Here is a 115,343-nt window from a genome sequence, read left to right on the forward strand (position 1 = left end):
ATATGAGGGCGGCATGTCGCTTGGGCTGTCCTTTTGGCAGCAAATGCGGCTGATCATTATGCCTCAGGCTCTGACCACGGTCATTCCGGGCATTGTGAACACCTTCATTGGCCTGTTCAAAGACACCACGCTGGTTTTGATCATCTCGATCTTTGACCTTCTGGGCATGATGAACGCCACCCTGACCGACCCAACTTGGGCAACCCCAACCACGGCCTATACCGGCTATCTCGTGATCGCGTTTATCTACTTCGTGTTCTGTTTCGGGATGTCGCGTTATTCGGTCTATATGGAAAACAAACTCAACCGCGGACACCGGTAGGGGAGGAAAGATACATGTCTGAACTACTAACTGAAACAGCACCGCGCGGTGGGATGACCGTTTCCGACCAAGTGGCGATTGAAATCAACGATATGAACAAGTGGTACGGGTCTTTTCACGTGCTGCGCGACATCGATCTAACCGTCTATGAAGGCGAGCGGATCGTGATCTGTGGCCCGTCGGGCTCGGGAAAGTCGACGCTCATTCGTTGCATCAACGCGCTTGAAGAACATCAAGCCGGCTCAATCACGGTGGATGGTACCAAGCTGACATCAGACCTCAAGAACATCGACAAGATCCGCTCAGAGGTTGGCATGTGCTTTCAGCACTTCAATCTTTTCCCGCATCTGACGATCCTTGAGAACTGTACCTTGGCTCCGATCTGGGTGCGCAAAACACCCAAGAAAGAAGCCATCGAAACCGCGATGCATTACCTCGAAAAGGTCAAGATCCCCGATCAGGCCAACAAGTATCCCGGTCAGCTGTCCGGTGGTCAGCAGCAGCGTGTGGCGATTGCCCGTTCGCTCTGCATGAAGCCACGGATCATGTTGTTTGACGAACCGACGTCGGCGCTTGACCCGGAGATGATCAAAGAGGTGCTCGACACCATGATCGAGCTGGCCGAAGAGGGAATGACTATGCTTTGTGTGACCCACGAGATGGGCTTTGCCCGTCAGGTGGCGAACCGGGTGATCTTTATGGCGGATGGCCAGATTGTTGAACAAAACGAACCAGAAGAGTTCTTTAACAATCCGCAGTCCGAACGCACCCAGCAGTTCCTGAGCCAAATCTTGGGCCACTAAACCCGGTGCACATTTAAAACCAAACGGGCAGGGGGAAACCCTTGCCCGTTTTCTTTTGCGCCATTGCGTCAACAGAGCCTAACAAAAGTAACAGTCAAAAGGGTTTGGGCAAAAGCGCGCGCAACCGCTAGGGTCGGGTCAAAGATTTTGACCATTTGATTAAGGACCATGCGATGTGTTGGAGCGGAGAGGCCTCGATCGGGTTGGCTGCGGTGGGGATGGCTGCGACCAGCTATGCGATCTACAAAAAGGAAAGCCCGCTTTTATGGTCGCCACTTTTGTATTTTTCGCTGATGGAGCTTTTGCAGGGTTACACCTATTCGGTGATTGACCAATGCGGTTTGCCGGAAAACCAGATCGCGACGTTTCTTGGCTATCTCCACATCTGTTTCCAACCGTTCTTTGGCCTACTCATGGCCCTCTATTTCATCCCCGAGACGGTGCGGCGGGCGGTGTTGCCCTATGGGCTGGCCCTCTGTTCCTTTTCCGCGATTGTTATGTTGATCCAAGTCTACCCGTTCGAATGGGCCGGGAGCTGTACACCCGGTAGTATTCTTTGTGGCCCACAAATGTGTTCGGTCTCGGGGAGCTGGCATATCGCTTGGGAGGTGCCGATCAATGGCATTGGGGATCGCATTTTGGCCTTCACCGGCGGCCCCGAAGTCTTGGGCGGGCTGTTCCGGATTGATTTTCCAACCTATCCGCTTGCCATGTTCATCTTTCCAATATTGTTCGGCTCGTGGCGTTTGGTGCTTTATCACGTGTTGCTGGGGCCGTTTCTGGCGCGGCTGACCACCTCGGACCTCAATGAAATGCCTGCGGTCTGGTGTTTGCTGTCGATTGGCTTCTTGCTTTTGATCGTCAAAACCCCACTGCGAAAGGTCCTGCACGTGCGCTATTGGCCGCTTTGGGCGCTGATCCCCGGTCTGGATAGCCGGGGGCAACGGGTGGCGTCATCTGCTCAAGGAGAGGGCGCCAATTAGGGGCTAGTTTTTGTCCCAGACCGGGGCCTTGCCTATGCGGGTGATGAGGAAATCCATAAACGCGCGCACCTTGGCGGAAAGCACATTGGCCTTAGGGTAGACCAGCCACAACACCGATTGGTCCGCCACCGTATATTCAGGAAGCACCTGCGTCAGCGTGCCTTTGGACAACTCTTGATGAACGCTCCAACGCGAATTGATCGAAATCCCGGCCCCAGACAGGGTGGCAAGCTTCTGGCTTAACCCGTCATCGACAATCAGATGGCAATCGGATTTGGCCGGATTGAACTCCCCCGTCGTGCCGTCTGGCCCGGCGAGCATGCGGGTATGCATGTCTTGAAAGGCAACGAGCGTATGTTCGAGCAGGTCTGCCGGTGTCTTGGGCAGCCCGTGTTTGTTTAAGTAATCTGGCGAAGCGCACAGAATGCGCGTGTCATCCGCCAATTTGCGGCCTTTCAGGCTGGTGTCGCTAAGGGCGGCATTGCGAAGGGCGAGGTCAAAGCTCCCCTCGATGAGGTCAAATTGACTATCGGACAGGCGCAGGTCGAGGGTCATGCCGGGGTGTTCAGCCAAAAAATCCGGTAGGATCGGCGCGATATATAGCTGGGCAAAGGTGCTTGGCGCGGTAAAGCGCAGTGTTCCGGTGACCTTGAGTTGTCCACGCCCCAATACCGCCAGTGCCGCGTCCTCTTGCGCCAAAATTTCACGCGCATAGGGGAGAAACTCCGCCCCCTCGAGCGATAAGGACACCTTGCGAGTTGAGCGATGCAGAAGATCAGCCCCGACAAGATGTTCGAGCTTGGCCAAGCGGGCGCTTGCCACTGCTGGGGCCATGCCCAATGCGCGCCCGGCTCCGCTAATGTTGAGCCGTTCCGCCGCTAGAACAAACAGACGAAGGCTTTGCGTATCCATATCATTATATCCCAAACGCGAATTATGCATATAGAAATCGACCATTTATACATGTTCTGCAATGTCTATTTTCGGATGGTGAGGCGGTCCGCGGTTTTGGCGGCAAATGAGACATGAAAGAGAGAGACATGTTGGATCAGCAAGACAACCAGAGCTTTCCGGTTCTGAACCGGGCCTATAACACGGTGTTTCAACCGGGCCGCTTGACGGTTGGGTTGGTGGTGCCGATTGAAAACAACGCCCATCAGGCCGTTCCCAAAATGCACGATCATATCGAACGTGTCCAACTTGCGGAGCGGCTTGGCTTTACATCGGTTTGGTTGCGCGACGTGCCGTTTAAAGTGCCGTCCTTTGGCGATGCCGGACAGCTTTTTGACCCGTTTGTCTATCTCGGGGCTTTGGCCATGTCGACACAGGACATCGCCCTTGGCGTTGCCAGTATTGTCCTGCCGCTGCGCCACCCGGCCCATGTGGCCAAGGCGGCGGCTTCGGTCGATGTCTTGTCTGACGGACGGTTGTTGCTTGGTGTCGCCTCTGGCGATCGGCCCGAAGAATTTCCGGCGATGGGGCAAGGGTTCGACGATCGAGGCGCGCGCTTTCGCGAGGCCATGGCCTATATCGGCGCAATGGCCGAGGACAATTCAGTATTTGAAAACACGCTGGGGCGGTTGCCCGGACATTTGGACATGCTTCCCAAACCGAGCGGGCCGCGCCTGCCGATGCTGATCACGGGAGGGAGCCAACAATCGCCCGATTGGGTGGCGCAACACGGCGATGGTTGGATGACCTATCCACGTGACCCGGTGACCCAAGGCCGTGTCATATCCGACTATCGCGACCGCGTTGCGCGGGCTGGTGCGGGGCAAAAACCTGTGATGCAATCGCTCTATGTGGATGTGTTGGCGGACCCAAATGCGCCGCCGCGCCCCATTCATATGGGGTTTCAATCCGGCACTACCTATTTGCTCCGTTACCTGCGTGACATCCAAGCACTTGGCGTTAACCATGTTGCGCTGAACCTGCGCTTCAATCAGTCAAATGTCGAAACGGCGCTAGACCAGATTTCCCAAGAAATTCTACCTGACTTTGCCCAATAAGGACGACCGACAATGAAAACCATTCTTATCACAGGGGCCACCGATGGGATCGGCCTGTTGACGGCACAAAAACTGGCCGCGGCGGGGCATCATATTCTGTTGCATGGGCGCAGTCAGGCCAAGTTGGAAGCCGCCGTTCAATCGGTCGGTGGCACAACCGAAAGCTACATAGCTGACCTGTCGGTTCTAAGTGAAGTTGACGCCATGGCCGACGCAATCATCGCCAAACATAAGCGTTTGGATGTGGTGATTAACAATGCCGGTGTTTACAAGATTGCGCATCCTATCACCGCCGAAGGGCACGATAGCCGGTTTGTTGTCAACACCTTGGCACCGTATCACTTGACCCGTCGATTGTTGCCTTTGCTCGGATCAGAAGGGCGCGTTGTCAATTTGTCCTCGGCAGCGCAGGCACGGGTGGATGTCGACGCCATGGCGGGGAAGATCCGGCTGGATGATTTTGCCGCCTATGCGCAAAGCAAACTGGCGATCACCATTTGGACCCAAGAGATAGCGCGCCAACATCCCGGTGGCCCGGTGTTTGTTGCAGTCAACCCCGGATCGCTTTTGGCGTCAAAAATGGTAAAAGAAGGGTTTGGTGTTGCCGGCAATGATTTGAACATCGGAGCGGATATTTTGATCAAGGCGGCCTTGTCTGCGGATTTCGCCAATGCTTCGGGGGCTTATTTTGACAATGATGGGGCTGGGTTTAGTGCGCCGAATGCGGCGGCAGCGGATGCCACCCACGTTAAGGCCGTCATGGAAGAGATTGAAAAGCAGATAGAACTTCTCCTTTAGGGGAGAGTTTTTCCTACGCCGCTTTGATGTGCTCTACAAAAGACCCAACCGACATTCGGTTGGGTCTTTTGCTTTGGGCATGGTGGTGTGAAGGATTGTTATTATTTAGAAAACCGGAATACTGAACTTCGATTACACTTGTTTATTCGTGAATGCAGGGGGTGTAGGTCAATGCCAACACTAAGGTTTAGGAGACCAAAAATGAGAGCGATGACCCTCGGCCAATATGGCAGCGATGCAAAATTTGAGCTGGCAAACCTGCCCAAACCGTCGGCTAAGGCGGGGCATGTTGTTGTCCGTATCGCTGCCAGCAGCGTAAACACCGTTGACACTATGATCCGCGCCATGGGCAAAGACTTGCCACTGTCACCCGATCTACCGGCGGTGTTGGGGATGGACTTTGCCGGGACGATTGAAGCGGTGGGCGAGGGGGTGACCACCTTTGCGGTTGGCGATGAAGTCTACGGTTGCGCAGGCGGCTTGGCCGATTTGCAAGGGGCCTTGGCCGAGTTCATGCAGGCCGATGCCCGCCTGATTGCCATTAAGCCCAAAACCCTGACCATGCGTGAAGCGGCAGCACTGCCTTTGGTCGGTATCACCGCCTATGAAGGGTTACTGCGCGCCGGTATCGCGGCCGGGCAAAAGGTGTTGGTACATGGGGGCGCTGGTGGTGTTGGTCACTTGGCGGTGCAGTTGGCCAAACATTTTGGCGCGGATGTTTATGCCACCGGCTCCGGGGAAGCGCAAATGGCGGTGATCGAAAGCTATGGCGCAAAACCCATTGATTTTAAGTTAGAAACCGTTGCCGACTACGTGGCGAAATACACTGCTGGCGCGGGTTTTGACGTGGTTTTTGACTCCGTGGGGGGGGCAAATATGACCAACTCATTTGAAGCCGCAGCATTGAATGGCCATGTGGCCTCGACGGTAGCTTTGGTCGATCTTGACCTGTCTGGGGCTCATTTTAAGGGGCTGTCTTTGCACGTGATCTTTATGCTGATCCCAATGCTGTACGATCACAACCGGGCCGTGCACGGTGAGATTTTGAGCAAACTGGCCGAAATTGTCGATGCCGGAGCAATGACACCCCTGTTAGATCAGCAGGAATTTGGGCTGGAACAAGTCGAACAAGCCTATAACCGCCTCAGCAGCGGGCAGGCCGTCGGAAAGGTTGTTGTGTCGGTTTGAAAACAAACAGTGCCCGTGGTCGCCCATGGGCGCTGTTACTTTGGGGGCGGCGTCTTTGTTTGCCGTAAGTCCATCAATTTGATCAAGGTTTTTTGACCTTGATCATACCGGTACCTAGCGTGATAAGGTTTTGTAGCTTCAGGCTGCCTAGAAGTTACAAAACAAGGATTGCAAAAAGGTGTCGACCAACGCGCAAGCCGTGACTTGTCATATCAAGGAAGGGCGAAAGCCGGTGGTCCGCAGTGCCCTCATTCGCGCGCCCATTGAATTGTTTCTGTTGGAAAATTCCCGCAACCGCAGCCGATTGAAACGCGAAGTTTCTGGTCTCAAACTGCCAAAATTCGCTGAGACACAAATACCAGTCGAAACCTATTATGATGTTTTCGAGCGGGTGGGATTTTTAGGGCAGGGGGACGAGCTTTTTTTGCGGGCTGGGCTAAACCCTGATCTGTCGTCCATCGGGCTGTTTGGAAAGGCCGTCGCCCTTGCCCCAACGGTTTGGGACGCGGTTGCTACTGCAAAAGATGGGTTTCAGTTCTGCCTGTCCTCTGCCCAGCAAACCGTTCACTTGCGACGCGGGCGATGCAAAATTGTCGTTGATCCCGGCAAAGGGAGCGGTAGGGGCCATAGTGCCAATGTTCAGTACATGATTGCGTTGTACACCTACCTGTTGCGGCAAGCCTCCAAATCAGCCGATCTCGATTTACGGCTCACCTATCCGGGGGCAAAAAGCGCCCATTTCACCCTCTTTCCTGAGGCAGTTAGCCTCAGGAGTGGGCCAGTCGGTATTATCGAATTCAATGAGGCTGTGCTTCGCAGTTCCATGGACTCTGGCGATACCAAACGATGGCTTGTGTCCAAATACTTGGTGCGCGTTTTCAAGGAGAAGAACCTTGAGGTAAGCGAATTGTCTGAATTGGTGAAAGAGATGCAAATTGCGTCGCTGAAGTCCAGTAATTGCCCCTTCAGTTTGCAGGATGCGGCGGCTCTATTGGACCTTCCGGTTCGCACCGTTCAAGCACACTTAAAAAAGTCAAAATCATCATTTGCGGATGTCCGAAACGGCGTTTTACATGACAGGGCGCGTACAGCCTTGCGAAATGGCTTGTCGATTTCGGAAACCAGCGCGCTTTTGGGGTTCGCTCAACGGCAGAATTTTTCCGAGGCGTTTTCCAAATGGGAGGGGCAGTCTCCTTCGGAGTTTGCCTCGCGCGAACGGACGTCTTTTGCGAACTAGAGCGATCACACGCTTTTGGGCTAATCTATAATTTCAACGCTTTGTGCGACCGATCCTATCGGGGCGGAATCCGTTAAAATTCCCAGAAAACTCTGCGCCTTTGAGCCGCGCAGAACCGCTCCGTCTATCTTGGCCAAGGTTTGCGTTGGGCTTTGTTCGGGGTGTTCAAACAACAGACATGATACGAGAGTTTGGGAGGGTGGCCCCATCGCTGGCCAAAACATCCGCGTCCCGTCGGGCAACGGTGGCAAGCTGTCGGGCAAGATCAACGATTGGCCTACAGAAACCCACGGAGAAGCGGCATAGGCATTGGGCAAGATCAACGAAAAAACACCAGAGTCGTCCAGTGAAAAACACATAAGCGCACCGGGCGTGTCCGATGTGATGACCAGTTGGATCAGACTGTTTGGGCAAGAATTGTGCAGGTCGCTGAAATTGGGGGTTTTACAGGAGATGAAACCACTTGGCGTTCCGCCCAAAACTTGCATGTCCATACCGGCGGGTCCGGCACCATTTGACCAGCTCTGTAGCTGTTCAAGAAGGGTCTGATCGGTTGCGAAGTTGGGGTCCAAAGACGCACGCAACGCCGGTGGCAGATGTAGCGCTGACAGAGCAAGCGTGCGGGTTGCCCATAGGTTTTGACCATTCGACAGCCGAAGGATCAATTGAAACTGATCTCGATTGACTAATCGAACCGTACCGGCAAGGAAAAAGCCGGATTGAGGGGGCGCGCCACGTGTCACAACGGGGGGCGAGGCGTCACGCAACATTGCAGTGACGGACTGCGCCGTGGTTAGCCAAGCCTCAACGGCCATGTCTGCTAGGCCGCGGCCAAGCGGGGTTTCAATGCCTGACCGTTCATTGACAAAGGGGCCGATGGTTATTTGTGCCCGCGCCGCTGGCACGGTTTGTTGGAACTCGTTGATCGCTGCGGTAATGGCTTGACGTGGGCTGGCAACCGGCGAACTGGCCGGCGCGTCGATCGCAACATCGCGGGTTTTGGCCAGTACGCGGCCGTCTTCCAAGGCAACAAGGGTCAAACGCAAGGTGACGTGACCCTCTCCGATGCCGGTCTCTGCCACAAGAACAAATTCCGCCTCTTGGCGAAGCGTTGCATCAACGGTTTGACGCCAAGCTTCCTGACCCTGACGCCCTTGAACAAGCGCGAGTGTGCTGCGCAAATCGGCGCTTCCGGCAAGGATACGGGGTTTTACGGGCCAATCGGCCACCATGTTTTGCACCACCCGCGCCATGACGGCTTCGATCTGTGCCATGGGAAGGGCGCTTTGCAAGGGGGGCGGTGGCGCTAAGGCGATGCGGCTTTGAGGGGGCATGTCCTGGGGGCCAACCATATTCGCCAATTGATCGCCAAGACGGGTTTCCGCCGGGATATCAGCCTGAGAAAAGGCCGCGTCAGGTCGGATAAGCCCAGCACACAGAACAATAATGCAAAGGAGACGGAGGCCGGTTTGTGCAAACCTATGGGGCATGTGTTGTCACTCCGCCTTGGGAATTTCTGCGAGAACCGCGTCCTGACTTCCGGGCATCAGGCTGGGCGATTGACGAAGATCAGCAAGCGCAAGGCCTTTGTCGATATAGTTGCGCAATTCGCTCAGCAACACGCGACCATCGGCATCTTTGTCCGCTTTGCCGCGCAACCCTTCGAGGGCAAACCAAGAGAAGGCTCCGTGCTGTTTTTCCGGTAACCAATGGGCAAATTGCGGGCTTTGAAAATCGGTGGCGGTGAGCACCGACACCTTGGCCTTTTCCACCGGGGCGGCAATCGCGACCCCAAAAGCACCCGAGACACCGGGAACCAAGCTGCCTTGATTGGACAGACCAGAAAAACAGGCATCAAGCAGCACCGTAACACGCTCTACCGGCAGGTCTTCTAGCCGCCGGATCAACATATCCAGCGGGTATGCCCCAAAGCCGGGTTCAGCGGCGGGCACATCCACGGGGAGAAGATAGCCAATCGGCAGGCCTTCGTTGCGAAACATCGGAACGCCATGGCCGGAGTAGAAGACAATGATTTCATCGACAAAGCGGGCGCGGCGATAAAGCTTGCCTTCGGGAAGGTCATCGGTGCCGAAATAACGGGCCATGCCGATCGACGTAAGATCGGTCTCGACCAATACGTTTTCAGGCACAACACCAAGCATGTCCTGAAACAACGCGGCAAAGGCGTTGGCGTCGTTATGGGCGTATTCGACTGGTGGGGCTTCGGCATAGGTGCGGTTACCAATTACCAAGACCAGAATATCATCACGCAGCGGCCGTGCGGCGGGCGTTGGCGGGACGGGTGTAGCAGAAGGGGCAAGGGACGTCGCCGGGGATGCGCGAGGTGTCGGAGCGGCCGCAGCCAAAGAAGTTTCTTTCGGCCAAAGCGAAGAGGGTAAGGACCAAAGCCGCGCCGAGCTGTCCCAGCTGCCGGTCAAAACATGACGTCCATCGGGGCTATAGGCCACGGCGTCCACCGCCCCCTCATGACCAGCGAAAGATTGCAACGCTTCGCCGCTTTCAGTGTCGCAAATCCAAGCGGTGCTGTTCCAATCTCCTGTTAGGATGGTCTTGCCGTCATGCGAAAAGGCCACCGAGCGCACCGAGGTGCCATGACCGGGAAAAAGGCGTTTTTCGACCCCGGTGGAGGTCGACCATAGCCGGGTGGTGCCGTCCCAACTTCCGGTGAGGGCTTGGGTGTTATCGGGTCCAAAGGCGACCGCCAACACCGACGCGTCATGACCAGAGAGAACATGCATTTCTTGTCCGGTGGCCGCATCCCATATCCGGGCGGTGGTGTCAGCGCTGCCGGTTAGGATTTTACTGCCATCGGGACTAAATGCTATGGCGGTCAAGGCGTCTGAATGGCCGCGGAATTCGCGCAAGACACGACGCGATGCCACATCCCAAAGATGCGCAACCCCTTGGTTCGTCGCCGCAAGAACATGGCGACCGCTGGGGCTAAAGGCGACGGCGGTGATCCGTTCGTCGGGGCGCGTAAACTGGTGCAATTCGGCCCCGGTTTGGCTGTCCCAAAGCCGCATGGTGCCGTCAATACTTCCCGTTAGAATATGCTGCCCATCGGGGCCAAAAGCGACCGAGGTCACGCGTTCATCATGACCTTCAAAGTTGCGGATCACCTGACCGCTGGCCACATCCCAGAGCTGGGCGCTCCAATCCCAACTGCCGGTCAAAATTTGGGTTCCATCCGGTGAAAAGGCTACGGATTTCACTGCTCCGGCATGGCCCTGCAATATCCGGGCGTTTGTCTGAACGTCTTGCGCGGACAGCGTGACTGCCGACATTATAAAGACGAGGGCCAACAGGCTGGACCCCAAAAAGTTGCTCAAGACGGATCGATTGGTCATTGCAGGCACTTTCGAGAAGGGGGCGCGGCCCGGGTTGGGCCGCACCGTGTGAAGGATCACCAAGTGATGGTGATATTGCCGTCTTTGTCGGTGTTCATACTGCCGGGTAATTCCGGTGTAGGGGCCACCGCAGGTGGTGCGGCGGGTGCGGATTGAACGGCCTCTGGCGGTTGCTCAGGGGGGGCTTCTGGTGCGGCTTCGGCATTGGCCTCGGGATCATAGGCGGGCGCATAGCCGCCAACGGGCACAACCAAGGTTACCTCGACACGACGATTGATCGCCGCGGTTGGATCGGCCGGGGATTTCAACCGGCTTTCCCCCCAACCCACCGAAATCAGGCGCGCCGGATCAATCGGAAAGTTGTCGATCAGATAACGTCGCACCATATCCGCCCGTCGTTCCGACAGGTTCTGATTGTAACGGGCGTCGCCTCGTGAATCCGTATGACCAGCAATCAGATAGGTATAGGGGCGCAACTGTTGCGACGCTAAGGCATGGCCTAATGCGGCCAAATCACTGCGGGCGCGTTGGCTGAGATCGGCGCTGTTGAGCGCAAAGAACACCTCGAGATCGATGCTAACGCTGCGCAACAGATACACGGTTGTGCCGCGAATTTCGGCTGCTTCGGGAACGGCCGAAGATTCCTGTTGCCCGGCAATGGGGGCCAGTTGTGTTATTAGGTTTTGAACCTCGTCCGACTGCTGGGTCCAGGCCGGAAACCCGGCGGTGCCGAGGCACAGCGCGAGGGCAACAGCCTTTTTGAAAGTGCGTTTCGCTAGGGTCATTTGCCTCTCTCCTTATAAAATGTGTCTACGGATCAATTGCTGCGCAAAAGATCGTTTATGCCGCCCGCCGACAGGCCGGGGGACGGAGGGGATGCTTCAACTTGTGGGGGTGGTGCGACTTGGGGTGCTTTTGTTGGACGATGTTCAACAGCGTCTGTCGAGATATCGCGTAGCAAGCCAGATTGGGCCAATATGGCCGAGATCCGGGTGCTTTTGTTGAAACTCGTATCATCATCAGCGGTCATGCCGCCGCTGTGATGCAGGGCCACAGGGCGCATTTCTCGATCAAAAAGGATCGAGCCAGAGCTCCCCGGTTGCGTGTCACAGCGATGCCGTAGGATTGGGCCGTCGTCCTGAGACCGTGCAGCAAAACAGCGAAACCGCGTCATCACCTGAGGGCGGCCCAAGGGGTGATGGATCACCATCAAACTGTCGCCGGGATCGACAAGGGTTTCTTCAAAAACCAAAGGCGTTACGTTTGGTGGAATATCCTGCAGTCGCACCAGACTGAAGTCCAGAAGTTCATGGGTATCAGACGGATCAACCGACAGGCGGTAGTGGTTGCTGTCTTCTTTACCCTGTTCGAGGTAGCCAATGAGAATTGAGGCGGCCAGAAGTTCATGACCATCACGACCGGGAATGCAGTGGTGATTGGTGATGACCCAACCACCCGGCAAAACCGACCCGGTACAGGTGCCAAGACCACGTGTGCCGTCGGGTCCAACACTGAGTAGATCGACCCGGCCAACCGCCAAGGCCAATTGACGAATAGGGTCATCTTCGGGCAGTTCGCGGATCGGCTCAAACGCGCCTTTGTTGCTGGCGATATAGGTGCTGGCGTTGCCGGTGCTTTCGCGCACCAGCAAATCAGTTTGCCCATAATCATCAGCGTCAAAATAGGCCATTTGTGCAGTGGCACCGCCGGATAGCGCCGCCAGAGTGGCCGCCAAAATTGTCGTTTTCCAATGGGTTGTCATGTTCGTTGCTCCCCTCAGTTGAACATGCCGGGCACTAGGGTAAAGTCGCGAAACTCCACCTCGACCGGGTCATTGCCCCAACTTGTTGCCGTTAGGCCAATGCGGTTGAAATTATCTTTGACACTGCTTTTTAAGGTGCCCAGTTCAGACCAGGTGTTGGTTGCAGGATCGAAAAAGCGGAACTTGAAGAACGCGCCGAATTTGACGATTTGCAAAATCCCTTCGTCGCCGCCCTCGGGGGCCATAAACGTTCCGGAATTCCCGGCATGTTTGGCCAGATCACCGGGGTAGGCCGTACAGTCATCCGAGTAGGCCCCGCCGATATTCAGGCCCTTTTGATTGATTGGGCCAAAGGTGATTTGTTTGGTGTCACCATGTTCCGCACCGTTCCAAAGCGTAATTCCGGCGGTCGTGCTAGATTTGCGCGGGCCCATCCGATAGCGCACTTGCGCCACCCAAGCGTCGCGCGGTGGGACAGCCACAGACAGGATCGGTGATTTGTTGCGATCACAGTTCCAGACGCCATTGTGCCCACCGCTGGTTTGCAGGCGCACTGCTGAGCCGCGTATTTCGTGGACGGAGTTGCCGTCGGGATCGCTCCATTCGAAATCGGCAAAATCTTCTCCGGCAAATGTGACGGGCTCACCAAGGCGCAACTTGGCATAATAAGATGGGAACCAGCGATCTGGCTCGGTTTCACCAGCAATGATGCGAAAATTGGAGAAGGTGACATTGACCGGTTCCGAGCCCCAGGTTTTGGCAACCAAACCGATCTTGTCAAAAGCGTCTCGCACCGAGGCAAGGGTTGTGCCGACATGTTCCCAATTGCGCTGTTCCGGTGATTTCACAAAGAAGGAAATCTTGTCGCCATCCCGCGCGATCCGAAGGCGACCGCTGCTGCGATTGTAGTTGATGTTGAACAAACCTGAGCTGCCAAGCTGAGAGCGCAAGTCACTGGCATGGCTTGTACAATCGATGGCGTTTGAACCGGCGACACCAAGATCCCCAGTGCCGGACGGCCCAAAATATAGGTTGTGGACGGGCGCATCTTCAAATTCGCCGTTCCAAGCCACCAGACCTATGTGGGATTGTCCGATACGGGCCGGAAGGTCGAAATCAACCTCTGCGCTCCAGCGATCTAGTGGCGGCACATCAACCGACAGGATTGGGGCGGAACTGCGGTCACAGTTCCACATGTCGCGCCCGCCACTGGCTTTGATGGTCACTTGGCTGTCTGTGATCTCGTGGATGGAATCCCCAGCCGGGTCATTCCATTCAAAATCGGCGAAATCTTCGCCGCGAAAGGTTATCTCGCCGTCGCTGGCAAGTTTGCCAAAATACTGTGGTGTCCAGTGTTCTACATCCGCATGACCGGGGATCAGTCGGAAATCGGCAAAAGACGCGACCACGGGTTCCGATCCCCATGTTTTGGTAATCAAGCCGACTTGCGTCAGGTTGTCTTTGCCTTCGACCTGCATTGTGCCGACGTGGTGCCAATTGTGCATATGGGGCGATTTAAAATAGAAACTAAGCGTGTCGCCATTGCGCGCCATGCGCAGCCATCCGCGCCCGCCCGAGTATTCGAGATTAAAGCGACCAGACGTGTCGTCGCGGTTGCGCAGATCGGTGCTGCCGCCTGAGCAATCAGAGCGATAAGAGCCTGAAACTGGGAGGTTCTTGGTATCTGAGGGCCCAAAGTAAACCGTATGAACAGGAGAGTCTTCGCGCCCATTCCAGAGTGCTAAGCCAACATGGCTTCTACCTATGCGCGCCGGGAGTTGAAACCAAACCTGAGCTGACCACGTATCAGAGGCCGGGGCAGGGACCGACAAGATCGGGGCAAGACCCCGGTTGCAGTTCCAGATGTCGTGGCTACCGGGCGCGCGCATGTGAATCCAGTCTTGGTCGATCTTGTATTGGCTGTCGCCTTGCGGGTCGGACAGGGTCCATGCGCTACCGGCGACACGATAGCCTTGCGGGCCAACGTCACGGGTCGCTGTTTTGTCGGGGCTGTCCAATTCTTCGACAGCTCCTCCGCTACCAAAAAATCCCGCTGGCAGATCACGCCGAGCCGTGAGTTGAAAGAAATCACTGCTGCCTTCCGAAACGCTGGGGAGCCAATCGCTGTCCTCTTGACCATCTTCGGATTTAGACAGGTTTACACCGCCTTTAAGGGTAAGAGGCGCGGCATCGGTATCGGCGATGTCGGGCATAAAGGCCGTTTCCTCCGCGTCCGGTGCCACCGGATCTTGCGCGGGCGTTTCGGGGAGTGCCGGTTGTGCAGCGTCATCAGTTTCCGCGGCGGCGCGTTTGGCGGCCTCTTCGGCTTCGCGTTTGGCCATAATCGTCTCTAGTTCTTCGATCCGCGCGATGGCGGCCTTGGCAAAACGACCGGTGGGATAGGCATCCAAATAGGTCTGAACCACGGCCGGGTCTTGGCTAACCACCAGAGTTGTCCAAAGGGTTATTTCCGCCATGGCTTCGGTGATGTCATCGGGGTTTGTTGCCGGGGAGGTGGCGGCGAAATCATCCAAAGGCACTGTTTGGCGGCCCGGTAAGGCAAAGACAAAATCGCCGCGATCATAGTCAGGATCGCGTAGTTTTCCATAGCGCGGGGTTTGTGAATCTTCGGTGTAATTCACCATTGTATCAGAGAGGTACAAGCCCAGTTCCGTGCCGGTCAGATATCCGTCACCATTGGAATCCGCCTCACTTTCTCCGGCTAGTGCGCGCAAAAACAGGCGGCGAAAAGTCCCGTCATCGCTGACCTGCTGTTCGGCGTCACCGGACGTCATGAATTGTCGGGTTGGTTGGGTGGTGATGCGGGTGATGGCGGCGGGCACGGCACCGGCGCGGGTGGTGAAAATCGTGCCGCTAAAGCAGCTATCAAAAATTGCCAAAACATGTTTGGAATCCGCCAGCCGCATCAATCCGCCAAAGTCGCGCATATGGAGCGAACGGACCTTGAATTCCGGCACTGTCGGGGCCGGTGCATCGATGGGAACAAGAAAGCCTTCGCCCTTGATGGAATGGCCATGCCCGGCATACCAGAGCAGCAAGCGCGCCTCGGGATCGGCCCCTTTGATGGCGAAAAACTCACGTAAGGTATCGCGCAATTGCACGCTGTCGAGGTCTTCGACAAGGGTGACTTCGAAGCCTTGGTCGCTAAGCCCGGCGGCGATTTCGCGGGCGTCGGCAATGGCATTGGACAGGCTTGGCCAACCATCGGAATAGGCGTCATTGCCGATCACCAAAGCGTAGCTGTTGGTGTATAGCTCGACATGTCCTGCGACGGGGGCTGTCGCCTCAGGGGCGGCGCGCAACTCAACCGTGAGGCCGCGCGATTCAGCGTGAACCGTGGTGCCAAGGGTGAGGGGCAGAAGAAAGGCGGTGCCAAGGGCAAAGGTGCGGAACATGGGGCCATCCTGTCTAGAATTTCGGGGAATTGGACGGAGCCGGGGGGCCGGCACCGTCCCTCGGAATTGGGGGAGCTTAACGCTTGGCCCCAAGGCCGATTTTCTGGACATCAAAGCGGTTGCCCACCATGGATATCCGGGCTTGGACGCCCAACTGTTCCGCCATCAAGCGTAGGTTGCGGTTGAGGCGCGCGGTGTCCGAACATGTCTCGTACCAGTATTCCGCCGAGGTCATGGTCACACGCACGGGGCGGTGATGATCATAGCCTTTGAACACAACCAGATACTCTTCGATGCGGGTCATTTCGGAGGTGTCAAACCCGCTAAAGGACAGGGTGTAGGCGGTGGTTAGACCCACGCAACCGGCGGCCTGTGGAGCCAATGGCGCAGTTGCAACCGGGGCCATACCTGTTTGCGGAGCCGGAGCGGGTACAACAGCCTGTGGACGGGCAGGGGACAGCGCATCAAGTTTGATGGCCAAGACACCGCCAACATCCGCGGCAATACGGCGGGCTTCTGCGCCAACCTGTTCAAGCACGCAATCACGGTTACAACCCGGTGGCAGCGGTGGCAGTTCACCGGGGCCATAGGCGACCTCGAAGTTCCCAAGGGCGCGGCCGGTTTGGACATGGATCATGCGACCAGTGACACGGATGCGCAGATCAATCACACCGGGGGCGTAAACGTTTTGTTCCGCCGAGGCATAGATTTGAAACACAACCACCGCGTCAATGGGCACATTGGGCACGCGTTTCGCAACCGTTAGCAATTCAGCATCTGTGCGACGAACGCGGGCCGGGTTGGTCACCGCCATCGTAACGGCGGTTTCGTCATAGACCGCAAAGCCCATTTGCTGCATCTCGTTGGACAGGGCCAATAAGACGCGGTTAAAGACCCGCGAATTGCGCGGCACCGTGTCTTGATCGGCGTCTTCGCCCATGATCAACAGGTTGGGTTGCTCGCCCGCGTGAACCGGGGCGGCGGCGACAGACAGAGCCAACATGACCACAAGCGTCATGGAGGATGTCATCAAGGCCTTGATGAATAGTTTCATTGAAAAGTCTCCTTGTAGGCCAGATCTGTCTCCGGGCCAAAAGCAGCCCGGAAAGGCGCGGCGGGGCCAAGGCGGCCACGCGGCGTGTCTATCGGGGCCCGAATGCGTGGGCCCGGATGCGATGATGTGCGTCCTGTCGGGCGCTTATGGCTGGACAATCATGCGGCCATCAGGCCGAACGATGACGGAACCAGAGCGTTCCAACCTTGGGTCACAATCCACACCGGGTTCCGGAGTGAAATCATCAAGGTCCAGGGCGCTGTTGGTTGTGCCGGTCACACCAACAGGGCAGGGCGGCAAAGCCGGAACATAGAGCCCGCTGACTTGTGGCGGTGTCATCGGCTTGGGTGGTGTTGGCGGTTGTTCGGGAGGCTCGATGATGCGTTCTGCGACATCGATCAGCGTGAATTCCACCCGCCGATTACTGGCGTCATAGGGATCTGATGGATCACGTGGATACATCTCCCCCCAGCCGGCAACCTCAAGTCGCCAAGATGCGATTGCATAGTGTCGCATCAAGAAACGTTTCACCGCCCACGCCCGCCGATAAGACAGGTCCATGTTGTAGTCATGGGGCCCGCGGGCATCGGTGTGTCCGGCGATCAAATACCGATGGCCAGCCATTTCCGGGGCTTGCAAGGCTTCTCCCAAAAGGGCCAAGTATTGCCTTGCGGGCGGTGTAAGAAACGCGCTGTCATAGGCGAAATACACCGTCATATCTAAGCTATACCGGTAATCCAATAGGATTGGACGGCGATCAATGATGATCTGGACCGGGCGTTCAATCACCACCGGAGGCAAGAATACATCCGGAAGGGGCTGGATCACCGGGCCAGTGCTTTGCCCGGCTATCGGGGCCAATGATTTGATGATGGCGGTGACGTTGTCGGCATGCGATCGCTCAACAGATGGTCCGCTGATGATCGCGCTATTCTCCGCTGCCGTATCGGCTTGTGCCGGTGGCAGCCCGGCAAACGCCAAGGCCAGCACCATGGGTAGTATGGTTTTTGTTGTGCGCATAGCGGCTCCTCCTGCTGTTATGCATTCGGCAACCGTTTCTCTTAACTCATCACCAGCAACACTCTCCTAACGGTGCCGATGTATTCATTTTACAATATATTTTGTTTTTGCGATTTGAGGTGAATCAAGCCGGATCTCGGGGCGGAATTTTGCGGCGGAACTTGGCCTGTTAGTCGGCTTCAGGGCCTTTGGGCGCGATAGAGATGGTTAGGCTTGTTGACGCCAGCTGCGTGTTGGGCAGCTGTTGAAAGATCGTATCGATATTGGCCGCGGTGCTTTGCGGGATGGGATCAAAGCTTGTGCCCCGCAATACCTCGGGCAGATCGTCGCTGACATTGCGAGTGGTGGCGAGACATTTGAGCCGTTCCTCACCCAAGGTATCGGCATTGATGCGAAACCGAAACGGATCTTTGCGCGGGTCGGGCAAGGCGTGCAAAACAAACGGGGTGAGCATGTGACCCTGGGCAAAATCCTTGCGAAACATATTGGGAAGGACCTGTGTCACGTCGCCCAACGCATCAATATAAAAACAATAAAGCCAAACGCGACGGTCAGAACGAACATAGGCGACAAGCTCCTCACCCGGATGAAAAACAGGGTCCGAGCCCTTGGGAGAGGTCATCAAGACAGCAAAGTTTTCGGTCGTTTCCGATCTGTCCCCAAGGTCGGGATTGGCGGGCATTACCGAAAGCGGGCCCAAGTCCGCGCGTTTCAGACGGCTTTGCCAGCTGGCGGAGCGCCCGGTTGTATCTTTAAGCGTCATTGTAATGTCGATCACGTCGTCAAACACCCAATAGGTGCCGCGCATCTGGTAAAGCCCGTCTGCGCCATCGCGATCCGAAATGCGCGCCAATGGGTCGAGATCACGGGCTCGCAGCGACTCTCCAAGGGTTTGGCTAAGATCAAATTCAGGCGCGACAACCTGCAACGCCTTGCCCGTTAAAAGGTTTGCAGCTTTGTCGACGAGTTCAGACACAAGCCGATCTTGAAAATACCGTCCAAATTCGGGCTGCACCCCCGACCCTTGGTAAAACACCCCTGCGGGAACAATTCGGCTAAGGTCGGGGGCCTGTGCAGCAAGCTGTTTGGCGGCATCAGATAGAGCAACGTCGAGATCGCGGGCCGTGTCGATCATCGCCGATGTTGTCATGTTATCGGAAAGTGAAACAGCCGGCGTTTGGACAAGAGTTTCGCCGGTTTCTCGACGCACCGCCTTGATCGCCAAAGTCACCCGCCCGCTTCGAACGGTCAGCTGTGGCAGGGCAACGATATCGACATCTTGGTTCGCGGCCTCAAGCGCGGCGACAGGATTGCCACCGGCATCTCGCAACGCGCCGGTTTGGTGCAAATAGGATAGAACAACGCCAATTCCAGCGCCGTCCATAACGTCAATACAATCACCAGCTCCGGCAATCAGATGCGCCATGAGCGTATCATAAAGCGTTTGTGCAGCAGCGGGGCTTATCGGCTGCGTCTTGTAATCTATCGGCCAAATGCCAAGTTTGGCCGGCGCTGTACAAGGTGCAATGTGCGGGGCCAAGTCATGGGTAAAACCATCGGCGACGTCTTGGACCGGATCGGCCTGCGCGATGTTTCCCAGCCCCAAAAGGCCCACAAACGTGCCAACAAACCACGCGGTTTTGTTCTTTGTTTTCGAGGAAGGCTTTGAAATGGGCATTGTCATCGACTCTCCTGTCGTTGATATATTGATTTTAGCATGTGTTTGCCAAAAACGGAACCGTTTCGTGACCTTGTCGGACCTCGTTCGCATTGGAGGTTTCCGTGCAAGTGCTGGACAGTCCGTGCGCTGCTCCCTAACTTGCCAGCGGTGCGATCACGCGGTTTGATCGCGGGGATGCAGCAAAGTTGGTCGACATCGTGAACAAAGACGGGCGTCTTAGACTGGCGAGCTACAATATCCAAAAATCGGTCGGCTTGGACTTTCGCCGCGATCCGGGGCGTATAATTGATGTCATCAACGCGTTGGATGCCGATGTTATCGCCCTTCAAGAGGTTGATAAGCGGTTGGGTGACCGGCCATCGTCCATCGCACGGGACATGATTGAACACGCAACAGATTTTCAAATCGCCGAGCTTGCCAAAAATGATGTCAGTTTGGGGTGGCATGGCAACGCGGTTCTTGTGCGCAAAGGTTTGACCATTCACGGGGTTGACCATCTGGAACTGCCCGGTTTGGAACCGCGTGGAGCGGTTCAGGTTGATGTGGGCGACGAAGGTAATCGATTGTCCGTTGTGGGTGTGCATCTTGGGTTGTTGCGCCCGTATCGGCGGGCGCAATTGGCCAAAATCAGGGAACATCTGAAAATCAAAGACGTCCCGGATGCGGTGGTGATGGGGGACTTCAATGAATGGTCATCCGATCTTGGCCTCGAGCCATTGACCGATCATTTTGACGTTATCAGCCCGGGGAAATCCTTCCATAGCGCGCGCCCATTGGCCGGGCTTGACCGCTTTGCTCTTAGCACACGGTTGGAAATGTTGGATGCTGGTGTTGATCAAAGCAAACGCGCCAAAATCGCCTCCGACCACTTGCCAATTTGGACCGATGTTCGTCTACCAAAGCGGCGGCGCTTGGATGGAACCGACACTGGCTAGTCTGACCTGCGTTGTTTTCAGGACCCAAGTGCGGGATTCTCTGGCAGCTATTGTCGAAATCGATATCAACGTTGGTTCTTCTTCTGATGCGCCTTCTCAACACCCAAGGGAACCTCGGATTTAGCCACGCGTGAGCGCGTTTTGAAGTCGGTGCATGCTGAATTTGCGCCGTTTCAATGCAAATACCGCCATAGCCGTGACCATGGCAGTATATATATTTTCCTACGTGGCGTGTCTTAAAACGTGACGATGACATATCCGTTGCCGGAGCTTTGATAGTAGCGCCCGCCGCAATCCCAGACGGCGTATCCATAAACGGTTGCTCGTACGCATTTTGCGCTTGGCAATGAGTTGTAATATGCGCCGCGGCGCATCGCCCTGCGGTTTGTGCGTCTTGCCACGCCTGCAATGCTTCCGGGCGTCAGAGGACGGCCGATCTCAGCCGAAACAGGCTTTGGCCCTGCTTGCCCCGAGGCTAGGGAAATGGGGTCAAACTCAAATGTGAACGCCGTTACCAGGGCCGCAACCAATGCTGTTTTCTTTGCTATCTTCATGGCTACTACTCCGACGTGTCGCTGATATTGCCCGCCGCATCAATTGCGACCGTGGTCAGTTTTGTCGCCCCATCTGGCGGTGAAAACGCAAAAGTTGCCGCATCAAACATCGGTTCGGTGTTCCAATTCGACAGCAGGATGGAATACTCCGGGGCCCCGGCCAACAGTTTGCTGGTGATGACATAATGGACGGGCAGGGGAGCATCGCCATCCTTGACCCAAAGTTGCCAATCGACGTCTAAGCCACGAAACGCGAGATGATGCACAGGGTCGCCGCCAAGTGTGGTCATTCCGACATGGACACCTGACAAGACGTCACTGTCTTTGGCATCCATCGGCGTATTTGTGAGAAGATCCGCGCCTGGAACATCAAACCCGATCGTGTCCCTCACAACGGCCACGCCATCATCAGTGGTTGTGGCGGGCAATTGCACATATCCATTCACCCGCGTTCCAAACAACGTGAGCTGCCCATTGTCCAAGAAAAACTCCAGATCGGCCAACGCCCCGTGATTAGAGACGCGAAATTGTCCGGGGCGATTGACAGCAATGCTCCCTGATTTGGCAAGTTTCAGTTTCTGGCCGTTTTGGGTGATGACGTCGGTGCTGGCATCAAAATCGACTGAAAAACCAGAGAGTTCAGTCAGATAAGCAGACATATCGGACAGAACCTTGCTGGCGTCCTTGTCGATCATTGGTTCGTGCCCGTCGGCAGATGCCGTGACCACGGAACAGCTCAAAATTGTAGCGGTAGCCAGTCCTCGCGGTGTCCATTGAGAAATGTTGAAATTGTTATTTCGCATTGATATCGCTCCGGCTTGTTTAAACGCAGGGTAGTGGTTCTTGGGGGATAAAACAGGTTTATTATCTTCCCTGGCTAAGGTGGGCGGGACGATGCCAACGAAACCGGAGCCTTTGGTTTGACGGATTTCGTAAAGGGAGTCGGCCGGGTGTCATTCTGGGATCAGTATTGATGACAAATTGCCCAAAGGAAATTGTTCGCTTTTGTACACGGGCTTAGCCAACGCGCTCTGTGATCGGCATGCCAAGTGCCGCATAGCGAGTGTAAATGGCGGTGAGGGTTTGGATTTAGCAGTGCTATTACAGGCTGCTCTCCGTCGGCGCGTCGGTGGCGTTGGTACTGCGAAATGATCCGTCAAACGCGTTGGTTGGAAACCGTTTGGTCAGGGAATATCCGCTCCACACGCATTGCTATCTTGACGCCAGAGCGGAGGACAAGGTGATTGCCAACCGGTTGCGCACAACAAAGGGTTTTAGTCTGCTTGATTGGCTGGGGGCTAGGTTCTGGCAAACTAAAAAAGGCGTGCCCCGGATGGATAGGAGCACGCCTTTTTTTGTGCAGCTTCAAGAGCGCTTCATTTTACGTATCGTCGTCAATGGACAGGATCAGATCGAACTTAACGTATAGAAATGGCTCAATCACGCTCCCGGATAGGGCCAAGCCATCGGGGAATTCGGTGGCAGGGCGGGTGTGGTAGGTCATCACCAAATCTTTGCGCACTCCGAAAACCGTGTCTTCGTCGAGATAGGGATCATCATCGGGGAACACCTCTGTCACCAGCGACCGGAACCCCGGTGCTGTGGCAATGTAGTGAAGGTGAGACGGGCGCCATGGGTGGCGACCGGCGGCCTCCAAAAGCTCACCAACCGGACCATCGGAGGGAACCGTGTAGCTTACCGGGCGCACCGTGGTGAAACAGAACTCACCATTGTCATCGGCGGTCATCAAACCGTGGAAGGAATGGATATCCTGATCCGGGTCTTGGCTGGAATACATGCCATTTGGCGCGGTTTGCCAGATGTCGATTTGCGCTCCGGGGATGGCATTGCCATCGGTGTCGCGCACTTGTCCTTCGACCAACAACACCGGGCCTTCGAAGTCACGTTTCATATCGCCGCCAATCGCCAGAGGCGGCGGGTTAGACACATGGAATGGCCCAAGCACTGAAGAGCTTGTCGCGTCAGGTTTGCTATGCATCATGTCAACCAAAGACGACAGGCCAAGCACATCTGAGAAAAGCACAAATTCGTTGCGCTCTGGCGTGGTGATCCGCCCGGCATGTTCCAGCATCGACAGCCCCTTGCGCCATTCATCATGGGTTAGGTTCACCTCGCGGGTGAAATCATGCAGGTGTTGAGCCAATGAGATCATAATTTCACGGGTGCGGGGGTCAGTGTCTTTGCCAAAGTAGCCGGTGAACACGTCGGTTATATTGTCAACTGTAACATCGCGCATGGCAACGTCTCCTAGTTCAGAATTGCAAGGCTTAGAGCGGGAAAGCGGATCAAGATGATCAGGATGATCAACATGACAAAGGCAAAAGGCAGGGCACCCATAAACACGTCTTTGAGCGAGATCCGATCATCGTTCAGTGTGGATTTGATAACAAAGCAGGAAATGCCAAGCGGTGGGGTCAAAAGACCAATTTCAGCACCGACAACGGTGATGATGCCAAACCAGATCAGCGACAGGTCCATGGCCTCGACCAACGGCAGGAACAGCGGCACAACAATCAGAATGATCGAGGCCGTATCGAGTAACGTGCCGAGGAAGAGCATCATGACGACATAGATGATCATGATCATGACGAAAGATGATTGGTTTCCGGCCAACATGTCCTGAAGCTGATTTGGGAGACCGGCAAGGCCGAGCATCCGGCTATAGATCGAGGCGGCCGTAATCAGGAACAGGATCGCCGCCGTGATGTGACCGGTTTCTAGCAATGCCTCCCAAAACCCTTTGAGCGACATGGACCGGCGGATAAGGGCGATCAATAGAGCAACCAGCGCGCCCGTGGCCCCGGCTTCGACGGCGGTTAGCCAACCGGTATAGATACCGCCCAAAACCACGGTGATTAGTCCAAGGGTTGGCAGTGTCTTGGAGGCGATTTCACGGCCAGACATCAGTTCGTAATCTTCGGCGGGGCGGCCACCCACAAACCCGGGGGTAAAGCGCCCCATGAACCAGATTGCGGCGACATAGGCGATAGCCAGCATTATGCCGGGTACGACACCGGCCAGGAACATGTCACCAACCGATTGTTCGGCCACAAACGAGTAGATGATCAACATCGCCGAGGGTGGAATGATCATACCAAGGACCGAGCTTCCTGCCACAACACCTACTGCAAAGCGTGGGTTGTAGTCTTGGGCGATCATCTGCGGGACAGAAACCTTGGTGAAAACCGAGGCGGAGGCAATCGACGATCCGGTCACCGCAGCGAACACAGCGTTGGCCCCAACCGTGGCCATGCCGATCCCGCCTTTGACCTTGCGAAAGCGCATGGTCATGACTTCGTAGATGTCGCGTCCTAACCCCGCCTTTGAGACTATGAGCCCCATAAAGGTAAACAACGGGATGGTGGCGAAACTGTATTCCATCGCGCTGTCGCCAACGGCGATTTTGAGCAGGTTAAGGGCCAAAGTGAAGTTGTCGCGCATCAACCAGATGGAGACAAAGGACACCGTACCCAGAGCAATGGGGATGTAGACACCCGCATAGATCAAAAAGACGATGGCGATGACCGAAATCAGGCCTATTTCAATGGGAGTCATGTAGTGGGCTCGTCATGTTCTGGAGCTCGGATGAGCTGAGGGCGATCCTGGGCGGTGATGACTTTGATAACGAACATCAGACAGCACAACGCCGCGCTTGCTGTGATGACCAATTTGATCGGCCACCAAGGGGCGGTGAAGATACCTGGGACGCCAAAGTAATCTTTGGTGTGATACATCTCGATGAAATCCGGATAGACCGCATAGGCGATTAAACCCATAAAGATCGCCGAGATGGCATTGATGATCCGACGCAAGGTTGCGGTCAGGCCGGGTTTGCGGTGATGCAAGACATTGAGAAACCCATCCGAGCGCGTCAATCGATCAACGCGCACCACGTCGGGTAGTTGCAGGAAAACGATCAACACGACCGAAAACTGCACAACTTCGTAGGCTCCGCGAAACGGGGCGCTAAACACGCCCCGCGCGATAACATCGTAATTCACGATCAAAACCAACCCCAGCACAACCAGAGTTCCGGCGGCATTGGCAATGATTGCAGTGGCATTCGCGACCTTGGACAGGCCAGCAACAGCGGTCTTTAACATGATACTGACCTCCCTTTGGCTTTGATTACTCTTGGGTCCAGTCGCGCACGCCGGTGTGGCCTGCTGCTTCTAGTTTGCTCAAATAGGCCGCCAGCATATCGGAACCGGGTTCGCCCGCGTCATTGAGAGTTTTGGCCCATTCTTGCGCAATGTTAGGCATCGCATTTGCCCAAGTGGCGCGATCTTCGTCTGAGACCTCAACAATTGTGCCACCCGCTGCAACATAGGCATCCGCCGCCGCCGCTGCGCGATCCATTGCCAAGCCTGACAGGTGATCACGGTAGTCTACAGCAACAGCTTGCAGAACCTCTTGGACCTCAGCAGGAAGCTTCTTCCAATAGTCGGCATTCACGGTGATGGTTTTGGAGTTCACCGCGCCCAAATCTGCGCGCAACATATAAGGGGCGACTTCGGAAATTTTGAAGGTCGCCGCCGCCTCTGGCCAAAGCTGGGCCGCGTCGACGAGACCGGTCTGAAGCATATTGTAGAAGTCGGTCAGCCCGCCACGGACTCCTGCCGCGCCGTTAATCCCTTCGAGATAGCGCAGGTTCATACCCGCCCCGGCGATTTTGAAGCCTTCGAGATCAGAGACCGATGCGACTTCTTTTGTCGAAAACACTTGGTAGGTGTCCAAAACAACGCCGGTGGCCAGATAGACTTGATTTTGCTTGGCAAATTCGTTTTGCATGGCCGGGAATTCACGGGCGATTTCGTCAACCGCTTTGGCGACGGCACGGGCATCGGTGGACACAAACGGAGTCACCGCGGCGATGCCTTGGCTCGGCAGTTTTGATGAATGGAAAATTGTTGTGACGATGCCAATGTCACCCAGTCCAAGCTGAACGCCTTCGAGAACGCCCTTGGGCTTCACAATTGAGCCGCCATAGCTTTCTTGCCAATCCATCACATAGTTGCCGGTTTCAGCAAGGCGTTTGTCGACTTCGGGAATGAAGAAATTCGTAAACTCTTTTACCCAAAGCGCCCGTGCCGGGTAGCCGTCGATCACCACGGCTGAGATTTTTTCCTGTGCAATCGCTGGGATCGCTGTACATGCCAGCATTGCCCCGAGGGCAAGCCCTTTTGTCCAAATTGTCATCTTTTTCCTCCCTTAGATGTTCGTTTATCAGTGTGTTATGTCGCGGCCTTTACCCAGTTGACGGTCAAATCTGTTCCCGCTGCCGAAAACAGTTTGGCAATAGCACAGTATTTGGCGGTCTCCTCACCGACCAAAGCGATGTCGGCTTCTGATGCCGGGCCGTCCGATGTGACCGTCAAGGTGATGCCGGGGAAGGGGATGTCGATCTCTTCCTCCATGAGAACACCACGCCGATCGAATTTGGCGCGTGCGTCGATGGTCAGAACCCCAACATCAATGCCCAACCGTTTGGCGCATTTGTGGCCAATCACGTTGGTACAGGCGATCAATGAGGCCACCGCCGTTTCGGTCGGCGACGCCCCTAGGTTTGTGCCACCGCGTTCCAGAGGCTCGTCAACGATACAGGTCAAATCGCGAATGCCGATTTCCGTGCGCGCATGTGTGGGGCACTCGGCCTTGGCGCGATAGGTTACGACAGTTTTCATTTTCACAGCCATTTTGGCCCCCTCAGGCAAAGCTACACACTTGGTCAAATGCAAAACGCGGCAGTTTTTGGAACAAAGCTGTCTCGTCTGCATAGCCAATGTTGCATAGAAAGTTGGAGCGCAGGCTGGTGCCGGCAAAGAACTCTTCGTCGACAATCGCGTTAGAAAACCCAGATATCGGCCCGACATCCAAGCCAAGCGCCCGCGCGGCGATCATAAAGTATCCGCCTTGCAAGGTGCCATTGCGAAAGGCCGTTGTTTCCGCGTGCTCGGCTTTGCCTTCGAAATGCGGGCGGCGATCTTCGTGTGGGAACAAAAATGGCAGCTCGGTCCAAAAGTCGAGGTCATGGGCGATAATGGTACAGACCGGTGCCCCCATAACCTTGGGAACGTTGGCTGGCTTGAGGGCCTTGGCCAACCGTTCCTTGCCCTCTTGAGAGCGGACAAAGACAAAACGGGCCGGGCAGGTGTTCATGCTTGTTGGGCCGCCGGCGGTGATTTCATAAAGCTGCTGGATCACCTCATCTTCGACGGGCTTGTCAGTCCATGCGTAATGAGACCGGGCTTGGCGCAAAATAAGATCAATGGCGTCTTTACCCAAGTGGTCGACCCGATCTCGAAGCGCACGCACATCCGATTGTGCCTTTGCGCGTAGCTCGGCCAACTCTTGTCCTGTTGGCGCGCTCATCCTGCGGCCACCGATGCGTTGAAATCATCTTCGTCGACAATTGGGCTCTTGCAAATGCCAATGCCTTCGACTTCGGCTTCGACGGTTTCACCGGGGCGCAACCACCGTGGCGGGGTTTTGGCATGCCCAACACCCGGAGGTGTGCCCATGGCAATATAGTCACCGGGTTCCAACGTGGTGTAGACCGAAATCAGCGCGATGGTTTTGGCAACCGACCACATCATGTCATCGGTATTGGCGCTTTGCAGAATTTCATCCCCAACACGCGACTCGATTTTAAGCCCAACTGCGCCTACGGGCAATTCATCGGGTGTGACGGCAAACGGGCCAATGGCACCGGTGTTGTCGAAATTCTTGCCCGGCGTCCATTGATGCGTTTTGCGCTGATAGTCACGCACTGAGCCGTCGTTCAAAACGGTGTAGGCAAAGACATGGTCAAGCGCGTCTTCTTCTTTGATATGGCGGCCGCCTTTACCGACAATCACCATCAGTTCGACTTCATAATCAAGCTTTTCCGACACGGTCGGACGGACCATCGGGGCCCCCGCGGGCATGATCGAATTCTTGCCGCGCATGAACAAGGCTGGATATTCTGGTATCTCGTAACCACCTTCCTTGATGTGGTCGACATAGTTTAGACCAAGGCAGATGATCGTTCCCGGCTTTGCCACGGGCAGGGCAGGTGTAATCGAGTCTACCGGCACTTTTGGCGCGCTGGCCAACACCCCAGAAAGAGATTTCTGTAGCTCGGGGCTTTCGATCAACCCCATCAAATCCGGGCCAACTTTGTTGTCTAGATCTGACAAGTTCACCGCGTCATTGCCGTCGATCGCAAAGACGGCTGTGCCGCTGTCTGTCTCGCCCACCAGGTATTTCATGTTCAGATTCCTTGTTCGTTTGACAAAAAAATTGACTACTATAATCTCGTTTGTCAACAAATATCGATATTTTAAACTTTGAAGGGAAAATCCATGGTTGCTTGGACCGACTATAAATCGGAGGCAAAAGCCCGGGGCGCATTGGCGTTGGAGCTATATGTGGCGCTAAGCTCGCCGGCTCAGTCTCCGCAGGAAATTAAGGCAAATTTGCCCGAGCATTTGGCGTATCAAGCCAAGTTGGAAGGTCTGGGCCAACTGGCGTTTGCGGGGCCAATGTCGGATGAAACTGGGGCATCCATGGAGGGGGTCGGTATGATCGTTTACCGGGCTGAAAGCCTTGAACACGCCCAAACTCTGGCCGAATCAGACCCGATGCATGCTAGCGGAGCGCGCAGCTATACGCTAAGACGCTGGCTGATTAACGAAGGCTCCTTGTCCGTCTCAGTTGGATTGTCCACCAAGTCGGTTGACTTCAGATAAACCCGGGAACTCGGTTCTATGAATATTATTGATGACAGGGGTCAAAAAGAAACCTCCGCGACGCGGAGCGCGTATTTGTCGATCCGGGAAATGATCTTGACTGGGAAACTCCCAGCTGGAGAAAAGCTTAAGATCGAAAAGCTTCGCACGTTGCTGGAAACAGGGGCCTCTCCGGTGCGTGAGGCATTGAGCTTGTTAACATCTGATATGTTGGTCGAACGGATCGATCAGCGCGGGTTTCGGGCCGCCCCTGCCAGTCAGGCGAATTTTGCCGAAATTCTGATGTTGCGCTGTGCGCTCGAAGATATGGCTGTTCGACAATCGGTCGACAATGCTGATTCCGATTGGGAAGAGGCTTTGGTTTTGTGCCATCACCGGATGAAGAAGGCGGCGGACAACGGTGATGGGACCTTTGAGGATACGCACAAAGCCTTTCACATGGCGTTGCTCGACAATTGCGGGTCACCGATGCTCCTTAAGTATTGTAGTCAGTTGTACGACCTCAATATCCGGTATCGATATCTCGCGGCTGGAAGTGATTCATACCAAAGCCGCAATATTCCCGCAGAACACGAAGACATCATGTCGGCGGCCATCCAACGTGACGCGGCCCTGGCGGCGGAACGCTTGATCACTCATTACCGCCTGACGGGCGATTACTTGAACGCGCAGCTCAAAGACATTTGACCCCAAAGGAGATGCGATAAATGGGCGGTTGGGATGACATTTCCGACGTTCAAAATGGCAAGCGACACTCACGGCGTTGCTCCTACCCGAGGGGGGGATTGCGTAAGTTGTTTTTACGGCTCACAGGGCCAGCAAAGATGCCAAACAGGCTTATTGCGTAGACGATCAAATCCATCTACGCAGTTTTTTCATTTTTGTGAGTAACTGGCGACAACGCCAAATGCATGGCAAAAGCGATACCGAAAACACCACGTCGCCAGAGACATCGCGGTGTTTCAATGCGTAGAACCAATTCAAAATCAACGATTTAGCCGATGTTCTTTTAGGTCGTAAAAAGCCCAGAGTAAGTATCTCGAAGTGCTTTTTTCTGAACCTTTCCCATGGTGTTACGCGGAAGTTCAGGCAGAACAATAAGGCGTTGAGGGTGCTTGAAACGTGCAAGGGTGGTGGCAACACTGGCTTTGATCGCGTCTAGATCAAGCTCCTGAGAGCCATCAGCCACAAGCACGCCAACCACCGTTTCACCAAAATCAGGATGTGGTACGCCAATAACGGCGCTTTCGAGCACACCAGGCTGGTCATCCAACACCAACTCGATCTCCTTTGGATAGATGTTATAGCCGCCCGAAATGATCAGATCTTTGTTCCGACCGACAATTGACAGATAGCCATCGGCGTCAAAACAGCCCAAATCGCCGGTGATGAAAAACCCATCAGAGCGAAGCTCTTCGGCGGTTTTTTCGGGCATTTGCCAATAGCCTTGGAACACGTTGGGGCCGCGCACTTCGATCTCTCCGATCTCACCTTGGGGCAATGTTTTTCCTGTGGCGCTATCGGTGACTTTGACTTCGGTGCCGGGAAGCGGAAGACCCACCGTTCCGGCGCGCCGGTCCCCTGAATAGGGGTTGGACGTGTTCATATTGGTTTCAGTCATGCCATAGCGTTCCAGAATTCGGTGGCCTGTGCGTTCCTGAAACTGAACATGGGTATCTGCCAAAAGCGGAGCGCTCCCCGAAACAAACAGGCGCATATGCTGGGTCAGGGTTTTGTCGAACCGAGGGTCAGACAACAGTCGCGTATAAAAGGTCGGAACACCCATCATCGTTGTGGCATTGGGCAGTTGGGCAATAATTTGGTCCAGATCGAATTTGGGTAGGAAAATCATCTGACTGCCGGCCATAAGTGTCACGTTGGACGCAACAAAAAGCCCATGAGTGTGAAAGATCGGCAATGCATGAAGCAGCACGTCGTCTTTGCTAAACTGCCATTGGTCGACAAGCACCCGCGCATTCGACAGCAGGTTGCCTTGGGTCAACATTGCCCCTTTGGAACGACCGGTTGTGCCAGATGTATATAAGAACGCAGCAAGATCATCCTCGCTGCGCTCGACAGTTACAAAGCTGCTGGCCAAGGGGTGCGATTTGCTATGGAAACTCCCAGAACCGTCAGCGTTAAGTGTTTCCAGCTGCGCGCCACAGGCATCCGCCATGTCCTTTAGGGCAGGGGCGTTGTCACTATCGCATACCACAACCCGCGCCCCGCTGTTTTCAACGAAATACCGAACTTCATCGGCTGTGTAAGCGGTGTTGAGCGGTAGAAAAACAATACCCGCTTGCGCACAAGCGGCGTATATCGCCAGAGCCTGCGGTGACTTTGCGATCTGAACCGCCAACCGGTCCCCGGGTTCCAGACCAAGCTGGGTTAGCAACGTGGCGTAGCGGGCAGCGGTTTCAAGAAAGGCCGCATAGGTGATGGTTTGCCCGTCTGGCAACGTCAGAAACACGGATGTTTTGCCGGTGTGGCACCCGAACAAAGTGTCATAAAGCGGATTGGTCATCGTGGTCTCCTAATTTCCGGATTTAGCACCAGCGCTCAGCGTCCGCACCTCAGAGGAGGCTGTGACGGTTTGCTCGGTGGCAAAACGTTCGTGGTTTCGAGCGATTTTCTTGAGGTCATACAGATAGTTGACCATCGCGCCGTTCGATTGGCTCATGCCATTTTCAGAGGTGTCGGCGCGGGCGTGGACGGCATGGATTTGCGCGCCATTGCCCAGATGAAACCGAGCAACAGGATCAAGCGGCAATCCATCTGCACGCTTCGCTTCTAGCAAGTATTGCGCGGCCTTGGCTTGTTCGTCGTCCGCCGAGTTGGGCTGCGATTGTCCGGTTTTGTCGAGCCACCGGTTCAGGCCGGGGATTGGTGAGAGTGTCACGAAATTACGTAGGTTTGGAAGATCTTGGGCCAAGTCCGCGGCGACTTGTTTGATCAAGGAATTGCCAAAGGAAATGCCAGCCAATCCAGCCTGACAATTTGAGATCGAATAGAAAACGGCGGTATCGGCATCATCTGCCTCAATCGCATCGCGGCCATCAGCCAAGAGGTCTTGGATGGAATTGGGGACACCGCGGGTCAGCGCGACCTCTACAAAAATCAACGGTTCGTCGGCCATGGCAGGGTGAAAAAATCCAAAACAGCGTCGATCCGAGGGCTGAAGCCTTCGCCGTAGATCGTCCCAGCTGTCGATGGCATGCACAGCTTCATAGGCAATAATCTTTTCGAGAATCTCAGCCGGGCTGGACCAGTTGATAGGCCGCAGCACCAGAAACCCACGATTAAACCACGATGAAAACAGATGTTTAAGATCGACATCCAAAGGGGCAAGATTGGGATGTTCGTGAATGAAGCCAAGAAGGTCTTTGCGCAGGCCAACCAATTTTCCAGTCGCACCCGGTACTTGGTTAAGACGCCGTGCCAATTCTTGTCGCTTGGGTTCGCAAGCGGTGGCAAAGGCCCGATAACTGTCTTTTGACGGAGTGGCCTGATAGGTAGCCAAGGTCTCCGTGACTTGAGCGGGGTCTATTTCCAACTCATGAGTCATGAATTCAAAAAACTTTCGTTTTTCATCGCCATCCATGGCGGCATATCTGTTCAAAATCAGAGTGGCCAAGGACCCACCGGACACCTCGCCATGATTGCCCAGCAAATCAATTGCAAGCTCATGTGTAGGCCGGTCATCCGTCAAACTGGGCAACGCCCCCCGATACCGGCGTTCAAACACGGTCGAGATCAAATCTCCAAATAGACTCATGTCGTGGTCCCTTTTGCAGAAAGTCTGATGTGTGTGTGACAGGCTTTGCATTCACAATCAATGATATTGTATACAATATAGCGGTCATTGCATTTTGAAAAGGCGCAGTGTTAGATGCCCAGCATGGAATCTCGACGCGCAACGCAAATAGCCGAAGCCCTGCAGCAACAGGTTTTTTCAGGGCGATATGAAGATGGTGACAAGCTGGACGAAGTTCGGCTTGCGGAGCAATTTGAAGTGTCCCGAACGCCGATCCGCGAGGCGCTGCAAGAGCTTGTTGGGACTGGTTTGGCCGAACAAATCCCGCGACGCGGTGTGTTTGTACGTCTGCCGGGGCCCGTTGAACTCATGGAAATGTTTGAGACAATGGCCGAGTTGGAGGCCGCTTGTGCGCGGTTGGCGGCATCTCGGATCACCGACACCGGATTGGCACAATTGCGTGAGGCCAATTCCAAGTGCCAAGAGGCCATCGAGGTTCAGGATTTTGATCGGTACTATGCTCAGAACGAAGCCTTTCACCAAGCGATCTATCGCGGCGCGGCCAATGGATTTTTGGCCAAACATGCGGCACAGTTGCAAAATCGTTTGAAACCGTACCGCAAAGAGCAGCTGCGGTTTCGTGGTCGGATGGATCAATCAATGGCGGAACATGTTGCCATTGTTGCTGCGCTTGAACGCGGTGATGGGCGCGCGGCCGAACAGGCCCTGCGGGATCACGTCGCGGTCCAAGGTGAAAAATTCCATCAGTTGATGGCCAACCTAAATAGCAAATAGAACACAGGCGCACGACCTGGGATTTTATGGTTTTGTCGCGGACTAGGAACGGTTTCTTTCGAGCAGAATTTGCCATGAATGGCACGAGAAATGGCAACAAAGGAACCGAGGATTCACCGCGGTGAAACCGCTTTGACGTCTTTGGAAGACATTGCGTGAAATCTCACGGCCATCTGTTGATGATGAAAGCCTCTGAAAAGTCGGTTGCGGGCGTCCATCTCCGTTTGACTGTTACTTTTTTAGCTGCCTCATAATTGATCCGTCCAATAACCAGGCCCGCTCGAAGAAGATGGGGACAATCCCCGTTATAGGATTTATCCCAAAAATATCAGTGCTGCAGATCAAGCCAAAAGCAGCGTTTCCAACCAAATCTGCTGTTGAAAATGCAGTGTAGCCAAGGTGGGTCATAATATGTGAAGCTTTCACATGTTTGCGGCTCGGGCGTCGCGTTTTTCGTGTCATTCTCTTTCTTTTCCGCGCACCCAATGGGGTGCGCCTGTCTTCTAGCCATGTCGGGAAAATCAATTGGCCACAAAAGAAAACATCGAAACAATCAAACAAGGGATCGATGTTGCACACACCGTGTCCGAACAAGTCAGTGCATGGGCGACGCACGCCAATGAGCTGGCCGAGGCTGGCAAGAGTTTGGGGCGCATCAATCAGGTGATGCAAGGCATGACGGCGTTTGAAGGCGTTTCGGCTGGCTTTGCACTCGCTGGTGCGGGTCTTGAAATCGTCACGATGATCATTGGAGGGCCGTCACCCGATGAGGTCATCATGGAAATGATTGCCGAAGTGTCAAACAAGATTGACCGTTTGTCGGATCACATGGATCACCAGTTTGAAAAAGCACGCACCCATTCGGATCGGGTGAACGCCTATGATTTGGCGATCAAAGAAACGGACGTCATTCTGAATTTAAAGACCCATATCGACAATTGGCGCAACGCTTCCGATGCCGACAAACCTGCGCATTTGCATGTCCTGCTAGAAGAGCACAACGCGCCCGATGTGGTCGAGAACGCGGCCCACAATTTGCACCGCCGCCTGACCGCATCATCGAATTCTGAAAACGTGCTTCGCGCAATTTATGCCGATACTCATGGCGGTATGGGCGATGTGAGCGCGGCCGGGGCTTCTTTGATCGGAGCAATGGTCTATGCGCCTATGGCCTACGCGGTTCTTAGCGCCCTGCGCAATCAAAATGACCCGGACAACAACCCACTCATGTCTCCGGCTGGGATCGCGGCAATCTTTGATGATGAGGCGCAAGAGGTCGCAAATGCCATTCGCGAAGTTTGCGGCGATTGCCTGACCCATGTTGACGCCAATATCACGGCGTTCCTGCCTAGATTTCTGGAAACGGTCAATGTCGGGGATTACGGCAATGCATCCCGGTATATCCGCGACTTTATGGGGGCGCGGTATTACTGGCAATTCACGACTGTTGTCATTTTTGAGCCGGTCACTGGCTGGGACAAGAACGGCTCGATCGGTGGCCAAAATAGGATCGAATTCCTGCGCCATGTCTGTGCTGATGGAACCAAGGCCAGTCTTATCATTTCATGGGGCGATCCGATCCATCTGCTGTTCGAGCGTACTGATGTGGGGCGGATGGATCAGTTGGTGATGAGCGACTATAACAGTAGTGCATCATTTCCCGACACGCGCATTCTGTTGGATGCTTTTCAAAAGTACAAAGAAGGCAATAGCTTGCTAGTTGTGTTGGGGGTTGGAATTCAATGGAACTGGAGTACAAACGCCGCTGGAAGCGTCATCAGTTACGGGCGTGATTTCCATCGCAAATCCGGGGATTACGGTTTGTTTAACTTCGACGCCATCTATCAGTACCAGTGATAAGGCAGCGTTTTCGCGAACCAAATGCAATTGAGCAGACCATTCGAATTGGGCGTTACTGAACAAATGTTGGTCTTTTAAGAGTCTGATGGCCCGCACGTGGTGGCATTGAAGTACAGCAACTAGTTTTCACCACAGATGTGAGGCTCTGGTGATGGCATTAGTCACTGAGTGGAGCCACCACCACTGCGTGCCCGGGAAACCCGACGGTAGACTGACAAGGCAATCGTAGATTGGGTAACTGATTGGTAAGGTCTTTTCTTTCATAGGCTGCCACGCATGGGGGCGGTGGCCCGAAAGGCTGTGGTGCAGGACGTCGGCAGACAGGTTGCGGAGGAGGCAAGTGCACACCGCCACCCTTTCGCCTTTGGAGCAAAGCCGTCTTGGGACAGCGAAAACATGCCTTTGGGTGGTTTGTGCAACGAAATTTCTGCGCACGCGCGCCACACCACCGTCGTTGGATTCAAGGTTGAAGCCTAGCTTTTGGCATCTCTTGACAAAATTCGGCAAAGAAACATTAGTGTCTCAGGAGAAAGAAATTTTCAGATGAGATAGATTTACCAGGTTTATCAGGACGGTTGGCGGGGATTTGTCTCCGATTTCGCCTATTTTAACAGGTGGCATTAAAGAATGGAATTGTTGGACTATATCAGAGAGGCTCCGCTCTACAGATCTGTTTTTAGCGCAGCGCACCCTACTAGGAGCTATGCGGTAGTTTGCTTTGAGAACGAAGCCAAAGAAGCAGGTCGTTGGTTTCGAAAAAACATAGGTGACACGCCGCATTTGGTAAAACTTGCCCCAAAAGGCAGTGTGAAATCCGATAGACGCACCACACTCCCAATTCGTGAGAGACCAGAACTTGCTGTCGTTGTATTTGGAAGCAGCGGGCGTCAAAAAGCTGTAAGGCTGGCTGCCCAGGGCATTTCAGAATTTGCATTCGATTGTGACCAAAAGTTTTCCAATCACAAATTCGACCGGGATGTTTTCAATAAGTATAGAAGCCGCTTCGAGAGGATATTCGCCCATCTTGCTGATGAGGAAAGCAGACTGGTTTTCGCCTCTGTCCTCAAGCACAGGATTACGGGGGACCACGGATATCTTCGTATTTCTCGGTATGCGCAATATCAGCACCCGCAAGTAAAGGCCTGTCCGGGCGAATGGGTAGGTGATTGCGGGGCACTTACTGGCACCACGGCACTTCGTTTTGCCAAGGCCGTTGGCCCGCAGGGCTCTGTTTTTGCTTTTGAACCCGACCCGTTGAACTTCGAGCACCTTACCGAGCGCACGCATACCACCTCAGCACATATAGCCCGAATTGAGTCGTTGAATTTCGGTCTTTCAGACACAGTGGGCGAGATGCGGTTTGAGTCAGGAAACGCGGGCGCAAGTAAATTTCTTGCGAAAGGCGATATTGTTGTTCCGACAAATACGCTTGATCAGTTTTCACAGGACCGTCAGTTGTCGGGGCGTGGAATGCTGAGCTTTGATATTGAAGGTTTCGAATACCCGGCATTGCAAGGCGCGACCAATCTAATCAAAGACCTGCGGCCCAAGCTTCAGATCAGCCTGTATCATAAGAAATCTGATTTATTTCAGCTCCCGCTATGGGTTATCGATGCCTTTGAAGATTGCAAATTATACATGGGCCACCATAGCCCGCATCATTCGGAAACCGATCTTTACGTTCTTCCTGCCCGCACCGATGAATTGAAGCCCAAACCCTTGGGGTGGCGTAAGGCCGAAAATGGCACACCTAGTGTTTGGAAAAGCTCAAAGAGAAAACCCGGTGAGTTCAATTCAATCCTTGCGGAGCGGCGATTTGGATGCGGCCTTTCGCCAACGGTTGAGCCGCCGCAAAGTGTCGATCATATCCTCACAGATTTGGGCAAGCCCGATCCGATCGAGGCTAGCTTTAAGATCGAACGTTTTCCGCAGTTCCTAAAACGGTTGAATGTGCGCCGGCAATTGGGGCATGCGCGTCTCAAGGCGACGGATCAGACCGAGGAAGTTGATGCCCGCATAAAGCTGCGCGATGAGGCCGTCTCTGCGCGCAGAGATCAGATCCACTGGATGCGAAATCACTTCATTCGTCGCGCCTGGACACGAAAGGGGTTTCGCGAACGCCTTTGCTTCTTTTGGGGTGACCATTTCACGGCGTTGGGCAAAACCGGCGTGGGCAGTCGCGGTATGTCGACTTATCTTGAGTCCGCTATTCGCCCCAACATCGCGGGGCGGTTTGGTGACATGCTGATCGCGGCGGTAACGAACCCGTTGATGCTGCAATACCTTGACCAGTTCCACTCTGTAGGACCGAACAGTCGCGCCGCGCTTTTGGATAGTGATGGAGCGCGTGGATTGAATGAGAACCTCGCCCGCGAGGTTCTTGAGCTGCACACATTGGGTGTCGCAGGGAAATACAGTCAAGCGGATGTCACAGAGTTGGCGCGGCTGTTTACCGGTCTAACCTACAGTTTCTCCGAAGGGTTTCTTTACAAGCCGGAATACTCTGAACCCGGTGCCAAGACGGTTTTAGGCGTTACGTACGGCGGCAGTCATGAGGGCTGTTTGGAGGATGTGAAGGCGGTGTTGAATGTGCTCGCCCTTCATCCCCATACGTCGCACCATTTGGCAACAAAGATCGCTGTGCATTTTTTAGGGGATACGCCGGACGCAGGGCTCATTGATCAGATGGCGACACGGTATCTCGAGACAGGCGGATACTTGACAGAAGTATATCGCGTGTTGCTGAGCCACCCGGCAGCTTGGCAAGAGCAATGCCTTAAGGTCAAGAAACCATTCGACTATGTTTCATCTGCATTGCGTGCAATTGCGATCAATACGGATATCACTTCTGCCAAGTCGATTGGTGAAATCCAAAAAACTCTGATGCATCCGATGGCGTTGATGGGCCAACCTTGGGAAGAACCGTTGGGGCCTGATGGTTGGTCTGAGTCCGGGGCCGCTTGGGTGACGCCACAAGGGCTTTCCGCTAGGCTCCAATGGGCGATGTCCACGCCTGTGCTCTACCAACCAAACCTTCCTGACAAGACTGATATTGCCGTTTTCTCCCTTGGTCCCGAAGTGCCGGACCGACTCAAGAAATCGACGGCTCAGGCCAATAGTGCGTGGGAGGCGGTTGGCCTTGCTCTGGGCGCGCCAGAATTTCATTTGATGTAAGGGGTAAACACAATGAACCAAGATCAAATGAATTCGGCCTGCTCGTCTGAGGCCCACCCAGTGATCACTCCCATCTCGATGACAAACGGACCGGGTGACAACCGGCTTGTGGTCATCGTCCTGCGTGGCGGGATGGACGGCCTGTCCGCCATTCAACCCTATGGTGATCCGCATTTCGCCGGTATGAGAGCGCGACTTGCGCAAGAGGAGGCAAAAGGCGCCGCGGATTTGGACGGTTTTTTTGCATTGCACCAAGCTCTCTCGCCGTTAATGGACTTGTGGCAAAAGAAGGAGTTGAGCTTTGCACATGCGGTTTCTACGCCGTATCGCGACAAGCGAAGCCATTTTGATGGTCAAGACCTTCTTGAGGCTGGCACCCTTAACCTCGCCCCGGCAAATGAACGGGAGGGATGGTTAAATCGCATGCTTCAAGGCTTTGGCAACCTAAAGGCCGAGACCGCGTTTTCAATTGGGCGGAGCAATTTGCCGATCCTCGCGGGGGAGGCCCCGGTATCGCAATGGGCCCCCACCGCGGATTTGGTTATTCCCTCAAAGGCCTTGAAGGAAACCCGCGCCCTCATGAAGGGCCACCCGCTTTTTGCAAACGCATTGGATCAAGCCATGCATTTGGCCGACCAAAGCCATGCGCATGGCGACATGTCGTTAGAAGACGTGCAAAAGGCAATGAACAAACAAGTCAATGGTAGCCGAGACACACAGGCAATTGCGCGCTTTGCATCACAGAGGCTTTTGGGAGAAACCCGTATTGCCGCCTTTTCGATCGCAGGGTGGGATACCCATGCAAATCAGGCGGTGAATTTGTCCAAAATGCTTGATCAACTTGCTGCAACCATCCTCACGATCCGTAACGAGCTGGGGTCCGTATGGGACAGGACAACGGTCGTGGCCATGACCGAATTCGGCCGCATGGTGCAAACCAATGGCACAGATGGCACAGATCATGGAACCGGTGGCGCTATGCTATTTGCTGGTGGGGCATTGAATGGTGGCCGGGTTGTGACAGAGTGGCCGGGCTTAGAAAGCTCTGACCTATATGATGGACGGGATTTAAACTCGACAAGAGACGTTCGCAGCCTGACGGCTTGGGTTATGCGGAGCTTGTACGGTTTTGACAAAACCTTTCTCGAAACCGTTGTCTTCCCAGGTATGGAAATGGGCGACGACCCGAAAATCATATCCTAACCGGTCTGTGTGGTCTGACCGGACCTGGCTTTCCAAGTGGTGCTAAACAATATTTTTTGGTGAAACTGGCCTCCAAATTGCACCTCGGCCGACCGTTAAACTGAACTGCTGCGCCTCGTTCGTTTGGCTTCTAGTCAATGCCCTAGAAAAACCGGCAACCAAGAAATGGACAACGGCGGATCGCTCGCTGCGGCTGAAGGCTGCTCTGGAACCAAAGCCGCGTCTATGCAGCCTTCGATACGCTGATCCTCTTTTCCCACGTTTTTATGGTTCCAAATCAAAACAATCTTTCCTATGCTTTCGCTACCTTGGCAATAAAGGCATTGCGCGCTGCTGCTTGGGTGAGAGGAGCTTCCCGCCCTTGATGAGGACCAACCCAAATTGGCCTCTGCGCGCAAAAGGCTCCTTCCATATGACATTGATCCGCTTGGATCATCACAAGGAGGCTAGCAATGCTGCACAATGACAAACTGGAAGAATGGGATAGAGAGAACTTCTTTCATCCTTCAACGCATCTCGCGGAATTCGCACGGGGAAATATCCCTCAGCGGGTGATCAAGGGGGGATCGGGCTGTCATATCGAGGACAGGGATGGCAATCGGATGCTCGATGCCTTTGCCGGGCTGTATTGTGTTAATGTCGGGTACGGTCGAACGGAAATCGCCGAGGCGATCGCGGATCAGGCAAAGGAGTTGGCCTATTATCATTCCTACGTCGGGCATGGTACCGAGGCGTCGATAACCCTTGCGAAAATGGTGCTGGATCGCGCTCCGGATCACATGTCAAAGGTGTATTTCGGACTATCTGGGTCGGATGCAAATGAAACCAACGTCAAGTTAATTTGGTACTACAACAACATTCTGGGACGGCCTGAAAAGAAGAAAATCATATCGCGATGGCGCGGCTACCATGGATCCGGTCTGATGACCGGTTCGCTGACTGGACTAGAGCTGTTTCACAAAAAATTTGATCTACCCTTGGCCCAGGTTTTACACACCGAAGCGCCGGATTACTTCCGCCGCGCCGATCTTGGACAATCGGAAGCCGAATTTGTTGCGCATTGCGTGGCCAAACTCGAAGAGATGATTGAACACGAAGGGGCCGAGACCATCGCAGCCTTCATCGGTGAACCCGTTCTCGGGACTGGCGGCATTGTTCCTCCGCCTGCAGGCTATTGGCCCGCCATTCAGGCGGTTCTGGACAAACATGACATCTTGTTGGTAGCCGACGAAGTTGTCACCGGCTTTGGTCGCTTGGGGACGATGTTTGGCTCTGATCACTACGATATGAAGCCCGATCTGATCACGATCGCCAAGGGTTTGACCTCGGCATACGCCCCTTTGTCCGGGTCTATCGTGTCGGACAGGATGTGGCGTGTTCTTGAACAGGGGACGGACGAAAACGGACCCATCGGCCATGGTTGGACTTATTCCGCACACCCAATTGGGGCGGCTGCCGGGGTTGCCAATCTTCGATTGATCGACACGCTTAGCTTGGTCGAAAACGCGGGAACAGTCGGCGGACAGTTGAACGCTAAAATGCGCGATGCATTGGCTGATCATCCGCAAGTCGGTGATGTACGCGGGACCGGTATGTTATGCGCCGTTGAGTTTGTAAAAGATAAGACAGACCGCGTCTTTTACGATGCGGCAGACAAGATCGGACCACAGATCGCGGCGAAGCTTATGGAACAGAACAGCATCATTGCGCGGGCGATGCCGCAGGGGGATATCCTCGGGTTCGCTCCGCCGTTTTGTCTTACCTCGGACGAGGCCGATGACATCGTTGTAGCGACGGCAAATGCCGTAAAGGCAGTGCTGGGATGACAAACGCACCATTTGGCAAAGACGAATATAACCGCCGCGTCGAGTTGACCCGTGCCTCAATGCAGGACGCCGGGCTTGATGCGATCTTTATCACCGACCCGTCTAATCAGGCATGGCTAACCGGCTACGATGGTTGGTCTTTTTACGTTCATCAAGGCGTCATCCTCACCCAAACAGGCGAGCCGATCTGGTGGGGGCGCCACATGGATATGCTCGGTGGGCGGCGCACCTGTTGGATGGATCAGGCCAATATCCTTGGCTATGGCGACCATTACGTTCAATCGACCCAAATCCACCCGATGCAAGACCTTGCCCAAGTGCTTACCAAGCGCGGCCTTGAGAACGCCAAAATCGGTGTCGAGATGGAGAACTATTATTACTCCGCCAAGGCACATGACGTGCTAAAAACAGAGCTTCCCAATGCTCAACTGACCGATGCGACAGGTCTTGTGAATTGGCAACGACTAGTAAAGTCAGATGCCGAGATTGGCTTTATTCGCAAGGCTGCGCGCATTTCCGAAAAGGTGATGCAGGTTGCCCTTGAACGTGCCGCACCGGGTGTGCGCAAGAATGATCTGGTCGCCGATATCATGCATGCGGGAATAACGGGAGTCGGTGACGATTGGGGCGATTACCCCGCCATTGTGCCACTGACACCCTCGGGCCTTGATGCAACTGCCGCGCACTTGACTTGGAATGGTGATCCTATGCGCGGAGGAGAGGCCACGTTCTTTGAGCTTTCTGGCTGCTATCGCCGCTACCATGCACCGCTGTGTCGAACGATCTACCTTGGTACGCCACCGGATGAGATGAAGCGCGCCGAGGACGCGCAGCTTGCGGGCATCGCCGCGGGTTTAGAGATGGCACGCGCAGGCAATCGCACCTGCGACATCGCAAACGCCTTTATGGATGTGATGGCCAAACACGGCATCGAACGCGCGGGGCGAATGGGTTATCCGATTGGCCTAAGCTATCCGCCGGATTGGGGGGAACGCACGGCCTCTATCCGCGCCGAGGATGAAACCGTTTTGCAGCCCGGAATGGTGTTTCATTTTATGCCTGCACTCTGGATGGAGACTTGGGGGCTTGAGACGACGGAGACGATCTTGATTACCGAAGATGGGCCAGCAAAACCGTTTTGCGACATTGAGCGCAAGCTTTTCGTGAAGGCGTAGCCACGTGCTTGCGAGAACGATCGACATCCTCGGTGACCTGATTGCCTTTCCGACAGTCTCGGCCGACAGCAATCTTGCGATGATCGACTATGTTGCGTCGCATCTCGAAGAATGCGGTGCGGCGGTGCATCTGTTGCGCGATCCCAGCGGGTCAAAGGCAAATCTTTTCGCCACACTGGGGCCACAAAAAGACGGTGGGATTGTGCTGTCTGGGCATAGCGACGTTGTGCCCGTCACAGATCAAGATTGGTCGTTTGATCCTTTCCAAATGACCAAACGGGACGGTCGCCTTTATGGGCGTGGTAGCTGCGATATGAAGGGGTTCATCGCCGCCGTGATCGCTATGGCTCCGACCTTTGCGCAGGCCGTGCAGGACCGGCCGCTGCATTTCGCATTTACCTATGATGAAGAGGTCGGGTGCATCGGGGCCGGCCATCTTGCTCAGTCTCTTGGCGATATAGGGATCACCCCCAGCGTCGCTATTATCGGCGAGCCGACTGAAATGCGTATTATCGAAGGGCACAAAGGGTGTTACGAATATACGACGAAATTCCAAGGGCTTGAGGGTCACGGCTCTGCGCCTGATCTAGGTGTCAATGCCGTTGAATACGCCACGCGCTACGTGGCTTTTTTGCTTGATCTCAAAGACCAACTACGCACGATGGCCCAGCCAGACAGCCCGTTTGACCCACCTTGGACGACGGTTAACGTTGGTGCCTTGACTGGTGGGACTGTGCACAACGTCATAGCGCCCAAAGCGCAGGTGAATTGGGAAATGCGCCCGGTTCAAAAACGCGATGCCGACTTTGTAAAGTCGCGCCTCCAAGATTATTGCCGCGAGGTGTTGCTCCCCAAGATGCAGGCTGTCTTTCCCGAAGCGTCTATCCAAACTGAAGTGGTCGGTGAAGTTGATGGGCTTGTCCCGACCTTGGAAAACGAAGCGCGCCAGATCGTGGCCTCCTTAACTGGACAAAACGACGCTGGGGTCGTGCCTTTCGGAACCGAAGCAGGCATATTTCAGAACATCGGTATGGACGTAGTCATTTGTGGGCCGGGCTCTATCGAACAGGCGCACAAAGCCGACGAGTACATTGCAGTGGATCAGTTAGAGCAATGTCTTGGCATGCTCAAAAACTTGGCCACCAACTTTGACGAAACTGGGCAATAAACAGTGGAACCTTTGCAGCGCAAAGTAGAAATCCGGTGACTTAAAGAGGCACTCTTTGCAAAGGTTTCTGATCGAAATTTCTGTCCCTCGGATGTCAGGTTGCGAAGAGGATTTGACGGAGAAGAAGGTCAGAAACGCGTGAAAAAGGTCGCCTTTTGAAGGCTCTGCCCGGACTTAGTCGGACGGAACAATGCGCGCGCCATGAATAGTGTCTACTAGTCAGGATTGGGCGAAAACGGCAATGCTTGGGACACCATGCCAAACAAATAGAGCTCTGGAGGTTTTTTCTTTGGGTGCTGGCGAAGTTTTTCGTCGGCTGGAAAGCAAAAGGGGCCGATTGCTGCGTCCGAGGCGGCTCCAGATTTGAGAAGCATTTCGTCTTCGGTGGCGAACTTGGCCGAGACGCTAAGCGTCTGACCTATCAGAAATCCAGTGACGACAAGCGGAAAGAGACCGGTGTTTGATGCGTTGATTTTGCCATTGGACACAAAGCCAGCAGGCTGCCCCGGCAGTGACCAGCCTCTGGTTTTGAAAAGGGCCATATCCAGCCAAGGCCGTGAAATGTTGACCTGCAAAACGGAAATTGTAACCTTTTCAACCTCGGTTTCAGGCCGGGCAGGGCGCGCGCCTGTTTCGTTGAACAATTGCAAAGCCAAAGGTTTGCCGGGGTCAAGGGTTTGGAACTGATGTCCCAAACCGGTCAATTTATGCCTTTTAGGGTGAAATACCGCTTCTTCAAAGCCTTCCACATTGGGTTTCATCCAATCTTGGGGCAGAGCGGAAACGGCGCGCCATTGCGATGGGGCGACGGAAAGCGTTGACAGGGCCGCCTCTTGAAAGACCTGCCGCGCGTCATTGATCAACAGGTTTGCGAAACTATGGTCTCCACCTCCGTCCGCCCCTTTCAGGACATCCCCATAGGTTTGTTCACAAGAGGCTCCCGCTTCGTACTCCTGTGTCAGCAACGGGATCGGATCGACCAGCGAACGCAGCGCATAGGCCGAGGCAAAATTTCCGTTACTATTGGTCGGGGAGTAAGCATTTTCATAAGTGGCGCGACGGAGCCTGTATGGTGTCGGCATGAGCTGAAGAATGGGGTTGGTCATGGCATCGGTCTCCGTCGCGCTAGGGTTATGGGTCAGCCAGCTTCTGGCGGACTTAGCGGTGTGATGTGGTTCACAAAGGCCACGATCTGGGGATCGGGCATACTTAGGGTGCCGCCGCTGAACGTGCTGGTCGATGTGCTGTGGGACGAACTGCTGGAACTTGAGCCACCCGAATGGAACGGCCCAAAGTTGCAGCCGCCACTGGCTGAAACCGCGGTGCTCATAGCGTCGCTATCCTGCGTTGTCCAATTGGCCGTGATGGACAGATCTTTGACAATGACAAAGGCCGTTGGCACCACAGGCATCTCTTGATGGCCTTTGGTAAGCGCCTGAGAGATGGCTTTTAGATTGCCTTCTGAGACCCATCCTTTGGGCTGGCCCAACAGTTTCCAATCATTCAGGTTGAAGAGTGAGGAGCTGTACCAGGGGCGTTCAATCGTGACGGTCATCATTTGACCGGTGATCGACAGGTTGTTGCCCTGCATGTGATGGGATTTATGGGTGGTTTTTCCAGCGGATTTCTCAGACCAACCAATCAGGCCGAGGAAAGATGATCCGGCGGATTCCTGATATTGTGCCATATAGGAACTGTCGGATGTGTGGAGATAGTTGCTGTTGAGCGAGAAGCTCATCCAACCCTCGGCCTTATTGCTGTCATAAAAATTTGAAGGTGACGCAGAGGTCAGCCACCAAGGGCCACCCCCGGGAACAAGTGCCTCTTGTTGGGACGATGCCATAAGGGATTTGGTGTCATTGATGACATTGGCAACGATGTTGTTATCACTAGACGCCAGAAAAGCGAGGACCTCTTCGACTTCGGATTTCGCCCCGAGATTGTTCCAGTTTTCCCAAGCCGTCTGGATGGCGTTTTCAAGTATAGGAACCTTTGCTTCGAACTTTTCCTGCTGCTTTGGTTTGCTCAGGTCATAGTTGAGGAAGGTGGCGCGATAATTCGCGAGGGCATCTGCATAGTTCTTTTGGTATTTGAGATACTCCGTATAAGTCGGGCTGGGCCCTTGGCTGATTTTAGACTTTCCGGTGAGCGGATCGGTGGTCTTGACCTCGGAATGGAGAAATTTCATTGCGTTTTTGTATTCCGCAATGTCTTTCTTTGACGGCTCAACCGTCGCGTCCGCGCCGTCAACAATTTCCTTAAAGAGCTTGCCCACCGCGTTGCCGGACGGTGTGTAAACCGGGGTGATACCGCCGGTGATGTTGAACCGATCATAAAACGCCTCGGCGCTGGTCAGATCACCGGCCGGGTTGTTTGGGCTGGCCATGTTCTTGAAATCACTCAGGTTGATGGACCCATCTGTGACAAGCTGAACGAGGGTTTTGGACGGGTCATTGACCGCCGGGCTGTTGCCGGTGGAATAGGTGACCATTTCAAAGATCCGGTCGTAAAAGGCTTGCATCACCTTGAGTTCTTGTGCCTTGTCCATTGGTTTTCTCCTTGGGTTTTTAGGGTGGTTCACAAAAGAACGAGCAGCAGGGCATCATCCAAAAGTGCATCAACGGCCAAATCGCCAACGGCCTCTTCACCTGCTGTGGCGGCGATATCGAGCCCGCCGTCTTCAACAGCAGTTTCGCCGATCTCTGCGCCTGCTTCGTCAAGTTGGGCTTCGGCCACATCGGGCACTTCGTCGACACCAAGATCATCGGCTTGAAGTGCGCGTAGCGCGTCCGCCGCCTCTTCCATGGTCTCTCCGGTTTCCCCCATCTGGGTTTCGATTTCCGATTGCTGAAGTGTCGCGACCTCGCCTTGGGATTCGCTCATTTCCGAGATTTCGGGGCTGAGTTCGCCGCGGACATTCATCACCTCGGCCTCATCGCCGGCCTCTTGGGCCTTGGTCGCTTTTTTAATCAGGTCGTAGATCATGAAGGCCTGATTGATCTGACCCATATATTTGGCGATCAAATTGAACGTCTTCATGAAAGAGCTTTCATGTTTGGACGTTTTGGGGGCCGCGGGAGGAACAACCAACCCGGTGATCTTTTTGCCTAAATAGGTGCCCATAAAGGCCGGAACCCGGTTGGTCGCATTGGTTTTGTTCGAACTGTTGTCGCCTTTTTTGCCGGGGGGCGTGGCCATGTAGAACAGGAGATTGGCCTCACTGAAGGTCATGTTTAGAAACGAAAACGTGACCTTTGGCTCGGCGACACCATCCATCGTGACACTGCCATCCTTGCCGATCACCAACAGAGGGCCATCCGACCAATCTGTTTCACCTTTGGGGCAAACCTGTGTGTGATAGGTGCCGGCCCAATGGGCGGGTTCGGATAAGATGGGTTTGCCATATTGCGCCACCTGATCAATGGTGCAGCTATAGCCTTTTTGAACCAAGAAATTGTCGAGTTCGGCCGTGCTGAATTTCGGGTTGATCTGAATGATCTTACGCTCGGCTGCGATAAAAGCGTTGAGCAATTTGATATTGGAGGCAAGCGCCGTCGCGAAAGACTTCGCTGCCGTAATGGCTGCGGGTGAATCTGTCATGGGTCTGATCCTGATTGAGAGGAGGGGCGGTGTCCGGAGGGAGGAGGCCAGACACCGCGGAGATAAGGTTAGATGAAGTCTTCGGCCCCGGTGGTTAGAATGTCTTCGCCATCCTCCATGGCACCGCCTTCGCCTTCCTCACCTTCTTCGCCTTCGCCTGAGACGGTATTGGGCTCTTCACCCTCGGCCTCAACCTCACTTTCGATGGCGTCTTGGGCGACCTCGGACTCTTCTTCAGACAGCTCCAGGTCTTCCATATCCGAAGGCGGTTCCATATCGGGGAGCTCTTCAGGTTCCAAAGAAGGAGAGGCATCCTCAGATCCGATTTCGAACTCCTCGTCCGACATTTCCTCGACTGGCTCGCGCACATCCTCGGCTTGATCCGCCGCCTGATCACCGGCCTTCTCGCTGACCTCTTGATCGTCCTCGGCCTTCTTCAGCTTGTCCTCATCGGCCTTGCTGCCTTCGCCACTGTCGATTTTCTTCTTCAGCTCTTGAATCTCTTTTCCGGTCTTATAAAGCATGCCAATATTCACGGCCATGAACAGCGCCTGACTGACCATGTTGATAATTTGATTGGCATATTCCAACGTCTTAAGGCTTGAGCTGGTCTGTGGCGGGGCCTTTTTTGTCGCGCCTTGGCCTTGTTCGCTTTTGGGATCAACGAGCACACCGGCGTAGGTGTATTTTGTGCCGCCCTCTGTGATTATACCGGCAAAAGAGCGCCGGGCTTTGCCCGCCACATTGCGCACGCCCATGATCAGACGCCCAGACGTTGCGTTAAGCCCATCCGAGCTGTCCCAGCTCAGAACCAGCTGATTGAACTTGTAGTTAATGAGCTCGGCCTTGGCGACAGAGACAAAGGGCGCGACATTATTCTTGCCCGAACCAACAACCGAAACCACGCTGCCTTCTTCGCTGGATGAGCTGCCAGAAGTCGAGCGCGTGGTTTTATAAAGCCCTGACCAGTAATAGATTTTGTACGCCGGAAGTTTTTGCTGCGCCTGAATCACATAATCATAGGTCGTATTAAAATCATCGACCTTATTGAGGCTTTTCTGAGCGATGAAATTGTCCATTATCTGAACTTCATACGTCTTGTCTTGCAACGCTTTGGTCAGCGTGTCGAACCAGCCAAGCAACAGGGTTTTGTCCTGCACCATCTTCAGAGCAAAGCGATTGGCATCTTTGATCAACTTGGGGTCGTCGAGTTTGGGTTTCGTTTTGGGCGCATCGGTTGCGGTCATCGCCATTGTCTCTCTCCGTGTTTTGAAATCTGGGGGTTAGTCTTCTTCTGGCATCGCTAGGACGCTGCTATCGACGTCGACACCTCCGCCTTCGCCCTCCGGGCCTTCGCGAACGACTACCGGGCTAGGGTCTGCTTGCTCGGCCAAGGCGGCGGCGGCGTCACGTTGTTCGCCGACCTGCTGTTCGGCTGCTGCCGCCCGAAGCCCAGCGCGGGCATCGGCCACATCGGGCAGGGGAGCCGCCGCGTCGTTTGCGCGGACAGCTTGATCAAATTGTGCGTCCGGAATGTCCCTGACCTGTTGCGCGGCATCCTGAACATTGTCCGCCTGACCAGCCTGGGCCGCGGCGGCATCCTGATCGTCTTGCTGGGCCTGTAGCGCGTCTTGTTGGTCTTGTTGGTTGTCTGGATTGTCTCTGGCTGCTCGCTCTTTTTCCGCCCGGTCGAGGTTTTTCTCTTTCCACTGCTTGCCGATCCAAAGCATCGCGGCAACGGCGCCAACCATCGCAACGATTGACCCCAATGCCGTAATCAGCGGCAGAAGTTCGACAAGGCCAGGGGGCAAGAGTTTCTTGTCTTTTTCACTCACATCTCCTGAAGTTTCCGTGCCGATTACCAGGTGCTTTTTGTCATCGCTATCTGTCCAAGTGCCGGAAAAGACCCGTTCGGTGGTGTTGGTTTGGGTCGGAATGAGATTGAAGATCAGCTTGCCAGCGCTGTTTTGAACTCCCGATTTATCCCATTGCAGTGTCAGGGCTTTGAAACTCGGATCGATGATTTCAGATCGTCCGAGACCAATATGATAGGGTTTGTCCGGGTCTAATGTGGCGGCAATAACAAGCGTCGGCCCCGTGCTCTTGGCCTGAGTTTTGGGGTCAATGAGCGTGGTTTTGTAGAACCCGTTCCAATACATCAGTGTGTAGACTTGCATGACCTGCTGAGAGGCCAGCACCGCGTCGTAATCGGTGGCGTAATCCGCCATGCCATTTTGCGATTTGGTCTGAATAAAGCCGTTGGCTGCGGTGATCATCGCATCGGGGGTGGGATATTTCTTGGCGAGCAGGGTCGCAAAGGAAATGAGCATCCCTTTGTTGGTCAGCAGATCGGTATTGAATTTCAAGGCTTCGCTGTTCTTCGACATCTTCCGTCTCCCTTGGCGATTTTCGGTGTTGAGAAAACGCTAGTCGGCGAGCGGCACCGGAGTCGTGAAGGAAACCCGAAAAAAAGACGAAAGCTCGGACAGGAAAATTTCGTGAATTCTTCGGATCAATTTCAGGCGTTCAGATTTGCGGCAGGGCAGGGTGCCAGTGACCAGATCACTTGGGTCTGGCCCGAACAACCACACGCAAGAAACAGGGAAAAAAACCATGGACGCTAAAGTTGAAAATACCGCAACCGGGCTGTTTCCAGTCCATTATCGCTGCTCAACCGGAATGGCCGGAGCACCGGAGTTAACGTTGTCATTGATGGTGAACACCCCCAATCGGATGGTGTCCGGCATCGGCAGTGTCACGCAAGCAATCCTGCCATCAAACATTGTGACGGCGCAGCTCACCGGGAGCTATCAGGAATACTCTGACGTCAATGGGCCAAACTATATTGTTTCGCTCGATGGCTACGCACCGGTTGTAGTCAACAACGACACAAGCCCGGTTTTGCAGGTCGAGATGACGCTTGTCGGCGGTTGGGAAACTGGCACCGCGAATTTCAGTTTCCGCCGTGCGCCGCAGGGCCCGACGACCCACATCACCGACGCCAAAGTCACGTTGGTCACCCAGAGCTGATTGGCTGCCTGAAAACCTGTGATCCAAGAAAAGGACAATAGTCATGATAAATATTCCGCAGCCGATCACCGACGTGACGGTATACCCCTACATCACCGCTCCGATTGAATTGGAGCCTGTCATCAAAAACGCATCCGGCACCTATTCTATTGGAACGCTGACCACGCATGTGTTTTACAACATGGACCTCCATGGCGGTGATCACGTCGGCAAACTCGAAAACGGTGGGGCCTATTTCGCCGAAGCCACGGACGCCGAAGGCAATCGGTTCCGCACCCATTGGATGCATTGCACGGGGGGAGGAGACCAGCCGACCTTTGGTTTGACGCAGAACCTGTCGCATCCCGATCTGTCGACAGCGGCGTTGCCGGCAAGCGAGGGGCGCTACATTCCGCTCGAAAAACTGGTCGATTTTGAGACTTCCATCAGCTTTAAACCACCGGCGATCGGAACAATGGAGGTTGATTTGGGCAAGTCTGGCATGCTGATCGCAACACGGACGGGAACGCCCCATGTGAACGGTTTCATCATCGAAAACCCGACCTTGCCGCATTTCTGGACCGTTGGAAGTCGTAATATTTCAATTGGTGCGAAATCCGCGAAAACGGGCAAGCCCATCGGCTACGACAACCTAACTCTGGTGAGCGCGACTGACAAGGAATGCGTGTTCCTACAACAGTTCATCTGAGTTGAAACGCCGCTGCAACCCGCCCCCAAAGTATTGGGATGCAGCGGCACGTCGGACCGATTGAAATCCCCATGCAACATCAACACAATTCTTTTTTGACCGTACAGGATGGCATGACGAACAGGGTATCGCCGGATGGAAAGATGCGTATCACCTATTTTTCATTTGGTAGAATTGCCCTTTGGTCAATTATACCAAAAGATGTATGTCATAAGTTAACGACCACGTGGGCCGGGGGGCGGAACGTGGACGACATACGTCAAAAGGAGGAAGGAGTGCCGTCGGATTTCGGGCCCTTGGTGGAGATTCCACTTGGACAACTAACCTATGTTCCGTCGCGCCGACAATTGTTGGATGCGCAGGGTGATACCGTTTATTTGCGCCCTCAAACCGAAAAAACCCTCGCCCTTCTGATTGAGAGAATTGGTGAACTTGTCCCTCGGGACACCTTGATCGAAACCATTTGGCCCGATCTCAACGTCACAGATGACAGCCTCACCCAATGTATTGCCGATATTCGGCGCGCGATCGGTGACAGCAAACGCACCATCCTGCAAACGGTTCCAAAGCGTGGCTTCATCCTGAATTACCCAACCGGCAAACAACACCGTTTGGCCACCCAGTCAGCAGGTTTTGCCGAAGCGGCGGCACCTTTTGAAACCAGAGATGCCGCGGTAGTTCATTTGCAAGGGGATGCAGGCCAGATACCTTTGTCGGTGACGGATGGAACATTGATTGTCGACAGGGGACAAAATCACCTGACGCTGGTGATGGAAAACCTACCCCAAGCCTTGCGACGCGCGGTGTCGGGCTTTTCCAATGCGCGCATTCGGGCCGGGATTGACGTCACAGGCAACAGTGCCGTTGCCGCCCGCGATATGGCCGCACTTGCCAAACCTGGCGAAACGATCGTGTCTGTTGACGTTAAAGAAGTGTCCGAGGTCGCGGCCGAGTTCGATTTCGAAGATATCGGCGATGTCGCCCTGAAGACTTCGGGACAGGAAAAACGCCTATTCCGAGCCAGTTCTTTTGACCCAAGTTCAGCCATCCAACCGCGTCTTTTGAATGGTGAGATGTTGCCGACCATCGCCGTTATTTCCCCGCGTCCGATTGCCCAAGAAGGGTATCGCGGCGCCTTGGGGGATTTGATTGCCGATGAAATCTCGGGGGCCATGTCCCGGACGCGAGAAGCGCGGGTCATTTCACGCTTGTCGTGCAGGCCCTACCGGCTTCAAACGGTCAACCAGCGCGAGATTGGCAACCGACTAGGGGCTGATTTCGTTGTCACCGGTCGGTATCGCCGACAAGGGAACGACGTGGTGCTGGATATTGATCTTGGCGAAAGCCGAAGTGACGACGTGCTGCATTCTGAACGATATTCGTTTGAAGAGTCTGAGATCTTTTCCAGTCAAGGCGTTGTTCATGAGATCGTCTCAAGGCTTCGCAAGAATATCGTTTTGAACGAAATCGAACGGGTGCGGTCGCGCCCTATTGAAAGCCTGAACAATTATACGATGTTATGGGCGGCCGTTGGGTTGATGCACCGCCTGTCACCGTCCGATTTCAACTGGGCCAAAAAGCTATTGGAAGCGTTGATCGACCGGGCACCACATCACCCAAGCGCGCTTGCTTGGATGGCGAGGTGGCATGTGCTTAAGGCGCAACAAGGGTGGTCAGAGAACGCCGATGAAGACGCGACTTTGGCATTGGATTGCGCCTCGCGGGCGTTGGATATGGACCCGGAAAACAGTTTGGCATTGGTGAACCGCGGTATTGTTCTGACAAATCTTATGGGGCGGTTCGATGATGCGGAGGATGACTATAACACAGCTCTGGCGCTGAATCCGAACGATGCGCATGGTCGGCTTTTGCGTGGCATGCTCTATGCGTTTCAGGACCGCGGAGCAGAAGGAGTTCGCGATGCCGAACAGGCCCTCGCTCTGGCCCCGCTTGACCCTCATCGGTTTTTCTTTCTCGCGCTGGCGGCCGGGGCCAACCTGACTGCGGGTGATTATTCACGAACCCTTGAGCTTACCAAAGGCTCGCTTCGGTTGAACCGAACCCATGCGTCAACCTTGAGAATGCTGGTGGTCGCGCATCAATTGTCGGGTGACGAAGAGGCCGCGCAAAACGCGCTCAAGGAATTAACACGCATGCAGCCTAATTTGACGATAGGAGCCTGGCTTCGGTCGTCTCCAAGCGCGCCATTTGAGGTGGGCAAACGATTTGCCGGGGCGCTGCGCGCAGCTGGTCTCCCCGAATAGTTTAGGACTTAGGAAAGGACAGGATTTATGAGCACCGAGGATTATGGCGCCCCATCAGCGGCCTTTGCCGCCTTTGCCGCTTTTGGAAACTCCGCAGCATTCGCGGCTTTTGGCGGTCAAGCCGCCTTTGGCATGCCCGAGAACCCGGTTCTGGCCGAAGCCCTGCTCAGGAGCAGGGATGGCGTGGTCGGAAACCCGCTGCATATTCACGACAAGGTCCCAGCATTACATGAGAATGATGTTGCGAACCTGACGCTTTTGTCCCCCGATGTTCGCTCTAGCCTTTGGTTATCAGAGCTGGGGTCGCGGGTTGCGATCACCGCGCCCAAACACAAGGATGGAGTCAAAGCCTCGCTTTGGAAGCTGGCAATGATGGAGGAAGACATCCCACGCGTTGAAACGCGCGAGGTGATTTCCATGACCCGACCAAGCGAGCAAACGTTTCGAGAGCAAATGAAATGGGTGGCGGGATATGCCGATATCCGGACAGATCGCGCCGCAGAAATACTGAGCCAAGTTGCCTCGCCTGTGCCGTTTTATGCGACGATTTCCTTTCTGGACCCGGCGCGAACGCCCTTTACGCTCGAGCTTTTGCAGGCTGGTTTGCGCTTTGCGAACTTTGTTGAGATGCAGATGAAATACATTCTCGCCGTCAAACGTCCGATTGAATATTCGCCTCAGGTCCAACCGATGATCCCAACGCCCAACCATGGCGCGTTACCAAGCGGGCATGCGACCGAAGCGTTTCTGACCGCACGGTTGCTTTGGAAGCTTTTGCGCGCGTCGGGCCAATCACCCTATTCGGACAATGGATATTGGGGTGAAATGCTCATGCGGACGGCGTCTAGGATTGCGGTCAATCGCACCGTCGCGGGCGTACATTTCCCGGTCGACAGCGCCGCCGGCTCATTGTTGGGGCTAACCCTTGCTGATCTGATCAGCTCCGAATGTCAGGGCAACACAGAATGGACCGCCAGTAAATTCATCGGCACCGAGTTTGACTGGAACAGCGATTTCAACTGGCATGCCTTGTACGATGCAGAACACGACAAGCAAAAGCGCCGAAGCGTTTGGAACAGCGACGACACGCAGGATGAAGGCCTTGATGAAGAGGATGATGTTTGGGCCAAGGAGAAAGAACATGTTTGGGCCAAGACCAGGATTCAACGACTGGAGGGGCCGTGCATTACTTCCAAACCTCTGAACTGGTTGTGGACCAAGGCATTGGCCGAATGGCGTGATCCAAACAATGGGACCAAGGGGTAACCCATGGTGATGCGTTGGATCGAAACACCCCCCGCAATCAACGCCCCGGCGCATCCTCCTCTTGATGCGCTCTTGGCCGCGCGCCTGCAGCTTCATGCCGACCGGCCTGAGACGCCGGATAATGCATGGTGGTCTGTCATGCTGGATTTACGCGATGTCAGTCTAGAGGATCTGGCCGCCCAATTGCCCGCCCAAGATTTCCTGATCCCCTCGGTCTACAGCCCTGTGGATCGGCAGGCCGCGCAGGGGCGTCGTTTGGTTGCTGTCTTTATACGTCACAAACTGTTGCTTGAATTGAATGAAACAGGCCGCACGTTAGGGATCGTGGCGATCAAAGACGGTATGATCCACCCTGATGATATGATCGATTTGGACGCGCGGTTTGTTGATCCCACGCCAATTCAGCTGGATAAAAAGTCCGTTGTTATGGCTGTGATCGACGATGGCATTGCCATCGCCAACAACGTGTTTCGTGACGGAGTGTGCTCTAGCCGGGTGGCCTTTAGCTGGGTGATGGCAGCGGGCAGGGGGCACGGGGAATCCGCGCCTGAGACCATTGGAAGGTCTTTTGATAAGGCGAAAATTGACCGGTATCTGACGCAGCACACGTACTGCGATCTTTTGGATGAGGCGGCGTTTTATCACGAAACCGGTCAGATTGATTTCCAGAATGGAGAGTTTTCGCCGGTCTCACTGCGGCGCTCTCATGGCACCCATATTGCCGCCGTCGCGGCCGGGCATCCAATGGAGGAGGGGCTGCAGACAAGACCGATGATCTGTGTCTCACTCCCGCCGCGCGTGACCGCGGATACAACGGGTCAAAGCTCGTTCCCGGCAATTGCACTGGCGTTGCAATCGCTACACCATCAGGCATCACGGTTTCGTATAGGCGACAAACCTGCACCGGTTGTTTTGAATTTTTCTTTTGGAAACTACAGCGGACCGCATGACGGAACTGGCGAAATCGAAGCGTTGTTCCAACAGTTCCTTGATCAAGCGGGTGCTCAGGTTCGACAACTTGTCTTGCCAGCGGGAAATGGCAACTTAACTCAGACCCATGCCGAAGTGACCTTTCCCGACGATGATCGCAAAACCAAAACTCTGACACTGCAAGATCCAACGGATGATCGGACGGCAACGCATATACAAATGTGGATGCCACGAACGCAAAAGGCCGAGAATTTTGTGACCCTTTCGGTATGCCCGCCTGTCGGACCAACAAGTCCGGTTTTGAAAACGGATGGCTCAGGCGTTTTGTCATATGATCTAGTGGACGAGCAGGGAATGTTGGCGCGGTTAAGCTATTCCAGAGCACCTGATCCAATTGGGCGCGGGTTGGTGACTTTGACACTGGCACCCAATAGCAGCCTTACCAAAAATGCCCCCACGGCCCCGGCGGGGCAGTGGACGGTTGCGGTCACACCCGACGAAATCGCGCCTCCGAATGGGGCAAAAGGGCTCTTTCTGCCTTTGAACTCTGTACAGGTTTGGGTGCGGCGGGATGAAACCCTTCCTGGGTTTGATCCCGGTGGTCGACAGGCGCAATTAGATGATCGCAATTATCAACGTTTCGGAAAATATGGACTTCCTCTTGCGACTGATCCAATGGGGACAAAATCGCTTGTACGTCGTGCCGGGTCGCTAAGTGGCTTTGCATGTGGGGCCTCGCCCATAGTGATCGGTGGTGCCATTGCAAAGCAGCTCGAAGTCTCGCCCTATTCGGCATCGGGACCGATCACGCCTGTTTCTGAACACGCGGATGGCACTGATCCATTGACGACTAGAACAGGGCCCAATGCCGTTGCACGAGCTGATGATAGCCTGATCTTGTCGGGAATAATTAGCGCGGGTTCACATAGTGGATCGTTTGTGCGTCTATCCGGTACGAGCGTTGCGGCCCCCGGAATCGCCAGACTATTGGCCGACGAATTGTCAGACGGGCTTAAACCCGATCTCCAAAAAATCGCGGGAGGTGTTACGCGCACCGGCCAAGGGTTTATCCCGGTAAATCTGCATCTGACAAATCTGCCATATCCAATACTGGAGCCGTTTGGGCACGTTGACCCCTGACTTTGGCCATTTCAGCCACGGGCATAGCCACAGTCAGTTGGATGTATCGGTTGTAAACTCAGTTGGCCGGTGATGAACCGGGCGACATTGATGTCACTCGTGTGAATTTGGAAGGCTGAATGGTACAAGGCTCCTGCCGTTAACGCCTCTGGTTTAACGACAGCGGATGCTTCTTTTTCTCGGTTTGGCAACAACCGTCCTGGACCATTGCAAACTGACCAAACGCTAGCCCAATCCAAATTGAGTCAAGCCACGAGCGGTTCTTATGTTTGTTTTTGGTCAATCAACGAGTTTTGCAGGTTATAAAAAATCGGCTTATCCATTGGTCGCAAGGCGTCGATCTCCTCTTGTTCTACTCTCGTTAAACCGTCGCGCTTGGGGAGGTCAGCCGGTCCAAGGATCGAATGCGCTAGGCCAAGCGCCTCGAGGGATTTGATAAACCAGAAACCGGGGTCCAACTGACCCTTTTCAATGCCAAGCTTTGCTGAATGTGGGAAGGCATGATGGTTGGAGTGCCAGTTTTCTCCAAAGGTGACCAACCCAAGGCCACGAAGGTTAAACCCCTGTACTGGCAAGCCCTCGACAATCCATCCTTGGTGGCCAGTTTTGTGTGCGAAATGTCCAACGATCCAATGGCCATTGAGCGATACTGCTACGCGTAGGAAGACACCCCACAGCACGAACTCTAAGCCGCCCAAAAAGAAAAGCGGGACCGCTACGGCAAGTTGCTGTGTCATCCAATGTCGTTCCATCCACTTATAAACAGGGTCATTTGCGATCTCAGGCTCGATTGCAAAATCTGGCGGATTGTCGAGATCGAACCGGCAGTGCATTTGCCACCAAGCATCGCGCCAAAACCCTGCACCATGGCTGGGGTGAGGGGGGCAAGTGGTCTGACGCTGATGCCAGTCTCGCATGTCATGGGCGCGGATCATACCAAACGGACCCGCCATGCCAACAAGGGTGCCAAGCCAAACAAGGATATATTCCAACCATTTAGGTGTGTGAAATGCCTTGTGAATAAGAAGTCGGTGCATGCCGACGGAGTGACCAGCACAAACTGTAATTGCTGTTGTTCCTAGAAATACAAGAAACCCGCTCCAGCTTGGGGTGAAAAAGATCGCAGCAAGACCGCCTGCCATCATGACAAACAGCCAGAGCGATTTGGGCGCGTCCCAACGGATCGTGCCGCGCATCGCATTGCTTTGGTTGTTGGGAAATACGCGATCTGTTGCATGCAGGTACATCTTGAAACCCCCGGTGATAACAAATATGATCTTAAAGATATAACCAATAAGTTAAAAGGTTAACTCATGTCAAGCCCTGATAAAGTGTTCGAAGCTTTGGCCTCAACAACGCGTCGTCGAATACTGGCCTATCTCTCAGAGGGGCCATTGACGGCTGGCGTCGTTGCTGAACGTTTCGATATGTCTCAACCCGCCATTTCCAAACACCTCTCAATTCTGGAGTCCGCGGACTTGATCTGGAAAAAGCGAGAAGGCCAGTTTGTAAAGTATGGCATGAAGGCTGATAATCTCGGGGGAACTTTGGCAAAGTTCATGCAGGAAGTTTGCCCGCCAAGCAGGGCGCTAAAAGCAGAGCGCCGTTCCGAGAATGAACCGGACTGAACATGTCGAATTCTGCTTACATGGCGACCTAAGGGCCAGCAGCCGCGCATCAAAGGCAATGACGTTTCTTTTTGCGCAAGACGTTGCAATGTATTGTTATTCAAGAATCTCATCAAGATCGTGGCGAACCCAACCCGGTGGCACGGTTCATAAGTAGGCCAATTGTTAGTGGAGAAGACGGCAGTCCCGCGTCAAGCCGTGGTCAACTGACCGAGCACCCAAAAACTGTGCGCTGCAAAAAGCGCTCGGGCTCTGTTGAGGCGGGGCGCTTCTGCGTTTCTGAACGCAGTCATGAGGCGGGTTTTTACGGTCAACCCTTCCGGGAACCGCGCAAGGCACCGGACATGCGTGTTGCGCCGTTTTTTGGGCGTAAACTGCAATGTTGGGGCAGGGGCGCGGGGTCACGTTTGACGCACCACTGCGTCGCGCAAATCCGCTGGCTGCGCCGAAAGAGGCCAAGCCAGCCCCCAAGACCGATATCCATCCCTACTGCTTGGGATGAGTGTAGAACCATGCACTGGAATGCGGCTGTTCGACCGGTTGTCAATATCAGAGACATGGCTCGCGCGGACGGCACAGAGGCTCCGTCGTTTGGCGAACCAGACAAAACCGAGCCTTTGAACCGCGTGTTGGGGACTACGAGGCTGAGCGCGCAGTGATCACCGAATACAAAGGGGGCGGAGCCGGTCAGAAGCAGAAGCTTTCGCTGCTCAATCTTATTTTGCCAGAAACGATACCCAGCGTAACATCATGTTAGCCGAAAACTGGTGAGCGCCAGGTATCCACGTGATCCCTCTGCCGGCATGTCGTTTGAAGACGTCGGAACCTTTCCCCCAAGCTCACGAGGTATGATCGTCAACCCGACATCGACAGTTCGCCCGGTTAACGCTGTCGCACCGGCCACCGGCGCGACCATTTGGGCACATAAAAATCATAATAAAAAGACGGACGCGGGCCAACATCTCTTGGTTCACAGGGCGATTTTCAAACCATCTTTGCCAACAATCAGTTCACCCTCCCAATGCTCATCAACAGCATTTTGCCAATCGGTTTCGCTATAACTCGGGTCATCTGATGGAATGAGGTGCGACAAAGCCAGCCGTTTAACGCCTGCTCGTGTTGCCGTTTTTGCCGCGTCATGGGCAAATGTATGGGACCGCAACCAATGAGCCATCAGTTTGTCGCTGCCATTGCCTATCCTTTCCATCAAGGCTGGCAATGCGCTTTCTAGCATTGCCTCATGCACCAAAAGGTCCGCGCCTTTTGCAAAGTGTTCGAGGGCGGCAATGGGGGCAGTATCGCCGGAACATACGACATGGGTATCAGCCGTTTTGAAGGACAAAGCATAGCAATCGGTAAGGGGCGGGTGTTCGGTTCGGATGGCCGAAACAACTAGACCGTCGTGATCCATGACGGTGCCTTCATCGATTTCATAAACCTTTACCAACTCTCGTATATCTGGGCGGCCTTCGTCCTCCATACGCAGATCTATGTCGGCCTTCATGGACATCAAGAACGCCAACCAATAGTTGACAAGGCCCGGCGGGCCATAGACGTCGACCGGTGTTTTCAACCCCGCCGTCCAAGACGTGTGCAGAAGCGGTCCGAGTTCAAGGTAATGGTCCGAGTGCAGGTGTGTGATAAAGATCAGGGACAGGTCTTTGAGTTGCATGCCTTGATCGACCAAGCCTTTGGTGACGCCAAGTCCGCAATCCACAACGATTTTCTTATCGTTCAGGACAAACAGGTTCGACGTTGGCATCGATGATCCCGGACGGATCGCAGGGCCACCTTTTGTGCCCAGAAGGGCAACGTAGTTCTCTGACATTCCTATTCCCTTCAAACCGATGCGAAACCCGCATCGAGCGCGGACAAAATGGTGTTGGCGTCGGTTTCGGTCAGCACGAGCGGCGGTGACAAAATAAGGTTCGGCCCGGACACGCGAACCATCGCCCCGGCCGCATAGGCACCTTCATAGACTTTGGCCGCTGTTGCCGCGTCGATCGGTTTTTTGGTGGTGCGGTCGCTGACCATCTCAATCGCAGTCATCAAGCCGTGACCACCACGCACATCCCCAATGATGTCGTATTTTGCCATCAAAGTCTTGCACCCTTCGAACAGTTGCGTGCCGCGTGCCGCAGCGTTTTCGACCACGTTCAAACGCTTGGTTTCTGCCAAACACGCAAGGGCCGCCGCCGCGCCAACGGGGTGGCCAGAATAGGTGTAACCGTGGCCAATTTTGGCGTTTGGATCAGATTCAAAAGCCTCGATCATGCGATCACCGATCATAACAGCCCCGAACGGGAAATAGCCGTTGGTAATGGCCTTGGCCGTCGCCATCATATCGGGTTTGATCCCCCAAAGACGTGCGCCAGACCAGGCTCCAGTGCGGCCATAGGCGGTGATGACTTCATCTGTGATCAACAAAATCCCGTTTCGGTTACAAATCTCCTGCACCATTGGAGCAAAGGATTTATGCGGGGGAATAACCCCGCCAGCGCCCAGGATTGGCTCCATAATCATGGCGGCGATTGTACCGGCCCCTTGGAAGGCGATCTCGTCTTCAAGTGCTTGGGCGCAAAGCTGCGCCAAGCGCTCGGGATCTGTTTCGTTGAACGGATTGCGATAGGTGTAGGGGGCCGGAATGTGATAACAGCCCGGCAAAAGCGGTTCGTAAGCCGTGCGGAAGTTCGCGTTGCCATTAACAGAGGCACCGCCGATATGGGTGCCGTGGTACCCCTTTTTCAGGCTCAGGAATTTGGTACGTCCGGCCTCGCCACGCAGTTTGTGATACTGGCGTGCCAAACGCAGCGCTGTTTCAACGGAATCCGATCCGCCGGAGGTGAAAAAGGCGCGGCTCAGGCCATCTGGTTCGAAAAACTGGCCCAGTTCATAGGACAGTTCAATGGCGGCATCATTGGATGTGCCGCGAAACGTTGAGTAATAAGGGAGAGTGTCCAATTGATTGGCGATTGCGTCTTTGACGGGCTGACACGAATACCCCAAGTTGACGTTCCAAAGCCCGCCAACGCCGTCCACGACGGTATGCCCATCGATGTCTGAGACGCTGACACCGGACGCGCCTGTGATGATTATGGGCGGATTGTCATGGCTGTCCTTGGGGGACGTCATGGGATGCCACATATGGCGCCCATTGTTTTCTTTTAGAAAATTTGAGTCTTTCATGATGTCGCGTCCAATGTATTAGAGCTTTTCAGAGTGGCGGCCCAAAGGGCCTCTATCTGCTCGGGAACGGTGCCGCCCCAACCGCGGGTTAGTTCACGGCTGGCGGTTACGAGATGCTTTTGGCATGTTTGTTCGAGTTCGGGGGTAAATCGCGTCGCGACACAAGCCACAGAAACCGCGCCCGCAATCTTGCCGGTTTTGTCAAAGACAGGCGCTGCGAGGCTCGAGACCTCATCTTCAAAACTTTGGATTGTACGTCCAAATCCGGTTTGTCGAACAGATTGCACGACCTGTTCTAAAGAGGCCTTCGAATTGATGGTGTGGTTCGTGAACTTTTCGAGGTTGTCCACTGCAACCTCCATAAGCTCGGCCGGACCAAAGGCTAAAATTGACAAACCCGAGGCCGTCGCATGAAGCGGAAATTTGTTCAGATCAACCACGACTCGCGTGCTGTGCTGAATTGATTCGCACGAAGCCAACGCAAAAACAGCCGTCCCAGACAAAACCGACGCATGAGTCGTTTCCCCTGTTTCCTCTGCAAGCGCCCGAAGAACCGGAAGTGCGCTTTCCTTGCGCGGCACAGTCAGCTCTCGCGTTTGCGCCAACTGCAAAAGCGCCGGCCCAAGGCGGTACTGCCGGGTGAGCGGATTTTGCTCAACAAAACCAGCCTCTTCAAGCGCTTGAAGATGCCTATGCGTTGTCGCCTTGTCACGTTTGGCCAATCGGCAAAGCGCTGAAAGGCCGATTTCTGGACTGGTTGCTGAAAAGAACGACAGCAAGTGAAGAGATTTTAACGCAGAGGACAATTTGGAACCGCCGATTTGTTTAATTTCAGAAAAAGTTTGACAGACACAAATTAACAAGGCAACCTTTTTTTCAAACCACTGGTTCAAATAATGAACCGATCAACCGGGAGACTGTAGATGACCACACTGACTAGAACGGCAACGGCCGTGGCATTGGGACTGGCCACAATCGCGGGAAGCGCGCAGGCTGAGTACCCTGAAAAGCCAGTTGAATTTGTTGTGCCTTGGCCTCCAGGTGATCTTGAAGACGTGCTGACACGAATGATCGCGGAGGATTTTAGCGCGGCCTATGGTGTTCCAGCAGCGGTTGTGAACAAGCCGGGCGGCGGCGGCGGCCCATTTCCCGGTGCGATCGAGGTCGCGAATGCCCCGGCTGATGGGTACACCATTGGGTCATTTATCATCGCCATTCCTGTCGTTGGTCCGCAGCTCGGTATCGCTGAGCTGAACCCGAACCCATTTGTGCCGCTTGGCAATTTCCTGACGTATCCATTTGTCATCGCAGCGGGTGGGAATGCCCCATACGATGATATGGCTGGCCTTGCTGCGCATGCGCAGGAAAATGATGTTGTATTGGGGCACTTTGGTGCACCGCTTGTTCCGACGCAGGTCACACTTGGCTTGGCGTCCGAGATGGGCTTTTCATACGCAGCCGACGCAGCGTTTGACGCTTTGGATTGTAACACATTGGCGTCTGGCGACGTCGACGTAATCAACACAACATTGCAGCTGATCCTGCCTTGCCTTGATGATGTGAAAGTCCTGGCTTCCATTGGGTCCGAACGCATTGCGTTGACACCTGATGCACCGACTGTTTCTGAGCTTGCGCCGAATCTGGACGTCGCGCTTTGGAACGGTCTTTTCGTGCATGAAGAGACCCCACAGGACGTGCGTGACAAGATCATCGCGGTTGCACAAAAGACAGTCATGTCAGAGCGCGCGCAAACGTTGGCTGCTGAAACGGGGGCACTTGTCTATTGGCAGGATGCCGATGCCGTCGCCACCCAGATCGAGAAAGACATTGAAACGCTCGGAACGATTGAGGCGATTTTGTCTAAGTAAGCGCTGCCTTTCGTAATTGAACCGGGCGGCGCTGTCGCCCGGTTGCTTTGAATAGACTCGTCATTGCAGGCCAACCCGGAGCATTACTTTGACAAATACCAAGACATTGCAGGCGTTGTTCAAGCGATATCGCCGACCAGGAGATATTGTATTTGCTTGGTTCTGGGTTGTGATCTCTGTCTTCTTGCTGAGCCAGATCTTTGACCAGACAGCCTATAAGAACGGGGCTAAGCTATTTGCTCAGCCACGGTTTTGGCCTGCTGTGTCGCTAGGCCTAATGACCGCTTTCGCGTGTTTTCACCTTCTCGGATCCGCACTGTCAGAAAGGATCGAGGGGCGTTGGCGTGAAGTCTGGCTTTGGGTTTCCTCGCTGGAATATGCGGGTTGGTTCATGGTCTATGCCATTGCGGTGCCCTACACCGGATACCTTTTGACTACGATTGTCTTTGCCATCTTGCTTGCTCTGCGTGTCGGCTACCGTAGCGCCCAGATGTTGATGGCCGCAGGGGGAAGTGCCCTGTTTACAGTCTTGTTATTTAAGACCCTTTTGAAAGTGAACCTGCCGTCCGGGCTGATCTACGATCAGCTACCCGATGGTTTGCGTCAATTCATGCTCACATATTTCTAATAGGATCTGACGATGGAAAATATTCTAGCAGGCCTAGAAATGTTGGCGAGATGGGACGTCATGGTCGCCTTGTTAGTTGGGTCGATCGGCGGCGTGATCATTGGCGCAATTCCCGGTGTTGGACCCGCCGTTGCAATTGCAATCATGCTTCCGGCGACATTTGGGTTGGACCCGATTGTCGGCCTTACAATGTTGTTGGGCATATATGGGTCCTCGATGTTTGGCGGCGCAATCCCCGCGGTTTTGATCAACACTCCCGGGACGGCGGTGAATGCACTAACGTCATATGACGGGTATCCAATGACAGAAAACGGAGAGGCCCACCGCGCGGTTTCGCTGGCCTATAGTGCCTCGTTCTGGGGTGGCATCTTTGGCATTGGCTGCTTGATCCTCTTGTCACCAGTTTTGGCCATCATCGCCCCGATGTTCGGCAGTCGCGAGATTTTCTTGGCCGCCTTGTTGGGCATCATCTTGGTGGTTCTCGCGCATCGAGGTCAAATCATGGCCGCAGGTATGTTGGGCATGTTTGGGATTTTCCTACAAACGATTGGCCTTGATGCGGTGACCTACACCAAGCGCTACACCTTTGATCAATCTTTTCTGTCGTCTGGCGTCAATCTGATTGTCGTCGTCTTGGGTTTGTTTGCACTTAGTCAGGCCTTCTTCCTGCTCACGGCCCCTGACAGCAGCCCAGATGCCAAGCCCATTTCGGGGAAATTGGGAGCAGGTTTTAAAGAGCTTATGCAGTACAAACGGGTCGCAACGGTTGCCTCTGGGTTTGGTGTTATCCTTGGCATGATACCCGGCACCGGTGAATTTACCGCTCAATTCATGAGCTATACCTACGCGCAGAAAACATCCAAAGAGCCCGAGAAATTCGGCAAAGGATCACCAGAAGGATTGATCGCATCCGAGGCCGCAAATAACGCTGTGCCCGCTGCCGCGATGATCCCGCTCTTGGCCTTGGGTATCCCGGGCGAAGCGCTCACAGCGATGATGTTGTCGGTGTTCTACGTTCACAATGTGATCCCGGGCCCCCAGTTGTTCCAAAACAATATCGACCTTGTTTATGGCCTGTATTTCGCGCTGATTGCGTTGAATGTGATTGTGTTGGTCTTCTTGCTGTTCTCGACGAACCTGCTGACCAAGATCATTCGCATTCCGACCCGTTTCTTGGGCGTCATGATCCTGATGTTGTCTTTCGTTGGGGTCTATTCGCTGCGCAACTCGCTGACGGATGTCATCATCTCTGCGGTGTTTGGGGTTCTTGGTTTGGTGCTCAAGCGGCTCAACCTACCAATTGTTCCGATCATCCTTGGGATGGTTCTTGGTGGCATAATGGAGACCAAGCTGCGATCCGCCTTGCCACGTCTGAAGTCGCCGCTTGATATGATCGACCGACCGATTTCATTCATAATCTTCGTCCTGATCCTTCTGGTGATCGGCCTGCATATCCGCACCTTGATAAAGGAATTTAAGGCCCATCAGCCGGACGAAGATCACGACCTTCACGATACTCAAGCACGGTAAAAAATAATGGATCAATCCCAGATCGACGCATTGCGCGGCGCAGCAGTTGCCAAGCGTGGTCACATTATCGATGGCAAGTCGGTTCCCGCATCAGATGGTGCAACAATGGATATTGTCTCACCGATAGATGGCAGTGTTTTGACGCAAGTGGCCTGTGGAACCGCTGCTGATATGGAAGCTGCGATCGCTTCGGCACGGGCATCCTTTGACGACGGGCGTTGGTCGGGGATGCCGCCGGCGGCGCGCAAAAAGGTGTTGTTGAAATGGGCCGACCTGATTGACGCCAATGCGCTTGAACTTGCGGTTCTCGGTGTGCGTGACAACGGCACCGAAATCAATATGGCCATCAAGGCCGAACCCGGATCAGCCGCGGGAACGATCCGTTATTATGCCGAAGCGCTTGATAAAATCTATGGCGAGATCGCTCCAACCTCCGCCGACGTTTTGGGTCTGATCCACAAGGAACCCGTGGGCGTAGTCGGCGCGATTATCCCTTGGAACTTTCCGATGATGATCGGCGCTTGGAAACTTGGGCCAGCCTTGGCCATGGGCAATTCTGTTGTCCTGAAGCCCGCAGAAACTGCCTCGCTTTCATTGATGCGGATGGTGGATTTGGCGCATGACGCGGGCCTGCCACCGGGTGTCTTGAACGCGGTCACTGGTGAAGGTGCCATCGTTGGAGAGGCGCTGGGGCTGTCGATGGATGTCGATGTGTTGGTGTTCACCGGATCGGGCGGCACGGGGCGTCGGCTCATGGAATATTCCGCGCGATCAAATATGAAGCGGGTCTATCTGGAACTCGGCGGCAAATCCCCCAACATCATTTTTGCAGACGCCCCGAATTTGGACGAAGCGGCAAAAGTAGCCGCGGGCGGCATTTTCCGCAACTCAGGGCAGGTCTGTGTTGCGGGGTCACGTTTGCTGGTCGAAGCCTCGATCCATGATGACTTCGTCGCTGCAGTTGTGAAGGCGGCTGAGGCGATGCCCGTGGGCAATCCGTTGGATATGACGACCGCCATCGGCGCGGTGAACTCCGAAGTGCAATTGGCTGCGAACCTTGGGTTTGTTGAGACCGCGAAATCCGAGGGCGGTGAGGTCATCACAGGCGGTGAACGTATTCTGCAAGACATCGGCGGATTCTATATGGCACCCACCGTCATCACCGGCGTCACGCCGGACGCGACCTTGACCCAAAAAGAGGTCTTCGGGCCTGTCTTGGGCGTCACATCCTTTTCTGACGAAACCGAAGCTACGCGCCTTGCCAACGCGACAGTGTATGGATTGGCGGGGGGCGTTTGGACCAGCAACCTAAGCCGTGCGCACCGTATGGTGAAATCCGTTCGCACCGGCGTCATGCACGTAAACACCTATGGCGGAGCCGATGGAACGGTTCCTTTGGGTGGTGTTGGTCAGTCGGGCAACGGGCACGACAAATCGCTTCATGCGATCGAAAAGTACATCAACCTCAAGACCGCTTGGATCAAGCTTTAAGGAGTTCATGCAATGTCTGGAAAAACGATCCTCGTTATCGGAACCTATGACACAAAAGACGATGAGCTCGACTATCTGGCGAGTGTAATCCGTGAGCAAGGCGGTCAGGTTGTCACGATGGATGTGTCAGTTTTGGGCGATCCCTCAAAACCTACGGATTATTCCAAACATGATGTCGCCCAAGAAGGCGGCAGCAGCATTGCCGCCGCCATCGCGACGAAGAATGAAAACAAAGCTATGCAAATCATGGCTGATGGTGCGGTCCTTTTGACGGCGCGGCTTTATGCCGAGGGCCGTTTTGATGGCATGATGGTGCTCGGCGGTTCCATGGGTACCGATTTGGCACTCGACGTCACCGCCGCGCTGCCTTTGGGTGTGCCGAAATATATCGTATCCACGGTGTCCTTTTCGCCGCTCATTCCGCCAGAGCGGCTTGCGGCAGATACGCAGATGATCCTTTGGGCTGGTGGCCTTTATGGGCTCAATAGCGTTTGCAAAGCCTCCCTAAGCCAAGCAGCAGGTGCGGTTTTGGGTGCCGCCAATGCGGTTGAAAAACCGGATGCCTCAAAGCCAATGATAGGGATGACTTCACTGGGAAAAACGGCGCTGCGCTACATGGTTTTTTTGAAACCAGCGCTAGAAGAGCGCGGGTTTGAGGTTGCAGTGTTCCACGCCACCGGTATGGGCGGGCGTGCCTATGAAAGCCTTGCGGCGCAGGGTGCATTCGCCTGTGTGTTCGATTTCTGTACCCAAGAGCTTGGCAATCACATTCACGGGTCGAATATTTCGGCTGGCGCGGACCGGCTAACCAACGCAGGCAAGAATGGAACACCGCAAATTGTATCCGGTGGATGCTATGATTTGGTTGATATCGTCGGATGGCAAGGGGTGCCCGACAAATGGACCGATCACCCGACCCATGCGCACAATCGCCTGATTACCTCTGTTGTCCTGAATGCCGACGAGCGGCGTACCGTCGCGCGGGCACATTCGGATCAATTGTCAACGGCCACTGGGCCGGTTGCTTTCCTTTTGCCCGAGGGTGGCTGTGGCGAATGGGACCGGGATGGTGCCGAACTGCACGATAGGGAAGGGCTTGATGCCTTCTTGTCCGAATTGCGAGAGACTTTGCCGGAAAATGTGGAACAGCATAATGTAGAGGCCCATATTAACGATGAAGGTTTTGCTGCAAAGGCTCTTGAAATCTTTGATCAGTGGCGCGCGCAAGGGATTGTAAAAGCCTAGGGAAACTTCGCCAATTGCGTTCAACGCCTTTGCGACATCACTTGTTCTCCACAGTGAGAAAAGCCTTTCTAAACGTCCGCAGCCTCGTCGACGACACAGGCCAACTCGCGCCAGGATTGATCACATCTTTGGTATCGATAAAGCATAGTGCGCACAATCGCATGCGACACATCTAGACCAACATGTTAATCCATCTGCGTTCTCCCATGTTCACAGTCATCCTTTAATCTTGTCGGGAGCCTTCCCCGGATCAGAAGTAGCCCAAATGCGCATGCTCTGGGCCACTTGTTAAAGCCGTCTGGCGAGGCGGATTTCTTTCAAAGACACCGCCAGTGCCACCGCGAGCAATCCAAGCGAAACAACGGCAAGCACTGCCCATCCAAATCCAGCTATAATTGCGCCCGCGGCGAATGCGCAGACCGTTGACACCAGTGCGATCACAGTTTCATTCGCGCCTTGAACGACCCCCTTTTTGTCTTCAGATACTGCGCTTGCAAGCATCGTCGTCGCGCCAATAAACCCAAAGTTCCATCCTATCCCCAACAGGACAAGCGATCCGTAAAAATGTGCCGAGGTCTGCCCGCTAAGCGCTGTTATCGAGGACATAATCAGCAGTGCCAGCCCGATAAGCGCGATTTGATGAACGCCAAATTTCCGGACCAAGAACCCGGTGAAAAAGCTCGGCGCAAACATCGCCACAACATGCCAACGGATGACATCACCCGCCATGTCCTCATCAAAACCGCAGCCAATCATAGCAAGCGGCGTCGGGACCATCAAGAAAACCATGATGCCTTGAGAAACGGCTCCCATCCCAACAGCAAGCCGAACTGACCGATGCTTCAAAACCGATAGGGAGGACAGACGTTCCCTTAGGCTTTGTGCCGCGCCATGTGTGGGGACGGGCAGTCGCGTCAACGCCAGAGGACCCAAACCAACAATCGAAAGAGCAGCAAGCGCCGCATATGCGCCCGCCAATGGGATCGGGGCCAGTGCATCTTTGGTTGCGATGAACAGTTGTGGACCGACAAAGGCGGCTACTAGGCCGGATGTAAGCATTAGAGAGATTGCAACGGGTTGCCACTCTGCGCTGACAGTTTCAGCAGCCGCGAACCGAAAATACTGGAAACATGCAAGTGCTGCGCCCAATGTCAGATGAGCCAAGCAAATCAATGGAAAACTATCAACAAACAGGGCTCTAGCGCCGATCATTGCCCCCAAGACGGCACAGGCAACGCCGGCGACAAATCCGGCTTTTCGTCCTCGTTTGCTCATCATGAGCGAAAACGGCCCAGCAGAGAGCAACCCTGCAAGTGTCTGAAGGGACGCCGGTAGCGTTGCCAACGCAGTTGAAGGGGCAAGCATTAGGCCGGCCAACCCGCCGAGAATGATTAGCATCGGCATGGCTGACCCAAGGATTGTGTTGGCCACCAGCAAACCCAAGTAATTGCTGTTCCGCGCCACGAATGACCTTTGCATCGTCGTTCCCCAAATCAGGTTGCGTTATGGGCTTTGTAAATCACTCCGGGTATGTCTAATATGTCAACATGGCGTCAAATACAGACAAAACTGGAAAATCTCGAACAATCGACGTTTTGATCTTTGATGACGTCAATCTGCTCGATGTATCTGGTCCGGTTCAGGCTTTTGATACGGCCCTTGCAAACGGTCAAAAGCGATACAATGTGCGATACGTGTCGGTTGATGGGGGTCCTGTCAGGGCCGGTTGCGGCATGCGTTTGATGCCCGATGCGTCGCTGTCATCTGACTCGAACTGCGATGATCTGCTTATACCAGGCGGCACTGGTGTTGATGTTTTGATCCCTAATGGTGTCGTGTGCGGGGTCATTGCTGACCATCTTGACCGCAAGCCCGAGGGGCGCGTCATCTCGATCTGTTCCGGCGCTTTACTGCTTGCTGCGGCAGGCGTGTTGGATGGACGGCCAGCGACAACGCATTGGTCCCGTTTGGCTGAAACCAAACAGTATGATCGCGTTTTGTGGGACCTTGATCAGATTTGCACGGAGCAAGACCGGATCTTTACATCAGCGGGAGTCACAACAGGGATCGATCTAGCCCTGTCCATAATCCGCTCGGATTGCGGAACGGAAGTCGCGTTGGCTGTCGCACGGGAACTGGTGGTTCAGTTGCGGCGCACAGGAGGGCAAAGCCAATATGCCATGCATCTGGCCGGGCAGTTTACCAAAGACGATGCACTGACCCGATTGATCGAGCAGGTCGTTGCCGCACCGCATCTCGACTGGTCGCTTGAGACATTAGCCCAAACCGCAGGTATGAACCCGCGAACGCTCACCCGCCGTTTCAAACGCGATCTGCAAGAGAACCCTGGGCAGTTTGTGGAACGGGTCCGCATTGATCATGCGCGTGGGCTCTTTGCCGACAAACTTCCGTTAAAAGACGTCGCGCGGCTGAGCGGTTTTGGAGACATTCAACGCATGCGCCGCGCCTTTCAGCGCAGGTTCGGTGTCAATGTCAGCGACTACGTGAGCTCTTTTGTACCGTGACTCTTGCTGGCTAGAGGTCGTGATTGCGTCATTGGTGTAAATGTCACGAGTGGTCTTTCGTCCGGCAAGCTGAGAGTTCGCTTGCAAAGGGATTTTGCGATCGCAGCGAATGGCTACTTCTGCCTGTTCGAGCGTGTCCTTTGCAATGCCAAAAGCCCCTATAAAAGTTTTTGAAACCTCAAACCTTCCGGTGGCATTCTCCTTCTCAAGATGAAAAATCCGCCTCACCATTTTGTAGCGGATGTCCGCGCGGCAACCCGAAATAAGCGTCATGGGCGGGTATTTAGGAAGGAAGGGCTCCTTTCGCTCCTGCCCATTGCTGGCAAATAGACTAGTTGTTTATTGTGAATGACTAATGGCATGTTTTAGAATATCTATTTGGAGTATGGGCATATTGTGGCCGTGGCGATTGTCACCTGTTGGGCGATGTCGCGGGTACTGATACGACGCGACGAGCCATGTTTAATGTCGGTCCTGTCGTTCGCGGGTCTAAGAGTGATCGTCAGGATGTAGGCTCAGTAAGCTGTCTCGGAGACTGTCTGTAGATTAATGGGAGGGCACACCGACAATCAGTCCGATTAGCCCAATCTGCAAAACGTGACCTGTGCGATGCTCGCATCATTTCGATGCCTGCAATGCGTGGGGATAACCGTCGGACTGCAGGTTGTATCACCATCCTAAAATGCTGACTTTCACCAAGAGTTTTGGATGTAGTGGCGGAGAGACAGGGATTCGAACCCTGGGTAGGCTTGCACCCACAACGGTTTTCGAGACCGCCCCGTTCGACCACTCCGGCACCTCTCCGCGGGGGTCTGGTGAGGGGCCGTTTAGACCGCTACGGGGGAGGGTGCAACAAGAAATTTACACAATCCGCTCATGAAGGCGCTGACCCCTTGGAAATCCCGACAAGGGAGCCTACCGTTATAGGGTGTACAGGATAAGGACACCGGAATGTTGCGCCGTTTTATTGCTGGTCTTTTGGCCATGACTTTGGCTTTGCCTGTCCATGCAGAGCCGTCGGACGATGTGTTGGACGCTCTGCAATTGGACGCGCTATTGACCATTATGCGTGACGAAGGTGTCGCCTATGGTCAGGAAATGGCCACCGACATGTTTGCCGGTGGTCAGAACGCCCATTGGCAGTCCTTGCTCGATCAAATCTACGATATTTCCAAAATGGAACAATTGGTGCGGGCCCAGTTTGGGGCGGCGTTAGGGGATGCGGACACCGATTCCCTGTTGGCCTTTTTCAATTCAGACCTCGGCAAGCAAGTCGTAAAGCTTGAGCTGAGCGCGCGTCAGGCCATGATTGATGATGCCATCGAACAGGCCGCACGACAGTCCTACTATGATGCCAAGGACAAGGAACTTAGGGGCGTAACGGCGTTTATTGAGGCCAATGACTTGATCGAGGCCAATGTCACCGGCGCATTGAACGCGTCGTTTCAGTTCTATCGAGGCTTGGTCGATGGCGGCGGGTTTGAGATGAGCGAAGGAGAAATCCTGTCGGATGTTTGGGCCCAAGAGGACGAAACCCGTGTCGATACCCGTGAATGGCTCTATGGGTTTTTGATGATGGCCTATGGCCCTTTGGAAGAGGACGAGCTTGACGCCTATGTCGCGTTTTCATCAAGCCCAGAGGGCAGGGCACTTAACCAAGCTCTCTTTGCCGGTTTTAACCAAATGTATGACGATATTTCCTATGCGTTGGGTCTTGCTGCGGCACAGCAAATGCAAGGCCAAGATTTGTAGTCGGCGCAAGAGTGCAGAAGCGGAGCTGAAAAAACGCGGCTTCGCTTGACAAACTACATATCACGCGTGCATAAGCGCGCTGCAAAGGACGGGGCTACGGCTCCGCCTTTTGTTTTTGTTGAAACGAACGTTCCAAACGGGACGCGCGGTTCGAGGCGGCCAGGGGCAAAGACCCGTGGCCACAAACGCCCGGAAACGGGGGCCGAAGAACGCGATATGAAAGGAAACACGCGATGTTCGCGGTACTCAAGACCGGCGGCAAGCAATACAAAGTCCAGGCGGGTGATATTCTCCGTGTGGAAAAGCTGGCTGCTGATGCGGGCGAAACCGTCCAGTTCAACGATATTCTGATGATTGGCGGCGAAAGCACAGCCATCGGTGCCCCCTTTGTGGCAGGTGCCGGCGTTCAGGCTGAAATCGTCGACCAGATCAAAGGCGAAAAGACCATCAACTTCGTCAAGCGTCGCCGTAAGCACAGCTCGCAGCGTACCAAAGGCCACCGCCAGCAACTTACCCTGCTGCGCGTGACCGACATCTTGGCCGAAGGTGCGGACAAGTCGGGCGTTAAAGCTGCTATTGGCGCGGGTTCCGCTCCTAAAGCTGCTGCTCCTGCAGCCGCTAAGCCAGCCAAAAAGGCCGCTGCTCCTAAAGCAGAAGCCGCCGCTGGCGCAGATGATCTGACAGAAATCACAGGTGTCGGCCCAGCCGCCGCCAAAAAGCTGGTTGAAGCCGGCATCACAACTTTTGCACAGCTCGCAGCAGTTGACGCCGACACCTTTGAAGGTGCCAAGGTCAAAGCTGAGTGGGTTGAGCAAGCCAAAACACTGGCCTAAGGCTAAGGAGAGCAACACATGGCACATAAAAAAGCTGGCGGTTCCTCCCGCAACGGTCGCGACTCAGCTGGTCGTCGTCTTGGTGTAAAATTGTACGGTGGCCAAGCGGCTATTCCGGGCAATATCGTCGTGCGTCAGCGCGGCACCAAGTTTTGGCCAGGTGAAGGCGTAGGCATGGGCAAAGATCACACCATCTTTGCAACTGTCGAAGGCGCAGTCACCTTCCGCAAAGGCCTCAAGGGCCGAACCTTTATTTCGGTCTTGCCAGTGGCGGAGGCCGCTGAATAAGCCGACCTAGAGGTTGAAAAACAATAGGGGATCGGCACACCGCCGGTCCCCTTTTTCATTTAGGTGAATTGGACCGGTCACATTCAGGACAAGACCCCTGATTAACCGAATTCCAATGCCTAAGTGATAAAGGCATGCACATGAGGAGAGTGCAGATGAGCCTGGATGATTTGCAGCAACAACCCTTGGTCGAGACCGAGCGGTTTGATTTGCGCCCAGTTCAGCAATCTGACATCGGGTTGTTGGAACACTATGCCGGGGATGAGCGTGTTGCTCAGATGACCCCGACCATTCCCCATCCTTTGCCCCCCGGTGCGGTTGCGGCGATGATCGATCGCGTCACCGATGCCGAGCGTGACGAAGATGTCTGGGTCATGGATGCCACCAAGGTTGGTGGGGCCGAAGTCATGGGGGCGATTACGCTCAAACGCATGGATCGTAACCAATCCGAAGTTGGCTATTGGGTGGCCCCGTTGTTTTGGAACACCGGATTGGCCAGTCAAGCGGTTGAGGCTTTGATCGCCGCGAACCCGATGCAAAACGACACGATCTTTGCCAGTGTGTTTCAGGACAATCCGGCCTCGGCCCGTGTTCTGGTCAATTGTGGCTTTGAATATATCGGCGATGCCGAGGCGTTTTGTGTATCGCGCAATGCCAAAATCCCGACTTGGACTTATCTTAAAAAGTTGACCTAGCATGCTGAATTTGCACATGGGTCGGCTTGTATTGCGGCCCATGTGTTCCGCAGATGCAAGCTGGATCACCCGCGACATCGCCAATCCCAACGTCCATCGCTGGCTGACCAGCGTTCCTTGTCCCTATCGGATTGAGGATGCGGACCAGTTCATTGAGAGTTTCGCTATCAAAGAGGGGTTTCGTGTCATCGTCGACGACGGTGAGCCGCTTGGCATGATTTCGATTGAAAGCGCCCGCAGTTTTGACGCAAACCGGAGCGCCTTGCCTGAACTTGGCTATTGGTTGGCTGAACGGGCTTGGGGGCGCGGCGTGATGTCGGATGCGGCGCGCGCTATGGTTGACTGGTTCTTTGACGGGCAAGGGGATGAGATTGGGTCCGGCTGGATCCAAGGCAACACGCGATCACCAAAAGTCTTGACCAAACTCGGGTTCCTCCCGACTGGTAAAACCCTCATGCGTCACGCGTATTTTCATGGCAAAGAAATGCCGGTAATCCGGGTCACATTGACAAAAGATCACTGGCAGCGCGCCAAGCCCGCTTGAGAAAACTCAACTTCCCAGCTACACCGCCCCAACCTGGGTCTTCAGGTCCTGAATAGAAAGCCAAAGCGATGAAATTTCTTGATCTCTGCAAAGTCTACATTCGCTCTGGTGGGGGCGGCAACGGCTGTATCAGCTTCCGTCGTGAGAAGTTCATCGAATATGGTGGGCCTGATGGTGGCGACGGCGGCAAAGGCGGCTCGGTTTGGGCCGAGGCCGTGGATGGGCTAAACACCCTGATCGATTTTCGTTATCAGCAACACTGGTTTGCCGATAACGGCAAAAGCGGCATGGGGCAGGGGCGAACCGGTAAAGACGGCCAAGACATTGTTTTGCGTGTTCCGGTTGGAACCGAGGTTCTGGACGAAGACGAGGAAACCGTCATCGCCGATCTGACCGAGTTGGGGCAGCGTGTTTTGTTGGCCAAAGGCGGCAATGGGGGGTGGGGCAACTTGCACTTCAAAACCTCGACCAACCAAGCGCCGCGTCGCGCCAATCCCGGTCAGGAAGAGATCAACCGGACGCTTTGGCTGCGCCTGAAATTGATCGCGGATGTTGGTCTTGTTGGCCTGCCCAACGCCGGTAAATCGACGTTCTTGGCGGCGACATCGAACGCCCGCCCGAAAATCGCCGATTATCCGTTTACAACCTTGCACCCGAACCTTGGTGTTGTGTTGGTTGATGGCAATGAATTTGTCGTCGCTGATATTCCCGGTTTGATCGAAGGGGCACATGAGGGCCGTGGCTTGGGCGATTTGTTCCTTGGCCACGTCGAACGCTGTGCAGTTTTGTTGCACCTGATTGATGGTAGCTCGGGCTCGTTGCTTGAGGATTACAAAACCATTTGCGATGAGTTGGAAGCCTATGGCGAAGGGCTTGCCGACAAGCCGCGCGTGACGGTTTTGAACAAGATCGACACGTTGGACGACGAAGAACGCGCCTTTCTCAAGGATGAACTCAAAGCGGTTGGGGCGGAGAATGTCTTGCTCATGTCTGGTGCCTCTGGCGAAGGTGTGACCGAAGTCCTGCGTGCCCTGCGACCGCATGTTGATGCCCGGCGCGAAGCCGACAAACCCGTTGATCCTGAAGAAGAAGGGGACGGGACGTGGCATCCCTAAGAGACGCAAAACGGATCGTAATCAAGATCGGCTCGGCCTTGTTGGTCGACCGGTCTAGCGGCGATTTGCGCGCCGATTGGTTGCGGGCCATTGCTCAGGACATCGCAGATTTGCGTCAACGCGGAGCGGATGTTGTTTTGGTATCGTCCGGCTCCATCGCTTTGGGACGTGGGATTTTGGGCTTGCCAATGACTGAATTGTCGTTGGAGCAATCACAAGCGGCGGCGGCCGTCGGACAAATCCGGCTGGCGCGTGCGTGGCAAGAAGCCTTGGCACCTCATGACCTTACCACGGCTCAGGTTTTGGTGACCTTGGAAGACAGCGCCGATCGTCGTCGTTATTTGAATTCTCGCGCGACCCTGTCGACGTTGTTGGGCTTTGGCACCGTTCCAATCGTCAATGAAAACGACACCGTCGCCACCGATGAAATTCGCTATGGCGACAATGACCGGCTTGCGGCGCAGGTCGCGGCCACCGTTGGTGCCGACCTCTTGGTTTTATTGTCGGATGTCGATGGTCTCTATACTGGCAATCCCCAGATTGACCCATCGGCCCAGCATCTTGATATCATAGATCATATCACCCCTGAGATCGAGGGAATGGCTGGAGATGCCGGTTCTGGTCTCTCAAAAGGTGGAATGAAAACCAAGGTCTTGGCGGCCAAAACCGCGACGGCTTCGGGCTGTGCGATGATCATCATGCACGGGGCGGAAAACCACCCGCTGAAACGGTTGCTTTCTGGCGCAAAGAATACGCTTTTTACACCCCAAACAGATCCACACACGGCACGCAAACGCTGGATTTCGGCAATGAAACCTCAAGGGGTTTTGGTGGTCGACGCGGGGGCTGCCACGGCGCTGGCATCTGGCAAATCTCTGCTTCCGGCCGGGCTAAGCGGTGTCGAAGGGCGGTTTGGGCGCGGTGATCCGGTTACGATTCAAGCTCAATCTGGCGAGACGTTGGGGCAGGGGCTTTGCCGCTATACCGCCACCGAAGCCCGTGCGATTGCCGGACGACACAGTTCCGAAATCGAAGCCGTTTTGGGGTATCCGGGGCGCGCGGTGTTGGTACACCGCGATGACATGGCCCTGTAGACGTCTGACGGCGCACCTCTTATTAAGTTTAAAACCACCTCAGCAAAGGAAGACGTCATGAAAGACCTGACAGATATCCCCGCCCTTATGGCCGATATCGGTGCGCGTGCAAAAGCCGCCGCAGCGGAGCTTGCCTTTGCCCCGGCCCCGGTAAAACAGCGCGCCCTTGAGGCCGCAGCAGATGCGGTTTGGGAGGCGCGCGCAGAGATCATCGCCGCCAATGCCAAAGACATGGACTATGGTCGCGACAAAGGGTTGTCCGCTGCAATGATGGATCGGTTGATGCTTGACGAGCCGCGCATCCAAGGCATCGTTGACGGGCTGCGCGCCGTTGCCGCCCAAGACGACCCCGTGGGTCAAGTGACCGAAGACTGGGATCAACCCAGCGGGTTGAACATTCGTCGGGTGCGCACACCTTTGGGTGTGATCGGTGTGATTTATGAATCGCGCCCCAACGTGACGGCGGATGCCGGTGCGCTATGCTTGAAATCTGGGAATGCGGTCATTTTGCGCGGTGGCTCCGAAGGGTTCAACTCTTCAAACGCGATCCACGCCTGTCTGGCGGCTGGGCTGCGTGTTGCGGGCCTTCCAGAAGATGCGATTCAGTTGATCCCAACCCGTGATCGCGCCGCCGTGCGTGAATTGCTCACCATGACCGATACGGTTGACGTGATTGTGCCGCGTGGTGGCAAGGGGCTGGTTGGTTTGGTCCAACGCGAAGCGCGCGTGCCAGTGTTCGCTCATCTTGAGGGCATCGTTCATATCTATGTCGACAAAGCCGCCGACCCGGTTAAAGCCTTGTCCGTCGTTATGAATGCAAAAACCCGCCGTACCGGGATTTGCGGGTCGGCTGAATGCTTGTTGATCCACCGCGATGTCGTTGACACCATCGGTCAGGGCTTGGTGAAATCCCTGCTAGACGCCGGGGTCGAAGTGCGCGCCGGTGAGGTGTTGAAGGCCATCGAAGGCACCCAGGAAGCCACCGAGGAGGATTGGGGCAAAGAGTATCTCGACATGATCATCGCCGCCAAAGTGGTGGATGACATCGACGAGGCCATTGCACACATCCGCCAATACGGATCGAGCCATACAGATTGTATTCTGACCGAGGATGATGACGCCGCGAACCGGTTCTTTGAGCGGGTGGACAGCGCCATTTTGATGCGCAACGCCTCGACCCAATTCGCCGATGGTGGTGAATTTGGCATGGGGGCCGAAATTGGCATCGCAACCGGCAAAATGCATGCGCGCGGCCCGGTTGGGGCGGCGCAACTGACGAGTTTTAAATACCTCGTGGTTGGCGACGGAACAACGCGGGCCTAAAGGGTGCTTGATAAAAATTTGGGTCTGTTGATCAGGTGATCGACAGGCTCAATTTTGTTTCGCTGGCAGAGGCGTGAAGCTTGTGGCCACGATCCGCGGTAAGGATCGGCAAAAGCGCAAATTGCACGCGGTTCGGTGCCAGTTCCGCCAGTTCTGCTGAGCCGTTTAGATGATCCCATAGGTTTGTTGTGATCGTAAGACGAGGTGCTGTTGCGGTAATCGTCCAACCCGCTGCCCCATGTTCATGCGTAACTGTGCCGCCTGTGGGCATGGCAGATTCACAGCAAAGATGCGCTAGATAAGCAAGTTGAACCTCGGTGCGGCGCATGTCGTCCATGGGTCGCCAATCCGCTTGCATGCGGGTGCCCTTACACAAGCCATCCAAGGTTGCGACCGTTTCTTTGCGGCTCATTTTTTGCGCATCACCCGCGCTGCCAAAGGCAACCCGGAAGAACCGAATTCGGGCCGCAGCACTCGCGCAGCTATCTTGAATCAACTCCATCTCGGCGCTGGTATCGGCAGCGCCAGCCATTGACATCAACTCCAATCCGTTCTGGATGGCACCAATCGGGCTGATAAGGTCGTGACACAGACGCGACCCGATTAAGGTAGCTAGTGTTTCACTTGAGTGGGGCATAGAAAGTTCCGAATTCTTGGAGAGGTGATGAGGTGGAAAACATGGACAATCTTAACTCAATTCTTGAGCCGGGCATGTTGGTAACACATCCGCACAAGCCCGATTGGGGCACCGGTCAGGTACAATCCAATATCGGCGGGCGGGTCACGGTAAACTTCCGCGAACAGGGTAAAGTTGTCATTGATGGTGCTCGCGTTGCTTTGATCCCGGTTTACGAAGGTTAACATTAGAGACAAACTGTTTCTGAATAGTTAACTAAGATCACGAACTTGCCAATCTTTTTCTGCCTGCCTAGAAGCGGCTAGGGTGATAAGCGCGGGATGCATTTATGGCTGCAACAGCACAAGGCTTTAGCGTTCGTCTGGCAAGGGATGCGGCGGATTTAGAAGCGGCTCAGCGTTTACGCTATGATGTTTTTGTGTCCGAACTTGGGGGCGACGGACCGCTGGTCGATCACGATAAACAGCTCGAAAAAGATCATTTTGACCCCTTCTTTGATCATTTGCTATTGTTGGATGAGGCCAAGGACCGTGCCGTCGTTGGTGTGTATCGTCTCTTGCGAGAAAATGGGGCAAAGGCCGCTGGGCAATTCTATTCAGAAGACGAATATGATCTTGGACCCTTGCGAAGAAGTGGCCGCAAGCTGTTGGAATTAGGACGATCTTGCGTCGCGCCCTCGTATCGGGGCGGCACCGGTTTGTTTCACTTGTGGCAGGGGTTGGCGGACTATGTTTTGGCCCATGACATTGAGATTCTCTTTGGAACAGCGAGTTTTCACGGCACGAAAACGGCACCTTTGGCACAAAGCCTCTCACTTTTGTATCACCGTCACCTTGCACCGGAAGAGTTGCGCGTAAAGGCACGAGAATACCAAGTGATGGACTTGGTCCCTGAGGATCAAATTGACCGCAAAGCGGCAATGCTACAGATTCCGCCGCTTATAAAAGCCTACCTTCGATTGGGCGGTTGCGTTGGTGATGGCGCGTTTGTGGATCACGCATTTAACACCACAGATGTGTGTTTGGTCATGGACACGGCAAAAATGACGGACCGCCAAAGAGGTCTCTATGTTAAGGATCGTAAAGAATGAGCCCAACATGGGACCCGGGTGAACGGCCCGACAACACCAAAATATCACCTCTCGGTTGGGTGCTGGTGTTGATCCGATTGCCGGTATTGGCTGTGGTGATTTTTGGCGGGCTTATTGTCCTTTTGGCCCTGCGGTTCTTAGAGCGACCTTTTTTTGGCATGGATCGCCCGTGGACACCGTGGATTACGCAAGCTGTGTGCAAAGCAACATTGCAGATTATGGGGCTGCGTTTGACGGCCAAAGGGCCGCGCATGGATGGACCCGGTGCAATTGTCGCTAACCATGCGTCTTGGCTAGATATTTTTGTGCTCAATAGCCGCAAGAACGTTTATTTCGTGTCCAAGGCCGAAGTCGCGAGTTGGCCCGGGATTGGCTGGCTTGCCCGTGCTACAGGCACTGTTTTTATCAACCGAGATCGCCGTGAGGCCAAAGCCCACGCAAAGGTCATTGAAGACAGGTTGTTACATGGTCATCGATTGTTGTTTTTCCCCGAAGGGACTTCGACAGATAGCCGCCGGGTTTTACCCTTTAAAACAACGCTGTTTGCGGCGTTTTACTCGGAGCGTTTGCAACACGCGCTACAGGTGCAGCCGGTTAGTGTTGTTTATAAAGCCCCCGCTCGCGCCGATTCACGGTTTTATGGCTGGTGGGGGGATATGGATTTTGGTCCGTCTTTGATCAAAATGCTGGCGCAGCCTCGCCATGGTTCGGTGACTTTGATCTATCATCCCCCATTGCGCGTTGATGCCTATCCCAACCGAAAAAGCCTAGCGGCGGCATTGGAAGCCAAAGTGCGTCAGGGGTTTGATGATCAACAGCTTATTGGATGAGGTTTATGCCTCAACCCATTGCGGCAACAAACGAATTCAAGGTTGCCAATGGGTCGTTCGTCGACCAGATTTCTTCGCCAATCGCAAAGAAATCGGTGACGGAGCTTAGGGTTTTAACCTGATCCAAAGTTACGCCACCTTCGGCGACGACAGGCACCTCAATCATCTGCGACCACCAATAGAACAGCTCGTGATCGGCCAACTCCCCATCGCCCAGCGAACCGGACACCGGCCCAAAGGACACGTAGTCGGCCCCGGCTTCACCAGCGGACATCCCGTCGTGGTTGGACTGCGAACAATAGGCCCCAACAATCGCATCCGGTCCAAGCTCTTTGCGGGCATGGCGGACGGTGCGTGAGCCATCAAGAAGATGCACCCCGTCAAGCCCCAAACGTTTGGCCAAAACCACATGGGTATCGATCACCAAGGCGACATCAGCGCGATGCGCCACCTCGCGGATGGCATCGGCGGCACGGGTAAGTCGGTCTTCGTCATGCGTGGCCAAAGACAGGCGCAGACACGCGATGTCAGCCCCTTGCAACACTTTCTCCAACCGAGCAGGGAAACTGCTCAGGTCAAATTCCGGAGGGGTCACAAGATAAATCTGGGGGCGGTCCTGATCAGACATGAGATGCTCTTTTGCCTTTGCTTTGGCGGGTGTCTTAGCGCGTTGATGCGGTTTTGGCTATCGTGTTTTCGCCGGTTTCGCTTTGGCGGCTTTCGGTTTTTTGGGCGGTTTCGGGGGAAGGGAGGCCGCAAACGCCATGGCAAGTTCGGTCAGCTTTTCGCGCGTCTCATCATCCGCCAAAACATCGTCGTCCACTTCGACCATGCCTTTCATCGGGCGCCCGGTAAAGCTCAGTTCCTGAACTCCGGGTAGGGCAAGCGCGGTTTCATAGCGATCCGGACCCACCCGATACATGCCGCCGCCCTTGTGAACGCCGCAAACCATATTGCCAAAGCTCAAAAAACAAAGCCCGCCAAACATGCGCTTTTCTTCACCTCCGGGTAAATCACCGGCACTCATCAAGTCATCGCGCATAAGCGTTGCGTGGCCTTCGTCATAGGGCATGAAACACCTCCTTGTTTGCGGCAAGCATAGAGGATTGGAGTCCCCGGTGGGAGTTTGTTTGACGAGATGAAGGAGGGGGCTTGCGCATTTATCACCCGCATCCTAGGCCAAGGGCGCAGTCAGGAGAGTATGATGGGATCGGGAAAACTTCAGCCAACCTTTGTTTTGGTGCGTCCGCAAATGGGCGAAAACATTGGTGCGGCGGCGCGGGCGATGTTGAATTTTGGCTTGGATAACATGCGGGTTGTTGCGCCGCGTGATGGCTGGCCGAGCGAATCTGCGGTGGCAATGGCGTCTGGGGCCGGACGGGTCTTGGACGATGCCCAACTATGTGACGATCTTGCCGGGGCGCTTGAGGACCGGACATTTACTTTTGCGACAACGGCGCGGCCGCGGGATTTGACCAAGACGGTTTTTACCCCGGAACAAGCAATGAAAGAGGCGCGGGACCGGATCGCCAAGGGCCAAAAAGTGGCGGTGATGTTTGGACCAGAACGCGCCGGGCTTGAGAATAACGATATTGCGCAGGCAAATGCGATCATTTCAGTGCCCGTGAACCCCGAATACGCCAGTCTGAACCTCGCGCAATGTGTCTTGCTTTGCGGCTATGAATGGATGCGGGCGACAGCCGAGGCAGAGCCGATTGTTGATGTCCTTGCTGGAACCGAGATGGCCAATGGCCAAGAGATTGAGCACTTGGCCCTGCATTATCAGGACCGAATGCAAGAGGCCGGGTTCTTTTACCCAGAACACAAAGCCGAAAGCATGAAGGTCAATCTTCGCAACATGTGGAGCCGGATGCCATTAACGCGGGCTGATGTGCAAATGTTGCACGGGATGATGCGACAGGTGGTGCGCTGGAAGGATAAGGACTAGCGCAAAAAAAAACGGACCGGGTGTGCCGGTCCGTTAGTCATTGCCGGATCAGGGAGGGGAGATTCCGGCGATGGTGTCAGTGTGATCAATAGTTGTTGCCGTAGTTGTTGTGCTTGGGCTTTGGCTTGTAGTGGTTGGTGCAGGCATGATTTTGAAGGTACTTGCCAGCCACCCAGTAATGGTTGTGATTGTAAGAAACCTTGGCCCACCCGTGTTGCCAGCCGACCACATGGATTTGGGTGCAAGCATGGAAGGTACCAATCACGTTGTAATGTGTGCCGGGACCGGAACGGGCATTCAGCTTTACCCCGTGTTCAATCCAAGCCGAGCTGGCTGAGGCGGTGGTGGCACCGATGGATGCGGCGGCGATGATGGCGGAAATCAGAAGCTTTTTCATTGTTACGGTCCTTTGTGTGAATGTCTGTTGGCAGTGTCATAAATTCTGCATTCACCCTACATCATTGGACCCGCCGCCCTAAGTCTGGAAAGTCTGACCAAGGTATTCCTTACCCTGTGACACCTTGTTCAGGGGTGGTTGAAGCCTGTGCGCAGCGGCCTTAGTGTCACGCGCAAATGGAGATGTGATATGGCTGAAAAGCGCAAGCTGTTCGAAGATGTGAGCGAAGCTCAGGCCAAACCGGCGGAACCGTCGGGCGGGATGATTGACGCGGGAAAACGTGGGGCGCGCCGGGCCATTCGTGGCTGGTTGATGCTGCTGTTTGCTTTGGTCGTGGTGATGATCGCCGTTGGTGGTCTAACCCGGTTGACTGATAGTGGATTGTCGATCACCGAATGGCGTCCCGTCACCGGGGCCATGCCGCCGATGAGTGCCGAGGCCTGGGACGCTGAGTTTGCCAAGTATCAGCAAATCCCTGAGTATCAGCTGGAAAACAAAGGCATGAGCCTTGCTGAGTTTCAGTTCATCTATTGGTGGGAATGGGGCCATCGCCAATTGGGCCGGGTCATCGGCCTTGTTTGGGCGATCGGGTTCTTTGGGTTTTTGGCGGCCAAGCGTATTCCGACAGGTTGGACCGGTCGCTTGTTTGGACTGGGCGTTTTGGGCGGATTGCAGGGGGCCGTGGGTTGGTGGATGGTCTCGTCTGGCTTGACCGGACAAATGACCGATGTGGCATCGTATCGGTTGGCAACCCATCTTGGTCTTGCTTTCGTGATCCTTGGGTTCATCGCGTGGTACATCTATGGATTGGGCCGGGAAGAGCGTGATTTGATGCAGGCGCGTCGTTTGGCCGAACCCAAATTGTTCTCCATGTCGACCGGGTTGATGCATTTCGCCTTTTTGCAAATCCTGTTTGGGGCTTTGGTGGCGGGCATTGATGCCGGGCGGACCTTCAATGATTGGCCCCTTATGGCAGGCGGGATTTTGCCGCCAGATATGTTTGACATTCAGCCGGTTTGGCGCAACTTATTCGAGAATGCAGGTTTGGTTCAATTCCTTCACCGTGTGCTCGGGTATCTGTTGTTTGCCTTTGGCCTTGTGGTTTGGCGGCGCGGTCGCAAATCGCCCAATGGTGACACGCGGTTCCGGTTCAACGCTGTGTTTGCCATGCTAAGTGTGCAGGTGCTTTTGGGGATCGTGACGGTTCTTTATATTGCGCCGTGGCATTTGGCATTGCTGCACCAGCTGGGCGCGGTTGTGCTTTGGGCTTTGATCCTGCGGGCGCGCTTTGCGGCGCGTTATCCAACTGAACAATCCATCCGAGGAGCCGCGTGATATGAACGCTTTTAACGATTTGATGGCCTTTCACCGAGACACTGAGGCGCTTGGGCAAATCTCTGGGCGCTTGGGCTGGGATCAGGAAACCATGATGCCCGCCGGTGCCGGAGAACAACGCGCCGATGAAAGCGCGGCCATCGAAGGCATCATCCATCAGCGTAAAGTTGATCCACGAGTCGGAGAGTGGCTCGCGGCAATTGATGACAGTTCGCTTGATGACGTTGGACGGGCTCAGGTTCGCTTGATCCGCCGTGCCTATGAGCGCAGTTCGCGGGTGCCCGAACGCCTTGTCGCGGAAATGGCGCGGGCGTCGACGCGGGCCCATAAGATCTGGGCCGAGGCGCGCTCAGATGACAATTTCGCCGCCTTTGCACCAGTTCTTAAAGAGATCGTGGCCTTGCGTCAGGAAGAGGCGCAAGCGCTCGCCGGAGATGGCGATATGTATGATGCCTTGTTGAACGAGTATGAGCCCGGCACCAAGGCAAGCGAACTTGAGGCGATGTTTGGGGCTTTGCGCCCCCGTCTTGTGGCCCTCCGCGAGGCGGTTCTCTCAAAGCCAGATATGCCCGGTTTGAGCGGGTCTTTTGACCCGGAAGGTCAGATGCGGGTCACCGAAAAACTCGCGGCACAGTTTGGCTATGATTTTAACCGCGGTCGCGTTGACAAGGCCGTTCATCCTTTCAGTTCCGGAAGCGGAAATGACGTGCGGATCACAACCCGAACTGAGCCACTTGACCCATTCAATTGTTTTTACTCAACAATTCATGAGGTTGGGCACGGGTGCTATGAGCAGAATATCGACCAAGCCTACCGGATGACTCCGCTTGGGCGCGGGGTGTCGATGGGTGTTCATGAAAGCCAAAGCCGGATTTATGAAAACCAGCTTGGGCGCTCACGTGCCTTTACAGGTTGGCTTTTTGGGCAAATGCGCGATGAATTTGGTGACTTCGGTGTCGCCGACGAAAACGCGTTTTATGGGGCCGTCAACCGGATCAAAAACGGCTACATTCGTACAGAGGCCGATGAGGTTCAGTACAACCTGCATGTCTTGCTGCGGTTTGACCTAGAGCGGGCGATTATCTCTGGCGATTTAACCGTGGACGACCTTGAAACGGCTTGGAATGATCGGTTTGAAGCTGATTTCGGATATGCTGTCGACAAGGCGTCAAACGGCGTTTTGCAAGATGTGCATTGGTCGGCCGGGTTCTTTGGCTATTTCCCAACCTATTCGCTGGGCAATGTTTATGCTGGCTGCCTAAATGAAGCGTTGCGCGCAGCGGTTCCTGATCTTGATGATCAACTTGCGCGCGGTGACACCTCGGCGGCGACGGGCTGGTTGCGGGAGAACCTTCAACAACACGGCGGATTGCGCGAGGCGGTTGATACGATCCAGCACGCTACTGGCAAAGCACCAAGCGAGGGGCCGCTTTTGGATTATCTCGAAGCCAAGTTCAAAGACATCTACGATCTATAAAATACGGTGGCGGGGGAAACCCCGCCATCTACAAAAGTGCCATACGTTCGGTCCGCTCTGGGTCCGGAAATGGCCGATACAGTGCAAAATCCGAATTCAGAATCTGTTCATGAACTGCACGGTAGAGCCGTTCGATATTGTCATCCTGTGTTCCATTCATTCGGAACGCCTGATCCAATTGCGCCAAATCGTTGAACTCGATCTGCAAAAGAAAATCGCGATAGCAATCCGCGGCGAGGTTCAATTTGCGTCGGTATAAATGCCAACGCAAGATAACGCCCTGGGTCATCAAATGGTCCAACCAAATCTCGGCAGCATGGGCAAAGGCCAGAGCTTTGGAATCATTTTTCAGATCAATCATGCATGTGTAGAGGTTCATCAAAATCTCCTTTGAGCGCAAATTGCCAGACAGAGATTGAAACCCTCTTAAAACGCAAAACACCGGCCAGAGCAGGGAGCCATGGCCGGTGTTTGTTTAGAAAAGCTACTGTGCTTACTCTTCGCTGGTTCCCTCAGGACCACTTTCGGAGATCACTTCGGCATCCTCGATGTCGTCGTCGCCTTGATCGGCAATCCGCGCAACTGAAACAACAACTTCTTTCTTGCCGGTGCGGAAGACGTTGACGCCGCCAGCCCCGCGCGAGCGGAAGGATATGCCATCAACGGGCACGCGGATCGATTGACCTGTTGAGGTGGCCAACATGATTTGGTCACCCATTTCAACCGGGAAGCTGGCCACAAGGGGGCCGCCGCGCATCGCTTTGTCAAAGGCTTGAACACCCATTCCGCCGCGTCCGCGCACCGGATAATCGTGGCTGGAGCTCAACTTACCAGCGCCTTTTGAAGTGATCGTCAAAAGCAGGTTTTCAGCTGCTGACATCTCGGCGTAGCGTTCTTGGCTGAGCTGAGCGTTGGCATTGCCTTCTTCTTCACTTGGCAGTTCCGCATCATCCGCAAGACCTGCCATGGCACGGCGCATTTTGAGGTAGGCTGCGCGTTCATCTGGGGTTGCTTCGAACTGGCGAATGACGGCCATCGACACGACCTTGTCATCCCCGAGCAATTTGATCCCACGGACACCCACCGACGCGCGGCTGTTGAATACCCGAACGGCCGTTGCGGGGAAGCGGATCGCACGACCGCTGTCGGTAACCAGCATGACGTGATCGTCGTTTTCAGCAATGCGCACATCGATCAGCTTTGTGTCTGCGTGATCGTCTTCGAACTTCATCGCGATCTTGCCGTTAGATTTCACATTTGTGAAGTCTGACAGCTTGTTACGGCGCACAGTTCCTGCGGATGTCGCAAAGACGACTTGCAAGTCATCCCAGTCATCCTCGTCCCGATCAACCGGCATAATCGCGGCAATTGATACGCCCGATGGGATCGGCAACAGGTTGACAATCGCCTTGCCCTTGGACGTGCGAGACCCTTGCGGCAAACGCCATGTCTTGAGTTTGTAGGCCATGCCATCGGTGGTGAAGAACAACAATTGCGTATGAGTGTTGGCCACAAATAGCGTGGTCACCACATCATCGTCTTTCATCGTGCCGCCGGACACACCTTTACCGCCGCGTTTCTGGGCGCGGAAATCAACAAGCGGCGTGCGTTTGATGTAACCTTCGGCGGTGACAGTGACGACCATATCGGACCGTTCGATCAGATCCTCGTCGTCCATGTCGCCAGCCCAATCAACGATCTCGGTGCGTCGGGGTACGGCGAAATCTTCGCGAACCTTGCGCATTTCATCCGAGATAATTGTCATGATGCGGTCACGGCTGCCCAGAATTTCAAGGTATTCTTTGATCTTGGCAGCCAGTTCTTCCAGCTCGTCGGTGACTTCTTTGACACCAAGTTGTGTCAGGCGCTGCAAACGCAGTTCTAAAATCGCCCGGACTTGCGTCTCTGACAGGTTATAGGTGCCGTCGTCATTTGCTTTGTGGGTCGGATCGTCGATCAGCGCGATATATGGCAGAATCTCATGGGCGGGCCAACGGCGTTCCATCAGTTTGGCGCGAGCTTCTGGCGCATCCGCCGAGGCACGAATAGTCGCAACAACTTCGTCAACGTTGGAAACGGCCACAGCCAAACCACACAGAATATGGCTCCGCTCGCGAGCTTTGCGAAGCAGATAGGCAGTGCGGCGCACAATCACATCTTCGCGAAAATCCAAGAAGGCCGTCAAGAAGGCACGCAGAGTGAGCTGTTCTGGACGGCCACCGTTGAGCGCCAGCATGTTGCAGGCAAAGCTTGTCTGCATGGGCGTAAAGCGGAACAGCTGATTCAATACAACTTCAGCCGTAGCATCGCGTTTCAGCTCTACAACAACGCGCACACCATTGCGGTCAGATTCATCCTGAACGTGGGCGATGCCTTCGATCTTTTTGTCGCGGGCCGCTTCGGCAATCCGCTCGATCATCGTCGATTTGTTCACCTGATAGGGAATCTCATCGATAACGATGGCGTAGCGGTCCTTGCGGATTTCTTCGACGCGGGTTTTGGAGCGAATGACAACGCTACCACGACCTTCGGTATAGGCTTTGTACGCGCCAGAGCGGCCAAGGATCACACCACCGGTTGGGAAATCTGGGGCAGGGACGTATTCAATCAACTGCTCGCTGCTCAGATCGGGGTTGTCGATCAGCGCCAGAGCAGCATCGATGACTTCGCCCAAGTTATGAGGCGGAATACGGGTGGCCATACCAACCGCAATACCCTCAGCACCATTGACCAATACGTTAGGATAACGCGCCGGCAAAACCGTGGGTTCCCGTTCCTTGCCGTCATAGTTGTCTTGGAAATCAACGGTATCTTTATCGATGTCCAGCAACAAGTTCAGCGCCGATTTCTCCAGCCGAGACTCGGTGTAACGCATGGCAGCGGCGCTATCACCGTCCATCGACCCAAAGTTACCCTGACCATCGATCAGAGGCAGTGACATGGAAAAGTCCTGCGCCATACGCACCAAGGCGTCGTAGATCGCGCTATCGCCGTGGGGGTGATAGTTCCCCATGACTTCGCCAACGGGCTTGGCACATTTGCGATAGGATTTGTCGGGCGTGTAGCCACCATCATACATATGATACAAAATGCGTCGGTGAACGGGTTTCAAACCGTCCCGTACATCGGGAATCGCCCGGCTGACAATCACGCTCATCGCGTAATCGAGATAGCTGGTTTTCATCTCCCGTTCGATGGAGATCGACGGCCCGCTGTATGCCGGCGGGTTTTCGTCTGTATTATCAGGAGTTTCTGGCGTGTCGTTCACGTAGATTGCCTACTCGGTTATCTGCCACATCTTGTTGAAGGTTTTATAACAGATGCAGGATGTAGGGTGCAATGGCAGCGTTTCTGCCCAATCTTAGCAGCCGGTCACATTGTCTGCTAACAGACTGTTTTTATTGAAAAGTAAAGATTTTTGCCGCAGCCTTCTTTTACAACAAAAACAAAGAGGCGCCACATGCAGACATCTGAAACCGAATTGATGCTCAAGGGCTATGGGCTCACCACGGCGGAATTGTTCTATCACATGCCGGATTACCCGCATGTTTTGAACAGTTTCGTCTGGCAAGACTACGATTTGGCCCCTGATCACGACAAGCTATTCGACTTTATCGCCTTTTGGCACGATGAGATTGAAGGGCCGCTTCATTCGGTGCGCTTTACGCATCGCAAAATGATTTCGCCGGGGGAATGGCGCAATGTGGTTGGGGAATTCAACTACCACTAACTAAAACACCGGGGAAGGTCCCCGGTGAATTGAAACTGTTTGTTTTGCCAATCGGTGGCGTCACGGGATGATGCGGGTGTATTTGACACCTTCCAGCGTCGCACCGACACGCAAACCGGCCTGACCAAACACAATCGCAATGACTGGAGACAGCGCTGTTGTGGTTTCCGTCGACAGCTTTTCGCCCCGTTCGGGCGTCGCGTATTCGATATTGGCACCGGCTGCATAGCCGGGTGAACGACGGAAGGTCGCCAAGGCGTCATTTGTCATGAAGAACAAGACATGCGCGTATTGCTGGGCACCGATTTGCAACCCACCGGAAGCTTTGGCCAAAGAATAGTAATCAACCGTCGCGCCACCGACGCGTAGCGCGCCCTGGCCATATGCCCCGCCAACGCCAAATCCGGCCTCGGTCACAAGGGGCATCACCAGAATACCAACGGATTTTGCCGCCAGATCGCGGGTCGATGGGTAATCCGAATACAGCTGGCTTAGGGTGCTGTCGACGCGGGCGTCGATTGTTGCCGGGCCACGGCTTCCAACGCCGTTACCACAAGCGGCCACCAGCGCAGTCGCGCCAAGGCCAAAGGTCAATTTTCGTCTCGAAAGGGTCATGTCGCTCGTTCCTTGCCATTCCTTTGGGCCAATCGCTTGCCTGCGGCCCAGATCCGGCTTTTGGTGCCGGTTAACTGGTCTTATACGCAGCAAAACAAGGCTTGTCACCTCACCTTGCCACGCGCTTTTGTGTCTTGGGCGGAAGATTGCTAGCCGTTTAGGATTTTAGCCGCAGCCGGGGCGAAATAGGTCAAAATGCCGTCGCATCCCGCACGTTTAAAGGCCACGAGGCTTTCTAACATGACTTTTTCGCCGTCAACCCAGCCGCGCTCGCCAGCCCCGGCCAACATCGCGTATTCACCCGACACCTGATAGGCAAATGTCGGCGCGCCGAACATGTCTTTGGCGCGGCGGCAGATATCGAGATAGGGCATGCCCGGTTTGACCATGACCATGTCGGCACCCTCCAACAGGTCGCGTTCAATCAGACGCATCGCCTCGTCTGAATTTCCGGCTTCCATCTGATAAGTCTTTTTGTCGCCCTTCAGCGCGCCAGACGCCCCAACCGCATCGCGAAATGGGCCATAAAAGGCCGAGGCAAATTTGGCCGCATAGCTAAGGAGCAAGACATCGTGATGCCCGCCCGATTCCAACGCGTCGCGCAATGCTCCGATCCGGCCATCCATCATGTCCGACGGGCCAATGATGTCAGCACCTGCTTCGGCCTGTGACATGGCTTGCTTGACCAAGGCCTCAACCGTGCGGTCATTGACGATCACGCCGTCTTCGACAAACCCGTCATGGCCGTCGATATTATAGGGGTCCAATGCGACATCGGTCATAATGGCAATGTCTGGCACGGCGTCTTTGATGGCGCGGGTCGCCCGGTTTGACAGGTTGTCGGGATTCCACGCCTCGGCGCAATCCTCGGTCTTAAGGCTCGGATCGGTATAGGGAAACAGGCAAATCGACGGGATGCCAAGCGCATAGGCCTCGCGTGCGGCCTCAACTACCTTGTCAACTGAGAGCCGGTTTACCCCGGGCATCGACGGGATGGGTTCCACAACACCTTCGCCATCACGCACGAATACCGGCCAAATGAAATCACCGGGGCTGAGTGTTGTTTCCTGAACCAGAGCGCGGATCGCAGGTGTGCGGCGCAAACGGCGCAGTCGGGTGGCGGGAAAGGGGGCAACAGTCGGTTTCATAGTGAAGTCCTTGTAAACGTCGCATTTGGGTGGCATGGAATGTCCATTGTCTCAAGCCCCATTTGGCGTTTCGTGCCACTGGGTCGCGAAACACAGGCAATTCGCTATTAATTCGCCGTCGCCGGAATAGGCCGGCACAAGGAAAGAGCAGCACATTGGACTGGTACACCACCGTCTTTGAAGTCATAGACACCCGGTCGTTTTCGAACCTGTGGTACTGGATTATCTTGGCCGTGACTTGGTCGTCGATTAGCCATTGGGTTTTGGGTGTGCCGTTCGATATGGTTGCGCGGGCGCGCCGCAACGGTGGGCAGGCGGAAAAAGATCTCGAAGATTTGGTCCGTATCAATGCCAACCGGTTTTTGTTCATTGTGCAAGAAGCCGGGCTTTGGATGACCGCTCTTGTTTCGGGAATTTTGACGGCTTTGTTGATCCTTGGCATTTACTATGGTGTCGAGTTCGCGCAGGCCATTTTCCTGCTGATGTTCCCACTGACATTTGTTGGCTTGCTAAGCATCTATTCGGCGCGCAAAGTCAAAGCAGGCGAAGATAGCGGAGATGCGCTTTGGCGTCGCTTGCGGATTCATCGGATGAGCACGCAAATGATTGGCATGGTGTCGATTTTCCTGACCGCCATGTGGGGTATGTACCACAACTTGTCATCCTTTATTCACTGAAATATATGGCGCGCTAGGCCGTTAATCGCGGTTTAACGCGCGTGTCAAAGTAAACTCGTGGTTGACCTTGCGGGTGCCGAAAGGCATTCGGTCCATATGGTTGACACACATGTATTAATGGGCGGCGCCCCCGAAGGGTTTGATGCCCGTCTGGTTCTGGATGAAATGGCACGCGCCTCTGGGCCGGTCATTCATATCGCACGCGATGACAAACGGCTGGCGTCTATGCGTGACGCTCTGGCGTTCTTGGCCCCAGATGTCCCTGTTGTAAGCTTTCCGGGCTGGGATTGTTTACCTTTTGATCGTGTGTCGCCCAACGCGGATATTTCTGCTGCTCGTATGGCGGCATTGGCTGGCTTCCTGCACGGAATGCCAAGCCAATACATTCTGTTAACCACCTTATCCGCGGCAATGCAGCGTGTTCCGGCGCGTGATGTCTTGCGCGAAGCGGCCTTTGTTGCGCGGGTTGATTCCCGCGTCGACGAAGAGGCCCTGCGCGGTTTCCTTGTTCGCATGGGCTTTAGTCAGGCCCCGACGGTGACAGAACCCGGTGACTACGCCATTCGTGGCGGTATCGTTGATATTTTTCCACCCGGAGAAGGCGGGCCAGTTCGGCTTGATTTCTTTGGTGATGTTCTGGACGGGGCGCGCCGCTTTGATCCGGCCACACAGCGCACCACCGAAAAGCTGGACATGGTTGAACTTGCTCCTGTGTCCGAAGTCATTCTGGACGAGGCCGCGATCACGCGGTTCCGTCAGAATTACCGCATCGAATTTGGTGCCTCGGTCAAAGACGATCCGCTCTACGAGGCGGTCAGTGCCGGGCGCAAACATCAAGGCATTGAACATTGGTTGCCGTTTTTCCACGAGCGGTTGGAAACCCTCTTTGATTACCTGCCTGGTGTGCCGCTTTTACTCGATGATCAGATGACTCCGTCGCGCCTGTCGCGCTGGGAAAGTATCGAAGATCAATACGAAACACGGGCGCATGCGCTGACCCAGAAAAAGACAATGGGCAGTGTTTACAAACCCGTGCCGCCCGGATTGTTGTACTTGGACGATACCGCCTGGGAAGTCGCCATTGAGGGGCGGCGCGTGGTGCAATTTCACCCGCTCCCACAAGCTTCTGGCCCCGGTGTTGTTGATGCGGGCGGGCGTATTGGGCGCAATTTCGCACCAGAGCGCCAACAGGAAAACATAAGCCTTTTCGGCTCATTGGCCGATCATGTTAAGGCCCGAATGGCGAATGGTCCGGTGCTCATCGCCTCCTATTCCGAAGGCGCGCGCGAACGTCTAACCGGCTTGATCGAAGATGAAGGGCTGGCCGAGGCCATTCCGGTTGCCAATGGCACACGCGTTGGTAAACGCGGTCTCCATCTGGCGGTTTGGTCGCTTGAGGCTGGCTTTGTTGCGCCATGGGATGGCCAAGAAATCACGGTTATTTCTGAGCAAGATGTTCTGGGTGATCGTCTGATCCGCGCGCCGCGCAAACGCCGCAAGGCCGAAAATTTCCTCACTGAAACCCAAAGTCTTAGCCCCGGAAATTTGGTGGTCCACGTCGACCACGGGATTGGTCGCTACCTTGGGCTTGAGGTCATTACAGCCGCCGGTGCGGCGCATGAATGCATCAGTCTGGAATATGCCGAAGATTCCAAGCTTTATTTGCCGGTCGAAAACATCGAACTGCTGAGCAAATATGGTCATGACGAAGGGTTCTTGGACAAGCTGGGTGGTGGGGCTTGGCAGGCCAAAAAGGCCCGACTTAAAGAACGCATTCGCGAGATGGCCGACAAGCTGATCCGCATTGCTGCGGAACGGGCCTTGCGCAAAGCCCCGGTGATGGACCCACCGGCTGGGGCCAACGAAAGCTTTGCGGCGCGTTTTCCATATCAGGAAACAGATGATCAGTTAAACGCCATCAAAGACGTGATGGAGGACATGCATTCGGGCCAACCGATGGACCGATTGATTTGTGGCGATGTTGGATTTGGCAAAACCGAAGTTGCCATGCGCGCGGCATTTGTGGCCGCCATGTCGGGTGTACAGGTCGCGGTGATTGCCCCGACAACCCTGTTGGCGCGTCAACACTACAAGTCATTTGCGGACCGATTTAGGGGCTTTCCTTTACAGGTCGCGCCATTATCGCGCTTTGTCGGCACGAAAGAGGCCACTTTGACCCGCGAAGGGATTTCGCGCGGGACCGTCGATATTGCCATTGGGACTCATGCGCTTTTGGCCAAGGGAGTCCGGTTTGAGCGGTTGGGTCTTTTGATTATTGACGAGGAACAGCACTTTGGCGTTCAGCACAAGGAACGCCTCAAGCAACTGCGTTCCGACATTCATGTTCTGACCCTGACCGCAACACCTATCCCGCGCACGTTGCAGCTTTCTCTGACCGGGGTGCGCGATCTGTCGATCATCGGAACGCCGCCCGTCGATCGCCTTGCGATCCGCACCTATGTATCGGAATTTGATGCGGTAACCGTGCGCGAAGCACTGCTACGTGAACACTATCGCGGTGGTCAGTCTTTCTATGTGGTGCCCCGCATTGCCGACCTTCCCGAGATCGAGGAATTCCTCAAAGAGCAGATGCCAGAGATTTCCTACGTTGTTGCCCATGGCCAAATGGCAGCTGGGGAACTTGATGACCGTATGAATGCCTTTTACGACGGTAAATACGACGTGTTGTTGGCCACAACGATTGTTGAATCCGGCCTCGATATTCCGACGGCCAACACCATGATTGTGCACCGAGCCGATATGTTTGGCCTTAGCCAGCTATACCAAATCCGGGGCCGTGTCGGGCGTTCGAAAACTCGGGCCTATTGCTATCTAACGACTAAACCCCGCGCCAAACTGACGGCAACTGCCGAGAAGCGTTTGCGGGTCCTAGGGTCGATTGACACTTTGGGCGCTGGCTTTAGCCTCGCCTCGCAAGACCTTGATATCAGGGGCGCGGGTAACCTTTTGGGCGAAGAGCAATCCGGCCAGATGCGTGATGTTGGGTATGAGCTATATCAGTCCATGCTTGAAGAAGCGATTGCCAAGATCAAGTCCGGCAAGATGGAAGGTTTGACGGACGATGATGGCCAATGGGCGCCGCAAATCAATTTGGGTGTCCCGGTTCTCATCCCAGAAGATTACGTGCCCGACCTCGATGTGCGCTTAGGATTGTACCGTCGATTGTCCTCGCTCAGCACCAAGGTTGAGTTGGAAGGTTTCGCCGCGGAACTCATTGACCGCTTTGGGAAATTGCCGCGCGAGGTCAACACGTTGATGCTTGTGGTGCGGATCAAAGCCATGTGCAAACGTGCCGGTATTGCCAAATTGGATGGCGGTCCCAAGGGGGCAACCGTGCAGTTTCACAACGATAAATTCGCGCGACCTGAAGGGTTGGTTGAATTTATGCGCGCGCAAGGGGATCTGGCCAAGATCAAGGACAACAAGATCATCATCCGGCGCGATTGGCGCAGTGATGCGGACAAGATCAAAGGGGCCTTTGCCATTGCCCGCGATCTGGCCGAAGCGGCGGGCAAGATTAAGAAGCGCGCTAAGTGATTGGAAAGGAACCTGACTAGGTCGCAAGACTTTCCAAAAATAGGCGCGTTTCCTCGTCTGCGGGGAACATCAGCTCGATTTTTAAATCCGACAAGGTGACTTCTTCTGCACTGCCAAATTGGGCCAGGGTGCTAAATAACGACAGGCGTGTTGGACCCGCCCGAAATATCGTTGGCGTTACGGGCGGCAAAGGAACCGGGGGCTCATAGGCCTTGATCGTTGGGTCATGGGCCAACAATTCAGCGGCTTGATCGAGTTCTGCGATACCACCGGCCTCGGCGCTTTCAGCACGCAAGCGCATTGTGATATGGTGTCCAAATTCGGGCCAATTTTCAACAGCTTCTGGGCCGACATTGGTTTCCAAAAGTAACTGAATCATGCTTTGTCCGACGGTCAAACCGATGCCAGAAAACAGTATTTCTGCAGGTTTGTTCATTTGAGTGATACGCCAAAGCCGATCCATCACTACGGCTGGGTATGGAGCATGGCGGTCCAACATCCGATCAATGGCCTGAGAAAAGGGCGCAAGAGCAACCGCTTCGCGTTTCAAATCGGGGTAGACTGGGGCAAAGCCAGCTGCGACCAAGAGGCGATTGCGAGCAGGGCGTGGCATGTTCAGCGTTTCGGACAACCGGAGGATCATGCCGCGGCTTGGTCGCGCGCGTCCGGTTTCCAAGAATGACAGGTGCCGCGCCGATATTCCGCATTCGGTGGCCAAGGCCAGCTGGGACAAGCGGCGTGTCGTGCGCCAGGTTTTCAAATCGTCTGCAAAATGGGTCATTGGGCCACAATAGCAGAGATTTAACGCAAATCACTTACCTATGAGGTAAGTGTTCCGTGATCAAATGGGCCGACAAGACCGATCAGCTTATCCACGATGGGGGCAGGATGGGCCGTCAACGTTTTGATAAAACGCCCGCCGGTGAGGGCGGGCGTTTGAAGTTAACCGCGACGGCGACGACGGCCGCCTCGGCCTCCGCTTTCACCTGGTGCTTTGTTGAATTTGATCCAAGCAGCCCCGCCTTCGTCATTGTTTGTGAGGAAGTTCGCGGCGCGAATGGCTTCCATCTCTTTGCCTGCTTTGGCCGTGGTGCTCCCCAAACCGAACAATTTGCAAAAGGCCTCATCATCTAAGTCGGCGGGCAAAACGATTCCGGCGGCTTCGACTTCTGCTTTCTTTTCAGCAAGCTTTTTGGGGCCGACGGGCAGGGCGATTGGGTTCATGATCGCCGATGTCATGCCTGCGCCCATTGCCATGGGCAAAAACGCGTTGTTGATGCCGTGGCGGTTGGGCAATCCAAAGGAGATGTTTGACGCACCGCAAGTGGTGTTTACGCCCAGTTCCTCGCGCAAGCGCCGCACAAGGGTAAAGACCTGCAGCCCAGCAGTACCCATTGCGCCAATGGGCATAACCAGTGGATCAACAACGATATCATGGGCAGGAATGCCAAAATCAGCGGCGCGTTCAACGATCTTTTTGGCCACGGCGAAACGCACATCCGGGTCTTCGGAAATGCCGGTATCGTCGTTGGAAATCGCCACAACTGGAACGTTGTATTTTTTGACCAGCGGTAGAACCAGTTCAAGGCGCTCTTCTTCACCGGTGACGGAATTCAGCAACGGACGCCCTTCGGCGGCGGCAAGGCCAGCTTCAAGCGCACCCGGTACTGAACTATCAATGCACAGCGGACAATCGGTGACGGCCTGCACCTTTTCGATCAAGGCCTTCATCAAATCGGGTTCGACAAAGTTGTTATCCGCATAGCGTGGATCTTCGGCCATTTTGTTCGAAAAGACGGCACCAGAGTTAATATCGAGCACCGTGGCCCCGGCAGCAACCTGAGCAATGGCATCGGCTTCAACCCGTGAAAAATCGCCGGCCTCAAGTTCGGTGTTCAGGATTTTACGGCCTGTTGGGTTGATCCGTTCGCCGATCACACAGAAGGGCTGATCAAAACCGATGATCGCGGTTTTGCTTTTGGATTCAATGATAGTACGGGTCATACTTTATCCTTGGATAGGCGCTACGGGCGCGGCCGCAGGGCCGCCGTTATTGATGGCCCAATTGGCGTTGGTTTTGATGCCGCCAAGTGGGAAGAAATGCACGCGTTCGATGTTGAAATCGGGATTTGCGGCTTTGTGCGCTGCCAGCTTGGTCAATACGTCCATTGGTTCGTAGGGCAAGAGTAGCTTGGATACATCCATGGCACGTTTTTGCAAAACCTTGAGCGACGGGCCAACGCCACAGGCGATGGCGAACTTGATCAGAGTTTGCAATTTGGCCGGGCCTGCAATGCCAATATGAATTGGAATATCAATACCTTCTGAGGCGAGACGATCGGCCCACGCGATGATCGGATCGGCATCAAAGGCAAACTGTGTCGCCAAGGCCATATCTGCATCCGAGGTTTCATTGAACCTCTGCTTCCAGCGCAGCGCGTCCATCACAGCGTCATCGCCGCCATTTGGATCAATGTCTTTGTTGCCCTCGGGGTGGCCAGCGACGTGCAGACGTTTGAATCCCGCCTTATCGAACAAACCGGTTTCCAGCAATTGCATCGAGCTGTGGAAATCACCGTGGGGCTGGGCAACACCGCCTGCCAAAAGCAGGGCCTGCTCAACTCCGGCTTCGCCTTGATACATGGCGATCCAGTTTCCCAGGGTCGCCTTGTCATTGATAATACGTGCCGGGAAATGCGGCATGACAGTGTAGCCTTGGTCAGCTAAACGTTTGGCCGTCGCAACCATTTCAGCGATTGGAGTGCCTTCGATATGGGCGATGTAAACGCGTGTATCGGCGGGCAAAAGCGCGCGGAAATCATCGATTTTGCCAGCGGTGCGCGGCATGACCTCGATAGAATATCCCTCGAGAAAGGCCTCTAGATCAGCGTTGCGCTGTCCGGTTTGCGTCGCGTCGTCGCGTTTGCGGAAATTCAGCAGAGCCATGATGGCCTCCCTCAGCTTCATGGCGGGACTTATGCCCAACCATCATTTGCGATCAGCGTCTTAAGACGCTCTTGGTCGTACTCGGTGTCCAATCGTGTGGCTTCTGTTGCGGCCACTTCGGTTTGATCACCGTCCTGAGATCCAGAGGGAACTTTGCGCCATTCTGCCAGATATGCGTCGGTATCGATTTGACCGCCTTTCATGGCGGCGCGATCAATCGCCTGTTCAAAGCGTTCGGGCAATTGCACCTTGGCGGCGCGTCGCCCTTTGCCCACGATCACTTGGGCGGGAATGTCACGCCAATAGACGATCGTGATATCTGGCATTTTGCTGATTCCTCTTGGTCCTCTTAGAACCTTTAGCTGTGAGAAGGTGGCGTTCGTTGTCGAATTTCGACTTGTGCCAATCCATGAGCGACAGGGTAGGGCCTATGCAAAGATTGTTAAACCTCTTGGGATCGTATAAGTTTTCAGGATAAACATGAGGCACATTAACCTTGTCGCCAAACTCTCGCCCCAAACTGGGAATATGAAGAAGAGAGACAAGGATAGGGGGCGCAGGCCAATGGTCATCGCAGTTGACGCACATAAGCTGGCCTATATGGCCCTGCCCAAGGCCGGGTGTTCCTCGGTCAAGGAAGCGTTGGCGCGGCTGGACCCATCGGTTAACTTGCCCGCCGAAAAGGATGTTACCCTATATACATGGCATGACATTTACCCGACGGCTCGGTTTCGGCCGCACCGTTTCGAAGAATTTGGCGATTATTGGCGGTTCTGCGTGGTGCGTGACCCGATCAAACGGTTGCTGTCGGTCTATACCAACCGCGTGTTGCAATTCGGGGATTTGAGAAACAGCATCAAATTGCGCGATGGTCGCGATTGGTTGCCCAATGTGCCGCGCGAGCCAAGCCCAGATGAGTTCTTTCAAAATTTGGAAGTCTACAAACAAGCGGCCTCAAGCGTGAAACACCACGCAATTGAAGCCTGGCTTTTTGTTGGGCGCGATTTGAACGCCTATAACAAGGTCTATAAAACCGAAGACTTGGGGCGGCTGGCTTATGATCTCAGCTTGTTGACCCGCCAACATGTTGACATGCCGCGCCGCAACACGTCCGAGACCAAGCTTTCGATTGATGATTTGGACGGCAAAACGATCGACGCCATTCGCCCGTTTCTTGAGGGCGAATATGATTTCTTGTCAGAGTTTTACGAGAATCCTTTGGGTCCACGGCGTCATGCGTCTTGCGCGATGCCGATCCGCCGCGTATCGTAAACTCAAGTTGAAATCGGAGGGCGCAAAGTTATGGCGCCCAAGCGTCCCAAGGCTGCGGGCGCTTTCCCGAAACCGGTCGAGAGCACCGCGCCATTACGGCCAGACCCCAATGCGCTTTATGCTGCCTTGGATCTGGGCACGAATAGTTGTCGCATGTTGGTTGCCCAACCCAAGGGCAGTCAGTTTCATGTGATTGATAGTTTCTCAAAATCTGTCCAGCTGGGGCAGGGGCTTGAGAAATATGGTCGACTAAGCCGCGCCTCAATGGGGCGAACGGTGTCGGCTCTTAGGGTGTGCCGTCAGAAAATTGAACGCCACGGGGTGACCCGTATGCGCCTTGTGGCGACCGAAGCCTGCCGTCGGGCCGGTAATGGTGGCGAGTTCATGCATCAGGTCCGCCGCGAAACCGGTTTGCCCCTTGAGATTATTGAACCGGAGGAAGAAGCGCGTCTCGCAGTGATCTCCTGTGCGCCACTGGTGTCGACAAAAACCGAACAATTGCTTGTTGTTGATATCGGCGGTGGGTCCACTGAACTGGTCTGGATTGACCTTAGTTCGGTTCCGGCCCGCGATCGTCCGCGCGCTATTATGCGTCTTCATGCAGGGTTTCATCCGCCAGATAGCCCGTTTCCGACGGCCAAAGTCGTCGATTGGATCAGCGTGCCGTTGGGCGTTGCGACCCTGCGCGATCAATTTTCCGATGTGTCCGATGATGCCGCGCGTTACGCCTTGATGAGCTGGTTCTTTGAGGAACAGTTGGCGGATTTTGCCCCCTATGCAGATGAGCAAACTCGTGAAGGTTTTCAAATTGTTGGCACATCAGGGACGGTGACCACTGTTGCCGCCTCGCATCTCGGGTTGCGCCGCTATGACCGCACCAAGGTCGACGGTTTGCGCATGACCTCGGATCAGATTGAGGCGGTCATCCGACGCTATCTTGATTTGGGGCCAACCGGTCGGCGGCGCGATCCGCGCATTGGCCCGGATCGGCAGGCATTAATCATGTCTGGGTCTGCGATTTTACAAGCGTTGTTGCGGGTTTGGCCCACAGATCGCCTAAGCGTTGCGGATAGGGGATTGCGCGAAGGCTTGCTTTACGCGCAGATGTCCGCTGATGGGGTTTTGGAAGACGGACCTTTGTGATAGATGCCGCTTTTCGGCGAATATTGATCCGCGCAATCCGCAAGAGGCAGAAATCATGGCCAAGTCACCTAAAAACGCATCCGGGCGCGGCCAGCGCGACCTCAAGGTCAAAGTCAAAACCGCACGCGGGCGCAAGCTTTCGTCGACGCTCTGGTTGCAACGCCAGTTGAATGACCCCTATGTCAAACGCGCTCAGGCAGATGGATACCGTGGTCGTGCGGCTTATAAGATACTGGAATTAGACGATAAGTTTCGATTTTTGGTTCCAGGTGCCCGTGTTGTAGATTTGGGTTGTGCACCGGGCGGCTGGTGTCAGGTTGCGGCTCGTCGTGTGAATGCTTTGGGTGAAAAACCTGGCAAAGCAGTTGGCACAATTTTGGGCATCGACCTTCAAGAGGTTGACCCTGTGTCCGGGTGTGAAATCCACCAATTGGATTTCATGGAAGACGATGCCGATGACAAAGTCAAAGGTTGGCTTGGAGGTAAGGCTGATGTTGTCATGTCCGACATGGCGGCATCGGCTTCTGGCCACAAGCAAACGGATCACTTGCGCATCATGGCGCTTTGCGAGGCTGCGGCCTATCTTGCCTTTGATGTCCTCGAAGAGGGCGGCACCTTTGTTGCAAAGGTTCTTGCCGGTGGTGCCGAAGGATCGCTTCAACAGGTTTTAAAGCAACGGTTCACCAAGGTCGCCCATGTCAAACCCCCGGCCAGCCGCTCGGATTCGTCGGAAAAATTCGTCGTTGCTACAGGGTTCCGCGGCTAAACGCCTTCTATTGGGGCGGTCGCTTAACGAACGATGGGCAAGGTCCAATAAACGCTCAGCTTTTTTCGCACTGAGCGTTTGATTGACGTTGGTTTTTTCCTGCGGCAAACCTTGCTCAAACAGGTCGAATAGGCGTGAAAAACGGCTGTCGGGTTTTGTCCCGGACAGCAGCGATTTATCATGAAGCATTGGCAGTCGCTCCGGATCGATTGGTATTGCAGATGGCTTCACCCTGTTGGCCAAATGAGGCAGGTTTTGGACATCGCGACGCCTTAGGCATGACGCGAGTCGTATTGGGCATGGATTTGAGCGCTTTTTGGGGCGTACCCTGTGCCAAACCAAGGGAACGTTGAATGGCAACGGTAACTTCATCACGTGTTTTCAAGTGCTTATCGGCGGCCTTTCTGGCGATGACGATGGCTTGCACACCGGTAACCATGTTGCCAGAAACTCAGATTCCATTGCGAAATCCAACAGCCCCAGTCGCATCACAAGCGGATGTGACTCTCGAACGTTTGGCGGGCGATTGGATCGTTGTTCAATCTTCAATGGATGTCGCCGAAAGAACAGTGACGGTCAAAGGGGCGATATTTGGTTTTGGTGCGACCGCATTACCCTTTCAGCCAATCGGAAAAGGGCGGTTTTTACTTGGTGACGAGGAAATCTGGGTCCATTGGCTTGATATCAATAACCGAACTGCGGTGTTGGGCGAACCCGGGGGACGGCGGGTTTGGATCATGGATAAAACTGGCCATCCTGGCGAACGCTTGAATGCCGCACACGAAATTTTGGAGTGGTACGGGTATGACCTGAGCCGCGTGAAAGATCTTCGATAGAGTACGAACAGGGAGAAGCAACATGGCAAAAGTTGCCGCGATTATTGGTGGTGGCGTGATTGGTGGCGGTTGGGCTGCGCGCTTTGCTTTGATGGGGTGGTCGGTCAAGGTTTTTGACCCAGACCCAGAAGCAGAGCGCAAGATAGGCGAGGTTGTGGCCAATGCGCAACGCACTTTGCCGATGCTGTACGAAGCGCCAATGCCGAAACGTGGAACGATAACGTTTCATGACTCGATTGCAGAGACAGTGAGCGGCGCATCCTATATTCAAGAGAGCGTTCCTGAGCGTTTGGATCTTAAACAAAAGGTCTATGCCGAACTACAGGCCCATTGTGAAACTGATGCAATTTTGGCCTCCTCGACAAGCGGGTTTAAGCCATCGGAATTGCAAGACGGGGCCGTGCGCCCGGAACAAATTCTAGTCGCGCATCCGTTTAACCCGGTCTACCTGATCCCTTTGGTCGAACTGGTGCCCGGTACGAATGCCGCGCCGCAGGTTGTTGAAAAAGCGTCTGAAATTTTGACCGAGATCGGGATGTATCCTCTCCATGTCAAGGCCGAGATTGACGCTCATATTGCCGATCGGTTTCTAGAGGCCGTCTGGCGCGAGGCGCTTTGGCTGGTCAAGGATGGGATTGCCACGACCGAGGAAATTGACGACGCGATCCGTTATGGATTTGGGTTGCGGTGGGCGCAAATGGGGCTTTTCGAAACTTATCGCGTGGCAGGCGGCGAAGCGGGCATGAAGCATTTCATGGCTCAATTCGGCCCCGCACTGAAATGGCCATGGACCAAATTGATGGATGTGCCCGAGTTCAACGACGAACTCGTTGATCTGATTGCTGGGCAATCGGATGCGCAGTCGGGGCATATGTCGATCCGGCAATTGGAGCAGTTGCGCGACAACAATCTGGTGTCCATTTTACGTGCCCTCAAAGGCCAGAATGCCGCCGCAGGCAAGTTGATTGCCGACCATGATGCGGCCCTGCGCGGGCCATTGGCGGATGAAACACCTTTGATCACGGTGCGCCGGATCGTTCCGGTGGATTGGACGGACGTTAACGGTCATATGAACGAAGGCCGATATGGTCAGATTTTCAGCGACGCGTCTGAAGAGTTGATGTTTCATGTCGGCGCGGATCGCGATTATATCGCCGCGGGAAATAGCTATTTCACCGCCGAAACCAACATTCGCTACATCATGGAAACCCATGCGGGCGAAGAGGTTTATGTTGAAACACGGGTTGCGCAGGGCGAAGGGAAAAAGCTTCGCCTAATGCATGAGATGAAACGGACGCGCGATGGAACGTTGCTTGCGAGTTGCAATCAGTTCTTGCTTCATGTCTCGCTGGAAACGCGCAAGTCTTGTCCACCTCTGCCAAATGTGTTGGCGGCTGTTGAGGCACTGGCGGCGAAACACGCGTGAGGCCTAGCGATAATCAAAGCCCAGAGCGGTTTCCTGCTCTGGGTCGATTTGGCTACGTAGAAACGCCAGATCATCATCAGAAAGAGACTTCGGCGTTTCTTGCCTAGGCTCAACTGCGGCCAAAAACTTGGAGCCAAGCCGTTTGACCACAGGGCGATAGTCCATGTCCCATTCTGGAACGTTTAAATCTTGGTGTAGCGTTTTCAAAAACAGTTCAGGGGCGGATTGAACGGCATCGAGACGACAAAACACCAACGTACACCCCCGATTGTAGAAGGACAAAAGCCCCTGCAATTTGGCGCGACGCAAAGCAAAGAGGTTGGTGAATGGTTTGCCCGTTAGGGGGTGGCGATCATGTTGGAGCGGCTGGCCTTCCCCACCCAAGGATTTGACCTGCGGAAAGTAACGTTTGCGATCAGCAATCGTCGCCCATTCCGAGCGAATGAAATAGGCAAAGGGCAGGGCCTGCATCACAGGTGGGCAATGCCAAGGTTTGGCGTGCATGGAGAGCGCCCAAGCGCGTGCGTCGCGGACAACACAAACAATTGCAGTATCAGACGGGATCGCCGTCATATGTGGAAACCCGTGTTTCCAACCCAAATCCTCAATCGGTTGCAAATGCGAATTGCGCCCGATGAGACGTTTGACAAAATTGGTCCCGGAAGACCGCTCTCCAAAAACCTGAACTCGTTTGGGTGGTTCTAATCCGGGTTGGATGTGCCAACCGATGCTGCGCAATTGCTCGGGGTACATAGGCTGTGTCCTATTTGGTGTTTTGCCGGTCACGTTAATCGCTCTTGGTAAAGAATGCGATTCTCAGAGTGGAATGGATCGGCTATTGTTGCGTGAAAACAAAAGACAAAGAGGCTTAGCAGATGCAAACGGTGGCGGCCGCCCTGACAATGGTGCGTGATGACGCGTTTTTCCTCAAAGCCTGGCTACGCCACTATGGCGAAATGTTTGGCCGCGAGAATTGCTATATCGTCAATCATGGACGCGGCGAAGAGGTCGCCAAACTTGCAGAGGGCTGCAATATCATTGGCATACCCGGCGATCCTCATCCAAACTTTGACATGAAGCGCTGGCGGATGCTCAACAATTTTGTGCAAGGGCTTCGGTGTTATTACGACCATGTGGTCGTGGGGGATGTGGATGAGCTTGTTGTTGTTGACCCTAGCGATGGGCGTGATTTGCTTGGCTATCTCAAGGACCAGAGCAAGCGCCAAATGATCACGCCGCTTGGGCTAGAGGTCATTCACCGGATCGATCAAGAGCCCGAGGTGATCACAGAACATATCCTTGGACCGCGTCGCCACGTGCGTCTTGCGCCGCATTACTCCAAACCTTGTATCGTAAGCCATGGCGCGAAAATTGCGCGGGGTGGGCATTTTACCCAATACGACAAACTGAATGCACCCGATGAATTGTATTTGTTTCATCTGAAATTCTGCGATTTTTCGGAATATGCCTCGGTGATGAACGCGCGCAATCAAGTGACACAGGACGTTGGTGTCAGTATCCAAGACGCCTCAATCGGGCGCCATTGGTTTGCCGAAGCTCGAGGCGAGGATAGGGCGGTTTTCGACGCCTTTGCCGAGTTGAAAATGCAAGATGACTTTGATTTGGGATGGGTGCGCAAACGCATGCATCGCAGTTGGGAGCCGCGTGGCGAAACCGGGTTTTACCATTTTAAACGGCCCAGCTACGACGCCCAGTTCATTTTGCCAGAGCGGTTTAACGGCGTGATCTAACGGTCAATTGCCGTTGGAAGACACAAAAGACACTTGCGAGAGATCAACCTCGGGCATTTCAATATCCATCGACGCGCTGGCGCTTTGGATGAAGGCCTGAGAGTTTTCGTCCATCATTTGGAACCCGGCTTGCCAGACCTCAGGTGGGGTGTAGATCATAACAAGTGCGACACTGCACCCGATCAACAATCCACCGGAGTTTGTGCGCCGTGCGCCGTTTTGAAAAAGAAACCGAAACACATGTGTGCCCAGCATGATGAAGGATACGGCAATGAGCGAGGCGAGGCCGGCCATAATCCAATCATGATACTGCGGATCAATGGCCCCTTGGCGAAGCGAAGCTTCGATGACCGGACGGTTGGTTGATAGCGACACAATCAAATACGCCCAACCGAACCCCAAAAGCGTAGCGCCAATGGGGCGGGTTTTCCGAGCATCCTGGTTGACGCAATTCCCCGTGCGGTAGAAATGCGGATCAACGCGCCGGATACGGTGCCGAAAATCACGATGGGTCAATTTACTAGTCGTACGCAACATGAGAGCTTTGTACTTCATGAATTTGGCAAAGCTGCGAAGAAATACGGCAGAAAGGCCTTATTCGGGGTGTCTAAATCGTTAGAATTGAATGTGACGCTAGGGAAGGTGGGGCAATTAGGGGACATTGCCCAAGGCGACGGCATTTGTAGCGTCGGGCGTAACCCTCGGTTAACCAAAACCAAGTGCGAATTCGAATCGCCCTGGATTTGGTCACCGTGGGCATCAGAGGTTTAGGTTATGGCGTCCAAAATACGCGCCCAAGACCGAATGCCTTTGTGAAAGCTTTCGACGTCGTATTTTTCATTGGGTGAATGGAGTTGGTCATCGTCTTTGCCCCAACCAACCAACATTGCATCCATCCCGAGAATGCCATTGAAATGACCCGCAACTGGGATTGAACCACCACAGCCCGCAAATGCCGCCTCATGACCCCATTCGGCCCCAAGCGCGGCGCGGGATTGTTCAAAGGCTGGGTGCGCCGTTGACATTTGACCGGCGGCCGAGGCCCCATGACCGTTGAACTCAACCGTCACATCCGCGGGCAACTGGGCTTTGACCCAGGCGCGGAAACTGTCGCGGATGGTATGTGGGTCTTGTTGACCAACGAGGCGAAAGCTGACTTTGGCGTGCGCCTGAGCGGGGAGCACGGTTTTGAAACCGTCGCCGGTATAGCCCCCCCAAATGCCGTTTACATCGGCGGTGGGGCGCGACCAGATCATTTCGATCGGGCTGCGATCTTGTTCTCCGGCTGGAACGGACAGGCCGACATCCCCCAAGAATTCGCTGTGATCGAACTCAAGTGCTTTCCATTGATCCGCAATTTCGGCGGGCAGTTCGGGGACACCGACATAGAAATTCGGAACCTGAATGCGACCATTGTCATCATGTAGATTGGCAAGAATGCCAGACAGCACCCGGATCGGGTTCATCGCCAGACCACCGAACATGCCGGAATGCAGGTCTTTGTTGGCTGCGGTGATTGTCATTTCTTCGCCCAAGAGGCCGCGCAACTGGGTGATGATCGCCGGAACCCGCGATTCGAAAAGGCCGGTGTCACAGATAAAAGCCAGATCAGCTTTCAGCTCGTCTTTGTTTTCTTCAAGGAATGGAACCAGAGACGGCGAGCCGCTTTCTTCTTCTCCTTCGAAGAAAAACGTGATTCGGCAGGGCATCTTTCCATGCTCGGCTTTCCAAGCCCGACAGGCTTCGACGAAAGTCATAAGCTGACCTTTGTCATCCGAAGACCCGCGTCCGCGAATAACTTTGCCCTTAGCCGTGTCTTCGATTTGAGGGTCAAACGGATCGTTGTCCCACAGATCAAGCGGGTCGACCGGTTGCACATCATAGTGACCGTAAAACAGGATATGCGGACCGTCCCCCTCGACATGTCCAACCACCATCGGGTGGCCCGGTGTTTCGCGTGATTGCGCGTCAACACCTAGCCCTTTGAGATCAGCGACAAGCCAGTCTGCGGCCTTGCTACATTGGGTTTTACAGGCCGGATCGGTGGAAATCGACTGAATGCGCAACAACTCCATCAGGCGATCAATGGCATTGGGAAGATCATCGTCGATCCGTGACAGAACAGCGTCGAGAGACATCGGGGTTTGCTCCTTGTTGGGTATCTTGCCGCGACCCTATCAGAGGCCAAGGAACTGTCCAGCAGATGCAGCCGTGTTTCCGATAGGAGACGAAGGGTGGGGTTTGCCGGACTGGGACGCGTGATATGCTTGACGTAAATCAAGGATGCGACCACTGGTCCCCGCGTAAACCGTAGACATAAAGATGCGCGGACGATATTCATTCGTGAAATTGAATGCAGAACTAAACTGCTACGGGCTGTTGCCGCGCTTAGGCCCTGACAAGAAGATGACAAGAAGGAGGTCACCGGTGAACTACACCGCGAAACTCGACGAAGCCCTAAACCGTCTTCACGAAGAAGGCCGGTACCGTACCTTCATTGATATCGAGCGTAAGAACGGGAACTTCCCGCATGCGACTTGGACCAAACCCGATGGCAGCGAGCAGCCGATCACCGTTTGGTGCGGCAATGACTATCTTGGCATGGGGCAACATCCCGTTGTTCTAGAAGCCATGCACGAAGCCTTGGACGCGACCGGTGCGGGCTCAGGCGGCACACGTAATATTTCCGGCACCACGGTTTACCACAAAGCGTTGGAAGCCGAAGTCGCCGACCTGCACGGCAAAGAAGCGGCCTTGTTGTTCAACAGCGCTTATGTGGCCAATGATGCAACTCTGTCGACGCTGCCAAAACTGTTCCCCGGTTTGATCATCTATTCGGATGAGCTTAACCATGCCTCGATGATCGAAGGTATTCGCCGCAACGGTGGGGCGAAACGGGTGTTCCGTCACAATGACGTTGAGCATCTGCGCGAGTTGATGATGGCAGACGATCCCAAGGCTCCAAAACTGATTGCTTTTGAATCGGTCTATTCGATGGACGGCGATTTTGGCCCCATCGAAGCCCTTTGTGATCTGGCCGATGAATTTGGCGCGCTGACCTATATCGACGAAGTGCACGCCGTTGGCATGTATGGCCCTCGCGGGGCCGGCGTCGCCGAACGTGATCGTTTGATGCATCGTCTTGATATTATCAATGCAACCTTGGCCAAGGCCTATGGTGTCGTTGGTGGCTACATCGCCGCCAGTGCGAAAATGTGTGATGCCGTACGTTCTTATGCGCCGGGTTTCATCTTCTCTAGCTCAATGCCACCGGCCGTTGCTGCGGGCGCGGCTGCGTCGGTTCGCTTCCTCAAGCATGACCGGTCGTTGCGTGAACAGCACCAAACACAGGCTAAGATTCTCAAGACCCGTCTCAAAGGGTTGGGCATGCCGATTATCGATCACGGAAGCCATATCGTGCCGGTGATTGTGGGCAATCCTGTGCACACCAAAAAGCTTTCCGATATGCTTTTGGATGGCTACGGAATCTATGTTCAGCCGATCAATTTCCCAACCGTGCCACGCGGAACCGAGCGTTTGCGCTTTACACCGTCTCCTGTGCATGGCCCCGATGAAATGGACAAGCTGGTGCACGCTATGGACGAGTTGTGGAGCCACTGTGCGCTGAATCGCGCCGAATTGGCCGGGTAACCTGTGGAAATCCTGTCATAACAGTTGCGATATGGTAATGTGATCGTAATAAGTGGGCGACTCGAATCGGGTTGCCCATAACGGGCAGGCGTGAAACGGAACTAGGTTAATGGGGCAGTCTGGATGATCGGGCGCAAATCCCACGATAAACCGGAGCAGGTTGAAGAGGCTCCGCAAAGCTTTGATGATTTTGCCTTGCAATTGGGCGATCTCATGCGGGGCGAGCGGGCGACTCTTGGTAAATCCTTGCTCGATGTTCAGCGTGAGCTGCGCATCAAAGCCAGCTATATCGCCGCCATTGAAAACTGTGATCCATCAGCCTTTGATACGCCGGGCTTTATTGCTGGCTACGTGCGCTCCTATGCACGCTATCTGGGAATGGACCCTGACGAAGCCTTTGACGCGTTTTGCGCCGAAAGCGGTTTCTCGGTTGCCCACGGCATGTCCGACAGGGCCTCTGTTGTCAAAAAATCCGAAGAGAGCGCGTTGCGGCCCCGGGTGCGTGATCCTCTTGCCGAACCCAATATGCCTTTTGCACCGGTTGGAGATTCCGTTCTGTCGCGAATTGAACCCGGTGCGATTGGATCTTCCTTAGTGCTTGTCGCCCTGATGGTTGGTATTGGGTATGGCGGTTGGACCGTTCTACAAGAAGTCCAACGTGTTCAAGTGACGCCGGTTGATCAAACCCCCGTTGTGTTGAGCGAACTAGACCCTATTGATGCGGCTGGAACTGCGCGACCTGCGCCTGTTGTACCTACCTCCGAAGGTCCGACAATCGTTTCCGCAACTCCGGATGGGGCAGGGGTATTTACCCCGCCGACGACCGAGGCGTTTGACCGTTTGTACCGCCCGCAGGCTTTGGATGTGCCTGTGCTGGTGGCCCGTGATGCGCCGATTTCCACGTTGGACCCCGAAAGCGTCGGCGTGTTTTCCGATATCGCCCGCTCTGACCTTCCACAGGTTCAAGACAGCAGCCTAGCTGCCGCCGCTTTGGCCGAAGGTTTGGCCCAAGAACCCGGTCAAACCCCTGTTGGTGTTGGGCAATTACCCGCCTTTGATGCGCGAGGTGTGACCGTTGTTGCCGCACGCCCAGCTTGGGTTCAGGTTAAAGACGAAGCTGGCTCGGTTCTATATTCCGGCATTTTGAACGCTGGTGACACCTATGTAGTTCCTAAGAATGCAGCGACACCAAGCATGCAGATTGGTGAATCTGGTGCCGTGTACTTTGCGGTCAATGGTACAAGCTACGGTCCCGCGGGGCCAAATGGCTCAGTGACCGAAGGCGTGTCTTTAGTAGCTCAAGATTTGACAACCCGTTACAGCCCGGTTCAAGCCGGATCTGATGCGGATTTGGAAACGGTTTTGGTTGAGCTGGATTTGAAATCTCGTCCGCTCACTCCTTCCGCGCCGGTCGCTCTCGCTGCGGCAACGCCAAGCATTCCAAAGGTTTTGGCCGACCCATTGCCGGGCATAACCATCGTCGCAACGCGTGAAGCGTGGATTTTGGTCAAATCGCCCTCCGGGTCCCGCATCCACGAGACGATCCTGAAACCGGGTCAGTCATACCGCGTTCCGCAAACCGAACAGCCACCCACCATTCGTACCGGTGATGCGGGGGCGATTTATTTCGCGGTTAACGGTCAAACTTACGGGCCTTACGGTGGCAATGGTGCGATTGCCGACAATCTCGCCCTATCGGCCAGCAATGTGTCGCAGAACATGGCGGTTGCTGACCTGACCCAGAACCCAACGCTTGCCAAAGTGGTGGCTGAGCTGAGCTTGTCGCAAGACTAACGCCTTCAAAACATCAATGACGCAGGTGCAACGCTGGTCTTAGGGGATCATGCGCATTATGTATCTGTTCAAGATTTGCTTTGTTCCAATTAGGACCGAACTTATGAGCCTCAATCACATCCGCCCGTGGCGCAATATTTACCGTCGTACATCCCGTCAGATTATGGTGGGAAACGTACCCGTCGGCGGGGACGCCCCGATTTCGGTTCAGACCATGACCAATACGGTAACCACTGATATTGCAGGAACAATTTCTCAGATTCAGGCGGCAGCCGAGGCCGGTGCGGACATTGTGCGCGTGTCGGTTCCCGACGAAGACAGCGCGCGAGCCCTCAAAGAAATTGTGCGCGAAAGCCCGGTTCCGATTGTCGCGGACATTCACTTTCACTACCGGCGTGGTATCGAAGCTGCCGAAGCCGGCGCGGCGTGTTTGCGGATCAATCCGGGCAATATCGGCTCAGCGACGCGGGTCAAAGAAGTCATCCAAGCCGCGCGCGATCACAATTGTTCGATCCGGATTGGCGTGAACGCCGGGTCGTTGGAAAAACATCTGTTGGAGAAATACGGGGAACCGTGTCCGGATGCGATGGTCGAAAGCGGCATGGATCATATCAAAATCCTACAAGATCATGATTTTCATGAGTTTAAGATCAGTGTGAAGGCGTCCGATGTCTTTATGGCCGCTGCCGCTTATCAACAGTTGGCCGAGCAAACGGATGCACCTATTCACCTTGGAATTACTGAGGCCGGGGGGCTAACATCCGGGACGATTAAATCGGCGATCGGGATGGGCAACCTCTTGTGGATGGGGATCGGCGATACAATCCGGGTGAGCCTGTCCGCCGATCCGGTCGAAGAGGTCAAGGTTGGTTATGAAATCCTGAAATCCCTCGGGCTGCGTCATCGCGGTGTGAACATTATTTCCTGCCCTAGCTGCGCGCGGCAGGGGTTTGACGTGATCAAAACCGTTGAAACGCTTGAGAAACGCCTAGAGCATATCAAAACCCCGATGAGCCTTAGCATTATTGGCTGCGTTGTGAATGGTCCGGGTGAGGCGTTGATGACCGATGTTGGTTTCACCGGCGGTGGGGCCGGGAGCGGCATGGTCTATTTGGCCGGTAAAGCCAGCCATAAAATGAGCAACGACCAGATGGTCGAACATATCATCGAAGAAGTTGAAAAACGTGCAGCGGACTTGGATGCACAAGCGGCGCAGGATGCCGCCGAGTAGTTCGAGTTTAACGCGAATATCACTGGGTAAGGTGTTGTGGGCGCTTGGGGAAATCCTCAAGCGCCCGTTTTCGTATTAACCTTGCTTGCGCAGTTCCGCGACAATTTCTTGCATGGTTTCCAAAGGCGCATAGCCACGGATCATTTGGTTGCCAAAGGCAAAGCTAGGCGTGCCGTTGATCCCCATTTTCTGACCCAAGGCGCGGGTTTCTGCGATGCGACGGGTGACTTCGTCGCTTTCCATCTCGGCCCAGATCGCATCCCCATCAAGACCCAAAGTCCCGGCCAGACGCACCAAGGGACCTTTGCCAGGATTGGCTTTCATGGTGATGAGGGCTTCGTGAACGGCTTTGTAGGCGTCATCGCCACCAACAATTTGTGCAGCAACGGCAAAACGGGAAGAGGTCATCGAAGCCTCACCCAAAATTGGGAATTCCTTGACGATCAATCGGATGTTGCCATCTTTTTCAATCAGTTCCGCAACTTCGGGATGGGCCTTGCGGCAGTAACCACATCGGTAATCTAGGAACTCAACAACAGTGATGTCTCCATCTGGATTGCCGCCAACCCAGCTATAACCGTCATTATAAAGCGCTTCGGCGTTGTCCTCGACCAAGGTTTCATCGGCGCGCTCCTGCAGAGCGGCTTGCTGTTCTTCATAGATCGCAGCGGCTTCAAAAATCACCTCGGGGTTCTCAAGCAAATAGCCGCGAACAGCCGCACCAAATGCAGCCCGATCCGCATCGGACATGTTTTCCAAATCCAAGCCTTCGGCCTGTAGCGGCGCCGACAAGGTTAGCATCAAAGCAGTGGCGCTGCTGAGCAGTACCGAGGAAAGTGGGCGGGGTTTGAACATGGTCACTCCTATCTAGTCAGCGCTTACGCTTTGCCTGTTTGGACGCATGTAGCACATCTTGGGCGCGCTGCCACGGGCTTGACCCGCGCGGCAAACGGTCCACGGCACGTTTTGCGTGAATTTCGGCGTCTTTAAACCGACCCTGTAGGGCATATCGTTCGGCGGTGGCCAAAGATGCCATGGCCGGGTTGCCGGTTTTTGCATAGGCAACGCTAAGGTCGCGAAGGATGCGCGCATCGGAAAAATCACGTCCGCGGGCGGCTTCGAGCGCTTTTAACGCTTCTTTTGGACGACCGGCGGCCAAAAGCGAGCGACCCAAACCACCTAGGATCAAAGGTTCACGGGGCGCGCGTTTGGCGGCTTGGCGGTAAACGGCGACGGCCTGTTCAAATTTGCGTGATTCCAACAAAATCTGACCTTTAAGCTCCATCAAATAGGGGTCGGTCGGACGCAAAGCCAAAGCCCCGTCAATCGCGCGAACCGCCTTTTTGATGTTAGAATCGCGGTGATGCGCCACGGCCTGCCGCATCAAAGCTATGTCTTGGGTGGCGCTAGATTTGGCGCGGCGCAGGGTCCAGCTTGGGGCGCGTTTAAAAGCGGTCAGCTTGCCTCGCATCCTCGCAAACCAATACTGCGCCGACGGGTCCCGTTTGCCGCCGGGGTTTGCGGCAACCAAGCCTTTGAGGGCGCGCAAACGGTCACGGCTTAGCGGATGGGTGCGCATATAAGGGTCTTGACGCGTGGCGGCCAATGATTCCTGACCGCGGAACAAATCTTGGACATCGACGGCCCCGGATGGGTCAATCCCGGCGCGTTTTAGATAGCGGACGGAGGAAATATCCGCCGCTGATTCTTCGGCGCGGGTATGGGACAAAAGCGAGCGCAACGCAGAGCTTTGGCTGCCAAGCGCAATGGCCCCCGCCGCCCGGCCGTCACCCGTCGCGGCCCCAGCCGCCGCGGCCAATATCATCCCGATCCCGGCGGCGGTCCGTGCGGTGCGGGCATTGCCCAATCGGCGGGTGATATGCCCGTTCGCGATATGCGCCGCCTCGTGGGCGATGACCGCTTGCAACGCCGCAGCACTATCGAGCCGCATGATCAAACCATAGTTGATAAAGATGTGCCGGGTATCGGCGACAAATGCGTTCAAACCGCTGTCGTTAACCACAACAATACGAATCTGAGATGAGTTGAGACCAGCGGCCTGTAGAACGGGGGCGGCGATTTTGCGCAGGCCGTATTCTATATCGGCGTCTCGCAGCAGCGATATACCGGCCCGCACAGGGGCCGCGAACGACAGGGACAGCACAATTAAGATGCTCATCAATCGGGGAAGGATCATTGCGTTCTGCCTCTGCCACTCATAAGCCTCATTGCACGGCACAGTAGAGAGGGCGGCATGCAGAATTCAAGGCGCGGAATGGTTGATCCGTTTATTGTGATGGATGTGATGGAGGCCGCTCGGCAGGCCGAAGCCGAAGGTCGTCACATTATTCATATGGAAGTGGGGCAACCCAGCACCCCAGCACCCGCCGCCGCGCGGGACGCTTTGATGCAGGCAATGCAGGATGAAGCGCTTGGCTACACTGTTGCGCTTGGTTTGCCCGCACTTCGAGAACGTATCGCAAGCCTTTATAAAGATTGGTATAATGTCGATCTTGATCCGGCGCGTGTTGTTGTGACACCGGGATCATCGGGTGGTTTTGTACTTGCCTTTACGGCGTTGTTTGA

102 protein-coding genes and 1 tRNA gene (2 of these 103 cut by a window edge) are annotated in these 115,343 nt (G+C 54.7%); 56 read left to right on the forward strand and 47 right to left on the reverse strand.

The window, feature by feature from the left end; translation table 11 throughout:
* From Q1A43_RS07235 to Q1A43_RS07245, 3 genes are all read left to right on the forward strand, one after another.
* Positions 1-322, forward strand: the end of a protein-coding gene (locus tag Q1A43_RS07235) for an amino acid ABC transporter permease (RefSeq protein WP_299921628.1). It extends 1,058 nt beyond the left edge of the window; only the last 322 of its 1,380 coding nucleotides appear in the window; its start codon lies beyond the left edge, outside the window; the stop codon is at positions 320-322.
* 53 nt (positions 323-375) lie between these two features.
* Positions 376-1,125, forward strand: coding sequence for an amino acid ABC transporter ATP-binding protein (locus Q1A43_RS07240; RefSeq protein ID WP_299921704.1), 750 nt, complete (start codon positions 376-378; stop codon positions 1,123-1,125).
* A gap of 173 nt (positions 1,126-1,298) precedes the next feature.
* Positions 1,299-2,108, forward strand: coding sequence for a DUF5765 domain-containing protein (locus Q1A43_RS07245; protein WP_299921629.1), 810 nt, complete (start codon positions 1,299-1,301; stop codon positions 2,106-2,108).
* A gap of 3 nt (positions 2,109-2,111) precedes the next feature.
* Here the strand turns inward: Q1A43_RS07245 and Q1A43_RS07250 are convergent, their stop codons facing one another.
* The gene (locus Q1A43_RS07250; protein WP_299934234.1) at positions 2,112-3,020 is read right to left on the reverse strand and encodes a LysR family transcriptional regulator; all 909 of its coding nucleotides are present in this window, start codon (positions 3,018-3,020) and stop codon (positions 2,112-2,114) included.
* Positions 3,021-3,133: 113 nt separating this feature from the next.
* Here Q1A43_RS07250 and Q1A43_RS07255 point away from each other — a divergent pair, with 113 nt between their 5' ends.
* From Q1A43_RS07255 to Q1A43_RS07270, 4 genes are all read left to right on the forward strand, one after another.
* Entirely contained in the window at positions 3,134-4,117 is a 984-nt protein-coding gene (locus tag Q1A43_RS07255; protein WP_299933804.1) for an LLM class oxidoreductase, read from the forward strand.
* Positions 4,118-4,129: 12 nt separating this feature from the next.
* Entirely contained in the window at positions 4,130-4,915 is a 786-nt protein-coding gene (locus tag Q1A43_RS07260) for an SDR family NAD(P)-dependent oxidoreductase (RefSeq protein WP_299933806.1), read from the forward strand.
* 201 nt (positions 4,916-5,116) lie between these two features.
* Positions 5,117-6,103, forward strand: coding sequence for a zinc-dependent alcohol dehydrogenase family protein (locus Q1A43_RS07265; RefSeq protein WP_299921636.1), 987 nt, complete (start codon positions 5,117-5,119; stop codon positions 6,101-6,103).
* A gap of 304 nt (positions 6,104-6,407) precedes the next feature.
* Complete coding sequence (locus Q1A43_RS07270) at positions 6,408-7,340, forward strand: AraC family transcriptional regulator (protein WP_299921638.1); 933 nt, start codon at positions 6,408-6,410, stop codon at positions 7,338-7,340.
* Positions 7,341-7,360: 20 nt separating this feature from the next.
* Here Q1A43_RS07270 and Q1A43_RS07275 read toward each other — a convergent pair whose 3' ends face one another.
* The 8 genes from Q1A43_RS07275 to Q1A43_RS07310 form a co-directional block, all read right to left on the reverse strand.
* Positions 7,361-8,830 carry a hypothetical protein gene (locus tag Q1A43_RS07275; protein WP_299933808.1) on the reverse strand — a complete coding sequence of 490 codons (1,470 nt, stop codon included), beginning with the start codon at positions 8,828-8,830 and terminating at the stop codon, positions 7,361-7,363.
* A 6-nt stretch (positions 8,831-8,836) separates the two neighbouring features.
* A complete protein-coding gene (locus tag Q1A43_RS07280) occupies positions 8,837-10,645 on the reverse strand; it encodes a caspase family protein (protein ID WP_299921640.1) in 1,809 nt (602 codons plus the stop codon).
* 119 nt (positions 10,646-10,764) lie between these two features.
* On the reverse strand, positions 10,765-11,493 hold the full coding sequence (locus Q1A43_RS07285) for an OmpA family protein (RefSeq protein ID WP_299933810.1): 729 nt from the start codon (positions 11,491-11,493) through the stop codon (positions 10,765-10,767).
* 32 nt (positions 11,494-11,525) lie between these two features.
* Positions 11,526-12,470, reverse strand: a complete 945-nt coding sequence (locus tag Q1A43_RS07290; protein ID WP_299933812.1) for a serine protease — start codon at positions 12,468-12,470, stop codon at positions 11,526-11,528.
* A gap of 14 nt (positions 12,471-12,484) precedes the next feature.
* Complete coding sequence (locus Q1A43_RS07295; protein ID WP_299933813.1) at positions 12,485-15,886, reverse strand: caspase family protein; 3,402 nt, start codon at positions 15,884-15,886, stop codon at positions 12,485-12,487.
* A 76-nt stretch (positions 15,887-15,962) separates the two neighbouring features.
* Positions 15,963-16,940, reverse strand: coding sequence for a hypothetical protein (locus Q1A43_RS07300; RefSeq protein ID WP_299933815.1), 978 nt, complete (start codon positions 16,938-16,940; stop codon positions 15,963-15,965).
* A 144-nt stretch (positions 16,941-17,084) separates the two neighbouring features.
* Complete coding sequence (locus Q1A43_RS07305; protein WP_299933817.1) at positions 17,085-17,960, reverse strand: OmpA family protein; 876 nt, start codon at positions 17,958-17,960, stop codon at positions 17,085-17,087.
* A gap of 169 nt (positions 17,961-18,129) precedes the next feature.
* On the reverse strand, positions 18,130-19,644 hold the full coding sequence (locus tag Q1A43_RS07310) for a DUF4384 domain-containing protein (RefSeq protein ID WP_299933819.1): 1,515 nt from the start codon (positions 19,642-19,644) through the stop codon (positions 18,130-18,132).
* Between the two features lie 194 nt (positions 19,645-19,838).
* Here Q1A43_RS07310 and Q1A43_RS07315 point away from each other — a divergent pair, with 194 nt between their 5' ends.
* A complete protein-coding gene (locus tag Q1A43_RS07315) occupies positions 19,839-20,576 on the forward strand; it encodes an endonuclease/exonuclease/phosphatase family protein (RefSeq protein ID WP_299921649.1) in 738 nt (245 codons plus the stop codon).
* 559 nt (positions 20,577-21,135) lie between these two features.
* Here Q1A43_RS07315 and Q1A43_RS07320 read toward each other — a convergent pair.
* From Q1A43_RS07320 to Q1A43_RS07355, 8 genes are all read right to left on the reverse strand, one after another.
* Positions 21,136-21,825 (reverse strand): DUF2092 domain-containing protein, encoded by a 690-nt coding sequence (locus Q1A43_RS07320; RefSeq protein ID WP_299933821.1) that lies wholly within the window; start codon positions 21,823-21,825, stop codon positions 21,136-21,138.
* Between the two features lie 686 nt (positions 21,826-22,511).
* A complete protein-coding gene (locus Q1A43_RS07325) occupies positions 22,512-23,387 on the reverse strand; it encodes a dioxygenase (RefSeq protein ID WP_299933823.1) in 876 nt (291 codons plus the stop codon).
* Positions 23,388-23,398: 11 nt separating this feature from the next.
* Positions 23,399-24,706, reverse strand: a complete 1,308-nt coding sequence (locus Q1A43_RS07330; protein ID WP_299921653.1) for a TRAP transporter large permease subunit — start codon at positions 24,704-24,706, stop codon at positions 23,399-23,401.
* On the reverse strand, positions 24,703-25,254 hold the full coding sequence (locus Q1A43_RS07335) for a TRAP transporter small permease subunit (protein WP_299933825.1): 552 nt from the start codon (positions 25,252-25,254) through the stop codon (positions 24,703-24,705). Before Q1A43_RS07335 ends, Q1A43_RS07330 begins: the two co-directional genes overlap by 4 nt.
* A 25-nt stretch (positions 25,255-25,279) precedes the next feature.
* Positions 25,280-26,350 (reverse strand): C4-dicarboxylate TRAP transporter substrate-binding protein, encoded by a 1,071-nt coding sequence (locus Q1A43_RS07340; RefSeq protein ID WP_299933827.1) that lies wholly within the window; start codon positions 26,348-26,350, stop codon positions 25,280-25,282.
* A gap of 35 nt (positions 26,351-26,385) precedes the next feature.
* Entirely contained in the window at positions 26,386-26,835 is a 450-nt protein-coding gene (locus Q1A43_RS07345) for an OsmC family protein (protein WP_299933829.1), read from the reverse strand.
* 22 nt (positions 26,836-26,857) lie between these two features.
* The gene (locus Q1A43_RS07350; protein ID WP_299933831.1) at positions 26,858-27,523 is read right to left on the reverse strand and encodes a malonic semialdehyde reductase; all 666 of its coding nucleotides are present in this window, start codon (positions 27,521-27,523) and stop codon (positions 26,858-26,860) included.
* A complete protein-coding gene (locus Q1A43_RS07355) occupies positions 27,520-28,401 on the reverse strand; it encodes a fumarylacetoacetate hydrolase family protein (protein ID WP_299921658.1) in 882 nt (293 codons plus the stop codon). The genes Q1A43_RS07350 and Q1A43_RS07355 overlap by 4 nt, the downstream gene beginning before the upstream one ends.
* 93 nt (positions 28,402-28,494) lie before the next feature.
* On the opposite strand from Q1A43_RS07355, the gene Q1A43_RS07360 reads away from it, so the two are divergent.
* Together Q1A43_RS07360 and Q1A43_RS07365 are read left to right on the forward strand one after the other, a co-directional pair.
* Complete coding sequence (locus Q1A43_RS07360) at positions 28,495-28,881, forward strand: YciI family protein (RefSeq protein WP_299921659.1); 387 nt, start codon at positions 28,495-28,497, stop codon at positions 28,879-28,881.
* Between the two features lie 18 nt (positions 28,882-28,899).
* Complete coding sequence (locus tag Q1A43_RS07365) at positions 28,900-29,568, forward strand: GntR family transcriptional regulator (RefSeq protein WP_299921660.1); 669 nt, start codon at positions 28,900-28,902, stop codon at positions 29,566-29,568.
* 322 nt (positions 29,569-29,890) lie between these two features.
* Here the strand turns inward: Q1A43_RS07365 and Q1A43_RS07370 are convergent, their stop codons facing one another.
* Both Q1A43_RS07370 and Q1A43_RS07375 read right to left on the reverse strand, forming a co-directional pair.
* On the reverse strand, positions 29,891-31,405 hold the full coding sequence (locus tag Q1A43_RS07370; RefSeq protein ID WP_299933833.1) for a malonyl-CoA synthase: 1,515 nt from the start codon (positions 31,403-31,405) through the stop codon (positions 29,891-29,893).
* A gap of 9 nt (positions 31,406-31,414) precedes the next feature.
* Positions 31,415-32,656, reverse strand: a complete 1,242-nt coding sequence (locus Q1A43_RS07375; protein ID WP_299933835.1) for a malonyl-CoA decarboxylase — start codon at positions 32,654-32,656, stop codon at positions 31,415-31,417.
* Positions 32,657-32,779: 123 nt separating this feature from the next.
* Between Q1A43_RS07375 and Q1A43_RS07380 the strand changes: the two genes are divergently transcribed.
* The 7 genes from Q1A43_RS07380 (at position 32,780) to argE (ending at position 43,836) form a co-directional block, all read left to right on the forward strand.
* Positions 32,780-33,430: a GntR family transcriptional regulator gene (locus tag Q1A43_RS07380; protein ID WP_299933837.1), complete on the forward strand. Its 651-nt coding sequence runs from the start codon at positions 32,780-32,782 to the stop codon at positions 33,428-33,430.
* Positions 33,431-33,955: 525 nt separating this feature from the next.
* On the forward strand, positions 33,956-35,287 hold the full coding sequence (locus Q1A43_RS07385) for a hypothetical protein (RefSeq protein WP_299933839.1): 1,332 nt from the start codon (positions 33,956-33,958) through the stop codon (positions 35,285-35,287).
* 630 nt (positions 35,288-35,917) lie between these two features.
* A complete protein-coding gene (locus Q1A43_RS07390) occupies positions 35,918-38,464 on the forward strand; it encodes a DUF1800 family protein (RefSeq protein ID WP_299933841.1) in 2,547 nt (848 codons plus the stop codon).
* A 12-nt stretch (positions 38,465-38,476) separates the two neighbouring features.
* Positions 38,477-39,667, forward strand: a complete 1,191-nt coding sequence (locus Q1A43_RS07395) for a DUF1501 domain-containing protein (protein WP_299933843.1) — start codon at positions 38,477-38,479, stop codon at positions 39,665-39,667.
* A 452-nt stretch (positions 39,668-40,119) separates the two neighbouring features.
* Positions 40,120-41,493, forward strand: coding sequence for an aspartate aminotransferase family protein (locus tag Q1A43_RS07400; protein ID WP_299921667.1), 1,374 nt, complete (start codon positions 40,120-40,122; stop codon positions 41,491-41,493).
* On the forward strand, positions 41,490-42,668 hold the full coding sequence (locus Q1A43_RS07405) for a M24 family metallopeptidase (RefSeq protein ID WP_299933845.1): 1,179 nt from the start codon (positions 41,490-41,492) through the stop codon (positions 42,666-42,668). The genes Q1A43_RS07400 and Q1A43_RS07405 overlap by 4 nt, the downstream gene beginning before the upstream one ends.
* 4 nt (positions 42,669-42,672) lie before the next feature.
* Complete coding sequence (argE, locus tag Q1A43_RS07410) at positions 42,673-43,836, forward strand: acetylornithine deacetylase (protein WP_299933847.1); 1,164 nt, start codon at positions 42,673-42,675, stop codon at positions 43,834-43,836.
* Positions 43,837-44,051: 215 nt separating this feature from the next.
* On the opposite strand, the gene Q1A43_RS07415 is transcribed toward argE, so the two are convergent.
* The 5 genes from Q1A43_RS07415 to Q1A43_RS07435 all read right to left on the reverse strand — a co-directional run bounded on the left by Q1A43_RS07415 (position 44,052) and on the right by Q1A43_RS07435 (position 49,823).
* Positions 44,052-44,942 (reverse strand): hypothetical protein, encoded by an 891-nt coding sequence (locus Q1A43_RS07415; protein WP_299933849.1) that lies wholly within the window; start codon positions 44,940-44,942, stop codon positions 44,052-44,054.
* Positions 44,943-44,974: 32 nt separating this feature from the next.
* On the reverse strand, positions 44,975-46,384 hold the full coding sequence (locus Q1A43_RS07420) for a hypothetical protein (RefSeq protein WP_299933851.1): 1,410 nt from the start codon (positions 46,382-46,384) through the stop codon (positions 44,975-44,977).
* Between the two features lie 29 nt (positions 46,385-46,413).
* On the reverse strand, positions 46,414-47,436 hold the full coding sequence (locus tag Q1A43_RS07425) for a hypothetical protein (RefSeq protein WP_299933853.1): 1,023 nt from the start codon (positions 47,434-47,436) through the stop codon (positions 46,414-46,416).
* A 68-nt stretch (positions 47,437-47,504) separates the two neighbouring features.
* Positions 47,505-48,689, reverse strand: coding sequence for a hypothetical protein (locus Q1A43_RS07430; RefSeq protein ID WP_299921673.1), 1,185 nt, complete (start codon positions 48,687-48,689; stop codon positions 47,505-47,507).
* 30 nt (positions 48,690-48,719) lie between these two features.
* Positions 48,720-49,823 carry a hypothetical protein gene (locus tag Q1A43_RS07435; protein ID WP_299933855.1) on the reverse strand — a complete coding sequence of 368 codons (1,104 nt, stop codon included), beginning with the start codon at positions 49,821-49,823 and terminating at the stop codon, positions 48,720-48,722.
* A 226-nt stretch (positions 49,824-50,049) separates the two neighbouring features.
* Between Q1A43_RS07435 and Q1A43_RS07440 the strand changes: the two genes are divergently transcribed.
* From Q1A43_RS07440 to Q1A43_RS07460, 5 genes are all read left to right on the forward strand, one after another.
* Positions 50,050-50,466, forward strand: coding sequence for a DUF1842 domain-containing protein (locus tag Q1A43_RS07440; RefSeq protein ID WP_299921675.1), 417 nt, complete (start codon positions 50,050-50,052; stop codon positions 50,464-50,466).
* Between the two features lie 43 nt (positions 50,467-50,509).
* On the forward strand, positions 50,510-51,154 hold the full coding sequence (locus Q1A43_RS07445) for a hypothetical protein (RefSeq protein WP_299921676.1): 645 nt from the start codon (positions 50,510-50,512) through the stop codon (positions 51,152-51,154).
* A gap of 275 nt (positions 51,155-51,429) precedes the next feature.
* Positions 51,430-53,418, forward strand: a complete 1,989-nt coding sequence (locus Q1A43_RS07450) for a winged helix-turn-helix domain-containing protein (protein WP_299933857.1) — start codon at positions 51,430-51,432, stop codon at positions 53,416-53,418.
* A gap of 27 nt (positions 53,419-53,445) precedes the next feature.
* Positions 53,446-54,684, forward strand: a complete 1,239-nt coding sequence (locus tag Q1A43_RS07455; RefSeq protein ID WP_299933859.1) for a phosphatase PAP2 family protein — start codon at positions 53,446-53,448, stop codon at positions 54,682-54,684.
* A gap of 3 nt (positions 54,685-54,687) precedes the next feature.
* Positions 54,688-56,754: a S8 family serine peptidase gene (locus Q1A43_RS07460; protein WP_299933861.1), complete on the forward strand. Its 2,067-nt coding sequence runs from the start codon at positions 54,688-54,690 to the stop codon at positions 56,752-56,754.
* A 263-nt stretch (positions 56,755-57,017) separates the two neighbouring features.
* Here the strand turns inward: Q1A43_RS07460 and Q1A43_RS07465 are convergent, their stop codons facing one another.
* On the reverse strand, positions 57,018-58,001 hold the full coding sequence (locus Q1A43_RS07465; RefSeq protein WP_299933863.1) for a fatty acid desaturase: 984 nt from the start codon (positions 57,999-58,001) through the stop codon (positions 57,018-57,020).
* A 66-nt stretch (positions 58,002-58,067) separates the two neighbouring features.
* Between Q1A43_RS07465 and Q1A43_RS07470 the strand changes: the two genes are divergently transcribed.
* A complete protein-coding gene (locus Q1A43_RS07470) occupies positions 58,068-58,382 on the forward strand; it encodes a metalloregulator ArsR/SmtB family transcription factor (RefSeq protein ID WP_299921681.1) in 315 nt (104 codons plus the stop codon).
* A gap of 970 nt (positions 58,383-59,352) precedes the next feature.
* Here Q1A43_RS07470 and Q1A43_RS07475 read toward each other — a convergent pair.
* The 3 genes from Q1A43_RS07475 to Q1A43_RS07485 are packed head-to-tail and all read right to left on the reverse strand — an operon-like array spanning position 59,353 to position 62,431.
* Positions 59,353-60,210 (reverse strand): MBL fold metallo-hydrolase, encoded by an 858-nt coding sequence (locus Q1A43_RS07475; RefSeq protein WP_299933865.1) that lies wholly within the window; start codon positions 60,208-60,210, stop codon positions 59,353-59,355.
* An 11-nt stretch (positions 60,211-60,221) separates the two neighbouring features.
* Positions 60,222-61,568 carry an aspartate aminotransferase family protein gene (locus Q1A43_RS07480; protein WP_299921683.1) on the reverse strand — a complete coding sequence of 449 codons (1,347 nt, stop codon included), beginning with the start codon at positions 61,566-61,568 and terminating at the stop codon, positions 60,222-60,224.
* Positions 61,565-62,431 carry an IclR family transcriptional regulator gene (locus Q1A43_RS07485; protein WP_366944249.1) on the reverse strand — a complete coding sequence of 289 codons (867 nt, stop codon included), beginning with the start codon at positions 62,429-62,431 and terminating at the stop codon, positions 61,565-61,567. The genes Q1A43_RS07480 and Q1A43_RS07485 overlap by 4 nt, the downstream gene beginning before the upstream one ends.
* 60 nt (positions 62,432-62,491) lie before the next feature.
* On the opposite strand from Q1A43_RS07485, the gene Q1A43_RS07490 reads away from it, so the two are divergent.
* The 5 genes from Q1A43_RS07490 (at position 62,492) to Q1A43_RS07510 (ending at position 68,330) form a co-directional block, all read left to right on the forward strand.
* Positions 62,492-63,436, forward strand: a complete 945-nt coding sequence (locus tag Q1A43_RS07490; protein ID WP_299933869.1) for a tripartite tricarboxylate transporter substrate-binding protein — start codon at positions 62,492-62,494, stop codon at positions 63,434-63,436.
* Positions 63,437-63,524: 88 nt separating this feature from the next.
* Positions 63,525-64,064, forward strand: coding sequence for a tripartite tricarboxylate transporter TctB family protein (locus Q1A43_RS07495; RefSeq protein ID WP_299921686.1), 540 nt, complete (start codon positions 63,525-63,527; stop codon positions 64,062-64,064).
* A 12-nt stretch (positions 64,065-64,076) separates the two neighbouring features.
* The gene (locus Q1A43_RS07500) at positions 64,077-65,594 is read left to right on the forward strand and encodes a tripartite tricarboxylate transporter permease (RefSeq protein ID WP_299933870.1); all 1,518 of its coding nucleotides are present in this window, start codon (positions 64,077-64,079) and stop codon (positions 65,592-65,594) included.
* 6 nt (positions 65,595-65,600) lie between these two features.
* Positions 65,601-67,085, forward strand: coding sequence for an aldehyde dehydrogenase (locus Q1A43_RS07505; protein WP_299933872.1), 1,485 nt, complete (start codon positions 65,601-65,603; stop codon positions 67,083-67,085).
* Positions 67,086-67,097: 12 nt separating this feature from the next.
* Entirely contained in the window at positions 67,098-68,330 is a 1,233-nt protein-coding gene (locus tag Q1A43_RS07510) for a Tm-1-like ATP-binding domain-containing protein (protein WP_299921689.1), read from the forward strand.
* Between the two features lie 288 nt (positions 68,331-68,618).
* Here Q1A43_RS07510 and Q1A43_RS07515 read toward each other — a convergent pair whose 3' ends face one another.
* Positions 68,619-69,809, reverse strand: coding sequence for an MFS transporter (locus Q1A43_RS07515; RefSeq protein WP_299933874.1), 1,191 nt, complete (start codon positions 69,807-69,809; stop codon positions 68,619-68,621).
* A 68-nt stretch (positions 69,810-69,877) separates the two neighbouring features.
* Between Q1A43_RS07515 and Q1A43_RS07520 the strand changes: the two genes are divergently transcribed.
* On the forward strand, positions 69,878-70,855 hold the full coding sequence (locus Q1A43_RS07520) for a DJ-1/PfpI family protein (protein WP_299933876.1): 978 nt from the start codon (positions 69,878-69,880) through the stop codon (positions 70,853-70,855).
* Between the two features lie 714 nt (positions 70,856-71,569).
* On the opposite strand, the gene Q1A43_RS07525 is transcribed toward Q1A43_RS07520, so the two are convergent.
* A tRNA-Ser gene (locus tag Q1A43_RS07525) sits at positions 71,570-71,659 on the reverse strand.
* A gap of 147 nt (positions 71,660-71,806) precedes the next feature.
* On the opposite strand from Q1A43_RS07525, the gene Q1A43_RS07530 reads away from it, so the two are divergent.
* The 8 genes from Q1A43_RS07530 (at position 71,807) to Q1A43_RS07565 (ending at position 78,499) form a co-directional block, all read left to right on the forward strand.
* Positions 71,807-72,607 carry a DUF2059 domain-containing protein gene (locus Q1A43_RS07530; protein WP_299933878.1) on the forward strand — a complete coding sequence of 267 codons (801 nt, stop codon included), beginning with the start codon at positions 71,807-71,809 and terminating at the stop codon, positions 72,605-72,607.
* A gap of 233 nt (positions 72,608-72,840) precedes the next feature.
* A complete protein-coding gene (locus tag Q1A43_RS07535) occupies positions 72,841-73,440 on the forward strand; it encodes a 50S ribosomal protein L21 (protein ID WP_299928492.1) in 600 nt (199 codons plus the stop codon).
* A gap of 18 nt (positions 73,441-73,458) precedes the next feature.
* Positions 73,459-73,728 (forward strand): 50S ribosomal protein L27, encoded by a 270-nt coding sequence (gene rpmA / locus Q1A43_RS07540; RefSeq protein ID WP_097804027.1) that lies wholly within the window; start codon positions 73,459-73,461, stop codon positions 73,726-73,728.
* A 155-nt stretch (positions 73,729-73,883) separates the two neighbouring features.
* The gene (locus Q1A43_RS07545; RefSeq protein WP_299933880.1) at positions 73,884-74,423 is read left to right on the forward strand and encodes a GNAT family N-acetyltransferase; all 540 of its coding nucleotides are present in this window, start codon (positions 73,884-73,886) and stop codon (positions 74,421-74,423) included.
* Between the two features lie 16 nt (positions 74,424-74,439).
* Positions 74,440-74,967: a GNAT family N-acetyltransferase gene (locus tag Q1A43_RS07550; protein WP_299934235.1), complete on the forward strand. Its 528-nt coding sequence runs from the start codon at positions 74,440-74,442 to the stop codon at positions 74,965-74,967.
* Positions 74,968-75,035: 68 nt separating this feature from the next.
* The gene (obgE, locus tag Q1A43_RS07555) at positions 75,036-76,082 is read left to right on the forward strand and encodes a GTPase ObgE (protein WP_299933882.1); all 1,047 of its coding nucleotides are present in this window, start codon (positions 75,036-75,038) and stop codon (positions 76,080-76,082) included.
* Positions 76,070-77,176: a glutamate 5-kinase gene (gene proB, locus Q1A43_RS07560; protein ID WP_299933884.1), complete on the forward strand. Its 1,107-nt coding sequence runs from the start codon at positions 76,070-76,072 to the stop codon at positions 77,174-77,176. Before obgE ends, proB begins: the two co-directional genes overlap by 13 nt.
* A 57-nt stretch (positions 77,177-77,233) precedes the next feature.
* On the forward strand, positions 77,234-78,499 hold the full coding sequence (locus Q1A43_RS07565; RefSeq protein WP_299933886.1) for a glutamate-5-semialdehyde dehydrogenase: 1,266 nt from the start codon (positions 77,234-77,236) through the stop codon (positions 78,497-78,499).
* 31 nt (positions 78,500-78,530) lie between these two features.
* Here Q1A43_RS07565 and Q1A43_RS07570 read toward each other — a convergent pair whose 3' ends face one another.
* On the reverse strand, positions 78,531-79,031 hold the full coding sequence (locus tag Q1A43_RS07570) for a histidine phosphotransferase family protein (RefSeq protein ID WP_299933888.1): 501 nt from the start codon (positions 79,029-79,031) through the stop codon (positions 78,531-78,533).
* A gap of 146 nt (positions 79,032-79,177) precedes the next feature.
* Between Q1A43_RS07570 and Q1A43_RS07575 the strand changes: the two genes are divergently transcribed.
* The 3 genes from Q1A43_RS07575 (at position 79,178) to Q1A43_RS07585 (ending at position 81,056) form a co-directional block, all read left to right on the forward strand.
* The gene (locus Q1A43_RS07575) at positions 79,178-79,360 is read left to right on the forward strand and encodes a DUF3553 domain-containing protein (protein ID WP_299928471.1); all 183 of its coding nucleotides are present in this window, start codon (positions 79,178-79,180) and stop codon (positions 79,358-79,360) included.
* A gap of 104 nt (positions 79,361-79,464) precedes the next feature.
* The gene (locus Q1A43_RS07580) at positions 79,465-80,226 is read left to right on the forward strand and encodes a GNAT family N-acyltransferase (protein WP_299933890.1); all 762 of its coding nucleotides are present in this window, start codon (positions 79,465-79,467) and stop codon (positions 80,224-80,226) included.
* Positions 80,223-81,056 (forward strand): 1-acyl-sn-glycerol-3-phosphate acyltransferase, encoded by an 834-nt coding sequence (locus Q1A43_RS07585; RefSeq protein ID WP_299933892.1) that lies wholly within the window; start codon positions 80,223-80,225, stop codon positions 81,054-81,056. Before Q1A43_RS07580 ends, Q1A43_RS07585 begins: the two co-directional genes overlap by 4 nt.
* Positions 81,057-81,066: 10 nt before the next feature.
* Here the strand turns inward: Q1A43_RS07585 and Q1A43_RS07590 are convergent, their stop codons facing one another.
* On the reverse strand, positions 81,067-81,684 hold the full coding sequence (locus tag Q1A43_RS07590) for a thiamine phosphate synthase (protein WP_299933894.1): 618 nt from the start codon (positions 81,682-81,684) through the stop codon (positions 81,067-81,069).
* Between the two features lie 57 nt (positions 81,685-81,741).
* Positions 81,742-82,128 (reverse strand): TfoX/Sxy family protein, encoded by a 387-nt coding sequence (locus Q1A43_RS07595; RefSeq protein ID WP_299933896.1) that lies wholly within the window; start codon positions 82,126-82,128, stop codon positions 81,742-81,744.
* Between the two features lie 132 nt (positions 82,129-82,260).
* Between Q1A43_RS07595 and Q1A43_RS07600 the strand changes: the two genes are divergently transcribed.
* Positions 82,261-83,004, forward strand: coding sequence for an RNA methyltransferase (locus Q1A43_RS07600; protein WP_299928457.1), 744 nt, complete (start codon positions 82,261-82,263; stop codon positions 83,002-83,004).
* 85 nt (positions 83,005-83,089) lie between these two features.
* On the opposite strand, the gene Q1A43_RS07605 is transcribed toward Q1A43_RS07600, so the two are convergent.
* On the reverse strand, positions 83,090-83,401 hold the full coding sequence (locus Q1A43_RS07605; protein ID WP_299933898.1) for an SH3 domain-containing protein: 312 nt from the start codon (positions 83,399-83,401) through the stop codon (positions 83,090-83,092).
* A 189-nt stretch (positions 83,402-83,590) separates the two neighbouring features.
* On the opposite strand from Q1A43_RS07605, the gene ctaA reads away from it, so the two are divergent.
* On the forward strand, positions 83,591-84,736 hold the full coding sequence (gene ctaA / locus Q1A43_RS07610) for a heme A synthase (protein WP_299928449.1): 1,146 nt from the start codon (positions 83,591-83,593) through the stop codon (positions 84,734-84,736).
* Position 84,737: 1 nt separating this feature from the next.
* A complete protein-coding gene (locus Q1A43_RS07615; protein ID WP_299933900.1) occupies positions 84,738-86,213 on the forward strand; it encodes a carboxypeptidase M32 in 1,476 nt (491 codons plus the stop codon).
* 28 nt (positions 86,214-86,241) lie between these two features.
* Here the strand turns inward: Q1A43_RS07615 and Q1A43_RS07620 are convergent, their stop codons facing one another.
* Positions 86,242-86,592, reverse strand: coding sequence for a DUF6614 family protein (locus tag Q1A43_RS07620; protein WP_299933903.1), 351 nt, complete (start codon positions 86,590-86,592; stop codon positions 86,242-86,244).
* Between the two features lie 114 nt (positions 86,593-86,706).
* Positions 86,707-89,481 (reverse strand): DNA gyrase subunit A, encoded by a 2,775-nt coding sequence (gene gyrA, locus Q1A43_RS07625; RefSeq protein ID WP_299933905.1) that lies wholly within the window; start codon positions 89,479-89,481, stop codon positions 86,707-86,709.
* Between the two features lie 192 nt (positions 89,482-89,673).
* Between gyrA and Q1A43_RS07630 the strand changes: the two genes are divergently transcribed.
* On the forward strand, positions 89,674-89,943 hold the full coding sequence (locus Q1A43_RS07630; RefSeq protein WP_299928439.1) for an usg protein: 270 nt from the start codon (positions 89,674-89,676) through the stop codon (positions 89,941-89,943).
* Between the two features lie 60 nt (positions 89,944-90,003).
* Here the strand turns inward: Q1A43_RS07630 and Q1A43_RS07635 are convergent, their stop codons facing one another.
* Entirely contained in the window at positions 90,004-90,558 is a 555-nt protein-coding gene (locus Q1A43_RS07635) for a YSC84-related protein (protein WP_299928436.1), read from the reverse strand.
* A gap of 149 nt (positions 90,559-90,707) precedes the next feature.
* Positions 90,708-91,706, reverse strand: a complete 999-nt coding sequence (gene hemB, locus Q1A43_RS07640; protein WP_299933907.1) for a porphobilinogen synthase — start codon at positions 91,704-91,706, stop codon at positions 90,708-90,710.
* Positions 91,707-91,861: 155 nt separating this feature from the next.
* Here hemB and Q1A43_RS07645 point away from each other — a divergent pair, with 155 nt between their 5' ends.
* Both Q1A43_RS07645 and mfd read left to right on the forward strand, forming a co-directional pair.
* Positions 91,862-92,383 carry a component of SufBCD complex gene (locus Q1A43_RS07645; protein ID WP_299928431.1) on the forward strand — a complete coding sequence of 174 codons (522 nt, stop codon included), beginning with the start codon at positions 91,862-91,864 and terminating at the stop codon, positions 92,381-92,383.
* A gap of 96 nt (positions 92,384-92,479) precedes the next feature.
* A complete protein-coding gene (mfd, locus tag Q1A43_RS07650) occupies positions 92,480-95,941 on the forward strand; it encodes a transcription-repair coupling factor (protein WP_299933909.1) in 3,462 nt (1,153 codons plus the stop codon).
* A 16-nt stretch (positions 95,942-95,957) separates the two neighbouring features.
* Here mfd and Q1A43_RS07655 read toward each other — a convergent pair whose 3' ends face one another.
* From Q1A43_RS07655 to Q1A43_RS07670, 4 genes are all read right to left on the reverse strand, one after another.
* A complete protein-coding gene (locus Q1A43_RS07655) occupies positions 95,958-96,722 on the reverse strand; it encodes a helix-turn-helix domain-containing protein (RefSeq protein WP_299933911.1) in 765 nt (254 codons plus the stop codon).
* Between the two features lie 161 nt (positions 96,723-96,883).
* Positions 96,884-97,945 (reverse strand): dihydropteroate synthase, encoded by a 1,062-nt coding sequence (locus Q1A43_RS07660; protein WP_299933913.1) that lies wholly within the window; start codon positions 97,943-97,945, stop codon positions 96,884-96,886.
* Between the two features lie 3 nt (positions 97,946-97,948).
* Entirely contained in the window at positions 97,949-98,887 is a 939-nt protein-coding gene (locus Q1A43_RS07665; RefSeq protein WP_299933915.1) for a methylenetetrahydrofolate reductase, read from the reverse strand.
* A gap of 29 nt (positions 98,888-98,916) precedes the next feature.
* Positions 98,917-99,213 carry a virulence factor gene (locus tag Q1A43_RS07670; protein ID WP_299928420.1) on the reverse strand — a complete coding sequence of 99 codons (297 nt, stop codon included), beginning with the start codon at positions 99,211-99,213 and terminating at the stop codon, positions 98,917-98,919.
* A 238-nt stretch (positions 99,214-99,451) separates the two neighbouring features.
* Between Q1A43_RS07670 and Q1A43_RS07675 the strand changes: the two genes are divergently transcribed.
* The 5 genes from Q1A43_RS07675 to Q1A43_RS07695 all read left to right on the forward strand — a co-directional run bounded on the left by Q1A43_RS07675 (position 99,452) and on the right by Q1A43_RS07695 (position 104,330).
* On the forward strand, positions 99,452-100,159 hold the full coding sequence (locus Q1A43_RS07675) for a sulfotransferase family 2 domain-containing protein (RefSeq protein WP_299933917.1): 708 nt from the start codon (positions 99,452-99,454) through the stop codon (positions 100,157-100,159).
* A gap of 30 nt (positions 100,160-100,189) precedes the next feature.
* On the forward strand, positions 100,190-101,302 hold the full coding sequence (locus Q1A43_RS07680; RefSeq protein ID WP_299928414.1) for a Ppx/GppA phosphatase family protein: 1,113 nt from the start codon (positions 100,190-100,192) through the stop codon (positions 101,300-101,302).
* 55 nt (positions 101,303-101,357) lie between these two features.
* Positions 101,358-102,068 (forward strand): RlmE family RNA methyltransferase, encoded by a 711-nt coding sequence (locus tag Q1A43_RS07685; RefSeq protein WP_299928412.1) that lies wholly within the window; start codon positions 101,358-101,360, stop codon positions 102,066-102,068.
* A 353-nt stretch (positions 102,069-102,421) separates the two neighbouring features.
* A complete protein-coding gene (locus tag Q1A43_RS07690; protein ID WP_299933919.1) occupies positions 102,422-102,904 on the forward strand; it encodes a lipocalin in 483 nt (160 codons plus the stop codon).
* Positions 102,905-102,926: 22 nt separating this feature from the next.
* On the forward strand, positions 102,927-104,330 hold the full coding sequence (locus Q1A43_RS07695) for a carnitine 3-dehydrogenase (protein WP_299933921.1): 1,404 nt from the start codon (positions 102,927-102,929) through the stop codon (positions 104,328-104,330).
* Between the two features lie 3 nt (positions 104,331-104,333).
* Here the strand turns inward: Q1A43_RS07695 and Q1A43_RS07700 are convergent, their stop codons facing one another.
* Complete coding sequence (locus tag Q1A43_RS07700) at positions 104,334-105,083, reverse strand: hypothetical protein (RefSeq protein WP_299933923.1); 750 nt, start codon at positions 105,081-105,083, stop codon at positions 104,334-104,336.
* Positions 105,084-105,205: 122 nt separating this feature from the next.
* On the opposite strand from Q1A43_RS07700, the gene Q1A43_RS07705 reads away from it, so the two are divergent.
* Positions 105,206-106,081, forward strand: coding sequence for a glycosyltransferase family 2 protein (locus Q1A43_RS07705; RefSeq protein ID WP_299928401.1), 876 nt, complete (start codon positions 105,206-105,208; stop codon positions 106,079-106,081).
* Positions 106,082-106,084: 3 nt separating this feature from the next.
* On the opposite strand, the gene Q1A43_RS07710 is transcribed toward Q1A43_RS07705, so the two are convergent.
* Both Q1A43_RS07710 and Q1A43_RS07715 read right to left on the reverse strand, forming a co-directional pair.
* Positions 106,085-106,618, reverse strand: a complete 534-nt coding sequence (locus tag Q1A43_RS07710; protein WP_299928399.1) for a hypothetical protein — start codon at positions 106,616-106,618, stop codon at positions 106,085-106,087.
* Between the two features lie 230 nt (positions 106,619-106,848).
* On the reverse strand, positions 106,849-108,219 hold the full coding sequence (locus Q1A43_RS07715) for a M20/M25/M40 family metallo-hydrolase (protein ID WP_299933925.1): 1,371 nt from the start codon (positions 108,217-108,219) through the stop codon (positions 106,849-106,851).
* 289 nt (positions 108,220-108,508) lie between these two features.
* Between Q1A43_RS07715 and hemA the strand changes: the two genes are divergently transcribed.
* The 3 genes from hemA to ispG all read left to right on the forward strand — a co-directional run bounded on the left by hemA (position 108,509) and on the right by ispG (position 112,757).
* Positions 108,509-109,732 carry a 5-aminolevulinate synthase gene (hemA, locus tag Q1A43_RS07720; protein ID WP_299928393.1) on the forward strand — a complete coding sequence of 408 codons (1,224 nt, stop codon included), beginning with the start codon at positions 108,509-108,511 and terminating at the stop codon, positions 109,730-109,732.
* Between the two features lie 123 nt (positions 109,733-109,855).
* On the forward strand, positions 109,856-111,526 hold the full coding sequence (locus tag Q1A43_RS07725) for a helix-turn-helix domain-containing protein (RefSeq protein WP_299933927.1): 1,671 nt from the start codon (positions 109,856-109,858) through the stop codon (positions 111,524-111,526).
* Between the two features lie 103 nt (positions 111,527-111,629).
* Positions 111,630-112,757 (forward strand): flavodoxin-dependent (E)-4-hydroxy-3-methylbut-2-enyl-diphosphate synthase, encoded by a 1,128-nt coding sequence (gene ispG / locus Q1A43_RS07730; RefSeq protein WP_299933929.1) that lies wholly within the window; start codon positions 111,630-111,632, stop codon positions 112,755-112,757.
* A gap of 75 nt (positions 112,758-112,832) precedes the next feature.
* Here the strand turns inward: ispG and Q1A43_RS07735 are convergent, their stop codons facing one another.
* Both Q1A43_RS07735 and Q1A43_RS07740 read right to left on the reverse strand, forming a co-directional pair.
* Positions 112,833-113,612 (reverse strand): DsbA family protein, encoded by a 780-nt coding sequence (locus Q1A43_RS07735; protein WP_299928387.1) that lies wholly within the window; start codon positions 113,610-113,612, stop codon positions 112,833-112,835.
* Between the two features lie 16 nt (positions 113,613-113,628).
* Positions 113,629-114,936 carry a M48 family metalloprotease gene (locus tag Q1A43_RS07740; protein ID WP_299928385.1) on the reverse strand — a complete coding sequence of 436 codons (1,308 nt, stop codon included), beginning with the start codon at positions 114,934-114,936 and terminating at the stop codon, positions 113,629-113,631.
* 75 nt (positions 114,937-115,011) lie between these two features.
* On the opposite strand from Q1A43_RS07740, the gene Q1A43_RS07745 reads away from it, so the two are divergent.
* Positions 115,012-115,343, forward strand: partial view of an aminotransferase class I/II-fold pyridoxal phosphate-dependent enzyme gene (locus Q1A43_RS07745; protein WP_299933931.1) — the beginning only. It continues 826 nt past the right edge of the window; 332 of the gene's 1,158 nt are visible here — the first part of the coding sequence; its start codon is at positions 115,012-115,014; the stop codon falls past the right edge of the window.

The organism is uncultured Pelagimonas sp., assembly GCF_947498515.1.
Lineage (GTDB): Bacteria > Pseudomonadota > Alphaproteobacteria > Rhodobacterales > Rhodobacteraceae > Pelagimonas.

Excerpts from the sequence above, each read along its gene's own strand:
- Q1A43_RS07510 (WP_299921689.1), top strand. The coding sequence starts at position 67,098 with ATGTCTGGAAAAACGATCCTCGTTATCGGAACCTATGACACAAAAGAC.
- Q1A43_RS07340 (WP_299933827.1), bottom strand. The coding sequence starts at position 26,350 with ATGACAATTTGGACAAAAGGGCTTGCCCTCGGGGCAATGCTGGCATGT.
- Q1A43_RS07460 (WP_299933861.1), top strand. The coding sequence starts at position 54,688 with ATGGTGATGCGTTGGATCGAAACACCCCCCGCAATCAACGCCCCGGCG.
- Q1A43_RS07725 (WP_299933927.1), top strand. The coding sequence starts at position 109,856 with ATGATCGGGCGCAAATCCCACGATAAACCGGAGCAGGTTGAAGAGGCT.
- Q1A43_RS07615 (WP_299933900.1), top strand. The coding sequence starts at position 84,738 with ATGAACGCTTTTAACGATTTGATGGCCTTTCACCGAGACACTGAGGCG.
- Q1A43_RS07400 (WP_299921667.1), top strand. The coding sequence starts at position 40,120 with ATGCTGCACAATGACAAACTGGAAGAATGGGATAGAGAGAACTTCTTT.
- Q1A43_RS07455 (WP_299933859.1), top strand. The coding sequence starts at position 53,446 with ATGAGCACCGAGGATTATGGCGCCCCATCAGCGGCCTTTGCCGCCTTT.
- Q1A43_RS07600 (WP_299928457.1), top strand. The coding sequence starts at position 82,261 with ATGGGATCGGGAAAACTTCAGCCAACCTTTGTTTTGGTGCGTCCGCAA.
- Q1A43_RS07585 (WP_299933892.1), top strand. The coding sequence starts at position 80,223 with ATGAGCCCAACATGGGACCCGGGTGAACGGCCCGACAACACCAAAATA.
- Q1A43_RS07275 (WP_299933808.1), bottom strand. The coding sequence starts at position 8,830 with ATGCCCCATAGGTTTGCACAAACCGGCCTCCGTCTCCTTTGCATTATT.
- Q1A43_RS07370 (WP_299933833.1), bottom strand. The coding sequence starts at position 31,405 with ATGACCAATCCGCTTTATGACACTTTGTTCGGGTGCCACACCGGCAAA.
- Q1A43_RS07500 (WP_299933870.1), top strand. The coding sequence starts at position 64,077 with ATGGAAAATATTCTAGCAGGCCTAGAAATGTTGGCGAGATGGGACGTC.
- Q1A43_RS07375 (WP_299933835.1), bottom strand. The coding sequence starts at position 32,656 with ATGAGTCTATTTGGAGATTTGATCTCGACCGTGTTTGAACGCCGGTAT.
- Q1A43_RS07355 (WP_299921658.1), bottom strand. The coding sequence starts at position 28,401 with ATGAAATACCTGGTGGGCGAGACAGACAGCGGCACAGCCGTCTTTGCG.
- Q1A43_RS07740 (WP_299928385.1), bottom strand. The coding sequence starts at position 114,936 with ATGAGCATCTTAATTGTGCTGTCCCTGTCGTTCGCGGCCCCTGTGCGG.
- Q1A43_RS07440 (WP_299921675.1), top strand. The coding sequence starts at position 50,050 with ATGGACGCTAAAGTTGAAAATACCGCAACCGGGCTGTTTCCAGTCCAT.
- Q1A43_RS07575 (WP_299928471.1), top strand. The coding sequence starts at position 79,178 with ATGGACAATCTTAACTCAATTCTTGAGCCGGGCATGTTGGTAACACAT.
- Q1A43_RS07710 (WP_299928399.1), bottom strand. The coding sequence starts at position 106,618 with ATGTTGCGTACGACTAGTAAATTGACCCATCGTGATTTTCGGCACCGT.
- Q1A43_RS07705 (WP_299928401.1), top strand. The coding sequence starts at position 105,206 with ATGCAAACGGTGGCGGCCGCCCTGACAATGGTGCGTGATGACGCGTTT.
- Q1A43_RS07620 (WP_299933903.1), bottom strand. The coding sequence starts at position 86,592 with ATGAACCTCTACACATGCATGATTGATCTGAAAAATGATTCCAAAGCT.
- Q1A43_RS07505 (WP_299933872.1), top strand. The coding sequence starts at position 65,601 with ATGGATCAATCCCAGATCGACGCATTGCGCGGCGCAGCAGTTGCCAAG.
- Q1A43_RS07365 (WP_299921660.1), top strand. The coding sequence starts at position 28,900 with ATGAATATTATTGATGACAGGGGTCAAAAAGAAACCTCCGCGACGCGG.
- Q1A43_RS07405 (WP_299933845.1), top strand. The coding sequence starts at position 41,490 with ATGACAAACGCACCATTTGGCAAAGACGAATATAACCGCCGCGTCGAG.
- Q1A43_RS07550 (WP_299934235.1), top strand. The coding sequence starts at position 74,440 with ATGGGTCGGCTTGTATTGCGGCCCATGTGTTCCGCAGATGCAAGCTGG.
- Q1A43_RS07545 (WP_299933880.1), top strand. The coding sequence starts at position 73,884 with ATGAGCCTGGATGATTTGCAGCAACAACCCTTGGTCGAGACCGAGCGG.
- Q1A43_RS07280 (WP_299921640.1), bottom strand. The coding sequence starts at position 10,645 with ATGTCGGCAGTCACGCTGTCCGCGCAAGACGTTCAGACAAACGCCCGG.
- Q1A43_RS07590 (WP_299933894.1), bottom strand. The coding sequence starts at position 81,684 with ATGTCTGATCAGGACCGCCCCCAGATTTATCTTGTGACCCCTCCGGAA.
- Q1A43_RS07390 (WP_299933841.1), top strand. The coding sequence starts at position 35,918 with ATGGAATTGTTGGACTATATCAGAGAGGCTCCGCTCTACAGATCTGTT.
- Q1A43_RS07480 (WP_299921683.1), bottom strand. The coding sequence starts at position 61,568 with ATGAAAGACTCAAATTTTCTAAAAGAAAACAATGGGCGCCATATGTGG.
- Q1A43_RS07345 (WP_299933829.1), bottom strand. The coding sequence starts at position 26,835 with ATGAAAACTGTCGTAACCTATCGCGCCAAGGCCGAGTGCCCCACACAT.
- Q1A43_RS07295 (WP_299933813.1), bottom strand. The coding sequence starts at position 15,886 with ATGTTCCGCACCTTTGCCCTTGGCACCGCCTTTCTTCTGCCCCTCACC.
- Q1A43_RS07265 (WP_299921636.1), top strand. The coding sequence starts at position 5,117 with ATGAGAGCGATGACCCTCGGCCAATATGGCAGCGATGCAAAATTTGAG.
- Q1A43_RS07490 (WP_299933869.1), top strand. The coding sequence starts at position 62,492 with ATGACCACACTGACTAGAACGGCAACGGCCGTGGCATTGGGACTGGCC.
- Q1A43_RS07250 (WP_299934234.1), bottom strand. The coding sequence starts at position 3,020 with ATGGATACGCAAAGCCTTCGTCTGTTTGTTCTAGCGGCGGAACGGCTC.
- Q1A43_RS07735 (WP_299928387.1), bottom strand. The coding sequence starts at position 113,612 with ATGTTCAAACCCCGCCCACTTTCCTCGGTACTGCTCAGCAGCGCCACT.
- Q1A43_RS07380 (WP_299933837.1), top strand. The coding sequence starts at position 32,780 with ATGGAATCTCGACGCGCAACGCAAATAGCCGAAGCCCTGCAGCAACAG.
- Q1A43_RS07425 (WP_299933853.1), bottom strand. The coding sequence starts at position 47,436 with ATGACAGATTCACCCGCAGCCATTACGGCAGCGAAGTCTTTCGCGACG.
- Q1A43_RS07475 (WP_299933865.1), bottom strand. The coding sequence starts at position 60,210 with ATGTCAGAGAACTACGTTGCCCTTCTGGGCACAAAAGGTGGCCCTGCG.
- Q1A43_RS07675 (WP_299933917.1), top strand. The coding sequence starts at position 99,452 with ATGGTCATCGCAGTTGACGCACATAAGCTGGCCTATATGGCCCTGCCC.
- Q1A43_RS07630 (WP_299928439.1), top strand. The coding sequence starts at position 89,674 with ATGCAGACATCTGAAACCGAATTGATGCTCAAGGGCTATGGGCTCACC.
- Q1A43_RS07465 (WP_299933863.1), bottom strand. The coding sequence starts at position 58,001 with ATGTACCTGCATGCAACAGATCGCGTATTTCCCAACAACCAAAGCAAT.
- Q1A43_RS07680 (WP_299928414.1), top strand. The coding sequence starts at position 100,190 with ATGGCGCCCAAGCGTCCCAAGGCTGCGGGCGCTTTCCCGAAACCGGTC.
- ctaA (WP_299928449.1), top strand. The coding sequence starts at position 83,591 with ATGGCTGAAAAGCGCAAGCTGTTCGAAGATGTGAGCGAAGCTCAGGCC.
- Q1A43_RS07260 (WP_299933806.1), top strand. The coding sequence starts at position 4,130 with ATGAAAACCATTCTTATCACAGGGGCCACCGATGGGATCGGCCTGTTG.
- Q1A43_RS07595 (WP_299933896.1), bottom strand. The coding sequence starts at position 82,128 with ATGCCCTATGACGAAGGCCACGCAACGCTTATGCGCGATGACTTGATG.
- Q1A43_RS07570 (WP_299933888.1), bottom strand. The coding sequence starts at position 79,031 with ATGGCTGGCGCTGCCGATACCAGCGCCGAGATGGAGTTGATTCAAGAT.
- Q1A43_RS07445 (WP_299921676.1), top strand. The coding sequence starts at position 50,510 with ATGATAAATATTCCGCAGCCGATCACCGACGTGACGGTATACCCCTAC.
- Q1A43_RS07350 (WP_299933831.1), bottom strand. The coding sequence starts at position 27,523 with ATGAGCGCGCCAACAGGACAAGAGTTGGCCGAGCTACGCGCAAAGGCA.
- Q1A43_RS07700 (WP_299933923.1), bottom strand. The coding sequence starts at position 105,083 with ATGTACCCCGAGCAATTGCGCAGCATCGGTTGGCACATCCAACCCGGA.
- obgE (WP_299933882.1), top strand. The coding sequence starts at position 75,036 with ATGAAATTTCTTGATCTCTGCAAAGTCTACATTCGCTCTGGTGGGGGC.
- Q1A43_RS07635 (WP_299928436.1), bottom strand. The coding sequence starts at position 90,558 with ATGACCCTTTCGAGACGAAAATTGACCTTTGGCCTTGGCGCGACTGCG.
- Q1A43_RS07660 (WP_299933913.1), bottom strand. The coding sequence starts at position 97,945 with ATGACCCGTACTATCATTGAATCCAAAAGCAAAACCGCGATCATCGGT.
- Q1A43_RS07420 (WP_299933851.1), bottom strand. The coding sequence starts at position 46,384 with ATGGACAAGGCACAAGAACTCAAGGTGATGCAAGCCTTTTACGACCGG.
- Q1A43_RS07665 (WP_299933915.1), bottom strand. The coding sequence starts at position 98,887 with ATGGCTCTGCTGAATTTCCGCAAACGCGACGACGCGACGCAAACCGGA.
- Q1A43_RS07435 (WP_299933855.1), bottom strand. The coding sequence starts at position 49,823 with ATGTCGAAGAACAGCGAAGCCTTGAAATTCAATACCGATCTGCTGACC.
- Q1A43_RS07580 (WP_299933890.1), top strand. The coding sequence starts at position 79,465 with ATGGCTGCAACAGCACAAGGCTTTAGCGTTCGTCTGGCAAGGGATGCG.
- Q1A43_RS07430 (WP_299921673.1), bottom strand. The coding sequence starts at position 48,689 with ATGGCGATGACCGCAACCGATGCGCCCAAAACGAAACCCAAACTCGAC.
- rpmA (WP_097804027.1), top strand. The coding sequence starts at position 73,459 with ATGGCACATAAAAAAGCTGGCGGTTCCTCCCGCAACGGTCGCGACTCA.
- Q1A43_RS07360 (WP_299921659.1), top strand. The coding sequence starts at position 28,495 with ATGGTTGCTTGGACCGACTATAAATCGGAGGCAAAAGCCCGGGGCGCA.
- Q1A43_RS07515 (WP_299933874.1), bottom strand. The coding sequence starts at position 69,809 with ATGCAAAGGTCATTCGTGGCGCGGAACAGCAATTACTTGGGTTTGCTG.
- Q1A43_RS07305 (WP_299933817.1), bottom strand. The coding sequence starts at position 17,960 with ATGCGCACAACAAAAACCATACTACCCATGGTGCTGGCCTTGGCGTTT.
- mfd (WP_299933909.1), top strand. The coding sequence starts at position 92,480 with ATGGTTGACACACATGTATTAATGGGCGGCGCCCCCGAAGGGTTTGAT.
- Q1A43_RS07685 (WP_299928412.1), top strand. The coding sequence starts at position 101,358 with ATGGCCAAGTCACCTAAAAACGCATCCGGGCGCGGCCAGCGCGACCTC.
- Q1A43_RS07520 (WP_299933876.1), top strand. The coding sequence starts at position 69,878 with ATGGCGTCAAATACAGACAAAACTGGAAAATCTCGAACAATCGACGTT.
- Q1A43_RS07605 (WP_299933898.1), bottom strand. The coding sequence starts at position 83,401 with ATGAAAAAGCTTCTGATTTCCGCCATCATCGCCGCCGCATCCATCGGT.
- Q1A43_RS07320 (WP_299933821.1), bottom strand. The coding sequence starts at position 21,825 with ATGATCGACAAGGACGCCAGCAAGGTTCTGTCCGATATGTCTGCTTAT.
- Q1A43_RS07325 (WP_299933823.1), bottom strand. The coding sequence starts at position 23,387 with ATGCGCGATGTTACAGTTGACAATATAACCGACGTGTTCACCGGCTAC.
- Q1A43_RS07535 (WP_299928492.1), top strand. The coding sequence starts at position 72,841 with ATGTTCGCGGTACTCAAGACCGGCGGCAAGCAATACAAAGTCCAGGCG.
- Q1A43_RS07285 (WP_299933810.1), bottom strand. The coding sequence starts at position 11,493 with ATGACCCTAGCGAAACGCACTTTCAAAAAGGCTGTTGCCCTCGCGCTG.
- hemB (WP_299933907.1), bottom strand. The coding sequence starts at position 91,706 with ATGAAACCGACTGTTGCCCCCTTTCCCGCCACCCGACTGCGCCGTTTG.
- ispG (WP_299933929.1), top strand. The coding sequence starts at position 111,630 with ATGAGCCTCAATCACATCCGCCCGTGGCGCAATATTTACCGTCGTACA.
- Q1A43_RS07670 (WP_299928420.1), bottom strand. The coding sequence starts at position 99,213 with ATGCCAGATATCACGATCGTCTATTGGCGTGACATTCCCGCCCAAGTG.
- Q1A43_RS07565 (WP_299933886.1), top strand. The coding sequence starts at position 77,234 with ATGAAAGACCTGACAGATATCCCCGCCCTTATGGCCGATATCGGTGCG.
- Q1A43_RS07655 (WP_299933911.1), bottom strand. The coding sequence starts at position 96,722 with ATGACCCATTTTGCAGACGATTTGAAAACCTGGCGCACGACACGCCGC.
- Q1A43_RS07530 (WP_299933878.1), top strand. The coding sequence starts at position 71,807 with ATGTTGCGCCGTTTTATTGCTGGTCTTTTGGCCATGACTTTGGCTTTG.
- Q1A43_RS07245 (WP_299921629.1), top strand. The coding sequence starts at position 1,299 with ATGTGTTGGAGCGGAGAGGCCTCGATCGGGTTGGCTGCGGTGGGGATG.
- Q1A43_RS07290 (WP_299933812.1), bottom strand. The coding sequence starts at position 12,470 with ATGACAACCCATTGGAAAACGACAATTTTGGCGGCCACTCTGGCGGCG.
- Q1A43_RS07395 (WP_299933843.1), top strand. The coding sequence starts at position 38,477 with ATGAACCAAGATCAAATGAATTCGGCCTGCTCGTCTGAGGCCCACCCA.
- Q1A43_RS07470 (WP_299921681.1), top strand. The coding sequence starts at position 58,068 with ATGTCAAGCCCTGATAAAGTGTTCGAAGCTTTGGCCTCAACAACGCGT.
- Q1A43_RS07715 (WP_299933925.1), bottom strand. The coding sequence starts at position 108,219 with ATGTCTCTCGACGCTGTTCTGTCACGGATCGACGATGATCTTCCCAAT.
- Q1A43_RS07695 (WP_299933921.1), top strand. The coding sequence starts at position 102,927 with ATGGCAAAAGTTGCCGCGATTATTGGTGGTGGCGTGATTGGTGGCGGT.
- Q1A43_RS07415 (WP_299933849.1), bottom strand. The coding sequence starts at position 44,942 with ATGACCAACCCCATTCTTCAGCTCATGCCGACACCATACAGGCTCCGT.
- Q1A43_RS07690 (WP_299933919.1), top strand. The coding sequence starts at position 102,422 with ATGGCAACGGTAACTTCATCACGTGTTTTCAAGTGCTTATCGGCGGCC.
- Q1A43_RS07330 (WP_299921653.1), bottom strand. The coding sequence starts at position 24,706 with ATGACTCCCATTGAAATAGGCCTGATTTCGGTCATCGCCATCGTCTTT.
- Q1A43_RS07300 (WP_299933815.1), bottom strand. The coding sequence starts at position 16,940 with ATGAAACTATTCATCAAGGCCTTGATGACATCCTCCATGACGCTTGTG.
- Q1A43_RS07255 (WP_299933804.1), top strand. The coding sequence starts at position 3,134 with ATGAAAGAGAGAGACATGTTGGATCAGCAAGACAACCAGAGCTTTCCG.
- Q1A43_RS07240 (WP_299921704.1), top strand. The coding sequence starts at position 376 with ATGACCGTTTCCGACCAAGTGGCGATTGAAATCAACGATATGAACAAG.
- Q1A43_RS07335 (WP_299933825.1), bottom strand. The coding sequence starts at position 25,254 with ATGTTAAAGACCGCTGTTGCTGGCCTGTCCAAGGTCGCGAATGCCACT.
- Q1A43_RS07310 (WP_299933819.1), bottom strand. The coding sequence starts at position 19,644 with ATGACAATGCCCATTTCAAAGCCTTCCTCGAAAACAAAGAACAAAACC.